Raw genomic sequence first — 110,716 nt, 5'->3', positions numbered from 1 at the left:
GAGGTCCCGGTCGGTTCGGTCGGCGACCTGCTGTGCTGCCGCATCGACGGCCTCCTTCGGCGACTTCCCGCCGTTCATCATGTCCCGGAAGTGCGTGTTGACGGCCTTCGTCACCGCCGGGGTGTCGATGGTGTAGCGGTACGGCGGAATTTCCGGGGCGATATCCGCGAACATGCGACCGGCTTCCTGCCCGTCGAGGAACTCGTTGGGTTGGTCGAAGGCGTCGGACTCGTAGGTCGACTTCAGCGCCGGGAAGATACCGTACTCTTCGTACATCGTGAGCTGGTGTTCCTTCTGGCCGAGCGTGTAGGCCATGTAGTCCCAGGCGCGGCGGGCCGTCTCGTCGGAGACCTGTGTGGGAATCGTGAGGTTCGACCCACCCCAGTTGGTCGCTCGTGGTCCGCCCGACTCGATGGCGGGGGGCTTGAAGACGCCCCACTTCCCGCTGGTGTCACCCAGTTCGGCCTTCAGCGTCCCTTCCATCCACGCACCTGCGGTGAGACTGGCGGTCGTCCCCTCGCCGAAGGCGGTGAACCAGCCCGAAGACCACGACGCGAGGTCGTTGGCGACGCCGGAGTCGCGGATGCGCTTGAGGATACGAGCGACCTGCAGACTCTTCTCGGAGTTGATGTTGACCGCGCCGTTCTCGGTGAACGGCTGGCCGCCCAACTGCCGGAACATCATCCGCCAGAGCCCGTCGTAGTCGTTCGACGGGAGGTTGAGGAGGTACTGGTCGTCGGGCAGTTTCTTCCCTTCCTCGATGTACTGGTCCCACGTCTCGACGCTGGACGGGTCGATGTCGTGTTCGCTCATCACGTCACGCCGGTAGAACGTGCCCACCGGTCCGACGTCCCAGGGGAGCGCGTAGGTGTTCCCGTCTTTCTCGAGGGGTCCCCACTTCCCGGAGACGAACTCGTCTTTGATGCCCGACTCGGAGAGCCAGTCGGAGATGTCGCGCAGTCCGCCGGTGTCGACCCACGAGGCGGCGTCGACGCTCTCCATCATCGCCGCCGAGGGTGCGCCCGACCCCGAGAGGAGTGTCGACTTGAACTTGTCTTTCAGGTCCGCACGACCGATCTGCGTGATGGTGACCTCACCGCCGTGCTCCTCGACGTAGGGGTCGTTGATGAGGTCGAGGGACTTCGCCGCGACGTCCCAGCCCCAGACTTCGACGGCGTCGGCCATCGCGGGCCCCTCCGTGGTGCTCGACCCGCTCGTCCCGTTGCCACCGCCCCCACCGCCGCCGTTCTGTTGCGTCGAATCGTCGTTCGGGTCACCGGTTCCCGCACAGCCCGCGAGTCCGGCCATCGCCGCGACGCCTGCACCCTTCAGTAGTCGTCGTCGATCGACCTCGGTTGTGATATCGTCTGACATGCTATATCACAATCGTTTGTGGAGCGGGTATTTAGATGTTTGCGTTGCTTGGAGAGAACTGTCGTTTGAAGGCTTCTGGGGCGGATACAAGGTGGTGAACGGGCGTATTTATAATCGAGGTGTTTAGCGATAGTGAACGGTTTTTCACACAGAAAACCGCCGAATTCGGTGCTCTCGGGCCTGCTGATTCGTCCCTGCGCTGTTCGACGAACCTGGGGGAGTCAGTTGTTATCGTTAGCGGTCGCTCCGGTATGTTTTGCCATACTGAACGTTTTGTACCGTCGGACCCAGATATCGACGATGCCCGACTATCCCGTCGGCGCCGTACGTACGAACCTTCGTATCGTCGCCGCGCTCTCCTCGCGGACCGACGCCGGCGTGACGGAACTGGCGACCGAGTTGGACCTCTCGAAGGGGTCTGTCCACAACCATCTCACCACGCTCGAACGACTCGGCGTCGTCGTCGCGGAGGACGGCCGGTATCGGCTCGGCCTCCGGTTGCTCGACGTCGGCATGCAGGTCCGTGACGGCATGGAACTGTACCAGACGGCACGGTCACCGCTCGCGGAGCTAGCGTCTTCGACGAACGAGTCGACCGCCCTCGTCGTCGCCGAACACGGCGACGCCGTCTACGCGGACGTCTGTGACGCAGCGCGAAACGACCGCCGGGTCAGGCTCGGGACACGACTCCCGCTCCACACGACCGCCGCGGGCAAGGCAGTGCTCGCCCAGTACTCGCTCGACGAGGTCGAAGCCTACGTCGAAACCGACGGCCTGCAGCGGCGGACGAACCGGACCATCACCGACGCCGCCTCGCTCCGCGACGAACTCCGTACGATAACGGACCGCCGTCTCGCGTACGACCGCGGGGAAGCCTTCACCGGGATGCGGGCGGTCGCCGCACCGGTTCGCCTCCCCGATCACCCTCCCGCAGCGATCTCCGTCCTCGGACCGGGCGAACGGTTCTCCGGGAAACGACTCGAAGAGGACCTCCCCGGTCTCGTCATCAGCGCCGCGAACCAGATCGAACTGACTCTGACCGACTGAGTGCTGAGACTACCGGCGGCCCCCGCGTTCAGCGACGACGAACGAAAGCCGAGCGACCGCTGGCGTTCAGTATCACTGAACACGGGTGCGAACCGGTCGTCGACGCCGTCGGAAGTCGGTGTCAGCTACTGGCGAAGACGCCGCCGAACCGGCCGCCGCCGTCCGAGTAGTCGATGGTCTCCCCGAGATGCGCCCCGAGCGCGTCGAGTCGCTCGGCCGGCGCGACGGTCTGCTCGTCGACGTCGAACTCGACCACGCCCGCCTCCGCGAGTTTCGGGAGCGCACAGTGGTACAACCGAATCGCTCGCTCCTCGACCGGGTTCCGGTCCGCTTCCGTATCCGGGGGGAGGGTCGGGTCGAGTCGGACGAGTTCGTCCGCGAGCGTTCTGACGTCCCAGACTCCGTCGACTTCGAGGAGGAACGCCACGACCTGCCGGCACGTCGTCGTCTCCAGTAGCGTCACCGCCTCCGCCAGCGGCACGTCCGAATCCGTGTATTTCACACTACAACCACTGACCTACACACGACTAAATCTCTCACCTAAACGGTTAGGCTCCCCGGGCTCCTCGCCGAGTGAAACACGAGCGGACGGGACCGAGAGGGCTCGATACCTCCGATTCGGTGTTCGGAGTCGGCCGTCCACGCTCACCGCCCGGTCGACGGTGTGGACGCCGGTGACTGGAACCCCGACGGAGCGTACGCGGCGTCGAGCGAGCGTGGCCCCGTCTCGCCTCACGGGGGTTCTCGGGGAACGCTGAGGACCGTCGGACGAGTCTTCGGTCTCCGGGACTCAGCGCAGCGAGAGGTTGATGGTCTTGGTCTGCTGGTAGTGCTCCAGGGTCTCGGCGCTCAGTTCGCGGCCGATACCGGACTGCTTGTAGCCGCCGAACGGGAGGCCCGGAACCAGGTCGTGGTAGCTGTTGATCCAGATGTAGCCCGCCTCGATGTCGCGCGCCGTCGTGTTCGCTTTCGTGATGTCGTCGGTGATGACGCCGCCCGCGAGACCGTACTCCACGTCGTTAGCGAGTGCCATCATCTCGTCGTAGTCGTCCCAGCGGAACACGTCGAGGACCGGGCCGAAAATCTCCTCCTGGACGGCCTCGCTGTCGTGGTCGAGGCCCTCGATGAGCGTCGGTTCGACGAAACAGCCGTCGGCGAGCGTCTCGTCGTCCGGTTGGCCGCCGCCGGCGAGGAACTCGCCGCCGTCCTCCTTGGCCGTCTCCAGGAACTCCAGCGTGCGGTCGACCTGTTCGCGTGAGACCTTCGGGCCGAGGTCCGTCTCCTCGTCGAGGGGGTCGCCGATGGTCATGTCGTCGATGGCGGCGACGAGTCCTTCGAGGACGTCGTCGGCGACGTCCTCGTGGACGAACAGGCGCGACCCGGCCTCACAGCACTCGCCGGTGTTGTAGAAGATGGCCGCTTTGACGAGCGCGACGGCCTTCTTCGGGTGGACGTCGGGGAAGACGACGACGGGGCTCTTCCCGCCGAGTTCGAGCGTGACGTCGGTGACGGTGTCGGCGGCGCTCTTCATCACCTGCTTGCCGACGGCCGTCGACCCGGTGAACGCCACCTTCCGGACGTCGGGGTGGCCCGTCACGGCGGCACCGGCTTCCTCGCCGTAGCCGGGGACGACGTTGACGACGCCGTCGGGAACGACGTCGTCGACGAGTTCGACGAGTCGCAGCGCCGACAGCGGCGTCTGCTCGGCGGGCTTGAGGACGGTGCAGTTGCCCGCCGCGAGCGCCGGGGCGAGTTTCCACGACGCCATCAGCAGCGGGAAGTTCCACGGGATGACCTGCCCCACGACGCCGTAGGGCTCTTTGATGACCTGCCCGTACCGGGAGCCAGCGTTCATCGTCTCGCCGGGGTTCTCCCGGACGATGCCCGCGAAGAAGCGGAACTGCTCGGCCGCGCCGCGGACGTCGATCTTCGCCTCCGAGACGGGCTTACCGTTGTCGAGACTCTCCAGTCGCGCGAGGTCCTCGACGTTCGCCTCGATGGCGTCGGCGATGCTCGTCAGGACGCGCTGGCGGCGGCCCGCCGAGACCCCCGACCACTCCTCGTCGAAGGCGGTCCACGCCGCCTCGACGGCGTCGTCGACGTCGGCTTCCGTCCCGCGAGCGACCGACGCCAGCACCTCGCCGGTCGTCGGGTCGATAGTGTCGAACGTCTCGCCCGCGTCGGCCGCGACGAACTCGCCACCGACGTACAGGTCCGTGTGCTCGGGGAGGACCTCGTCGGCCGTCTCCCGGTGGCGTTCTCGGACCGCGTCTCGCCGTGCCGTCGCCGTCTCGGAGTCGCTTGACATCTGTGTCGGACACAGGCCCGGCGTCCCCAAAGCAGTTGTCACCGCCGCCCGCCGACCGAAACTCCCAGCGGTTTCGCCACGCGACGTGGTGGTCATCGAGAAAGTGAAATGAGTTGACGAACGCCGTCTCACGGCGTCCGGTCGGTCGTCGGTGTTCGGCCGCGTCAGACTCGTGCTCTGACCGCTCTGATGGCCAGTCGCGGGACGGTGACGAGTGCGGTCGGGAGCGTGAGGCCGAGCTGTCGACGCAGCTTCGTCGACGCTCCTCTCCGACGCGGTTCTCGGCCGGAACCGGACCGCCGAGAGCGGCGAGCGGGCGTGTCGGCGTTCTCGTCACGATACGTGGTCGCAGCTAACGACGTCTCGAAACGTACTTCAGGACTGTCACGTGACTGTCGACCATGCACCGCCGCCTGGTCCTCGCAGGTCTCGCCGCCGGCGCGACGTCGCTCGCCGGGTGTCAGCGCGTCCTCCGGAGTCGGGAGTCACGGACGACCGAAGCGACGTTCGAGGTCCCGACGGACACGCCGCTCGCGGTCGCCCTCGACAACGGGAGCGTCGGTCTCGCCCCGTACGACGGCGACGTCCTCGACGTGACCGCCACCGTCAGCGGCCCGTCGCAGGAGGCCATCGAGGGCGTCGAGGTGGTCGCCGTGGAGAACGACGGCGAACTCCTGCTCACCCGGCAGGTGCGGGAGGCCGCCGCGAGCGCGTCGGTCAGCGTCGGTCTCGACGTCCGGTACCCCCGCGGTCTGCCGGTGACGCGCGTCGAGACCGACAACGGCTCGTTCGACGTCGCCGTGACCGCCATCACCGACGAGGCCCGGTTCCAGACCGCCAACGGGTCGTTGCAGGTGGCGCTCTCGCCTGCGCTCGACGCGACGGTCGAAGCGACGACCGACAACGGGTCGCTCACCGTCGAAGGGTTCGACTTCGAGGTCGACGAGACCGCCGGGACCGCCAGCGGCACCGTCGGCGACGGGTCGAACCGGCTCACCCTCCGGACGGACAACGGGTCGCTCCGAATCGTCGCGTACGAGAGGTGAAGTGGGCGCTCGCTGCGGACCGGTGGCCGACGTCCCGTTCGGTGGTCCGGTCGTGACGCCTTTCGGTCTCGTACGAGACGGCGTGCGCTCTTCGGTCCTCGCGGAATCCTGGCAGAAGCGGACGGCCCGTTCGTCATCATATTTCCCTACAGTTATAATGGCCCCACAAGTGTCGGTCAAAGCCATACCTGAATCGCTGTGTTTCTGCATTCTATGCAACAGGGTGACACGGGTTGTGGCAACACGACCAGACGGACGGTGCTAGGCGCGACGGGAACGGCACTCGCAGCGAGCGTCGCGGGATGTCTCGGGAACGGGGACGAGAGCAACGACAGCGGTGGCGGCGGCGACGGACAGACCACCGGTGACAGCAGCGGCGGTGGGTCGAGCGGGACGTTCAGCACCGAGGCGACGGTGACCCACTGGCCCATCCTCATGTACTCCCCGCCGTACCAGGCGGCGCTCGACCAGGGGTACTTCGAGGAGGAGGGCGTCGACATCGAGAACTTCGTCGGGTCGTCGGGCGGCGGGACGACGGTTCGGAACGTCGTCACCGGCGGCCTCGCGTTCGGGGAGGTGGCGACGCCGGCGGCGGTCAACGCCTACTACGCCGGCGCGCCGCTGACCATCATCGGCAGTGCGACGAACACGCCGGGGACGATCAACTGGGTCGCCCCGAAGGGGTCGGACGTCAGTTCCATCACCGACCTCGCCGGGAAGAAGGTCGGCTACACCAGCGCCGGGTCGGTGACGCAGAACACCTCGGCGCTCGCGGTCAAACGCGCCGACGGTATCAGTCCCGACGACGTCGAGTTCCAGGCGATGGGTGGTGTCAGTGAGGGTCTCACCGCTCTCGACAAGGGCTCTATCGCCGCCGCGGCGAACCTCGACCCCGTGTTCAGTTCCCAGCAGGCCGGCGAGGAGCAGTGGCAGGTCGCCTTCTGGGCGAAAGACTACATCGAGGAGTTCCAGCAGACGTGTCTCATCGCGGGCGGGGACGTCCTCGAACAGAACCCGGAGGCGGTTCGGGGGTTCATGCGCGCTCGCGCTCGCGGCGTCCAGTTCGTCCGGGAGAACCCCGAGGAGATGGCCGAGATATTCGCCTCCCACAACGAGGGCTACGACGCCGACGTGATGGCGGCGGCCATCGAGAACGTCGGCCCCGACGAGTACTACACGGAGAACGGGTTCTCCGTCGGCGGCCTCCGGACCATCGAGGAGGGGATGAAGAACATCGACCTCATCGACCGGGACGTCGAGTGGACGGAGATCATCGACCAGTCGTACCTGCCCGAAGAGAAGCACGTCGACCTCTCACAGCTGTAATGCTCGACATCACCGACATCTCGAAGACGTACGGACTGGGCGACGACCGCGTCAGCACCATCGTCGCGCTTGACGACATCGACCTCACCGTCGACCGCGGGGAGTTCGTCTCCATCATCGGTCCGACGGGGTGTGGGAAGTCGACCCTGTTCGAGGTCATCGGCGGGCTGGTCGACCCGACCGCCGGCGAGGTGACCATCGAGGGGTCGCCGGTCACCGGCCCCGACGAACGCATCGGGATGGTGTTCCAGGACCACAGCACGTTCCCGTGGCTCTCGGTCGTCGAGAACGTCGAGTTCGGCCTGCGTCGTAGCGGCGTCGAGAAAGGGGAGGCCCGCGACCGTGCGATGGAGATGATCGAACTCGTCGGCCTCTCGGGGTTCGAACACGCCGACCCGACCGAACTCTCGGGCGGGATGAACCAGCGTGTCGCCATCGCCCGGACGCTCGTGATGGAACCGGACATCGTCCTCATGGACGAACCGTTCGGCGCACTCGACGAACAGACGCGACTCATCCTCGGCGAGGAACTGCTGCGTATCTGGCGGGAGACGAACGCCACCATCCTGTTCGTCACCCACAACATCAACGAGGCGGTCCAGCTCTCGGACCGTATCGCCGTGATGAGCGCCCGACCGGGGACGTTCAAGACCATCGTCGACAACGACATCCCCCGGCCCCGTGACGACGACACGATGTCGACCGACGCGTTCAACGACCTCGTCCAGCGCCTCTGGACCGTGTTGAAAGACGAGAGCAAGAAGGGGCTCTCCCAGAAGGCCCAGCAGGCCGGGGCCGAGCAGTGATGTCCGAGGTCGACAGGGGGTTCGGCGTCGACCTCGGTCTCTCCCGGACGAACAAGGTCCGCCTCGTCCAGGCGCTGGTCGTCCTCGGCGTCGTCGGGTTCGTCGAGTTCGCCCCCCGACTCGGCCTCGTCTCGCCGACGACGCTCATCCCGCTGTCGGAGATGGTCGACGAACTCGCCGGTCTGCTCGGATCGGGCGACCTCACGCCCCACCTGATACAGACGTTCGTGGCCGTCTTCGGCGCGTTCGCGCTCGCACTCGTCGTCGGTATCGGGGCGGGCGTCGTCCTCTGGAAGGTGGAGTCGCTCAAGCAGGTGCTCGACCCGTACCTGCTCATCTACTACGCGGTGCCCTTCTTCGCGTTCTACCCGCTGCTCGTCTCGCTCATCGGGCTGGGTATCGCGCCCATCCTGCTCATCGCGTTCGGGTTCAGCGTCGTCATCATCGTGACGAACACGGCGTCGGGCCTGGGCGAGATTCCCGAGTCGTACGTGCTCGCGGGCCGCGACATGAACCTCTCGACCTGGCAGATGCTACGTCACGTCTACTTCCCGGCGTCGGTGCCCTACGTCTTCACGGGGCTGAAACTCGGGTTCGTCTACGCGCTCATCGGCACCATCGCCAGCGAGTTCATCCTCGCCGACAGCGGACTGGGCTGGCTCATCGCGTACAACTACAACAACTTCGACGTGCGTGGGATGTACGCCGCGATGCTGTTCGTCGTCGTGCTCGCACTCGTGATGAACGGTGTCCTGAGCTACGTCGAGAACCGGCTCTACCGGAGGGTCCGGACGTGAGCACCCGGAGTACGCGGTTCCGGTTCGACGGCGACGTCGTCCTGCTCGGGCGGGTGGCCGTCCCGCTGGTCGTCCTCGCGCTGTGGCAGGTGCTGGCGATGTCGGTCAGCGGCTTCGCCCTCGCGACGCCCGCCGCCACGTTCGAGGCGTTGGTCGGCGGATTCCGCTCGGGCTGGATGATAGACGGCCTCCAGCGGACGATGACGGAACTGGTCGTCGCCTACGCTCTGGCCATCGTCGTCGGCATCTGGGTCGGCGTCGTCCTCGGTCTGAACGACTTCTGGCACGACGTCTTCGAACCCATCGTGCTGGGAACCTACGCCATCCCGAAGGTGACGCTGTTCCCCATCTTCCTGTTCGTCTTCCAGTTCGGGATGGACTCGAAGATAGCGTTCGGCTGGTTCCACGGCGTCTTCCCGGTCGCCATCCTCACGATGTCGGCGATGGCCACCATCGAGGACACCCACCTCGACGTCGCGCGGTCGCTGCGCCTCTCGCGCTGGCAGACGTTCCGACACGTCGTCGTGCCGTCCATCCTGCCGGGGCTGGTCATCGGTCTGCGACTGGGGTTCAACCTGACGTTCCTCGGCATCGTCCTCGGGGAGATGTTCGCCTCGCGGGCGGGACTGGGCTACACGCTCGTCGAGTACATCGCGGGCGTCCAGACCGCCCCGATGCTCGCCATCATCGTCGTGCTCGTGCTCATCGCCACCGTGGTCAACGTCGGGTTCTTCGCGCTGGAGAACCACCTCGGGTCGCGTGGCTCGGACACGGCGCAGATGGCCTGAGACCTCCTCCGTTCTCTTCGTCCGACCGCTCTGACGCGAGCGGCGTCGCTCGACGCCGTGTCGTCTCGAAAGCGGAGAGTGGCAGCGCCGAACCGCCGCCGCTACCGGTCGGTGAACTCCGTGTCGGCGAACTGCGCGTCGGTGAACGCCAGCGCCTCGTCGGTCCCCATCGGTCCCTCGCGGGCCAGTGCGTCCAGCAACGTCTCGACGTGGTCGGGTGTCGGTTCGACGCCCACCCGTTCGAGCAGGACCCGTGCCGCCGACCGACCGGTCCCGCGGCCGAACAGGAGTCGACGCTCGCCGCCGAACTCCGCGGGGTCGAACGGCTCGAAGACGCTCGGCTCTCGCAGCATCGCCGCGGTGTGGATGCCCGACTCGTGTTCGGTCACCTCCTCGCCGAGGATACCCTTCCGCGGTTCGACCGACTCGCCGAGGTGGTCGAGGACGGCCTCACACGTCGGGACGAGTCGCCGTTCGTCGACGCCGAACGAGGAGCCGTACTCGGTCGCGCCCGCGACGACGACCTCTTCGAGCGCGGGGTTGCCCGCCCGCTCGCCGAGCGAGGCGACGCTGACGTCGGCTCTCGCCACGCCGGCCTGGTAGGCCGTCAGCGCGTTGGCCGTCGCCAGCCCGACGTCGTCGTGGAAGTGGACGCCGATACGGTCGAGACCGACCGCCCGTTCGACGTCGGCGAGCAGCGACGCCACCGACGGCGGCGCGCGCGCCCCGACCGTGTCGGCGAGCGTGATGTACGGCACGTCGGCGAACCGCTCGGCGAACGCGACGAGATGCTCGGGGTCGGTCCGGAACGCGTCGACGAGGCTGACGTGGGCTTCCGCGCCGCCGTCGACCGCTCGGTCGACCGCCTCACGGGCCATCGCCGTCGCCTCCTCGCGGGAGTTCCCGAGCGCGTACTCCAGTTGGCGCTCGGACAGCGGGATGATGACCTCGACGACGTCGGCCTCGGCGTCGAGGGCGGCGTCGACGTCGCCGGCGACCGACCGGGCGAGCGCGACGGTCGGAGCGTCGGTCTCGGCGCTCAGGCGACGGATCGCCTCGCGGTCCTTCTCGCCGGTCACCGGGAACCCCGCCTGGACGAAGCCGACGCCGAGGTCGTCGAGGGCCTTCCCTGCCGCGACCTTCGCCTCGACGGAGTAGTCTCGGCCGGGCATCTGGTCGCCCTCGCGGAGCGTCACGTCGTTGAGGAGCATCAGATGACCCCCGCCTCGCGGAGTTCGTCGTAGCGCTCGGGGTCGAGACCGAGGTCCTCGAGGAAGTAGCCCGCGTTGTGCTGGCCGTGGTCCGGGCCGGCGTGACGGACCTCGCCGGGCGTCCGCGAGAACTTCGGGACGGTGTTGGCGGTCCGTATCGACCCGAGCGCCGGGTCGTCGACCTCCACGACGTCCTCGCGGGCGCGGTACTGTTCGTCCTCGAAGACGTCGCTCATGTCGTAGACGGGGCCGACGATGGCGTCGTGGGCCTCCATCGTCTCGATGGCTGCCTCGGTGGTGCGCTCGCGGGTCCACGCCTCGATTTCGGCGTCGAGCGCCGCGGCGTTGCGCACCCGGTCGTCGTTCGTCTCGAAGCGGGGGTCCGCGACGAGGTCCGGTCGGTCCATCGCCTCCGCGACGTTCTCGAAGATGCGCTGGGAGGACGCCGAGAGCGTCATGTGGCCGTCTGCGGTCTCGTAGACGTTCCGGGGGGCGGCGCTCGGGTGGCGGTTGCCGGTCCGCTCGCGGGTCTCTCCGAGCGCGTCGTACGCCTCAACGTCGCCGAAGAACAGGCGGAACAGCGGTTCGTAGAGGCTCACGTCGACGACCTGACCGACGCCGCTCCCACCGTCTTCGCCCACCTCGCGTTCGTAGAGCGCGAACATCGTCGACTGGACGGCGAACAGCGCGGCCATCAGGTCCGCGAGACTGATGGGCGGGAGAAGCGGTTCGCGGTCGGGGAAGCCGTTGGCGTGCGCCCACCCGGAGAGACCCTCGGCGACGGTGCCGAAGCCGGGTTTCTCCGAGCGGGGGCCGGTCTGGCCGTACCCAGAGAGGCGGACGACGACCAGTTCCGGGTTGTGCTCGTGGAGCGTCTCCGGGTCCAGGTCCCAGCGTTCGAGCGTCCCCGGGCGGAAGTTCTCGAAGAAGACGTCCGCCTCCGAGACCATCTCCAGCAGCACCTCGCGGCCCGCCTCGGCGCTCAGGTCGAGGGTGACACAGCGTTTGTTCCGACCGATGGACTTCCACTTCAGGGAGGTGTCGCCGTCGAACGGCGGCCACTCCCGGAGCGGGTCCCCGACCTCCGGGTGTTCGACCATCACCACGTCCGCGCCGAAGTCGGCGAGTTGAGCGGTGGCGAACCCGCCGCTGATCATCCCCGAACAGTCGACGACGGTGAGTCCGCTCAGCGGCGGGCCACTATCGTGGTCTGACATACCACGATTGAGCGACCGTGGGTGAATGTAGTCTTTCCCGAGATGTGTAGGTGGTTTATACGACTGACTTAAGGCAAAGGTGCCGTGTTCCCGGCCATTCATATGCGTTCGGTCGAAGAGGGCGACGACGAGCACGCACCATGTTCACGACTACCATCGACATCGACCTGGACGCCGACTACGTCCTCAGCGACCTGGCGGCTATCGACGACGGGTCGTTCCCCATCTACTACTTCGAGACCATCGACGACGAGAACATCCGGTTCGTCATGGACGCGGGGGAGCACCGCGACGCCATCGCGGAGGCGCTGGCGGCGAGCGACGCGGTCCACGACCTGGAGTACGTCCCCGAGACGCAACTGGTCATCACGAAGCGGTCTTCCGGTGTCCTGCCCATCATCCGCGAACACCACGGCATGTTACAGCAGATGAACCAGTTCGACGGGACTCGGCGGACGTTCGACGTCATCATCTTCAGTCGGGACGACCTCAGGGCGATCATCAGCGACCTGCGTGACCTCGGCACCGTCCGTCTCTCGCGCATCCACCCCATCGGGAACCCGACGTCGGCCCTGTCGGCCCGCCAGTCCGAGGTGGTCACGCTCGCGTACGAGTCGGGCTACTTCGACTGGCCCCGAAGGTCCGACGCCGAGACGCTCGCCGCGGAACTCGGTATCAGTCACACGACGTTCCTCGAACACCTCCGGAAGGGCGAACGGAAACTCATCGGCGAGGCGTTGAGCAGCGCCCTGCCGACGACGGAGTTAGCCGACCAGTAGCCACCCACTGGACGGGGAGGTCGGTTCGGCGTCGCGGTGACGGTCCGCCGCCGGCGACGCCCGTGTCCGCCCGCCGCTCGCCGGCGTGGGCCGCCGACGCGGGTCGCTCCTGCACCGACGGAGCCGACCGGTTCGCTGCCTGCGGTAAAGGTCACAATACAGGCCCGAGGCGGCCGTGCAACAGTCATCGTTGCAACGCTCCTACGTTCTTGGCGCTCAATAACAATCACCTCGTAACAAATACTGTGAGCTGTCATGTCTCGATCCGACGCGGGAGTCTCTTCGACGCACACGGCGCGAGGAGACCACAAGACTATCCACCAGTTGACCGGCTTCCAGCGCGACCTGTTGTACTGTATCGCCGGCCTCGACCGACCGTCGGGACAGTCCATCAAGGAGAAACTCGAGGGTCGCTCCGACCGCCAGATCACGCACGGCCGTCTCTACCCCAACCTCGACACGCTCGTCGAGACGGGTGTCGTCACGAAAGGCGAAATCGACCGCCGGACGAACTACTACGCCATCTCCGAGGCGGGTGTCGAGGCGCTCGAAGCGTACCACGAGTGGGCCGGTTCACAGCTCCCCTGAGGACGTCCGCTCGGTTCGGCCGGGTCGTCGGCGGCCCCACCCGTCGAGCGGACGAACAGCCATCCCGGTCGCGCACCATTCGGAGCTATGCACGTCCCGACGCCGGCGGACTTCCACGAACTCGACCGCTGGGGCATCATCGAGGACCCCACGGCGGCTATCACCGACTACAGCGAGGCGCGTGAGCGGGCACGCTGGGCGAACGAACGGCACCAGCGAGCGCACGACGAACACGCCGAGAACACCTCCGAGGCGTTCCTCGACGACCCACAGTCGTACTTCCGGTCGCTGGAGCGGCCCATCGACCGGCCGAAGTGGGCGTACCTGAAACGCCGAAAGGCGTGGTTCCACCCCCCGGTCGGCTGGGACCGGTTCGCCGCGCCCGGCACCGCCCGCCTCCTCGACGTGGGGTGTGGTGACGGCGACCAGACCCTGCGCGTGGCCGAACACGTCGCCGGTCGGTGGGTAGCGGCTGACTACGACGGCTTCCCGCTGGAGGTCGTCGGGGTCGACCTGAGCGCGTCCAGAGTCGAGAACGCCCGTCGACTCGCCGACTCGCCCCACCCGAAGATAACCGTCCGGTTCGAGCAGGGCGACGTCCTCGACGGTCTCGGCTACGCCGACGACTTCTTCGACTACTCGCTGGCGATGGGTCTCTTCGAGGTGCTCGACGACGACCACGCCACGGCGGCACTCGACGAGATGACCCGCCTCAGCGCTCACGGGATGTACGTCCGTGACCTCCTCGACGAGTATCCCGGTCTCCAGCCACGGCCTCACCTGGCCGAGAGCCTGACCGACCGCGGCTTCGAGTCCGTCGCGTCCCACCGCGTGTTCGAGGAACCGTTCGTCGAGGAGGGGACCCGCGACCCGCTGGCGGTCTGGCCGATGAACGTCCACCAGGTGCTGTTCGCGGCGGCGTCGGCTCCTCCGGACCCGACGGACCGATACTGAGACCGAGCGCCGCCGCTCGGCGGTTCTGCGCCGAAAAGGGCGGTGACGAGGACGCCCTTCCAATGATAGCCGTGCCGACGTCGCGTCGACGACGGACCGTCCGTGTTCTCGATACATGACGGTGCGTGTCGTGGCAAGTGTTGACGGCCGACTCTCCCTGCCGACAGTTCCCTCGGTGGTACTGTCTCACGGACGTGACACAGCGAAGGGCTAACCGAATTGGTGTGGTGACTACTCACATGCACGTCAGAAGGGCGACCGACCGGGACGTAGCGCCGATACGGGAGGTGGCGAAACGCTCGTGGACGACCGACTATCCGGACATCGTGACCCGCGAAACCGCCGAGGAGGCGGTCGACGACTGGTACGCACCGGAGCGTCTCGCCGCGGAACTCAGGGACAGTCGGACGCTCGTCCTCGTCGCCGACGACGGCGGCCTCCGTGGGTTCGTCCACGCGACCTGGAACGTCACCGACCGCGAGGGCTACATCCTCCGACTGTACGTCGACCCGGACCACCGCCGGGAGGGCGTCGGCCGCACACTCCTCGACCGGACGACGACCGAACTCGTCGACGCCGGCGTCGACCGCATCAACGCGATGGTGCTCTCCGCGAACGAACCGGGGAGACAGTTCTACGAGGGGTTCGGCTTCGAACACGCCGACGAACGGCAGACCACCGTCGGCGGTCGGTCGTACCCCGAGTCCCGGTACGTCTTCGACCGGGACGGGGACTGAACCGGAGGCGGTGGGGAAACGCGGAACGTGGAGCCTTCAGCGCGAGAGCGGTGGTCGGCCGGGCGCGTGGCGCGCCTCGTTGAGAGCGTCACAGACCGACCCCTGACCGGTCATGTTGACGTTGGCGAGTCGTGAGCGGTGGTAGACGAGGTCGAACCGGTCTGCGGCGATGGGGTCGCCGTCGGGGTTCCGGAACAGCTCCGGGTGGTCGTCGCCGAGCAGGCCCGTCACGTCGGCGCGCTGGCGGTAGGCGGCGATGGGGTCGTGGTCGACGGCGACACAGAACGCGCCCTCCGCGAGCGTCACCGTCGCCGTCTCGTCGTCCAGCGTGAGGTCGGCGGCCGTGAGTGTCCGAATCTGGTCGTCGGTGAGGCCGGCCTCGCGGAGCGCGTCGATGGCGTCGTACTGGCGGGCGAGTCGTGACTTCGCGTCGAGCGTCGCCCGAATCTCGTCGACGCCACCGTCGGCGTCCGGGAACACCGTGCCGAACGTCGACCGGCGGTTGACGCCCGCCGTTATCTCGTCGTCGTGCATGTGTTCGCGCAGTCGGACCGTACAGCGCGTGACGCCCTCCAGTGTCTCTACCTCGTCGCGGGCGTCGGTCGCCATCATCCAAGCGAAGGCCGGCGAGCACCACGCCGTCGGGAGCGTGAAGGTGACGTGGACCCTGCTTCCGAGCAGTCGAATCTCGTCGACGTACTCCAGGTCGACGATGGACTCGTCGAGTTCGGGGTCGGTCACTCGCCGCAGGCGCTCGCGGACGGTAGCACGGGTCGTGGCCGCTCCCGTTCGAGCGTTCGTCGCCATCAGTCGGCGGCCGCCCCCGTCTCCTCGTAGTGTGCTTCGAGGCCGAACTCCTCGGTGACGTCGTCGCTGGCGAACGCCTCCTTCTTCGCCTCGATGTCGATGTCGTAGAGTTCGGCGGCGTTCTCACCCATCACCTTCTTCATCACGTCCGTGGTGAGTTCGACGCCGTACTCGTCGCGTTGCTCCTGGGTGAGTTCGGCGTTCATCACCGTCTCGACCAGCCAGTCGGGGTTCCACAGCGCGTAGTCCGACCCGAACAGGACGTGGTCCTCGTCCATCCAGAACAGCAGTTCGCCCATTATCTCGCCGAACTTCCGGGGACGGTTCTGGGCCATCGGTGCGGCCACCGCGAGGCCGCCGTAGACGTTCGGTTCCTGGGCCGCTATCCAGCAGAAGTCGTCGAGGCGGGGCAGGCCGAGGTGCTCGACGACGAAGTTGAGTTCCGGAAAGGAGGTGGCGGCGTCGTCCACGTCGTTGACGTCGAAGGCGTCGCGGTTCAGCGGCCGAATCGTCGGGCCCTTGTGCGGGTGGATGTTCTCGATACCGAGGTCGACACACAGTTCGAGGAAGTCGAAGGCGTCGTCGCTGTCGAGTCGCCACCCCTTCGAACCCTCGTGCCACTCGGCCGTGTAGAGTTTGACGCCCTGGAGGTCGTGTTCCTCGTTCTGCCGTTCGAGTTCGCGCATCCCCGAGAGACCTTCACGCGGGTCGAACCGGCCGTTGAGGACGAACCGTTCGGGGTACTGTTCGGTGATGCTCGCGTTGTCCTCGATGGTGTTGAAGCCGTCCTCGTAGAACTCCTTCAGGTACGTCGGCTGGAAGATACCCATGTCGACGGCCGCGTTGCCAAAGAGGTCGTTCAGCATCCGCTCTTCCTCGTACTTCCGGTACTCTTCTAGCGACCACTGGCGCTCTTCGGGCGTGAACCCGGTGTGGTAGTCGTAGAAACACTGGATGAACTGCTCACCGCCCTCGTGGGTGATGTTCTCCTCGCTGGCGTCCCAGTAGTGAAGGTGCGAGTCGATGACGAATATCTCCTCGCCGTCCTGTTCGTACATCGCAGTGTGGCATGCGGTATCATGACATTTGTATCTTGCTCGGTTTTCGAACGTAGTAAACCGTTCTCCGAGACTGAGTAACGACTATTGGGCAGTGCTGTCATACGCCGAACGATGCACGCCGCGCGACTCCACGAGTACACCGACGACATGAGCGAGGCACTGACCATCGAGGACGTCGACCGGCCGACACCGACCGCGTCGGACGGTGTCGTCGTCGACATCGCCGGCGCGGGGTGGTGTCAGACGGACAACCACGTCGTCGAGGGGATGTGGGAGGAGTACGTCCCGCAGGACCTCCCGATGACGCTCGGCCACGAGAACGCGGGCCACGTCGCCGAGGTTGGCGAGGAGGTGACCGTCGTCGAGGAGGGCGACCCGGTCATCTGTCACCCGGTGATGACCTGCGGGACGTGTCGCCCCTGTCGACTCGGCGAGGATATGTACTGTGAGAACGTCGCGTTCCCCGGTCTGACCCACGACGGCGGGTTCGCCGAGTCGCTCCTGACGAACGAACGGGCGGTCATCCCGCTCCCCGAAGGGACGGACCCGACGGACATCGCGCCACACGCCGACGCGGGCATCACCGCGTACCACGCCGTGAAGAAGGCCGTCGCCGAACTGAACCCGGGCGACACCGCCGTCGTCGTCGGCGTCGGCGGCCTCGGCCACATCGGCCTCCAGTGTCTCGACGCGATGAGCGCCGCCACCGTCGTCGCCCTCGACCCGAAGGAGGCGGCCCGTGACCTCGCCAGTGACCTCGGGGCACACCACACCGTCGACCCGTCCAGCGAGGACGTCGCGGCGGTCGTGAACGACCTCACCGACGACCGCGGAGCGAAGCAGGTCGTCGACTTCGTCGGGGCCGACGAGACGACCGCACTCGGCCCGGACGTCCTCGCCTCGGGCGGCGACCACCACGTGGTCGGCTACGGCGGGCACGTCCACGAACCCGCCCAGACGCTCGTCGACGGCGAGTTCGCCTACCGTGGGACGCTCGTCGGGCGCTACACCGAACTCCAGGAACTCGTCGCGCTGGTCGACCGGGGTGACGTCGAACTCCGGACGACCCGCTACGACCTGGAGGACATCAACACGGTCGCCGAGAAACTCGAACACGGCGACATCGAGGGGCGGGCGGTCCTCACGCCGTAGCGTCGGGCGGGTCTCCCGTCGCGGTAAGACCGCTCGCTCCCGTCGTCTTCGGCCGCCACCCGAACCACCAAGTTCCGACCTGTCGAACGAGGGGGCATGCCGTGGCACGTGATGCCCGAGTACGACAGTTACGAGCGTGCCCGAGAGACGTTCGAGTGGTCGCTTCCCGAGCGGTACAACCCGGCGGTCGACTGCCTGCGGAAACACGAGTCACCCGCCCCCGAGGAGCGAGTCGCGCTCCTCGACGCGGCGACGGGTGAGCGCTACAGTTTCGCCGACGTCGACGAACGAGCGTGTCGGCTGGCCAACGGCCTCGCCTCGCTGGACGTCGAACCGGGTGACCGGGTCGGCGTCGTCTCACCACAGCGCCCCGAGACGCCCATCGCGCACCTCGCGTGCTGGCTGCTGGGGGCGGTCACCGTCCCGCTGACGACGCTGTTCGGGCGGGACGCGCTCGCCTACCGCCTCGACGACGCCGAGGCCCGCGTCGTCGTCTTCGACCCGCAGGTCGAGGCGGCCCTCGCCGCCGCCAGCGAGGAGTGTCCCGACCTGGAGACCGCAGTCGCGCTCGACGAGCACCCGCTCTACGCCGGTGACCGCGACGGTTCCGACGACGCGGACACCGCTCTCCCGTTCGACTGCGACGTGGTCGGGTACCGAACGCTCGTCGCGGACCGTTCGGCGACGGTCGACCCCCACGACGCGACGCCGGACACCGACTCCGCCATCATGTACACCTCCGGGTCGACGGGGCCGCCGAAGGGCGTTCGCCACCGCCACGCGGTCTGGGCGGGGCGAGCGGCGGCCGCCCACACGTTCTTCGACGCCGGCCTCGGGGCCGAGGCGGTCTGCTGGACGCCCGCCGACTGGGCGTGGGGGTCGGCGCTCGGCGGCCTGTTGCTGGGGACGTGGCACTACGGCGGGACGGTGGTCGCCGCGCCGATGGCCGGGTTCGACCCCGAGGCGGCGTTCTCGGTCCTCGACGCGTTCGACGTGACCCACGCGCTGATTCCGCCGACCGCACTCCGGATGTTGATGAACGCGACGCCGCCCGCGGCCCTCCCGCTCGAAGCCATCGCGTCGGCGGGCGAACCGCTCACGCCCGAGATACTGGACTGGGCCGACGAGCGTCTCGACGACGTCGCGGTCAACGAGTACTACGGCCAGACCGAACTCAACCTCGTCGTCGCCAACTCGCGGTGGTTCGAGGTGCGTCCCGGGAGTATGGGGAAGGCGCTACCGGGCTACGACATCGCGGTCCTCGACCCCGAGACGCGCGAGGAACTGCCCGCCGGCGAGGTCGGTGAACTCGCCGTCCGGTCGGGTGACGAACGCGTCTTCTTCGCGGAGTACTGGAATCGCCCCGAGGCGACCGCCGAGAAGCGCCACGACGGGTGGTTCCTGACCGACGACCTCGTCTCGCGCGACGACGCGGGCTACGTCCGGTTCGAGTCCCGTGCCGACGACGTCATCATCACCTCGGGCTACCGTGTGGGGCCGCTCGAAGTCGAGCAGGTGGTGCTCGACCACCCGGCGGTCGAACAGGTCGGCGTCGTCGGCGTCCCCGACGACACGCGTGGCGAGGTCATCAAGGCGTTCGTGGAACTCGTCCCCGACGTCGAGGGGGACGCCGACCTCCGGGCGGAACTCCAGGAGCGTGCCCGCGAACGACTCGCGGCCTACGAGTATCCCCGCGAAATCGAGTTCGTCGAGTCGCTCCCGAAGACCTCCTCGGGAAAGATTCGGCGCGTCGAGTTGCGCGACCGCGCGGAGTAGCGATTCGGACCGCGGCCGACCCCGTCGCGTGCTGTCTCTCGGCGAGGCCCGTCGCCGTCAGTCGTCGCCCGCGGTGCGCTCGTCGTCGGTGTCGCTCGCCGTCGAACCGTCCGCCGTCGGGTCGTCGCTCGTCGGGTCGTCGCTCGTCGAGTCGGCCGTCGTCACGAGTGCCATCGCCCGTCGCTCCGGTTCGGTCGCCTCCGGCGGCGGCAGTTCGGCCGCGAGGTCGGCGAGGTAGCCGAACGCGTAGACGTCCACGCTGTGGTCCTCGTCTCGCTCGGCCGTGTGCCGGTCCGTCCAGTCGAGCGCCGGGTCGAGTCCATCCACCGTCCGTGCGAACGGACACGCCCGGCAGACGACCCCGTACCGGTCGTCGGTCGTGGACGTCTCGTCGTCGCGTGTCGTGTCGTCCGTCCGCTCGGGTCGGCCTCTGACTCGACTCGACTCCCCTCTGTGCATGGTCAGTTGAACTGGGTCGAGACTTGGTCGAGACCCGCTTCGACGTCGACGACGTCGACGGTCCCGTCTCCCGTAATCGACACCTGGTGGTCGTCGACGCGGAACCGAACCCCGTGCACCCCTCCCCGTCCGGCGTCGGTCCGCCCCCCGACGAGCGACTCCAGCGCGTCGGTGTCGACGTAGTCGTGTAGCGGCGGGAGCTCCAGCGGGTCCGCGTCGCGTGCGGCCGCGAGTTTCTCGACGATAGCGAGCAGGACCGAGTCGGTGGGCGTATCGGCCGTGGTGGTAGTCATCCTTTCAGTGGTTCGCGCCGTTACGGATAGGCCGATCCGATAACGTGATATCGGGAGCACGTCCGCCGACGCTAGTATTCTAGCACCGGTGGGTCAGTCGTCGTCGAAGACGAGGCCGAACAGTTTGCGCTCGCCCGTCCTGATGTGGCGGCTGACGGTCGGCTGAGAGATACCGAGGAGGCCGGCGAGTTCCTTCCCGCTCGTCTCGCGTGGCCACTCGAAGAAGCCGCTGAAGTACGCGGTTTCGAGCACCTCCTGCTGTCGCACGGTCAGATGCTCCTTGTAGCTAGCCTCGAACTCCGCGACGCTCTGGACCGGTCGGTTCCGCGTCCGTCTGGCGAGCAGTTCCGCTTCGTCGTAGCGCCGGACGAACGTCCGGATGAACGTCTGGACGTCGCCGCTCTGGGGTAGTTCCACGGTGACGCGCCCGCCGTCTTCGTCGACGACCATCCCCGTCGGGTGGGCACCGTAGCCGAGCAGTTCGCTGAAGAAGCCGTCGTCCGTGACGACCGCCTCGTAGCGGCTTCGCGTCTCTTCTTCGCTCAACAGCGTGAGTCGCTCGATGGTCGGTGTCCGCTCGGCGAAGTGGTAGACCGCCTCCGGCGTGGCTCCGTCGACGGCGAAGAACACGCGGAACGTCTCGTCGCTGCGTTCGACCAGTCCGTCCAACTCGAAGGTCCCGCCGGTCTCCCGAGCGAGTGCGACGGGTGGCACCGAGGGGTCGTCGACGCCGAGCGTGAGTTCGACGGCGCTGTCGCTCACGAGCGCCTTTCGGCGTTCGATGGCGTTGATGGCGTAGCCGACCATCCGGCCGAGTTCGTCCAGGACGGCGACCTCCGTCTCGTCGAAGACGTTCGGTTCGCTCGCGTAGAGGTTCAACACGCCGTAGACCGTCTCGCGGTAGACCAGCGGGACGGAGATGCTGGCGCGATACCCCCGCTGCATCGCCTCGGTTCGCCACGGCTCGAACGGCGGGTCGGTGTGGAGGTCGTTCTGGACGGCTGGTTCGCCGGTCCGGAGCGCCGTCCCCGCCGGCCCGAGACCGGTCGGTTCCTCGTCGGCGGTGACGGTGATGGCGTCGAGGTAGCCGTCCTCGCGGCCGGCGCTCGCCCGCGGTTCGATCCGGTCGGTCCCCGGTCTGTGCTCGCCGACCCACGCGAAGAGGTAGGGGTCCGCCTCGGCGAGTTCCGCACAGAGCGCCGCCTCGACCTCGGTCCGGGTGGACGCCTCGGTGAGTTCGCGCGTCAGTCCGCGGATGACACCGTTGAGTCGGTCGACCCGCTCTAAGGACTCGTTGCGCTCTTCGAGACGCGCTTTCTGTGTGCGGAGTGCCTGCTCGCGGTCGACCCGGTCGAGCGCCGCGATGGCGTTGGCGACGAGGATGCGTGCGACCAGCGCGTCCGTCTCGGTGAACGACCCGTGAGTCGTCGCGCCGGCGACGAACACGCCGTGGCTCCCGACGGGGAGGACGATGGCGCTCTCCAGTGGCGTCTCGCCGGTCGGTTCCTCGCGGAGGTCGTCGAACACCCGCCCGGCGCTCTCGGCGTACACCTGCCAGAGCAGTCCCCACTCGGAGTCGAACAGCGGTCCCTCCCCCACCACCTCGACGAGTTCCGGTGAGCGTGGTCCCGGCCGGAGCGCCCCGCTCGCCTCGTCGTAGAACTCGACGGTGGTCAGCGGCAGGTCGAGTATCTCGCGTGCGCCCTCGACCACGATGTCCGCGACGTCGCCGGGCGTCTCGGCGACGGTCAACGCCTGACCGACCTCGTTGAGGGCCACGAGACGCTCCTCACGGCGCTTGCGGTCGCTGATGTCGCGGACGACGCCCGCTCGGCCGACGGTGTCCTCGTCGCTGGCGAACAACGAGATGCGTGCCTCCACGGGGACGCGGTCGCCGGTCGCAGTGGTGAGCGTCGTCTCCATCGTCGCCTCGTCCGTTCTCCCGTCCAGAATATCCGCCTGGAGCGCACTGGCCGCCTCGGTGACGTCGTCGCCGACGATGTCGCTCGCCGGGCGGCCGAGGAGTTCCGTCCGGTCGTAGCCAATCAACTCGCAGTACGCGTCGTTGACGACGACGAACCGGTCCGCCTCGTCGAGGGCGTACAGACCGTCACCGACGGTGTTCATCGCCGTCTCCTGCTGTAGGAGGCGACGTTCGCGGCGCTTTCGGTCGGTCACGTCGTGCAGCGACAGGACCGTCGTGGTCGACGGCCTCTCGTCGACGTCGAGCGGTGTGCCGTGGACCGAGAGCCAGCGCGTCTCCCCGCCGACGAGCAGGCGAAGCACCCCGGAGACGGACTCCCCGACCTCCGCGAGTCGTCGGTACGGTGCTTCGTCGCCGGCGACCGGTCGTCCGTCGAACGACAGCAGTTCGACGTCGAGGTCGTCGTACCCGAAGGGTGGGTCCAGGTCTTCGGCACCCAGAATCTCCGCGGCGCGGTCGTTGCTGTAGCTGAACGTCCCGTCGGTGCCGAGGATGGCGATGCCGACCGGACTGGTCTCCAGGATGCGCTCGTTGAGGTTGCGCTCGGCTCGCAGGGCCGTCTCCGCCTCCAGTCGCTCCATCAGTCGGCCGAGGTCGGCGGCGATGGTCCGGGTCGCCTCCAGCATCCCCTCGTCGACCTCGCGGGGTTCCTCGAGGAAGAACACCAGCACGGCGACGACGCTCCCGTCGCTCACGATGGGGACGCCGAGCGCCGCACGCAGACCCGCGTCCGCCGCGGCCGCCGACCGCTCGAACGGGGCGTCGGTGCCGGTCACGTCCACCATCCACTCGGCCGTCGCCGTCTCCCAGACCCGGCCGACGAGGCCCTCGCCACGCTCGAACCGCCAGTCGGTGGTCGTCGCCCCGAACGCTTCGCTCGCCGCCGAGGTGGTGTAAGAGCCGTCGACACACCCCAGTCGCTCGTCCCGTGCCGTCCAGGCCTCGCCGTACTGCCAGTCCATCGCCGACCCGACGGCGTCGAGCGCGATTCGGAGGCCGTCCTCGAAGGAGTCCGCGCCGAGGATTCGCTGGGTCGCGTCGTGGTACAGGTCGCGTTCGGCCGCGAGTCGCTTCCGGTCGGTGACGTCGCGCATGACGCCGGTGAAGTAGCGCTCGCCGTCGTCGACGAACTCCGAGAACGCGACGCTCAGCGGCACCGTCTGCCCGTCGGCCCGCCGACCGGGGAGTTCGATGTCGTTCCAGTCGATGGTCCGCTCGCCCGTCTCCAGATACCGTGTCAGCCGTTCGCGGTGGCGGTCGACGAGGTCGGGCGGAATCAGCGTCGTCAGCGGTTCGCCGACCAGTTCGTCGGGGTCGTAGCCGAGCACGTCCGTCACCGCCGGGTTGGTGTAGCGGATCGTCCCACCCTCGTCGACCGTGACGATGGCGTCCGACGTCGTCGCGGCCAGCGCCGTCAACTGCTGGCGCTCCGTGGGCGACTCGGCCGAACGACGACCGGTCCCGAGGTGGGTCTCGACGTGGTGGGCGACGACGGCCCGCTTCTCCGGCCCGGTGTAGTGGACCACCTCGTCGACGCCCGCGGCGTACGCGTCCTCGATGAGCGCCGCGGTCGGGTCGTCCGCGAGGAGAATCGTCACCGCCTCGGGGTAGTGAGCGAGACACCGTCGAAGCGCCTCCAGTCCCTCGCCGTCGGCGAGGTCCTGCGAGGCGACGATACAGGTCGGCCCCGGCCGGTCGGGGAACTGCTCGCCCGTCTCGACGCCGGCGACCGCTTCGTAGTGGACCGTCCCTTCGAAAGCACGCAGTCGTTCTCGGAGGACCGAGAGACGCTCGTCGCTCGTCCCGATCGACAGGACCGTGATCGTATCTGCAGGGTGGACAAGCGGCACTGTCTCTATCTCGATTTCCTTCACACTTTGCTGTTGGGATAAAACGAGGTCGCTTGACATGGCAGGCACCCGTATCGACCATCGAATTATCCGAAACGATGATACTCTCGAACCCCTATCAATCTACGATGCTAGCCATCGTCCCGGTCGGGCGCTCAATCTGTAGCGACCACGGCCAGGGTGCGGTGCTGGCAACGTTCAGCTATGGCTCTCAGTGAACCCCTCGTGACGGTCGGCCTGACCTGGCTCTGTATCGCGGCGTACGCCGCGCTGATGTACTACTGGGCGGTCGTCCCCCAGTACGAACAGAACCTCGCGGCCCGCTCGAACCCGTAGTGCGCGTCGCTCGCTTGCGTCAGCAGGCCACACGACCACCTGCCACTCCCGTGTCCACGGGCGCATGCTCGGTGCGCTCCGGTCGATACTCCGTTCGGCGGTCAGTCTCGTGATCGCGATCGTCACGTTCCCGTTGCGTGTCCTCCGGCGACTGCTGTAGCCGACGGTCCGTCGGCCGTCGCCGGTCCGCGCTCGCCGCAGCAACGCTCATCCGACGCAAGCCCGTTCGACGGACATGAACGCCGCGCTGCTCACCGTCGGCGACGAACTGCTCGCCGGTGACATCGAGAACACGAACGCGACGTGGATCGCCCGCCAACTCGCCGACCGCGGGGTGACGCTCGCCCGCATCGCCGTCGTCCCCGACGACGTCGCGGTCATCGCCGAGTACGTCCGCTCTTTCTCCGAGGGGTTCGACGCCGTCGTCGTCACCGGCGGCCTCGGCGGGACGCCCGACGACCTGACGATGGACGGCGTGGCGGCCGCGTTCGACCGCCCGCTCGTGGTGAACGAGACCGCCCGCGAGGACATCGAACGGACGGTCGAAGCCGTCCGCGACGAGTACCCGGACCTCGACCTGGACGTCGAGCGCCACGCCTCCATCCCCGAGGGCTCCCGCCCCTTGCTCAACACGGACGGCCTCTCGCCGGGGTGTGTCGCCGAGAACGTCTACGTGATCCCGGGCATCCCCCGCGAGATGAAGGCGATGTTCGCGGGGTTCGCCGACGACTTCGCCGGGAACCGGGTCACCAGGACGTTCGAGACGTCGATGGTCGAAGGTGAGGTGACGCCGACGCTACAGGACGCCCGCGAGGAACTGCCCGACGTGGCCCTCGGGTCGTACCCGTCACGCGGCGAGGAACCCAACCGTATCAAGGTGACCGGCGAGGACGAGGCGGCGCTCGACGCGGCCGAAGCGTGGCTCCGCGAGCACGTGAGGATTCTGGGCGAGGTCGAGGACGGAAACCGGACCGCGTAGCCGCGAGCGGTCGGTCGCCGAGCGTCGGTCGTTCAGAGCGACTCGTCGGCGTCGCCGTCGCCGCCGTCCGGTTGGTGGCGGTCGGCGAGCGTGTCGCGGTCGGTGTCGGACTGTAGTCGACCGTCCGGGCCGTCGCTCTCCCGACGACGGACGTTCACGGGCCCCTGGGACCCGCTCGACCGGATGACGTCGAGCGCGGTCATCAGGTCCGTGCGGGTGACGAGGCCGACGAACGCGCCGTGGTCGGTCGTGAGGTCGGCACGTTCGGGGTCGCCCGCACCCTGGATGACGAGCAGGCGGCCGACGCCGCCGGACTGCATCTTGGCGAGTGCGGCCATCGCGTCCTCCTCGGGACCGATGGTGACGAGTTCGGTCGTCATCACCTCCTCGACGCGGTAGGCGTCGCGTTCGACCTCCCGGACCGAGCGGGCGTCCTCCAGCGTGACCATCCCGACGATGGCTCCGTCGCGGACGACGGGGTAGCCGGTGTGACGCTCGGTGAACATCCGGTCCAGGAGCGTCGCCACCGAGTCCTCCGCGTGAACGGTCTCGACACGCTCCGCACGGGTCATCACGTCCCGGACCCGGACGCCCTCGAACGCCGCCTTCATCATCGTCTGCTGAGCCTCCGAGGACGCGCCGATGTAGATGAACAGCGCGATGCCGGCGAGAAAGAGGTTGTTCAGCAGGAACACCCCCGAGAGGCCGAGGACGATGGCGAACAGTTTGCCCACCTCCGCCGCTATCTGGGTCGCTCGTGCGTACGTCCGGGTGCGGGCGAGCAGTGCCCGCAGGACGCGCCCACCGTCCATCGGGAACCCCGGCAGGAGGTTGAACACCGCGAGCGCGACGTTCGTCACCGCGAGGTAGCCGACGACGAACAGGAGCGCCGCCGTCGCGGCCGTCGCCTCGCTCGGCAGGGCGAACAGGCCGACGAGGAGTATCGCCCCGAGGCCGACGCTGACGACGGGGCCGGCGATGGCGATGGCGAGTTCCTCCCGCCAGTCCTCGGGCATCTCGCCGAGGTTGGCGACGCCGCCGAACAGCCACAGCGTGATGGACTCGATGGGGTAGCCATAGCGCATGGCGACGACGGAGTGGCCGAGTTCGTGGAGGAGGACGCTGGCGAACAGGCCGACGGCGGCGACGAACCCGAGGGCGAACGGGAACAGGCCCTGGGCGAACGGCCCGAGGTCGATGGTGACGCCGAGCGTCGTGCCGAGCGTCTCCCGCCACAGGTCGGTCTGTGCGCCGATGAGGTAGGCGAACAGCGGCAACACCAACAGGAACGTGAGGTCGAGTTTGATGGGGATGCCGAAGACGCTCCCGATACGGAAGCTTCGCATACCGGAGATGCGGTCCGAGCGGTATTAAGTCACAGCGTGGTCCGGGCCGCCCGCCCCCCGCGGACGGTCGTCGCCGGCCGTGACGAACGGCGGGCGACGACGGGCGTAGCGTTTTGTCTCCCCACGCCGACGCTCGCCCATGAACGACAGCGACGTCACCGACGACACCGCCCCCGACGCACCCAGACCGCTCGTCCGTCGCGCCGAACAGGTCGACTACGAGTCGGTCGGTGCGGCCGACGGGATGTCGAAAGGCGTCCTCGTCGGACCCGACGACGGCGCCCCGAACCTCGCCATCCGGCGGTTCACCCTCGACCCCGGCGCGGAGGTGCCGCCACACACCAACGAGGTCGAACACGAGCAGTACGTCATCGACGGCGAGTACACGGTGGGACTGGGCGAGGAGGAACACGTCGTCCGTGCGGGTGACTCGCTGTTCATCCCGGCGGGCGTCGTCCACTGGTACCGCAACGAGGGCGACGAGGAGGGGGCGTTCCTCTGTGCGGTCCCGAACGGCGACGACACCATCGAACTCCTCGAGGAGTGACCCGACAGCGGAGCGACGACTGAGAGTCCCGTTCTCGGGAAGACTGAGAGGAGCGTCCGCGTCGCACCGAGTCGTGCGAGCGGGAGCCCTCGAGATATCGGTGACACCATCCACCGCATCCCTCTCCCTCTCGCTCGGAGTAGACTGACCGCTCGGACGTCTCGCTCTCGTCATCCGGGCCAGTCAAGTAGCCCGACGGACTACTCCGGGGCAGACGTGTCCCAGCAGGTCGCACAGGTCGGTACGCTGTTCCTCCACGAGCGAAAGGACGACTACACGGTCGCGGTTCGCACGGACGGCCAGCGCGTGCTCCACGGTATCCTCGAACTGAAAGACACCTCGGCGGGGCCGCGTCCGGCCCGCCTTCGGGTGAAGAAGGACACCGACGAGGACCTGCGCTCGCCCGACCAGTTCGTCGAACTCGCCCGCCGCGCCGAGCGCATCCGTATCTCCGAGCAGACCGCACCGGAGAAACGCGACCGGTTACGCGAGATGCTCTCGGGCTACCAACTGGAGGCGAAGGTCGTCCGGACCTGTCGGTACTGTGCGAACGCGGGGCGCTACTCGCCGCTGACGAGCGAGACGGCCATCCTCGCCGACGACGAGTACATCTGCCCGTCGTGTGCCAAGCGCGAACTCGAACGGGAGATGAACTACCGGAACCTGCAGGCCGGTGCCCGTGACCGCCTCGAAGACCTGCTGCTCGAAGTGCAGGACTTAGAACGCATCGCCAACCTGCTGAAGGGGCGACTCGACCCCGACCTGACGAAGTTCGACGAGATATCCTCGACCGTCGAGGACGTCGACCCGGTTCCCACGAGTTCGCTCGACGTCCACCCGAACCTCAAGTCACTGATTACGGACCAGTTCGACACCTTGCTGCCCGTCCAGAGCCTCTCGGTCGAGAACGGCCTCCTGGAGGGCCAGGACCAACTCGTCGTCAGCGCGACGGCGACCGGGAAGACGCTCGTCGGCGAGATGACGGGCCTCGACCGCGTGCTGGAGGGCGAGGGGAAGATGCTCTTTCTCGTGCCGCTCGTCGCCCTCGCCAACCAGAAACACGAGCAGTTCGAGGAGAAGTACGGCCATCTCGCCAACGTCACCATCCGCGTGGGGGCCTCGCGTATCCGCGACGACGGCAACCGCTTCGACCCGACGGCGGACGTCATCGTCGGCACCTACGAGGGTATCGACCACGCCCTGCGGACGGGCAAGGACCTCGGCGATGTCGGCACCGTCGTCATCGACGAGGTCCACACGCTCGGCGAACAGGAGCGTGGCCACCGCCTCGACGGCCTCATCTCCCGCCTGAAGGAGTACACGCGGGTCAACGACGACGACACGCAGTGGGTCTACCTCTCGGCGACGGTCGGCAACCCCGAACAGCTCGCGCGGGGTCTCGACGCCCGCCTCGTCGAGTTCGAGGAACGGCCGGTCCCCATCGAACGTCACGTCACGTTCGCCGAATCGCGCGAGAAACTCGACATCGAGGACAAACTCGTCAAACGGGCGTTCGACGAGAAGTCCTCGAAGGGGTATCGCGGTCAGACCATCGTCTTCACCAACTCCAGACGCCGCTGTCACGAGATTTCACGGAAGCTCAGCTACGACAGCGCCCCGTACCACGCGGGACTGGACTACGGCCGTCGGAAGAAGGTCGAACGGATGTTCGCGGACCAGGACATCTCCGCCGTCGTCACGACGGCGGCGCTCGCGGCGGGGGTCGACTTCCCCGCCTCGCAGGTCATCTTCGACTCGCTGGCGATGGGCATCGAGTGGCTCACCGTCCAGGAGTTCCACCAGATGCTCGGCCGGGCGGGGCGGCCCGACTTCCACGACAAGGGGACGGTGTACGTCCTCGTCGAACCGGACGGCGTCTACCACAACTCGATGGAGATGAGCGAGGACGAGGTGGCGTTCAAACTCCTCAAAGGCGAGATGGAGTCCGTCGCCACGCCCTACGACGAGGCCGCCGCCGTCGAGGAGACGCTCGCCAACATCGTCGTCGCGGGCAACGGTGCGGCCCGACTCAACGAGCGGATGATCGGACAGGTGCCGACGAAACACGCGCTCGGCCGCCTGCTGGAGTACGATTTCATCGACGGCGCGACGGCGACGCCGCTGGGCCACGTCGTCTGTCGACACTTCCTCTCGCCGAACCGGGCGTTCGTCATGCTCGAAGGCATCCGCGCAGGCGACGACCCGTACGACGTCGTCGGCGACCTGGAACTGCTCGAAAACGAGAACCGCTGAGACGCCGGCTTCGGCCTGCGAGCGCCGGTCTCAGCCGAGTTTCGACGTCGCCTCGTCGAGCAGGTCCCGTGCGCGGGACGTGACCTCCTCGGTCGACCGCTCGACGCGGTAGACGCGGTCACGCGGGATGCGCGTGACCGTTCCCTCGTCGGCTTCGCCGCTGGGTTCGACGACGACCCAGTGCTCGTCGACGAACGCGACGTGTTCGTTGTCCACTTCGACTCGCTCGACGCCGTCGGGCGTCTCGTAGACGACCCGTGCGGTGCCGACGTCGACGTCCATCTACAGGCTCTGGAGGTGGACCTCGTCGTCCGTGATGGACCCGACGGCGGCCTCCTGGAGCGGGTAGGTGTCCTCGTCGCGGTCACCCCACCCGAGTTTCGACTTCACCGTCTCGGTGATGCCGGGGTCCGGGTCGACGTGCGCGGTGCCGTGTTCGACCGATACGATGCGGCCGACCTCCTCGCCGTTCGGCCCGACCACTGTCTTCCCCTCGTCACTCTCGTCGATGTCGGTTCTGGTCGACATTGCGTCGTCCACTGCACGACCGAACGGATAACCCGCTCGGCCTGCGTCCGACAGCAGTTCAAGTGCGGGTGGACACGACGGGTCGTGGGCGTCGATACCGATTAGCACCCTCGCCACACAGGTGGTCGTATGCGCCGGACCGTCGCCGTCTGTCTCGCCTGTCTGGTCGTCCTCGCTGGCTGTGGGACCGGCGGGTCGGGCGGGGCGACGGACCCGGAGACGGTGACGCCCGCGCCCGTCCCGTCCGACGCGGCGACCGAGGTTCCGAGCGAGCGAACGGTCGCGCCGGGGGTGACGACGGGTGGTGTCGTCGCGCCGACGCGACTCGTCGGTGCGCACGTCGCGGCGCTCCGCGGTCGGTCGTTCAAGACGACGCGACGGACCGTCGAGTACGCACCCGACGGGACCGTCCGCGCGTCCGTCCAGATTCGTGGGTTCGTCAGCGCCGACCGTCGACGGCTCTACCTCGACCGCCGGGCCGAGGGGACGGTCGTCGAGAGCACCGGTCTCGACGGCCGCACGGAGCAGTACATGGCGGGGACGCGGGTAGCCGAACGCGAGGTCCGGAACGGAACCGAGCGGTTCGACAGTCGACGGCGCGACCCCGGCGCTATCGTGGGGACGGTGCTGATCTCGGACCTGCTGGCGAGTTCGACGTACTCGCTCGCGTTCCACGGGATGAACTTCACCGTCGCCTCTCAGCCCGACCGCTGGTCGGCGGCGCAGTACCGACTCGTCTCGACGGGGACACCGAGTCGGGACACCGTCGTCGGTCTGGCCGGTGGCCGCGCCCGGAACCTCTCGTTCATGGCTACCGTCACCGACGACGGACTGGTAACGTGGTCACGACTGGCCTACACGGCCGAACGCGGTGGTGAGACGGTCCGAGTCGTCCGGACGGTGTCGTTCGAGGAGGTCGGAACCACCAGCGTCGAGCGACCGGCCTGGTTCGAGACCGCGACGAACGAGTCGACCGTGACACGAACCACGCCCGAGACCCAGACTGCACCCGCTCGCGGTGACCCGCCGCGTCCGTCGTTCGGTGCGGTCTCCCGAGACCTGTGGTTCTCTGTGCCGCCAGCGCACCGAGCAGTTAGGACGTGACGACCGCGCTCTACGCCAGCGGCGTTCGTTCGACGACGGTGCCGTCGTAGGTGGGGTACTGCTCGACGATCTCGCCCTCGCACCGTTTTCTTCGTCGGGTGCGCTCACACGGTTCGCGCACCACTCCTCGAAAACCCTGCACGAAAAAGGCCGGAAGCTCGCTATCGCTCGCTTCCGGAGGAACGGCCTTCAGGACAGCTACGCCAGCGGCGTTCGTTCGACGACGGTGCCGTCGTAGGTGGGGTACTGCTCGACGATCTCGCCCTTCTCGGCGTCGCCGTCCTGTACCATCTCTTCGAGCAGCCACCACGCCAGTTCGACGTGGCTCTCCTTGACGACGTAGAACTCCTCGGGGACACCGAGCGCCGCCAGTTCGGGCTCGGTGAGCCACGTCTTGCCGTAGACGAGCGTCCCGTCGTCGGTCACCTCGTCGAACTCTCGGCCGATGTTCTCGGCCATGCGCTTGAGCCGCGAGCGGTGCTGGGCGGCGTCCTTGAAGACGCTCGTACAGAAGTAGACCTTCGGGTGATCGCCCATCTCCTCGAGGACGCCGTGGCTCCCCTCGACGGCGCTCATGTGGCCCTCGCGGAGTTCGAACCCCTCCTGTTGCATCCGCTCGTAGTTCCCGTCGGACATCTCGAACTCGTTGACGTTGCAGAAGTCGGCCGCCCCCTCGTCGAGGAAGTCCAGGAACTCCGTCTCGCCGCGGATGCCCGGAATCTCGAAGGCGGGGGTCAGCCCCTCCTCGCGGGCGACGTAGAGAATCTCCTCCCACTCGGTGCCGTGGAGGTCGCCCCACTGCTCGTAGGGGGGGTGGAAGCGAATCTCGTCGAGACCCGCTTCGCTCAGGCGGCGCATGTTCTCGCGGCCGCCGGTGATGCCCGTGTAGAGGTGGGTGTGGTGGTCCTCGCCGAACTCGTCTTTCAGCAGGCGGAGGTACCGACAGGTCTTCTCCATCGCCTCCTGGGGTTCGCCGCCCGTGATGGAGGTACCCAGCGCCGACATGCGCTTGGCCTCGGTGATGACGTCCTCGTCGGACTCGACGGGCCGCTCGTTGGCGTAGGTCTGGGTGACGTTCTTGCGGTTCTCACCCAGCGGGCAGTAGAAACAGTCGCGTTGGTCACAGTAGCCGTAGACGAACAGTACCATCTTGCCGCCTTTCGCGCACTGTTCACAGCCCTTGGACAGCATTCTGCTCCACGATTCGGTGTCGAGCGGGAAAAGCCGTGCGTTCCGGGCGACGGTGTGGGTCGTGGTGTCGCGGTCCTCGCCGGCTCAGCTCAGGATGAGCGGGCCGACGGTGAGCGTCTGTTTCGCCAGCGTCGCCAGTCGGAGGATGTAGGCGGTGAACACGAGGAAGGGGACGACGGAGACGGCGAACGCGGCGCTGACCAGCCACAGCATGTTGTCGAAGCCGAGGAACGTACCGGGGAGCGTGTTCGGTTCGGTGAAGAGGACCATCCCGCCAGCGACGATGAGCGCGGGAATCGAGGCGTAGAGGATGGCCCGCGAGAGTTTGACGAGCGCCCACTGGATGTAGAGCACCTTGATGTACTCCCGGACGGGGCCGTACATCGTCACGGCCTCCAGCATCTCGCGGAACGCGGTCCGCTCGTCGTCGCTCAGACTCTCTTCGTGGTCTTCGCCCAGTCGCCGGATGTCGAACATCTTCTTCGCGTAGTTGAAGTCCAGTGCGGGTGAGACGACGGTGAACGTCCCGAAGTCGGCGTCTTCGAGGTCGTCGTAGGCCGTCTCGGCGTTGTCGACGAGGTCCTCGACGTAGAGGTCGACCCGTTCTCGGAGTTGCTCGTCGTCGTTGCCCGCGACCGTCTCCCGGAGCGTGACCGCCCGCTCCTCACAGGTCTCGATGAGCTTTCGCGTCAGTTCGACCGGCGAGGCGGGCGTCACCGTGCCGAACAGTTCGTCGGTGTTCTGATAGAAGTCCATCGTCGAGTCCATGCGCTCGCGCTGGGTGCCGAGCGACCCGATCTCCTGGGAGAGTACGAGCTGGTTGATGGAGACGACGAGCGTCGTGGAGGTGATGATGGCCCCGACGAGACCGGAGAACACCGTCTCGACCATGTCGCCGCTCGTCATCATCGCCCGGAGCGAGGTGGATTCGAGCACCCCCAACAGCATGAACGAGCAGAAGACGACGAACGCGAACCCGGCGACGAGCACCGACCGGTTCAGATCGATGAGGACCCAGAACACGTACCGGTTGACGTCCGTCCGTTTCCGGAGGTGGCTCGGGGCCGCCAGTTCGAGGTCCTCGTCACTCATCGTACACCGGCCGTTTCAGCACGAGGAGCTTCGTCCCGCCCTTGTCGTAGCTCAGCGTCGCGGTCAGCTCCCACCCCTCGGCCCCGAGTTCGTTGAGTTCGGCCGTCGGGTCGACGACCTCTCGTTTGGTCAGTCCCTTCGACGGTTCGATGCTCTTGTACTCCCACTTCGGGGGTCGGTCGGTCGCCATGACTCCCTGTTCCGAGGACGCTCACTTAGGGTCGCCCGTTGCTCACTCGTGGGTCGCCGGTCGTTGCCCCTGGCTCCGACCCGGTCGCGTCACTCGTCGTCGGCGCTCGGGCTTCGTGGACTCGACCCGAGTCCCTCGGCGGCGGTGACGCGGGGGGTGATTCGCCGGTCGTGGACGAGTTCGGTGAAGACGATGCGGACGAACTGGACCATCAGCACCATCAGGAGCGGGCCGAGGAACAGCCCGTACCACCCGAACAGCGTCGTCCCGAGGACGTACGCGAAGATGGTCAGTCCGACGTGGATGGTCCGGCCGGCGACGTACGGCTGGACGAACGTCTGGGGGATGATGTCCAGGACGAGAAACGAGACGACGAGGAAGCCGAGCGGATAGACGAACGAGGGGTCGCCCCGCGCCGCGACGGCCACGAGATAGGCCGCGATAGGGACGTAGACCAGTTTGCCGACGACCAGCGGGACGAGGCTGGCGACGCCGGTGAGCAACGCGAGCGCCGTCGGGAACGGAATCGTCAGCCCAGCCGGTGCGAGGGCGTTGAACCCGTTGTAGACGACCACCGAGAGGACGGCGATGGCCAGCGCCGTCAGCGTGTTCCCGAGGTAGACCGACTCGAGGTCGCGGTCGACCGCCGAGAGGTAGCCGTAGGCGGCCGACCGTTCGTCGCCCACCTCCGAGCGGAACCAGCCGGCGACGCGGTGGTCGTCTCGTACGAGGAAGTAGACGAACGCCAGTGCGAGGGAGAGCCGTATCAGGACGGCGGTCGCCGTCCCGAAGAGGGTGCTCCCGACCCGCAGGGCGTCCCGCTGGCGGAGCATCGAGACGAGTTCGCGGGGGTTGGCGACGAGCCGCGAGACGTCGAGGTACGGCTGGACGAGTGCGACGACTCGCTCGGTGGAGACCGCTCCGATCTCGATGGCGAGTCGGGCGGCGAGATAGCCCACCAGGAGCACCAGCGGGAGTGCGACCACCAGGAGCGTGGCGGTCGCGGCCAGTCCCGAGGAGTCGACCCGGCGCTCGATGCGGCGGTCGACCGGCCGGACCGCGTAGTAGACGAACAGTCCGAAGACGAACGCGCCGAGGAACTGTCGGACGGCGACGAACAGTACCGCCGCCAGTACGATGCCGAGGAGCCACCACGCGAGTCGTGACCGGTCGGTGTCGTCGATGATGTCGTTCATGATGGTGAGTGGTGTCGGTCGTACGGACGTCGGTCCTCGTTCGAGCGCAGCACGGTTAGACCGCCGGGATGCCGAACGCCTCGAACGGCACCGTCGTGACCAGCGCGAGGAGGTAGAGCGTGGCGACGGCGACGAGCCACGAGGCGACACCGGCCGGGACGGCCGTCACGATGCCGCCGTCGTACCGGACGTAGAGGACGAGTATCCAGACGAGCAGGGCGACGAGCGCACCGGCGAACGGGGTGACGCTCGCCTCCGAGACCTGAAGCCCGTAGCTGACGAGCGCCCAGACCGCCGCGCTGATGACCGTCGACACTACCGCGTGGACGAACGACGGATGCTGGTCGGAGACGACTCTGATACCGACGTAGTTGCCCACGCCGCCGACGAGGACGCTCACGACGAACACCAGGACGGTCCCGGTCAGTATCGTCGTCCCGTCGAGCGCTGCCTGGCCAATCGCCGTGGGAACCGCCATACGTCACGTGCAGTCGGCCGTCGGATAACGCTGGGGCTTGTCTCTGGGCTACTCGGTCGGGGTGCCGTAGCGGCCGGTGAACGTCGTCTCGCCGACGACCGTCCCGTCGAGCGCGTCCCGGACGGCCTCAGGGTCGGCCCCCGGTTCGACGCCCAGCGGTTCGGAGAGGCCGTACAACTGGAACCGGTAGAGGTGTTCCTCGCCCTCGGGCGGGCACGGGCCGGTGTAGCCGACGCTGCCGGCGTCGTTGGTCCCCTGTGAGACGGTGGGCGGTTCGCCCTCGCTCTCGACCTCGGTCAACGAGACGGTGGCCTGCTTGCGGACGTCCTGTGGGATGGATTCGAGTGTCGGCGGCACGTCCCACAGCGTCCAGTGGACGTACGGTTCGGGGCCGGCGTCCGGGTCGTCCATCACGAGCGCGAGCGTCTCGATGGCGTCGCCGGTCTCGATGACGATGAGTTCCGGCGAGACGTTCTCCCCGTCGCAGGTGTAACGCGGTCGTATCGCGTTGCTGTCGACCGCCGGGATGTCGAAGGTGAGCGTCGCCCCGAGCGTCGGCTGTTCCGCCGTGCTGCCCGAGTCGTTCCCCTCCGTCGTCCCGGTCGAACACCCCGACACTGCCGCGGTCACGCCGGTCGCGGCCGCGAGGAAGGCCCGTCGGTCCATACCCACGGTTCGACCGGCCCACCCTTGAAGGGAGACGGTTCCGGCGACCGACGCACGCCGACCGGCGGTGGTTTGTATCCACGGGACCTCCCGTCGACGTATGGACGGACCCACACGCGACGTGCGCCTCGACCGGCGGCGACTCCTCGCCGGTGTGGGCGCGACCGGCGTCACCGCGCTCGCGGGCTGTCTCGGCGTCCTGACGGGCGACGAACCGGCACGATTCGGTGCCAGCGCCGCGACGGTCCCCGACTCGACGCTCGCCGCGACGGGGTACGGCCACCACCGTACCAGCGAGTCCCCGGTGACTCGAACCTACGAGGTCGCCGGGCAGAGCCGCGACGTCGAGGCGACGAACGTCGTCGCGGAGTACGAACGCGCCGTCGAGATACCGCTCGTCGGCCGGTTCCGCGCGGCGGTGTTCGCCGCGCTCTCGACGCCGCAGGTCGCGGTGCTCGGCGAGACGTTCAACCCCGTCGGCGAGATGTCGACCGACGAACTGCTGGCGATGGTCCAGGAACGCTACGAGGCGCTTCGGGACCTCCGTCGGGAGAGCGAGCGCCGCGTCACGGTGCTCGGCGAGGAGACGCGAGCGACGCGCTACGCCGGAACCGCGCTGTTGCTGGGCGGGGACGTCCGCGTCGAGATATTCCTCACCATCACCGAAGCCGTCGCGGCGGGCGGGGACTTCGTCCTCGGCATCGGGGCGTACCCGCGGGTGCTCGACGACCGTGACGAGGTGACGGCGATGCTGGAGTCGATTCGTCACGAGGGGTGACCTCCCGCCCCCGGTAGTGCCGACCGCTCGCGCCCTCGGGACGAACTGCTCCCATGGACGTGGTGCTCCGAAGCGATGGTCTTCGCGTGCTCCTGGCCCGCCCGCTGACACTCGACGAACTCCGAAGAGACGAGTCGTCCGTCCGGTTTCTCGACGATACAGACCGTCGACTCGCCGAACGACCAGCCATCGAGCGTGAGACTGGTGTTCGAGTGCGGGTCGAGGTTCGTGTCGTGGGCCGGTCGCCCTCGAACCCTGCGACGCCAACCCCGAAACTCATTACCGCCCAACCGCCTACCTTCTCGCAATGCTGTTGGTCCTCTGTGTCGACCTCGACGACGACCTCGGGCGGAAGACGGGCTTTTCGACGCCCGTCGTCGGCCGCGACGCCGTCGAGGAGGCCGCGGTCGCCCTCGCCACCGCCGACCCCGAGGACTCCGACGTCAACGTGCTGTTCGAGGGCGTCCACCTCTACGACCAGTTCGACGAGGAGGAACGGGAGGTGGCCGTCGTCACGGGGACGAACGGCAGTGACGTCGCCGCCAACCGCAAGGTCGGCGAGGAGGTCGACACCGTTCTCGCGCGCCTGACGACGGGACAGGACGTGCAGGCCGTCGTCGTCACCGACGGCGCACAGGACGAGTCCGTCATCCCGGTCATCCGCTCGCGGGTGCCCATCGACGGCGTTCGCCGCGTCGTCGTCAGGCAGGCCCAGGACCTCGAATCGATGTACTACACCATCAAGCAGGTGCTCGACGACCCCGAGACGCGCGGGACCATCCTCGTCCCGCTGGGTATCCTCCTGTTGGTCTACCCGCTCATCATCGTCGCCGAACTCCTCGACCTGCCGGCCGTGACGTTCGGTGTCGTCTCGGGCCTCCTGGGGCTCTACCTGCTGGGCCGGGGCCTGGGCGTCGAACGGGCCGTCGACCGACTCGTCGACCGGGCACGGACCGGGTTGTACGCCGGTCGCGTGACGCTCGTCACCTACGTCGTCGCCGCCGCGTTGCTCGTCATCGGCGGTGCGGGCGGCGTCGAGGAGGTGGCGACGGTCCGTCAGACCGGCGGTGAGGTCGGCGTCCTCCGGAGCGGTGTCGCTCTCGTCAACGGTGCCATCGTCTGGTTCGCCGCCGCCGGCGTCGTCGCCAGTCTGGGACGCATCACCGACGAGTACCTCCACGAGCGGTTCAGGTGGCGCTACTGTAACGCGCCGTTCTACGTCCTCGCCATCGCCGCGGTGCTGGAGGGGGTCACGGCGTACTTCCTCCAGTACAGCGACGCGGCGTACCTCGCCGGGGCGCTCACCGTCGGGACGCTCCTGGGCGTCGTGAGTACGCTCGTGTTCGCCGTCGCCGAGGCACGCCTCTCGCGGCGGGCCGAACCGACCGCCTGAGCCACTACCGGAGACGAGCCTCCAACCACCCGTACGGGGGACCGCTTCGGCACCAACGCCTTTGCTCGTGGTCGGCGAACGACCGGTATGCCACTCGACACGACCGAGGAGGCCTGGCAGAGCGCGGCCGACGCGTCGACCTACCGAGACGCGGTTCGCCAGTATCTCGCGGACCACACGGGCGTCGCCTACCACGACCGGGAACTCGCCGACGCGGTGATGGGCACCTCGTGGGCGGAACGAGGCGACGGCGGCGTCACGACCACCGACGCGCTCACCGACCTCGTCCACACCCAGTTCCTCCACGACCAGCTCGACGAACTCGTCCGTGCGGGCCACGTCACCGCCCGGAACGTCCCGGCCGCGCGACTCGGCGACGAACCGATTCCGGCCGACTGGGACCACGTCACCTACTACGCCTGCGCCGAGTGAGGCTCACTCCGACGTGTCGTCGTCGCCGTCCGCGTCCGTTCCGTCCAGGGTTCCGTCCTCGGTGACCACGCCGTCGACACGGTCACGGCCGCGTCGGGCCGGGTCGCGTGCGGCGGGGTCACCGTAGCCACCGCCGCCGGGCGTCCGGACGACGACGGTCGACTCCGCCGGAACGTCCCGCGTCACCTTCGCCGGGAGGACCGCCCGGTCGCCGTCCGGTCGGACCACGACGTTCTCACCCGTCCCGCCGGGAGCGCCGCCGGCCCGGCCCTGTGGCGCGTGGCGGCGGCGCTCGGTCAGCAGCGAGACGGTCGCCGGTTCCAGCACGCGAACGGCGCGTTCGAGTCCCAGTCCGCCGCGGTACTCGCCGTCGCCGCCGCTGTCGGGGCGAAACCCGTATCGCTCGACCCGGAGCGGGTACGCGAGTTCCAGCGCCTCGACCGGCGTGTTGAGCGTGTTCGTCATCCCCACCTGGACGCCGTCCATCCCGTCACGGTCCGAGCGTGCTCCGAACCCGCCGCCAACGGTCTCGTAGTAGGCGAACGAGCCGTCCCGTGCGCCGACGGTGAGGTTGTTCATCGTCCCCTGTCCCTGTGCGGGGACGCGCTCGGGGACCGCCTCGGCGAGCGCCTCGAACACCACGTCGGTGACGCGCTGGCTGGTCTCGACGTTCCCGCCGACGACGGCGGCGGGCGGTTTCGGGTCGAGCAGGCTCCCCTCGGGTATCCGGACGGTGATCGGGTCGTAACAGCCCTGGTTCGGCGGTATCTCGGGGTCCGTGACCGCCCGGACCGCGAAGTAGACGGCGCTGTGAGCGACCGCACGCGGGGCGTTGCAGTTGCCGGTCACCTGGTCGGCTGTCCCCGTGAAGTCCACCGACAGGGAGTCGCCGTCGACGGTCACCGACGCGACGACGGGGACGTCCTCGTCGGTCCGGCCGTCGCCTTCGAGCACGTCTTCGGCCTCGTAGGTGCCGTCGGGGAGGTCCCCGAGTGCACTGGTCGTTCGCTCCCGAGAGTAGTCGACGACGGCGTCGAACGCCTCGTCGAGGGGGTGGTCGTCGTTCGCGGCGAGTTCGCGGAGTCGGTCGGCACCGCGCTCGTTGGCCGCGAGTTGTGCCCGCAGGTCCGCCCGTCGTTCGTCGGGGTTGCGGACGTTCGCCAGCAGCAGGTCGATCACGTCTTCGACCCGTTCGCCACCGCGCTGGAGACGGACGGGCGGGATGCGGACGCCTTCCTCGTAGATGGCGGCCGCGCCGGCTGGCATGCTCCCCGGTGTGGCTCCGCCCACGTCGGCGTGGTGGGCGCGAGAGACGGCGTAGCCGAGTCGGTCGCCGCTCTCGCTACCGCCGTCGCGGCCACCGTCATCGCTCGTCGCTCCGACCGGTGAGACCATCGTCACGTCCGGCAGATGCGTTCCCCCCGCGAACGGGTCGTTGAGGACCCAGACGTCGCCCGCTCGCGGGTCACGCTCCAGCACCGCGTCGACGGCGGCGGGCATCGCCCCGAGGTGGACCGGGATGTGTTCGGCCTGCGCGACGAGACGGCCGTCGGCGTCGAACAGCGCCGTCGAGCAGTCCCGGCGCTCCTTGATGTTCGGCGAGTACGCCCCGCGAATCAGTACCTGACCCATCTCCTCGGCGACACCTTCGAGGCGGTTGCGGAACACCTCCAGCGCGATGGGGTCCATCACCGATCCCCTCCGGAGATGTCGGATGCCTCCCCGCCCGTCCCGGCCGAGTCGCCCCCGTCCGAACCACGCGTGAGGACGAGCGCCCCGTCCTCGCGGACCTTCGCGTCCCACCCCGGCGGCACGACGACGGTGCTCTCGGCCTGCTCACAGACCGCGGGTCCGTCGAGCGTCTCGCCGACCGGCAGGCGCTCGCGGTCGTAGACCGACGTCCCGCGTGGCTCCTCGTCGAACCACACGTCGCGGGTGTCGACGCGTGCCGCCTCGACGCTCGCCCCGCCAGCGTACGACCGGGTGACCGACCGTCGGTCGGCGACGCCCTCGGCCCGCAGCGTGACGAGTTCGACCGGGTCGTCGAGTCGGTAGCCTGCCCGGCGCTCGTGAACGGCGTGGAACCGCTCGGCGACCGTCTCGGGGGCGAACGGCCGAGCGAGGTCGACGGCCAACTCGAAGCTCTGGCCGGCGTAGCGACAGTCCGCCGCGAACGACACCGCGAGTCCCTCGGGGGCCTCACTCGCCGCCCGCACCTCCTCGGCGAGGGTGTCGAGCGTCGTTTCGACCGTCTCGGCGTCGGCGTCGGCGAGCCGTCGGGGTGTCGTCCGGGCGGCGTCGTGGCGCTCGTCGGCGACGAGCAGGCCGAACGCCGAGAGGACGCCACCGGTCTGTGGAACGACGACGCGTTCGACGCCCAACTCGGCGGCCAGCGCGGCCGCGAACATCGGCCCCGCGCCGCCGAAGCCGACCAGCGAGAACTCCCGTGGGTCCTCGCCGCGCTCGACGGTCACCGCCCGGACCGCCCGCGTCATCGTCGCCGTCACGACGCGAACCACACCGCGGGCGGCGTCGAGCGGCCCGTCGAGGTCCGCCTCGGCCGCGAGGTCCGTCAGCACCGTCTCGGCGGCGTCGGCGTCGAGTGCCAACTCGCCGCCGAGCGCGGTGGCCGCCCCGAGGTAGCCGAGCGCCAGCGCCGCGTCGGTGACGGTGGGGTCGGTGCCGCCGTCGCCGTAGCACGCTGGGCCGGGGGTCGAACCGGCGGACTGTGGTCCGACGCGGAGCGCCCCACCGTCGTCGACCCACGCGACGGAGCCACCGCCCGCGCCGACGGTGGTCACGTCGACCATCGGGACGCGGATGGGTCGGTCGGCGACGGTCCCCTCGGTGGTGCGCTCGACGGTGCCGTCCCGAACGATACCGACGTCGCTGGAGGTGCCACCCATATCGAACGTGACGAGGTCCCCGGCGTCGGCCGCACCCGCCCCGACGACGCCCGCCGCCGGCCCGGAGAGCGCCGTCGTGACCGCTCGCTCGCGGACGGTCCGGGCGTCGGCGACGCCCCCGTTCGACTGCATCACCCGCGGGACCGGAAGCCCGTGTTCCGTGGCTCTCGATTCGAGCCGCGAGAGGTAGGCGTCGATGACCGGCGTCACGTAGGCGTTGGCCGCCGTCGTCGCGGTTCGCTCGTACTCGCGGAACTCCGCGAGTACCTCGTGGGAGACCGAGACCGGCACGTCGAGGCGTTCACGGAGGCCCTCGGCGACCCGACGCTCGTTCTCGGGGTGGGCGTAGGCGTGGAGCAGACAGACCGCGACGCTCTCGGCGTCGGCCGCCTCGATGCGGTCGGCGACGTGCCCGACGTCGTCGTCCCGTACCTCGTGTTCGATGCCCTCCGGCGTGGCGCGTTCCTCGACTCCGAACCGTCGACGTCGCGGAACCAACGGGTCGGGGAGCGTCGCGTCGAGGTCGTAGAGCGAGGGCCGGTCCTGCCGGCGGATTTCGAGGACGTCGCGGAAGCCGGCGGTCGTCACGAGTGCCGTCCGCGCCCCGTCGTCTTCGAGCAGTGCGTTCGTCGAGACGGTCGTCGCGTGGTCGAAGCTCTCGACCGTCTCGGGGGCGACACCCGCTCGCTCGCAGGCCTTCTCGACACCGGCGATGACGCCCTCGCTCTGGTCGGGCGTCGACGGGACCTTCGCCGTCGTCAGGCCGTCGTCGGTGGCGAGCACCACGTCGGTGAACGTGCCACCGACGTCCACGCCGAGTCGCGGGCCGGTCACGGGTGGCCCTCCGCCGAGTCACGTGCTGTCATCCCTCGTCGCTACCGGGCGGGTGTCGAAAGAGATGACGGGTGTGTGGTCGCTCGCCGCGACCGAGCGGTGTTACTGCTCCTCGTCGATGTACGTGAACCACTCGTCGTGGTCGTCCGTGCGACGTTCGACGAGGTCGAAGAACGCCTTCTGGAGTTCCTCGGTGACGGGACCGCGGGTCCCCGACCCGATGGAGACGTTGCCGACCTGCTTGATGGGCGTGACCTCCGCGGCCGACCCGGTGAAGAACAGTTCGTCGGCGGTGTGGAGTTCGCCCCGCGAGATGACCGCCTCGTCGTTGACGGTGTAGCCACGCTCGCGGGCCAGCGTGATGACGGTGTTCCGGGTGATGCCGTCGAGGATGGACTGGGCGAGGCCGGGCGTGAATATCTCGCCGTCGCGGACGAGGAAGATGTTCTCGCCGGGGCCTTCGGCGACGTGGCCCTCCTTGTTGAGGACGATGGCCTCGCGGTAGCCGTTCTGTCGTGCTTCCTCACCGGCGAGCAGACTGTTGACGTACAGGCCGGTCGTCTTCGCGTTCGTCGGAACCTGGCTGGAGGCGTGTTTCCGCCACGAGGAGACCATCACGTCGATGCCGTTCTCCAGGGCGTCCTCGCCGAGGTACGCGCCCCACGGCCAGCAGGCGATCATCGTCTTCGTCGGGCAGTCACCCGGCGAGACGCCCAGCGAGTTGTAGCCGTAGTAGACCAGCGGGCGGATGTAACACGACTCGAGGTCCTGGCGACGGATGAGTTCGAGCGTCGCCTCGGTGAGTTCCTCGCGGTCGTGGGCGATCTCCATGTCGTAGGGCTTCGCGGAGTCGTAGAGTCGGTCGAGGTGTTCGTCCCACCGGAAGATGGCGGGGCCGCGTTCGGTGTCGTAACAGCGCACGCCCTCGAAGACGCCGGTCCCGTAGTGGAGTCCGTGAGTCAGCACGTGGACCTGTGCGTCGTCCCAGTCGACGAAGTCGCCATCCATCCAGATGGTGTCGACGTCCATGTCGGCAAATCCCATACCGAACCCTCCGCACCGGCCCTCTTGAGTGTTGGCGATTCTTGCCTGTCGCCCGTCAGGAGGTGTCTCGGCGGTTCAGCGGTCGGCGTCGCCGTCCGGCAGCGAGCGCGTCTCCACTCGCCCTCCCGCGGCGACGGCGTCGGAGCCGTCACCGCGTCGGCGACGAGCGATCCGCCTGTGCAAGCACCCGTCCTTTCGACGCTGGTTCGGTAGCGCCACCGTGTCTGATTTCGGTAATCCCGCGGGGTTCGACATCGCAACGGTTCTGACCGGGTCGGGGCTGACCCTCCTCCTGTCGGCCGGTATCACGACGTACGGCGACCAGTTCCAGTACAGCCCCGCCGAACTGTACGGCCTCAGCGGCGTGGCGCTCGTCGTCCTCGGCGTCCTCTTCGGCTTGCTGCTGGTCCTGACGGGGAATCGGTGAGGTGAGGACTCCCGAGTCGGTAGTCGACGGGCGCGTCTCAGAGCGTCGCCAAGTCGCTACCTGCACGCTCGCGGAGTTCGCGCTCGAACCGTTCGGTCGCGCTCGGCTACCTTCCGCCGGAGGAAGAACTGCAACTGTGAGCGACGCTCGTATCGTCCCGTGACGGAGACGAAGGTGACCGGCTCGGACGGGGCCGGCGAACCGACGTCGACGACCACCTCACTGGTGGCCGTGAATCCGGTCACTCCGCCGACGATGCGACCGTCCTCGTGACCCGGCGTCGTTCCCGCCGCCTGGAGGTGGCTTCGACCAGCGCGACCGTCTCGTCGTCGGTGCGTCCGAGGCGGAACATCCGCTCGAACTGCCAGGTGGTGTGAAAAAACGTTCTGCAGGCGGTCAGCCCAACTGCCGGACGACGTCGCTCCCTTCGACGTACTCGAACCCGTTGCGTTCGGCGTAGGCGCGGGCGTCGTCGGGTGAGAGCGCCCGGCCGGTGCGGTCGTCGAGCATCTCGCAGACGACGACGGCCGGCGGCAGTCCCGCGGCTTCGGCCAGCACGAGACCGAGTTCGGTGTGGCCCTCGCGGTCGGCGACGAGGTTCGGGGCCGCACGCAGGAGATGGACGTGGCCGGGGGCGCGGAACGTCTCGGCGAACTCGGCGGCGTCCGGGTCGGCGGCCGCGCGGGCGAGTTCGGTGATGGTCAGCGACCGGTCCTCGTCGGTGATGCCCGTGTACGTCTCGCGGTGGTTGACGGTCAGCGAGAACGACGAGCGCTCGTCGTAACCGAGTTCGTGGTCCGCGCCGACGGGGTGGTCGATGACCTCCTGGACGAACGGGAGGTCGAGCGCCGCACAGACGGCGTCGGAGAGTGCGACGCAGACGAGACCACCCGCGTCGTTGCGCATCCGGGCGACCGCTTCGGGCGTGACGCTGCCGGCGGGGTAGACGAGGTCCGTCTCGCCCTCCCGGTCGGCGGCGTCGTGGACGAGGACGGGTTCGCCACGCTCGAAGGCGGCGACGGTCCGGGCGACGCCGTCGGTTCGCTGCATCACTGGCCCTCCACGTGGACGGTCACGCCGTCACCGTCTTCGAGGCTCAGTTCGTCGCGCAGTCGGTCGGGTGCGATGAGTTCGACCTTGTCCTGCCCGTGGTGGGTACGTTCGGGGGCGACGACGTGAACCACCTCGTAGCCGTCGTCGTCGTTCGCGGACCGGTGCTCCGCGCTCACGACCAGTCGGGCGGGCCAGCAGAACGCCGGCCCGTAGGTGCGTTCGTCGTCCTCCCAGCCGTCGATGCGGATGGGTTCGAGGCCGTCGAGGGCGGCCCGTGCACGGGTGCTCTCGGCGTCGAGTTCGACGTTGAGCGTGCCGGGGAACGGTTCGTAGCCCAGTCGCTCGACGAACTGGCGGTTGTAGCCTGGTAGCGAGATGTAGTGGCGGCCCTCGCCCATCCCGCCGGTGACGGTGCCGTGGAGGTCGACGCCGCGGTCGGTCTCGAACAGGCGGCGGTAGTCGGCGTACTCGCGTTCGAGGACGCGCCGGCCCTCGTCGGTGGTCGTCACGCGCTGGCCGTTCGAGCCCATCTCACGGTCGACGAGGCCGGCTTCGTCGAGTTCGCGGAGGCGGCGGGAGACGGTCTGGGTGGAGACGTCGAGGCGGTCGGCGAGACCGGAGCAGGTGACGTTCGCCCGGCCCTCGAGCGCCCCGTCGAGCGCGAGGAGTTTCAGCGTCTCGCGGGCGTCGGCCCCGACCGCGAGCGTCGATTCTGCCATACCGGTACTGAGCGCGTCCCGAGCATAAGCGTAACGAAGGTGGTATGCATCACGATTCTGTTAAACTGTGCGGTTCGGTCACAGGGTTCACGCTCGCCGTCGCCCTGTGTCGGTCGCTGACGGGGTAACGAAACCCGTTTACCGAGTGGCGGGCAACCGAGCGGTATGTTCCTACCGTTCCGCGACGAGGTGACGACGGCGCTGGCCGCCGCCCTCGACGCCCTCGGCCACGACACCGAGGACCTCGGCATCGAAGAGCCACCGGAGGGGATGGAGTCCGTCCTCGCCTCCAGCGTCGCGTTCCGCCTCGCCAGCGAGGCCGGCGCGCCGCCGCCACAGGTCGCCGGCGAGTTGGCCGACGCCGTCGACCTGACCGACGCGGAGTACGTCGGGCGGTGCGAGACCCAGGGGCCGTACCTCAACTTCTACCCCAGCGAGGACTACTTCTCGGGGACGCTCCACGCCGGCCAGACCGGTACGTTCGGTCGTCTCGCCCCGACCGACGACCGCGTCGTCGTCGAACACACCTCGGCGAACCCGACGGGACCGGTCCACGTCGGCCGCGCACGCAACCCCATCGTCGGTGACGCAGTGGCGAATCTCCTCGAATACGCCGGGAACACCGTCGAGCGCCACTACTACGTCAACGACGCCGGTCGTCAGATGGCCGTCTTCACCTGGGCTTACGAGACGTTCGACGAGGCCGACCTGCCCGAGCAGGAACGCGACCGCATCGAGTACGACCTCGTCCGGTACTACCGCAGGGGCAACGAGTTCCTGGCGGAGGCCGACGCCGCCGACGTCGCCGAGGCCGAGACCGAAATCGAGGCCATCCTGCAGGGCCTCGAAGACGGCGACGAGGAGACGTTCGACCGGGTCACCGAGGTCGTCGACCAGGTGCTCTCGGGGATGCGCGAGTGTCTCGGACGTCTCCCCGCGGAGTTCGACGAGTTCGTCCGCGAGACGCGATTCATGCGCGACGGGGCGACCGACGACGTCGTCGCCCGCCTCAAGGAGTTCGACGAGGCCGTCTACGAGGAGGAGGCGTGGCAACTCGACCTCTCGGAGCACGGCATCGAGAAGAACCTCGTCTTCCTGCGTTCGGACGGGACCTCGCTGTACACGACCCGCGACCTCGCACACCACGAGTGGAAGTTCGAGAACTACGACCGCGCCGTCACGGTGCTCGGCGAGGACCACAAGCTCCAGGCCGACCAGCTCAGGACGACGCTCGACCTGCTGGGCAACGACACCTCGAAACTGGAGTCGGTCATCTACTCGTACGTCAACCTCCCCGAGGGGAAGATGTCCACCCGCGCCGGCACCGGTATCGACCTCGACGACCTGCTCGACGAGGCCATCGACCGCGCCCGCGACGAGGTGACCGACCGCCTCGACGACCGCATCCGCGACGACGACCTGGACGAGAACGACGTCGAACGCATCGCCCACCAGGTCGGTATCGGCGCGGTGCGCTACGACATCGTCTCGAAACAGCCGACGAAAGCCATCACCTTCGAGTGGGACCAGGCGCTCGACTTCGAGGCCCAGTCCGCACCGTACGTCCAGTACGTCCACGCACGAGCGTGTGGCATCCTCGACGAGGCCGCTCAGGCAGGTATCGAACCGGACTCGGACGTCGACATCGCACTGCTCGATTCGCCCGAGGAACGCGACCTGCTCCGACACATCGCACGGTTCCCCGCCGTCGTCGAGGAGGCCGCCGACTCGCTCGAACCCCACCAGGTCGCCACCTACACCCGCGAGTTCGCCGAGGCGTTCAACGCCTTCTACCGCGAGTGCTCGGTGCTCAACGCCGAGGACGACGACGTCGCCGCCGGCCGTCTCGCGCTCGTCGCCGCCTCGAAACACGCCATCGCCAACGCACTCGACATCCTCGGGGTCGCCGCTCCCGAGTCGATGTGACGGACGCGTCTTCCGACCGCCACAGTCACCGTGTCGCCCTCCCGAACGGCTATGTTCGTGCTCGCCGACGTGTCGGCGTATGCGCCGGCCCTCGCTTCGAACACTCTCCGTCGGCACGCTGGTCCTCCTCGCCGTCGTCGGGTACCAGTTCACGCTGTTCTGGACGAACTACGGGCCGGTCCCCTTCCACGACCTCTTCGTGTTGGTGTTGCTCGCGGTTCCGGTGGCGTTGGCGGTCACCGCGGGCCGGGGTCGCTGGTCGTGGTCGACGGTCGTCGCGTTGCTGGCACTCGGACTCGCCACCTCGACGGTCGGGTTCGTCGGGTCGGGCGGACTCACGCGGGCTGTCGCCCGCTCCGGGCCGGACGTCTACCACGCGTTCCGGTACGACTGGACGAGCAACGTACTTCGATACGGCCAGACCTTCCCCGGTGGGGTACCGGTCTCGTCGGTCCGACCGAACCGCCTCTCGACACTCCTCGGAACGGTCGCGCTCTCGCTTGGAACGTACGGCTGGCTCCCGAAGCGACGACCAGCGGACGACGCGCCCGATGCGCCCGACCACGTGTCCGCCGAGTCGCCGAACTCGTGACTCCTCGAAACAGTCTCCCCGAAAAACCCGAGGTGGCCGTTCTCAGGCGCTGGACGACTCCCGCCGGCGCTTCTCGCCGACGTAGGTCGCCGCCCCGATGACGACCATCGTGACGACGTTGCCGAGGAGCATCGTGCCCAGTCCCGCCGAACCGCCCAGTACGACGTCGAGCGCCGTGACGAGGACGACCCCGACGACGGCCCCGAGGACGGCGACCTGTGCCGGTGGTTGCTGTGCTGCCCACTCGTTGGCCGACCGAATCGCGGACGCGACCATGTGATATGTCCCTCCGCGAGCGACACGTCTCGCGTCCGAAACATGGTCGTACGCCTCCCAGTCCGTTCGACCGCTACCGCTCGGCGGTAGAACGATACGTCCGGCGGGGGAGTGGCGGCTATGGTCCCGTCGTCTCTCCCCACGGACCGACTCGCGGCGCTCGTGCTCGCGGTCTGTGCTATCGTGGTGTACGTCCTGGTCGACCCGTTCACCTTCCTCGCCGACTCGGTGGCTACCTCCCTCACGTTCGTTCCCGTGACGTTCCTCCTCTACGCACTGGGGGTGTCGAAGCGCACGGCGTTCCTCGCCAGCGCGGGTGGCGCGCTGGGTCTCGCGCTCGGGACGTTCCTCCAGTCGGCCGGGGTCGTCGGATAGGACACCACCGTCGCGTTGCTCGATTGGGTGCCGTAACCCTCCTCTCGGTCGCCCGACGTCGCACCGCTCAGTCGAACAACCCGCGAAGCCGGCCCAATGCGCTCTTTCGCTCCTCCTCGGACGCCGTCGACTGCTCCTCGTCCTCCGTAGAATCGGCCGGCACCTCGACGCCCGCCTCGGCCGCCGCGCTCTCGATGATGGTCGCCGGCGACTCGTCTCCTCCTTCTTCGGCCGTAGGGTCCGCGTCCTCCCGCTTCTCGCCGACGTCGTCTGCAACGTCCTCCTCGTCAACCGTTTCGTCACCGTCTGACTCCTCGCCTGTGGGCTCGGGTTTCGAGGCGGCCTCGCCGTCGACGTTCTCGTCGGTGGCGGCTCCTTCCCCGTTGCTCTCGTCGTCCTCGGCCGGGACCACAGCGGAGGTGAGACCGTCGGGAACCCTCGGTGGGTCCGGCGCGACGTGCGCGTAGACGCCGTCGGGTTCTGGCAGGTCGTCGGTGCCGAGCAGTGCGGCGGCGAGGCGGTTGTACGCCCGTGCGACCGGACTGCCGGGAGCGGCGACGGTGTCGTCGGTGACGAGGCGCTCGTCGACGGGGACCACGGTCAGCAGGTCGTCGCCCAGTTCCGAGACGACCTGTTGCGTGTACGTATCGTCGCGGCCACGGGTGACGAGGACGCCCGCCACTTCGCCGTCGACGCGTTTGGCGAGTTGGCCCGTCTTGGCGGCGTCCTTGATGGCGACGATGTCCGGCGAGGTGACGAGGACGGTCCGGTCAGCCAGTCCGAGGGGGACCGTCACCTCGTGGGAGAGGCCGGCGCTCGTGTCGACGAGGACGACGTCGTACGCCTCGCGGAGCGTCGTGATGACGCCGCGCAGGTTCGCCGGGTCGGCGGCGGCGAAGGCGTCGAGCGACTGCGTGCCGGGGACGACGTCGAAGCCGTGGTCGGTCGAGACGGTGGCGTCGTCGACGCTCGCCTCCCCCGCCAGCACCTCGTGGACGCTCGGGTCGTGCTCGATACCCAGCGTCTCGCCGACGTTCGCCATCCCGAGGTCGGCGTCGACGGCGACCGTCTCGTAGCCCGCCGCCGCGAACGCGGCCCCGAGGTTCACGGTCGTGGTCGTCTTGCCGACGCCGCCCTTGCCACCGGCGATAGCGAACACCTGGCCCATTACCGGAGGCTGAGGACGACGGGCACAAAACGATTGCTGCGTCGCTCCGAGGGTCAAAGGGTACTTACCTCCGATTCCTCTACAGGGAGTAATGAGTAGCCCAGCGGACGACTCGGCGGACGAGCAGTCCGACCGACAGAAATACGAGTTCCAGAAGGTCATCGAGGAACTCAAGGAGTACTCGGGATCAGGAACACAGCTCGTCACTATCTACGTCCCGCCCGACCGGATGATCTCGGACGTCGTCGCCCACGTCACCCAGGAGCACAGCGAGGCGGCGAACATCAAGTCCAAGGACACCCGAACGTCCGTGCAGGACGCCCTCACCTCGCTCAAAGACCGCCTGCGCTACTACAAGTCGCCGCCGGACAACGGGATGGTGCTGTTCTCGGGGGCCATCGACAGCGGCGGCGGCCAGACCGACATGGTCACGCGCGTCCTCGAGAACCCACCCGAACCCGTTCAGTCGTTCCGCTACCACTGTGACTCGGCGTTCCTCACCGAGCCACTGGAGGAGATGTTCGGCGACAAGGGTCTCTACGGTCTCGTCGTCCTCGACCGCCGCGAGGCGACGGTGGGGTGGCTGAAGGGCAAGCGCATCGAGGCCGTCAAATCCGCCTCCTCGCTCGTCCCCGGCAAGCAGCGGAAAGGTGGCCAGTCCGCACAGCGATTCGCCCGCCTGCGTCTGGAGGCCATCGACAACTTCTACCAGAAGGTCGCCGGGATGGCCAACGACCTGATGGTCCCGAAACGTCACGAGATGGACGGCGTCCTCGTCGGCGGCCCCTCGCCGACGAAAGACGAGTTCATGGACGGTAGCTACCTCCACCACGAACTCCAGGACATCGTGCTGGGGAAGATAGACGTCTCGTACACCGACGACTCGGGGCTGAAGGAACTCGTCGACAACGCCGAGGACCTGCTGGCGGAGACCGAGGTCATGAAGGACAAGTCCCAGATGGACGAGTTCTTCAAGGAACTGCACGACGGCGAGCGAGCAACCTACGGGTTCGAGCCGACCCGAAAGAACCTCGTCATGGGCTCGGTCGACCGCCTGCTCATCTCCGAGGACCTCCGCCAGGACGTCGTCAGCTACACCTGCGAGAACGGCCACGAGGAGCGCGAGGTCATCGACAACCGCAAGAACACGCCCGACCACGACTGCTCGGAGTGCGCCGAGACCGTCCCCGCCGGAGAGAGCGAACGCGAGGACGTCATCGAGCACCTGATGGACATCGCCGACCAGCGTGGCTCGGAGACGAAGTTCATCTCCACGGACTTCGAGGAGGGCGAACAGCTGATGAACGCGTTCGGTGGGGTCGCCGGGATTCTGCGCTACGAGACCGGGATTTAGAACACCCATCTTTCACCCACCACCTTTTATCCACGACCGGGGGGCGAAGCCCCCCGGAGGGTAAAAGCTGGACCAAAAGCACTCAATCACCCCCTCAGTCACTCGCTCCGCTCGCTCTTTCGAGGGTTCAATCGGCCCGCTCACTCGCTGCGCTCGTTCGCGGTGCAGTACACGAGATAACCGCACTGCACAGCTTGCCGGTATTGTTAGACCCGTGCCGCGTGTGTATCATTCTGGTCGTCAGAAAAGATTTAATTGGCCGGATGCTCGGCTTGCGTAATGCCCTCTCGGCGGAGATTCGTTCAATTGTGTGGCACGACGTCCCTCGCAGCGTTGGCGGGTTGCGGTGGAAGACAAGGAGTGCAGACGACTGGTTCGATAGACATAGACAACGAACTGAGCGAGAAGGCCTCTGTGTCGGTCAAGACCCGACATCTCTCCGCAGACATTCCTGAAACGAGGCGTGACCGTCGGAATACTCCCGCCCAACCCGTGGAGGACGACACGTCCGACCCGACAGAACACGACATAGCGGTTGCCTCGGGGGAACGGAGAGTTCTGAAAGGAGTGATGGAGAAGCCCGGGAGCTACTACATCATCGTCAAGACGGAGACGATGCACAAAGCGAAGTACTTCGAATTTAAGCAGCGGCGTTACGCGTGGTTCGCCCTCACCGAAGATGAAATCGAAAGTGGAACGGCTCGCTTCGGCGAGTAGCGAGTCGAAGGCACCCGTATAAGCCACGGTCGACTTCTGAAGTGAGCCGATTACCTTCGTCACATACCGACAGCTGCCGCTGCTGAAAAGACACCTGATAGACCCACGCTCTCTGTCTAACAGATGAATCAGCTGAGATTGGCTGGAAGAAACTGGTCGATTCACAGCATCCGCGCGAGCAACGCGAGCGCAGTTTACCGCGAACGAGTGTAACGAGTGAGCGGGGTGACGAGCGAGCGGAACGCTCGAAGAGCGTGAAGCGAGCGAGGAATCCTTTTGGTCCAGCTTTTACCCTGTGGGGGCCGCAGGCCCCCACTCGTGGATAAAAGGTGGGTTTAGATGACGCGGTTCTGGAGGTAGTCCAGGTGTTTCGCGTTGTAGACGATCTTGACGGTGTCGGCCGTCGGTGAGCCGATGCACGTCAGGCGGACGTTCTTGTCGTCGACCTCCTCGTCGGAGAGGATCTGCTGCATGTCCATCTCGATGCCGCCCTCTTTGAGGATGGCGGCGCAGTTCGCACACGCGCCGGCGCGACACGAGAACGGCCAGTCGTAGCCCTGGGCCTCGGCGGCTTCCAGGATGTACTCGCCCTCGTTGACGTCGAGCGTGCCGTAGTCCTCCGCGTCGAGGCCGGCGTCGGCAGCTTCGTCGAAGAGGTCGTCGTCGTCCATCGACCAGCCGTGGTCGTCCAGGACTTCGTAGTTGAGGTATTCGACTGTAGGCATCACTCCCGCGTACTCCCGCCGCCCTGTTAGATGTTGCTGTTGCGGCTTTAGGCGGGCCTAAGAACCTGCTCGCGTCGAAATCGGCGAATTCGGGGGCGACAGGTCAGAAGACGGGCACGAACCGGAAGACCAGATACGCCGCGACGGCGGAGATACTGGGTGTCAGTACCCAGAGGACGACGACGCGGGCGGTGGCGGCGGGGTCGAACAGGTCGCTCGCCTTGAGGCTGCCGGGGTCTTCCTCGCCGATGCTGGGGACGTCGCTGACGCTCTTGACGCGGCCGCCGCCGTGGCCGTCGGCCGCCACGGAGTCGACGGCGACGGGCGGTTCGCCGCTCCGGGCGGCCTTCGCGGCGTCCGAGAGCGTCGTGGTCCGGGTCGCCCGTCCCCACCCGAGGCCGACGATGCACATCGTCGCGCTCACGGCGAGGCTGGCGGGGATGCCGATGAACGAGAGGAACGTGATGAGACTCGCCGAGATGGTCTCGACGATGAGCGCCGCCGTCAGCGGCAGGTCGGTGAGGTCGTTGCCAACGGTGTCGAGCGTCCGTCGGGCGATGGTAAACGCCCCGAGGCCGATAGCACCGCTGGCGACGACGACGGCGACGTAGAGGCTGCTGAGTTCGAAGACACCGAACAGGTCGAGCGGAGGAATCGCGTTCGCGCCGACCAGCGGGGCGACGGCGTTGGCGACGTTCGACGCCCCCGCCGCGTACGCCATGTAACAGCCGATGGCGATGACGAGGACGGTTCCGATGACCTCTCGCCGTCGCGCGTTCGGGTGACGACGGGGAATCGGAACCAGGCCCGACCGGTCCACGAACAGCGCGGGGTCGTCCGAGGAGTCGAGGTCTAGCCACGCGTCGAGATACGGGTAGAGGTAGCGCCCGATGACGCCACAGACCCAGAACGCGAGGATGGGCGCGACGAGCCACCAGGTGACGATACGACCCATCGTCCCCCAGTCGATGGTGTTCGTGGCGACGCCCAACCCCGCGATAGCGCCGACGGCGGTCATCGACGTCGAGGCGGGGACGCCGAACAGGTTCGAGACGAGGAGCGCCATCCCGACGAAAAAGAGGACGGCGACGCTCGCCGCGAGCGTGAACTGGTCCTGTGGGACGATGTCCCCGCCCATCGTCTGGATGACGCGCGTCCCGCCCGTCGCCCCGCCGACGAGGACGAACACCGTCATCAGCGCGCCCGCGGCGAGTTTGCCGAGCGTCCCGCTCCCCACGGCGGGGCCGAAGGCGACGCCCGTCGACGACCCACCGATGTTGAAGCCGACGAACACCGCCACTGCTAAGCCGACGAGTAGGAGTACCTCGACCACACCCGAACCTTACTCACGCCCCGGTTTAAATTGTGGTGGCGGAATCACCGCCCCGTCTGGTGACGCCCTTCCGCCGCACGTCCCGCGCAGAGCCCCCAGAACACGACGATACCCTCGACGGTGACGAACGGGACGACTGCCAGCAGGACCACCCGGATACGACCACCACGCCCGCCGTGAGTTCCAGGGTAGGAGTGCCTGCTGGAGCACCGACAGCACGTCACTCGGTCGTCCATCGACGACGGCCGCGATGGCGTCGGGTGTGTCGCCGTGAGCACTCCGTGGTCGCCCCCGAGTGTCCGGGCGGCCGCCGGGTCGACGCGGCACGTCGTCGACCGGTCCGTCTCGGTGTCTTTACGCTCCGTACGCCCGACCCTCCGGTATGTTCCCGACGTTCGAGGTCGTCCCGGCGGTCGACGTGCAGGACGGACAGGTGGTCCAACTGGTCGGCGGTGAGCGCGGTACGGGCAAGCGGTACGGTGACCCGGTCGAGGCCGCCCAGCGGTGGGTCGAGGCGGGCGCACGCACGCTCCACCTCGTCGACCTCGACGGCGCGTTCGAGGGAGAACGTGCCAACGCCGACGCCATCGCGGCCGTCGTCGATGCGGTCGACGTCCCGGTTCAGATGGGCGGCGGTATTCGCACCGCGGCGGACGCACGGGTGCTCCTCGACGCGGGGGTCGACCGGGTCATCCTCGGTACGGCGGCCGTCGAGACCCCCGACATCGTCGCCGACCTGAGCGCCGACTACCCCGAGGGCGTCCTCGTCAGCCTCGACGCGAAGGGTGGCGAGGTGGTCGTCTCGGGGTGGACCGAGGGGACCGGTCTCGACCCCGCCGAGGCCGCCGAGCGGTACGCCGACCTCGGGGCGGTGGGCATCCTGTTCACGGACGTGGACGTCGAAGGGCAGTTGGAGGGGGTCCGCACGGACCCGGTCCGGCGACTCGTGGAGGCCACCTCCATCCCTGTCGTCGCCAGCGGCGGCGTCGCCACGCTCGACGACGTGCGCGCGCTCCGCGAGACGGGTGCGGCGGCCGTCGTCGTCGGGACGGCGCTGTACGAGGGCCGGTTCACGCTCGCCGACGCGATGGACGCCTGAGGGGGGTGACGACCAGACCTGGCCACCGTCGAACAGCGCCGCCCGCGGACGGACACGGCTGTCCTGACGGGAGTTATCACGTCGGACCCGAACCGTCGGCCATGCGTTCGTACAAGGCGAAGGCGGTCACGCCGATTCGTCTCCCCGACCGTGAAGGGCGCATCGAGGCGCTCGACGCGGCCGGTCACAACGTCTTCAACCTCGACTCGGACGCGGTCTACGTCGACCTGCTCACCGACTCCGGGACGGGCACGATGAGCGACGAGCAGTGGGCCGCGCTGATGCGCGGTGACGAGGCCTACGCCGGGTCGTCCAGTTTCGCGCGCCTCCAGTCCGCCGTCTCCGACGTGATGGGCTTCGAGCACGTCATCCCGACCCACCAGGGCCGCGGCGCGGAGAACGTGGTCTACGGGTCGCTCCTCGAAGAGGGAGACGTCGTGCTCAACAACACCCACTTCGACACCACCCGTGCGCACGTCGCCAATCAGGGTGCGGAAGCCGTCGACTGCCCCGTCGAGGGCGCGTGGGACCGCGAGGCGACCGGGGAGTTCCTCGGGAACTTCGACGTGGCGCAGGGCCGCGAAATCGCCGACGAGGTGGGTGCCGAGCGCATCCCCGTCGTCGTCACGACCATCACGAACAACTCCGCGGCCGGTCAGCCGGTGAGTTTAGCGAACATCCGCGAGACGGCCGAGTTGGCCGACGAACTCGACGCGTGGTTCGTCGTCGACGCCTGCCGGTTCGCCGAGAACGCCCACTTCGTGAAGGAGCGCGAACCGGGACAGGGCGACCGTGCCCTCGCCGATATCGCCCGTGAACAGCTGTCGTACGCCGACGCCATCACCATGAGCGGGAAGAAGGACGCGCTGGTCAACATCGGCGGGTTCGCCGCCATCCGCGACGACGACCTGTTCGAGCGTGCGAAACAGCGCGCCATCCTCTACGAGGGCTTTCCGACCTACGGCGGCCTCGCAGGACGCGACATCGAGGCGATGGCGGTCGGTCTGCGTGAGGCCGTCGACCCGCCGTACGTCGCCGAGCGTGTCGAACAGGTGGCGACGCTGGGCGAACTCCTGCAGGAAGCCGGGATTCCCATCGTCACGCCGACGGGCGGGCACGCCGTCTACGTCGACGCGGGCGAACTGCTCGACCACATCCCGACCGAGCGGTTCCCCGGCCAGCGCCTCGTCTGTGAACTGTATCGTGAGGGCGCGGTCCGCGGCGTCGAACTCGGGTCGTTCGCGTTCCCCGGCGCGGACCGGCCCGACTACGTCCGTCTCGCCGTCCCCCGCCGGACCTACTGGCGCGAGCACCTCGAACACGTCGCGGAGACGGCCGCCGCCGTCCGCGAGCAGCGCGAGGAGTACGTCGGCCTCGAGATCGTCGAGGAGCCTCCGATGAAGGAACTCCGACACTTCTCGGCACGCCTCGAACCCGTCGAGGAGTGAACGCGCGGTCCTCACTCGCTCCGCTCGTCACCGAGGCCAGCGGTGTCGGTTTCCAGCGGAACCTCCGGTTCCGGCGGGTGAAACGAGTCGGGAGCGGGGAGCGACAGCGACCACGGTCCCGCAGGGTTCCGACCCGCGAGACGCGACCGACCCTCAGGGCAGTCCGTCGACGATGTCGCGGTACTCGTCTTCGGTGAACGCCTTGAGCGTCTCCGTCGACACGGCTCCGCCGCGCCCGAGGCTGAGTGCCATCGTCGCCATCGCGGCGTCGTCGGGCATCTCCATCTCGACGACCATGTCGTACTCCCCCATCGTCATGAGAAACCGGTTCACCTCCCCGCCGAGCGACTCGGCGAGGTCCTTCGCGCTGTCCAGTCGACCGGGGCTCTCGTCGAGTGCTTCCATCCCGTCTTCCGTCCAGTTCACCAGTACCACGTACGTCGGCATAGCAGGCCACCTACTCCGCAGAAGTATAACTAGTTTGTCACGACTCGTCCGTCGACGGACTCGTCGGCGGGTGGGACTGTCGGTTCGGGGTGGTCACCGTCGAGCGCGGTAGCCGAGGTACGCGACTCCGGCGCTCGCTGCCGACAGCGTCGGACTCGTACTGGCGAGTTCCGTCGTCGACCGCGTGGCCGTTCGGAGCAGTCGCTCGCTGACTCGGGACACGGTTGCACGGAGGACGCCCGACGGAAAAACGACACGCCAGCGGCGAGTCGTGAGGGAAACGGATTAGCCCTCGCCGCCGTTCATTCGGGTATGACCACGCGGAGCGCGATGGTGACGCGCACCACGGCCGAGACGGACATCGACCTCGAACTCGTCGTCGACGGGTCGGGCGAGGCCGACGTCGAGACGGGTATCGGCTTCTTCGACCACATGCTGACGGCGTTCGCCAGTCACGGCCTGTTCGACCTGCGCGTCGAGTGTGACGGCGACCTGCACGTCGACGACCACCACACCGTCGAGGACGTGGCGCTCGCGCTGGGCGAGGCGTTCGACGAGGCGCTGGGCGACCGCTCGGGTATCGTCCGGTTCGCCGACCGACGCGTCCCCCTCGACGAGGCCGTCGCCGGCGTCGTGGTGGACGTCTCGGGTCGCCCCCTGTTTCGCTTCGACGGCGAGTTCTCACAGGACTCGGTCGGCGAGTTCACCAGCCACATGGCGGGCCACTTCGCTCGCTCGCTGTCGACGACGGCGGGCCTGACGCTCCACGCCGAGGTGGCAGGCGAGAACGCCCACCACGAGGTGGAGGCGCTGTTCAAGTGTCTCGCCCGGACGCTCGACGACGCCACCCGGACGGACGAGCGTCGACAGGGGACGCCGTCCACGAAGGGCGAACTGTAGCGAACCGAACGCTCACACCACGACGACGCCGAACCGTACCCGGTCGACGCCGATTCCCGCGGACAACTGGTGGGGGTCACCCATCCCGTGAGACGTCGCGTACGTCCCCGACGGCCCACCGTCGACGGTCACCGAGACGACGGCACGCTCGTCCAGTGCGGCCGGGTCGTCGTACTCGACGTTCCCGTCGGGGGCCAGGTCGACCGTCTCCTCGAAGTCGGGGGCGTCGGCCGGCGGTTCGACGGTGGAGTCCGCGGTGTCGGTCGGTGGGGCCGGCCGGTCCGGCGTCGTCCAGATGCGGACCGTCGCGGTCCGACGCGCGGAGGTGTCGTTGTGGACCACCAGGTCGGCGGCGAGGAACAGAGCGTCCCCGGTGTCGCCACCGCTGCCGTCCAGACAGCCTCCGAGTCCGAGCGAGAGCGGGAGGGACGCGAGCACCTGCCGGCGCGTGACGGACATTACGAGGCGTTGCCCGAGCGTCGAGATATGCTTTCGGTCCGACTGGTCGCCCTCGGCGGGACAGAAACCACTAAAAGCGCCTCCGCCAAGGTGGCGTCACGATAGATGTTCGACGAAATAATGGAGAAGTTCGAGAACAGTCCCAGCCAGCAGGCGGTCATCAGACTGCTGCTCGAACGGGGGTTCTCGGTCAACGACGAAGGACGGGTCGTCTCCGGTGGTATCGAGATACCGAACACGGGTATCGCCCGCGAAATCGGTGTCGACCGCCGCGTCGTCGACGCGACGACCGACGCCATCCTCGCGGACCCCGAACTGCGTCGTATCTTCCAGAACATCTCCGCGATTCCAAGTCTCCGTGACCTCGCGCCGGTGCTCGACCTCACGGTACTGACCGTCTACGTCGACGACGCCGAGGCGTCGGGCATCGTGGCGACGGTCACCGGGACCCTCGCCGACGCGGGCATCTCTATCCGTCAGACCGTCAGCGAGGACCCGGAGTTCACCGACGAACCGCGCCTCTCCATCATCACCGACACCGACCTCCCCGGCGACCTCATCACCGAGATTCGTGCCCTCCCGTTCGTTCGGAAGATCGAGTTGGAGTGAACCGTCGGTTCGGGCCGTCCCCGTTCCGTTCGGGGTCACGCGTCGCCGTAGACGACTGCTCCCGCCAGCACGACGGCCCGCGGGAGGACTCCTCGCCGACAGTGCCCGTCGTGCTACCGCGACGCGAAACCCGTTTGTCGCTCCTCGCCGACCCCCGAGTGTGAGCGACTCGTACCGTACCCTGGCCGGTCACGGCGAGGCCGCCTTCGAGGTCCGTGGCTCCGAGTTCCTCGGCCACACCCGCCCCGTCGACTCCGTCGCGGCCGCCGAGTCGTTCGTCGACCAGGTCCGGTCGGAGTACGACGACGCGACCCACAACGTCCCCGCCTACCGGGTTCGGGAGAGTGACGGCGCGGCGCAGAGCGCCGCGCAACGGTCGAGCGGCCAGCGGCCGCGAGACGGGACTCCCAGCGACGGGATGCTCCGGGAGTACTCCAGCGACGACGGCGAACCCTCCGGCAGTGCGGGCAAACCGATGCTCAACGTCCTCCAGGGTCGGGACCTGGAGAACGTCGTCGTCGTGGTGACCCGGTACTACGGCGGGACGAACCTCGGCATCGGCGGTCTGGTCCGGGCCTACTCGCAGTCGGTGAACGACGCCGTCGCGGCCGCCGGCGTCGTCGAGGAGGTGCCCCACGAGCAGGTAGGGGTCGTCACCGAGTACGACGACTCCGGGACGGTACGTGGTATCCTGGAGAGCACGGGCGTCGAGTTCGAGGCGGAGTACGGCGAGCAGGTCCGGTTCGACGTTCGCGTTCCCGTCGCGGAGAGCGCGGCGCTCCGTGACCGGTTGCGAAGTGCGACGAGTGGTCGTGTCGAACTCTCCGAGTAGAAGTGCCGAGCGGTCCTACGTTCCCACTGCCGCGGACCACCCGTCGTGACGTGTCGAGTGCCATCGTCCCGCCACGGAAGCGGAACATGCTGGCTTGCGTCTTCGGGCAGATGAAGGTTGTGCTGTCGTGATTCCGACCCCTCCGGAGTCGTTCGTAGTCGACCATCGGCAAACGACGGTGGGTTTCGTGACCGGTCGCGGGGCCGGAGAACCGCGTGACGTCGAGTCGGTCTACAGTCGAAGGAAGGGGGTTCGCTGCGGACGGGTCGTCGTGACCGGCGGGGGCGACGTGCCCGAGTCCGGCGGCCGAGTCAGTCCTCGCCGCGCCCGCCGGTGCCGAACGCACGGTCGCCCGCGTCGCCGAGGCCGGGGACGATGTAGCCGTTCTCGTCGAGGTAGTCGTCGATAGCGACGGTCAACAGGTCCGCCTCGGGGAACTGCTCGCCGACGCGGATGAGGCCGTCGGGTGCGGAGACCGCAGAGAGGACGAACAGGTCGGCGGGTTTCGGCTGGTCGTTCAGGACGTGGTCGAGGACGACACACATCGTCGACCCGGTGGCGAGCATCGGGTCGGCGACGATGACGGTGTCCTCCTCTCGAATCGTGGGCAGTTTCACGTAGTCGATGGTGATGGGGAACTCGCCGTCGTCGTCCATCCCGGCTTCCTCGTCGCGGCCCGCCGAGATGACGCCCTGGCGGGCGCGGGGGAACGCTTTGAGCAGGCCCTCGACGAACGGCGTCGCCGCCCGCAGGACGTTGATGATGACGACGTCGTCCATCCCGGTGACGCGCTCGCCGGTCATCTCGGTCAGCGGCGTCTCGACCGGCACGTACTCGGTCTCCATCGCCCCGTCGATGATCTCGTAGCCCGCGATGCGGCCGAGTTTGACGAGCCCCTTTCGGAACGACACCTGCGACGTCGACACGTCGCGGATGCGCGAGAGGGTGTCTCGGGCCAGCGCGTGCGTCAGCAGCGAGGCGTTGCCGCGTTCCTCGATGGTCATTTGCCGAACGCTGGATGCGGGTGGTCATAACCCTGTGGAAACGTTCTCGGGGTGTTACCGGAGTACCGCGAGATACGTCACCACGACGAGGACGGCGGTGGCGACGACGAGGTTGGTGGTGGTGAACGCGACCAGCCCCCCCAGTTCCCCGAGATAGAGCGCGACGCTGGCGAACACCGCCGAGAGCAGGACGTCGAGGACGAGCAACACGCGGATGTCACCGTCGGCCATACGGCCCGGTTCGTCGCGCGAAACATAGCTCTGCGGGTGACTGTCCGGCGAGGGCGTCAACGGGCTACTTGCCGGGCCACACCGATGTCGTCGAACGTGCGCGTCCGCAACCGCGAAGGGGAGGCCGTCGACCCCGTCCCCTTCTTCGTCGTCGCGGGGATGGCGGCGCTCGGGTGTTACTCGTTCGTCCCGCCGTACTGCCTCGGACTGGGGCTGTCGGTAGCGGTCGGACTGGCGCTCGCGACGGTCGTCTTCGTCCTCGTCTGCGTGCTGTCGTACTACCGCCTCGTCTGGACGGTCCGACCGGAGGTCCGCCGCGAGGTGCCCGCCTCCGACCGCCTCCGGACGCTGTTCTACGTCGCGCTGGTGGTCGTCGGCGTGTGCCTGCTCGCCTCGCTGCCGTTTTACGTCCGCTGAGCGTGCACCACGACCATGCGCACAGTCGAGGCGTCGCGGTTCGTGGCCGCACCGCCGTCCGTCGTCGCCCGCGTCCTGACACCCGAGGCCGTCATCGAAGCCGAGGGGAGCTTCGACGTCCAAGAGGTCGCCGAGGGAGACGCCGACGCCGAGGGGGACGGGGAGACGCTCGTCCGGGCCGCCCGTGCGGGCCTCTCGATGGTGTTCGCCTTCGAGGACCGCGAGGACGGCCTCCGCTACGAGCAGTTGGACGGGCCACTGGAGACGCTGACGACGACCATCGACTACCGGCCGGAGAACGAGGGGACGCGCCTGACCGCCGAGTCGACGCTCGAAGCCGGTATCGGGCCGATGGAGCGACTCGCCGGCTGGAAACGTCGCGGCGAACTGAAACGCGCGCTCCGGAACCTCGACAAGCAGTGTTGAGCGGGTCGACTACACCACGAACGTCTCGTCGGCCTCGGTGGGGAACTCGTGGGGCTCGACGCTCGTCTCTCGGTCGACCAGACACGACTCGATGTGCTCTCGGATGGCCGCCTCGTCCATCCCCTTCCCGATGAAGACGAGTTCGACCCGTCGGTCGCCCACCTCGTCGTCCCAGTCGAGGTCCGGGTGCATCCGGCGTTGCATCTCCTGACGCGACGGCTCCAGTCCCGCTATCCACTGCCCGTGGACCTCCACCCGTCGGGAGGGGCCGGCCTGTTCGACGTGGTAGGAGCGGTCGGCCTCGCCCGCCAGCCAGACGATGCCTTTCGAGCGAATCACGCCGTCGGGGAACTCGCGCAGGAAGGCGGCGAACGCCTCGGGGTCGAGCGGTCGGCGTGCCCGGACGACGAACGACTCGACGCCGTACTCGGTCGCGGGGTCGTGGTGGTGGTCGCCGTCACCCTCGGCGTGTTCGACGGCGTGTGTCCAGGCGTCCGTCTCGCTGACGGTGTCGAGGTCGAACCGGCCCGAGTCGAGCAGTTCGGCGGGGTCGACCTGCCCGTGTTCGGCCCGGACGAGGTGCGCTCGGGGGTTGAGCGAGGCGACGAGGTCCGCGACGGCGTCGACCTCGTCCGCGCCCGCGAGGTCACACTTGTTCAACAGGACGACGTCGGCCGTCTCGACCTGTGCGACGAGCAACTCGCCGAGCGGGCGGGTCTCCGATTCGCGGTCGACCCGGCCCGGTCGGTCGCGGGCGACGGCGTCGGCCTCGACCGTCTCGCTCCCTTCGACCGTCTCGCGGAACGTCGAGGTGTCGACGACGGTGACGAGCGTGTCCAACTCGTAGGGGGCGCTCGCCGCGCCCGTGGTGAACAGCGAGGCGACGGGTGCGGGTTCCGAGATGCCCGAGGACTCGACGACGAGGTGGTCGAACTCGCGTTCGCGGGCCAGTCTGCTGACCTCCACCTCCAGGTCGTCGCGCAGGTCACAGCAGATACAGCCGTTCGACAGTTCGGTGACGTTGCCGTCGCGGTTGGCGACGAGTTCGGCGTCGATGTTGACCTCGCCCATGTCGTTGACGAGCACCGCGAGGCGGCGGTCGGCGTTCGTCAGAAGGTGGTCGAGCGTCGTCGTCTTCCCCGCCCCGAGCGCTCCGCTGAGTACCGTCACCGGCGTTCCCCCGCTCTGGCTCATGGGCCGTGTGTCGAACGCGGGCGACTTAGGTCCGTCGCGGGTCGGCGTCGTGACGAGCAGAAAGCACTTGTTCCGGTTCGTGAACGTATCGGTATGAGTCCCTCCCGCCGCTCGCTCCTCCGGTCGCTCGCGTCTGTCGGTGCGCTCGGTTCGCTGGCCGGGTGTACCGGCGTCCTGTCGGGCGACACCGTGACACCCGCCGTCAGCATCGACGACCACCACGCGCTGACGACGCTCCACTACGTCCACAACGTCGACGACGCGGCCGTCGCCGCGAGCCCCGACCACCAGTTCCTCTTTCTGACCGTCTCCGGCCCCACGAGCGCCGTCCAGTCGCCGAGTGCGTTCACCGTCACCCTCGACGGCGAGCGATACCGTGGCCTGACCCGCATCGGTCGTGCCTCGACGACCCGGCAGACGCCGGGGTTCCCCGACTGGTTCGTCGCCGAGGGGACGACCAGTCGAACCCTCGCGTTCCGGGTTCCGCGAACGGTCGGGTCCGCCGACGCGACGCTCCGACACGAGAGTGGCGGGTCGGTGCCGGTGTCGCCTGCCGCCGTCGAGACGCTCCGGTCGCCCGCCCGGTTCACAGTCGAGTCGCTCTCGGTGCCCGAGCGAGTCACCGCTCGCGAACGGGTTCCGGTTCGTGCCACCGTCTCGAACCGTGGTGGCCGAGCGGAGCGACTCCACGCGACGCTCGACACGGGGATGTTCTCCCCGTCGCTGGCGGCGACTGCGTCGGCCGTCGCTCCCGGCGAGTCGGCCACCGTCGAGGACGAGATGGGGTTCTACGCCGGTGAGGAGGAGACGACCGACGTGTGTACGTTCGACGTCGGGACGGAGCGTGCGACCCGCGAGGTCCGGGTCGACCCCAGCGACACGACGGCGACGCCGACCACCTGACAGTCGTCCAACCGCCTCACGCAACCCCGACACGCTTTTGAGCGGTGGTTGTCACCTCTCACCATGGACCTCTGGGAGCGTATCGCGGCCTTCCGCGAACGCGTCGCGGACATCGCTCGCGGCCTCTACCACGGCCTCGTCTCGCACCCGGCGTACGAACTCGTCGAGAAGGAGGCCGAAGACCAGGAGGACGCCTTCCTGCTGGCGTGTTTCCCCGACGCGTTCGGCATCCCCTCACCCGTCTCCTACTACACCGCCGAACTCCTGCCGTACCTCGGCGACGAGTTCGACCAGTGGGAGCGACGGATGTGGGACCGTGACTCGATGCTCGAACGCAAGGGCCAGCAGTACCACTTTTGAGTCGAATGCAACGGTTCGTCTTCTTCGGCGGGAAGGGCGGCGTCGGCAAGACGACCATCTCCTCGGCGTACGCCCACAAGTGCGCGACGGCGGGACTGGACACGCTGCTGGTCTCGACGGACCCGGCGCACTCGACGGCGGACGTCTTCGACCAGCGGTTCGACGACGACCCACAGCGGGTCGACGGCTACGACTCGCTGTGGGTGATGGAGATCGACCCCGAACGGGAGGTCTCCGAGCACCTGATGGAGGTCAAGCGAGCGCTGGGCGACCAGGTGTCGCCGAGTATCGTCAACGAGATCGACCGGCAGGTCGAACTCGCCCACCAGACGCCCGGTGCCCACGAGGCGGCGCTGTTCGACCGGTTCATCGAGGTGATGCGCGACTCCGAGGAGTACGACCGCGTCGTCTTCGACACCTCACCCACGGGCGGGACGCTGCGTCTGCTCTCGCTCCCGCAGTACCTCGAAGGCTGGATCGACCGCCTGCTCAGCAAGCGCGAGAAGAGCGTGGACCTCTACGAGAAAGCCGCCATCGGGGACATGGAACCCCGACGCTCGGCGGTCGGCGACCCCATCATCGCCCGTCTCCGCGAACGGAAGGAGAACTTCGAGTTCGCGGGTGAAACGCTCCGCGAGCGGTCGCAGTTCTTCCTCGTGCTCAACCCGGACGAACTCTCCCTGCGCGAGACCGAACGGGCCATCGAGAGCTACGACGAACGCGACCTGCCGGTCGGCGGACTGGTGATGAACCGCCTGACGCCCGAACCGGACCCCGAGGAGGACGGCCGCGGTGCGCGGTTTCTCCGCCAGCGCGTCGAGACGGAGCGAGAGCACCTCCAGCGGGTCGAACGCGAGTTCACACCGCCGCTGGTGGCTGCCATCGAGACACGAATCGCCGAAGTTCGTGGCGAGTTGTTGGCCGAAGTCGCCGAAGAACTCGACGTCTCGATTTAAATAAAGCTCCGTAGTTCCGTATGGTCGAAACCCGGCGGTAACCGTGTCACTACACCGAGTAAACGGCGTTCCCGTTGTTACCAATGGTAACGTTTATTGGTGGGTTGTTCATGGGTAACAACGAACCATGGTACAAATTGCCGTGTTGGTGGTGCTCTCACTGGTCACGTTCACCGTAGGGTACCTCGGATACTCCCGGTATCTGGCTCAGTTCGTCGAGCTAGACGACGACCGGGAGACACCAGCGCACAAGTACGAAGACGGGCAGGAGTACGTCCCGTCACAACGGTCGGTGCTGTTGGGGCATCACTATTCGAGCATCGCCGGGGGGGCACCCATCGTGGGGCCCATCACCGCGGGCGCGGCCTTCGGGTGGCTGCCGGCCATCCTCTGGATCGCCATCGGGAACCCGCTGTTCGGCGCGGTCCACGACTTCATGTCGCTGTCGGCCAGCGTCCGCCACGAGGGCAAGTCCATCGGCTACATCATCGGTGAGTACGTCGGCGAGCGGGGGAAGGACATGCTGCTGTGGTTCGCCTTCCTCACCATCATCCTCGTCATCGCCGTCTTCGCGCTGGTCGTCGGCGTCGTCTTCAACGCCTACCCGTCGGCCGCGACGGCGAGCCTCATCTACATCGCGCTGGCGCTGGTGTTCGGGGTCTACCTCTACCAGTTGAACCTCCCGTTCGCCATCGGGGCCGTCGTCTTCGTCGGCCTCGTCTTCGCCGGCGTCTACGTCGGGACGCTGTTCCCCATCGCGCTGGTCGACACCGGCAGTCTCCCCGAGGGGACCATCACCCTCCTCGGGTCCGCCGACGCGTGGAGTTGGCTCCCGCTCGCGGGCGCGTTCGGCGCGAACACCGCCGCGTGGGTGCCCGTCGTCGTCGTCTACGGCTTCGTCGCCAGCGTCCTGCCGGTGTGGGTGCTGCTCCAGCCGCGTGACTTCCTCACGTCGAGTCTGCTCTACACCGGCGTCGGCGCGATGCTGCTGGGCGCACTCGTCGCGCTCGTCGTCGGCTTCACGCCCATCGACGTCACCGTCGCCGGGGAGACGGCGACCGTCTCGGAACTCTCGACGCAGTACCCGGCGTTCCTCGGGTTCACGAGTCCGCTCGGACCCATCTTCCCGTTCCTGTTCGTCACCATCGCGTGCGGGACCATCAGCGGGTTCCACTCGCTGGTGTCCTCGGGGACGACGGCCAAGCAGCTGAACAAGGAGAGCGACGCCCGTTCCATCGGCTACGGCGCGATGCTCGGTGAGGGCCTGCTCGCCACCACCGCGGTCGGCGCGTTCGCCATCATCGGGTTCACCGACTTCTCCGCGGGCGTCGTCGGCGCGCTCAACAACTTCCCGGCCGGCGGTGCGGCGATGATTTCCGGACTCGGCATCCCCCTCGGTTCGACGACGCTCGCCGCGTTCGTCGGTCTCGTCTTCGTCAGCTTCCTGCTGACGAGCACCGACACGGCCGTCCGCCTCGGTCGCTACATGATGGACGAGATCGTCGGCGTCCCCGAGACGTCGACCCAGCGCTTCGCCACGAACCGCTACGCCTCCTCGGGCCTGCTGCTCTGTCTGCCCGCGTACCTGCTGGTCGGTAGCGGGACGTGGTCGAGCCTCTGGCCGCTGTTCGGCGGCGCGAACCAGACGCTCGCCGCACTCGCCCTGCTCGCCGCCACACTCTGGCTGGCCAACTGGGACGACTCCAAACAGCTCCTCTCGACGGGCCTGCCGATGGCGCTGATGCTCGTCGTCACGCTGACGGCGCTGCTCTGGATCGGCATCCTGCGTGCCCCGGCCGCCGCCCTCGACGCGCTCGCGGCGGGGGAGACGGCCGTCCTCATCTCCTCGGTCATGCAGAGTCTCATCGCGCTGACGCTGGCCGGCCTCGCCATCGCCATCGCGTGGATGGGCTATCAGAACATCAGCCGGGTCAGAGACAGCTACACCGGCACGGCACCGAGCGACGACTAACCACCTTCTATCCACGAGTGGGGCGGCAGGGCCGCCCCACAGGGTAACTGCTGGAGCAAAAGGATTCTTCGTTCTCTTCGGTGCTCTCGCACCTCCGTCCACTCGTCACCCCGCTCGCTCACGGTACAACCGATAACCTACTGCCCAGCTACCGCAACTGCCTGCCACCCCACCGCCTCAGAACAGGCCCTTCAGCCGGCCGAGGAGGCCGCTCGACTCCTGCCCGGTGTTCCACAGGCGGAACGCGTCGGCGATGGGGGATCCGGAGTCGACGACCCGCTGGTCGTCGGGAACGACGACGACGAGGTCGACCTCGTAGTGGCCGTGGTAGCCGTACTTCAGCATCGTCCGGTCGTCGTGGCTCCGGACGCGGGCGGCCACGTCGTCCGTGAGCTCCTCGGCGAGGACGACGAAGACGAACTCCGTCGCGTAGTGCTCCTCGTCGTGGTCGATGTCGGCGGCGAGTTCGTGACCCACCTCGACCAGCGAGTCGAGGTCCGCGACGGTCGGACGCGGGAGACGGTCGACGTAGAGGTGCTCGTAACTGAACTGGTGACCGAAGGAGATGGCTGGGTGGAAGAACTGCTTGTGACTGTCCATCTCCAGGCGGCCGTACAGGGCAAATCGCCGTCCCGCGACGCGTTCGTCACGCTGCAGGTCGTAGTTGAACTGGAGGCTGTCGGCGACCCGGTCGAGGAACTCGTCGTCCCACTCCGGGCGCGTCTCGCCGGTCTCGGTTGTGTCGTCCTCGACTCGGTCGTCGGTGGCTGACTCGTCCGGTCGGTCCGCGCCCGTCTCGCGGTCCCCACCGCTGGCCTCGGCGGTCATCTGCTCGTGTTCATGGTATCGACTCGCAAAGCGTTTGCGCACTCGTCTCGCGGGACACGGCGACTCACGAGAACGCTTAACAGGCTCCCGGTCGAACGCGGAGTCATGAGCGAGGACCAGGGAGACGCCGAGAAGTGCGGCCGGTGTGCGATGACCTCGGTCACGGGGACGTTCGAGCGGAGCGAGGACCCGTTCGCCGAGGGGAGCATCGAACTCGACGACCGGTCGCTCCGGCGGGTGTCGCCGTCGGCGTGGCTCTCGGGCGTTCGTGACCGTCTCGACGCGGCGGCGACCCGGTTCGTCCACGGACGCTGACCGGTCGAACGAACCGACGGACGATTACCGTAGCCGGAGAGGTTTTTGCCACGCGCCCACCTACCAGCAGTAGCGCATGGAAGAGACCGTCTCCGGATTCAGCGTCAGCGGGTCGTGGGGCGACGTCGTCGAACACGGCGAGCGCATCACACGCGCCCTCCACGACAGCCGGGATGAAGCGGGCGGCATCGACGCCGAGGCATTCGAGGAGTGGGACGAGTGGCGACCGAAGAGCCACGAGCGGATGGACACCCTCAACGAGAAGACGGCAGAACAGGCCGCCGTCGGGGAGGGCCCCGGCGAACAGGCCGGCAAGAGTCCCGACGAGGACCTGAAGACCGCCGGGGAGAAGCTCTCCGAGTCCTACGAGAAACTGGAGGAGGACACCGGCGAGGCCGTCGACAAGTGGGGGGAGTCCATCGACTACGTCGCCCGTGCGGCGGACTCCGCGGGCCGGCGTGCCCTCCGGAAGGTCGAGGGAGCGGTCTACCGGAACGTCATGACCCAGATGTCGCCGTACTACTTCGACAACGACCTCGTGAGCGCGAACCTCCAGCGCGCCGAGCGTAACAACCCCGAGTACCGACTCGAAGTCAACGTCAACGACGACGACCTGAAGATTCGCGTCTCGAACCGCCTCGCGGACTACGAACGGAGCGTCGAGCGCTGGCACATCGACACCGAGAAGGACACCGAGATTCTGGAGGCGGTCGAAGGCGGCGACGGCGTCGACGTCCCCGAGGACAACGACGACGCCCGCCCGACCGCGAACTGACCGTTCGACGCCCCCGCGATTCTCCCGACGCCCCCCGACGACTCCCGGTCGGAGAGCGTACCGACCGTCCCGAGAGAGCGTGAATCGAGCGACAGAAGGCTACAGCTTCTTGTGTGGCTCCGTCCAAGAGCCAAGAGAGAATGGTCGCGCTCGCGCTGGTCGCCACGTTGGTCGTCGCCGCACTCGCCAGTCTGTTCATGGCGTGGGCCATCGGTGCGGGGTCGTCGGGGTCGACCCCGTTCGCCCCCGCAGTGGGTGCCAACGCCATCTCGGTGATGCGAGCGGGCTTCTACGTCGGCCTGCTGGGGCTGCTCGGTGCGCTGTTACAGGGTGCGAACGTCACCGAGGCGGTCGGCCGCGAACTCATCGGCGGCGTGACGCTCTCGCCGCTGGCGGCCGTCGTCGCCCTCCTGCTCGCCGCCGCACTCGTCGCCATCGGGGTGTTCGCGGGCTACCCCATCGCCACCGCGTTCACCGTCACCGGTGCCGTCGTGGGCGTCGGCCTGGCGATGGGCGGCGACCCCGCGTGGGCGAAGTACCGAGAGATCTCGACGCTCTGGGTGCTCGTCCCGTTCGTCGGCGGCGGGACGGCGTACGCGACCGCTCGCCTGCTCCGGAGCGACCGCGTCCCCGAACGGGCCGTCCTGCTCGCCCTCGCGGCGCTCGTCGGCGTCATCCTCGCCAACGTCGACTTCGCGTTGCTCGGGCCGGCCGGTCAGCCGTCGAGCGTCGTCGACGCCCTCTACATCCGCTCGGACGGTCCCAGTCGGACGCCGTTCCTGGTCGGCGTCTCGGCCGTCTTCGGTCTCGTCGCCGCCGGGTTGCTCGCGTGGGACCTCCGGGAGGGACCGGTCGCCGCCCAGCGCCACTTCCTGCTCGTCCTCGGCGGCCTCGTCGCGTTCTCGGCCGGTGGGAGTCAGGTCGGCCTCGCGCTCGGTCCGTTGCTCCCGTTGCTCGACGACCTCGCCACTCAGATACCGCTGTGGGTGGTGCTGTTCGGCGGCGGCGTCGGCCTGCTCGCCGGGTCGTGGACGGGCGCACCACGGATGATAAAGACGCTCGCACAGGACTACTCCTCGCTCGGGCCACGGCGCTCCATCGCGGCACTCATCCCGTCGTTCGCCATCGCGCAGTCCGCCGTCTTCCTCGGCGTCCCCGTCTCGTTCAACGAGATCATCGTCTCCGCCATCATCGGCAGCGGCTACGCGGCCGGCGGGTCGGGCGTCAGCGCCGAGAAGATGCTCAAGACGGTCGGCGCGTGGGTGCTCTCGCTGGCGCTCGCACTCGGACTGGGCTACGGTATCTACACCGCCGTCTCGCTGGCCCTCGGCATCGTGTGAGCGACGCAGCGTGGGCCGGCGGCGGTCGGCCCCGAGAGTGCCGTGAGAGTGCTATGAGAGAACCGTGAGACGTGAGAGCCGCGAACTGTCGAGGGGTTCAGTCGTCGTTCTGCGCCCCGGCTTCCGTCTCGCCCTCGACGACGCCCTCGGTCGTGAGACGGGCCTTCATGATGCGGGTGTTGTCGACCTGTTCGACGCGGATGACGACGCCGTCGTAGGTGATCTCCTCGCCTTCCTCGACCAGTCGGCCCGCGCGGTTGAAGATGAACCCGGCGATGGTCTCGAACTCCTCGCCCTCGGGGAGGTCGATGTCGAGCGCCTCGTTGACCTCGTCGATGTTGACCTCGCCGCGGACGATGACGGTCTCCTCGTCGACGAAGTCGATGGGTTCGTCCTCTCCACCCTCCAGAATCTCGCCGACGATCTCCTCGGTGAGGTCCTCCATCGTGACGAGGCCCTCCGTGGTCCCGAACTCGTCGATGACGATGACGAGGTGGACGCGGTTGTCCCGCATCTCCCGGAGGAGTTCGTCGACGTTCTTCGACTCGGGGACGTGGAGCGTCGGTTCGACGAGGTCGTCGAGTTCGAGTTCCTCGTGCTCGCCGTAGTTCAGGTCACGAACCAGGTCGCGGATGTGGACCGTTCCGATGACGTTGTCGAGGCTCCCCTCGTAGATGGGCAGACGGGCGTGCCCCGACTCGATGCACTGGCTGATGGCGTCGTCGATGGTCGAGTCCTTGTCGATGGCGGTCATGTCGAGACGCGGCGTCATCACCTCCTTGGCGATGGTGTCGTTGAACCGGAGGGTACGCTGGAGCATCTCGCGTTCCTCCTCGTCGAGGACGCCCTCGCGTTCGCCCGTCTCGATGATGTCCTGTATCTCCTGTCGGGTGACGTAGGACGTCTCGATGGCACTCTGGCCACCGGTGACGCGGTTGACCGTCCGCGTGAGGAAGTCGAAGGTGATGACGAGTGGGAGCAGGACGTACTCGGCGAGTTTCAGCGGCCGCGAGACGCGCATCGCCCAGCTCTCGGTGTTCTCGATGGCGTAGGACTTCGGTGCGCTCTCGCCGAACAGCAGGACGAGCGCGGTGATACCGAACGTCGAGATGGCGACGCCCCTCGCCCCGTCGAACCCGTAGAACGCCAGCAGTCCCGTCGTGATGGAGGACATGGCGATGTTGACGAGGTTGTTCCCCACGAGGATGGTGACGAGCAGGCGATGAGGGTCCTCCTTGAGGCTCTTGAGGGTCAGTCCGGCCGACGATCCGGACTCTGCCAGTTTCTCGACGCGATGAGAGGCCAGCGAGAACATGGCTATCTCCGAGGAGGAGAAGAACCCCGACAGCGCGATGAGGACGGTGATGATGCCGACCCCGAGCGCCGCGAACATCGTCGGGGTGAGTTCGAAACCGAGGATGTCGACGTTGCTGGCCTGAGCGGCCACCGTGATGAGGTCGGGTGGGATACCTAGCGAACCGGGCGAGGTGGAAGAGAGCACTGTCGAAAGACTATGGCCCATTAACGCGGAGATTTCCGTGGGAGGGAGATTAAACGTTGTCATGGAACCCCACGGTCGGTGGCTCACGGCCCGTCGCCACCCGTACACGAGGGCGACACGCTTAGGGGTGTCTCGGCCGTCCGTCGAGGTATGAGTGACCCGGCGATCACGCTCTACCGGTTGCAGGCGTGCCCGTTCTGTGAACGCGTCGTCCGCGTGCTCCAGGACAACGACATCCCGTACCGCTCGCGGTTCGTCGAACCGATGCACGCCGACCGCAACGTCGTCAAACGCATCTCCGGGAAACGGACCGTCCCGGCCATCGTCGACGAGAACACCGGCGTCACGATGTCCGAGAGCGCCAACATCGTCGACTACCTCGAAGCGACCTACGTCGAGGGCGACGGGGTGAGCGCGTAGATGGTCGACTTCGACGTCGTCGACCTCCCCGACGTCGACCACCCCGAGGTGGGCGACACCGTCCCCGACTTCACCCGCCCGCTCGTCGACGAGGAGTTCTGGGAGAACGTCGCGCTCTCGGACCTCTACGCGGACGGCCCCGTCCTGCTCGTCTTCCACCCGATGGACGGTGCGTTCCCGGCGACGTACATCTGGAACGAGATTCGTGACCGCGAGTGGCAAGAGCGTCTGGAGGTGGTCGGCGTCTCCGTCTCCTCGCCGTACGAGCACAAGACGCTCATCGAGGAGCGCGGTATCGACTCGCGGCTCTACTCGGACCCCGGTGCGGGCGTCGCCGAGCAGTTCGGCATCGACTGGGAACTCGACGGGATGGAAGGCGTCCGCGAGCCTTGGCCCGCCGTCTTCCTCGTCGACACCGAGGGGACGATTCGGTACGCGTGGGTCGCCAGCGAGTGGCCCGACTTCCCCGAGTACGACGAGGTCGAAACCGCCATCGCGGACCACGTCTGAACCGACGCATGGCCGACGACTCGTCCGACTCGCTGCCCGTCTCGGCGTCCGCACTCGACAGCGCGGCCGCCGCGATTCGCCGCGGCGAGTGTGTCGTCTACCCCACCGAGACGGTGTACGGTCTCGGCGCGGACGCCGTCGACTCGGCTGCCGTCGAGCGCGTCTTCGCGGTGAAGGGCCGCTCGCGCGACAAGCCCGTCTCGCTGGCGGTCGACGCCGTCGACGCGCTCGACGACTACGTCCGACTCTCCGAGCGCGAACGGGCGTTCGCCGAGGCGTTCCTGCCCGGTCCCGTCACGCTCGTCGCCGAGCGCCGCGAGGGCGTCCCGGACGTGCTGACGGCCGGCCGTGACCGCGTCGGGGTGCGGGTCCCGGACCACCCCGTCGCGCTGGCGCTCCTCGACCGCGTGGAGACGGCCGTCACCGCGACTAGCGCCAACCGCTCGGGGACCGGGAGCGCCCGGACGGTCGACGAACTCGCGGCGAGCATCCACGAGGCGTGTCTCGTCCTCGACGCCGGTGAGACACCCGGCGGCGGGTCCACCGTCGTCGACGTCGCCGCGGAGACGGTCCACCGCCGTGGCGAGGACGCCGACGCCGTCGAGCGCTGGCTGGCCGAACACTGACTCCGGCGCGTCCGACTCACCCCAGCCCGAGCATCGAACGCAGCGACCGCGTCTTCACGCCACACTTCCCCCGGTACTCGCAGGACTCGCACTTCGAGCGGTTCCGGGTCCGGGCGGGTGGCCCGTCGATGCTCGCGGCCGTCCGTAGCGCTCGCCGGAACGCACCCGTCCGTCTCGCGGTCAGTTCGAGTTCCCGAATCACGCCGTGGGTCGCGTACTCGACGTACGCTCGCTCGACGGTCTCCTGCCGGTCCCACTCCAGTGCACGGGCCAGCGCGACCGCTCGGACGGTGTGTGGCTCCCAGACGCCCGTCTCGGGTGGGTCGCCGGCGACGACGAGCGACGGTGCGAGCGGTTCCTCCAGCACCTTGTGGGCGATTCCTCGCACACGTCGTCCTTCGACGAACACGTCCCGGTCGCTCGGGTCCGAGAGCGCCTCGAACGCCGTCGGACCGACCCGTGCACGAGATTGCCCGAGGTTCGAGCGATACCCGGTCGGTGACACCTCGATGGGTTCGTCACTCAGGTCCGCCTCGGGGGCCAGCAGTTCGTCGTACCTGAAGGGGAGTTCGTGGCGCTCGTCGCGTTCGCCGTAGGGGTCGTCGTCGCGTCGCTGGTAGTAGAGCTTCCGCGGGCAGTAGGCGGCCACCGCGAGGTCCGAGACGGCGTGCATGGCGATGGCTGGTCGCGCGTTCGTACTTGAACTCGGGGTGGTGCGGTGCAGTCGCGGTCGCGTAGCGGTGGCGGCCCTCGGTCGTGCCGCGAGCGAGTCGCGGAGCGACGAGCGAGCGGGGTGACGAGCGGACGGAGCACCGCGGAGTCCGCGAGGAATCCTTTTGTTCGAGCTTTTACACTGCCGGGTCGCGGAGCGACCCGGCGCGTGCATAAAAGGTCGACTAGAAGGAGACGTCCGTCTCCATCCCCTCGGTCGCCTCCTCCAGGCCGTCGTCGTTGACCGTCTCGGTGTGGTCCTGCAGGTCGGCGTCGGTCAGCAGTTCGGCGAACTCGTCGGCGAAGCGGTCGTTGACGCTGCGTTTCTCGTTCTGGGTGTCGACGACGGCGTTGTAGGTGTGGAGCGTCCCGACGTCGGTGTCGAGTTCGGCGGCGAGGTCCTCGTCGGTCCGGTCGTGCTCGTCGTTGCGCAGTTCGCGGAGTCGGGAGAGCTCGAAGGGGCCCTCTGTCTCCTCCTCACGCAGCAGGTGCAGGTCGTGGCGGGCGGTGACGACGGTCTCCTCGTCGACGTCGATTCGTTCGGCGATGGTGCCGTCGTCCTCGTCGTCGTGGTAGCCCCGTGCGACCTCGCGGAGGGTCCCCGTCGAGAGGTCGGTGTCGAAGTCGAACTGCTCGCGCATCCGGGCGACGACGTCGTCGATGCGCTCGTCGATGCGCTCGTCGTCCTCTGTGAGCGAGCCACGCGCGTCCTCCTGGCGCTCGGTGACCGTCTCCCCGTCGGTCACGTCGATGAAGATGTCGCGTAGCTCCGCGGTCTTCTCGTCCATCAGTGGTGAAAACGAAACGAGTCTTACGTATTTCAATCTACCCCCTGAATAGTTCGTACTCTCACCCGTATTCGACCGACGTTCGTCCGGTCGGCAGGCGACGGTGTCCGACGCGTCGTCAACCGAAGGGTACTCACTGGTTGACGACGCACGCCGACCATGAGCACACAGGAGCAGTCGGTCGACCTCGTGGACGCGGCGACGGCGCTCGCCCTCGCGCGGGTGGCGCTGTTCGCCGCGCTGGCCGGTGCGTTCGCGTTCGTCTCGTTCGAGTACCCGCTGTCGCCCGCACCGGTGACGCTCCAGGTCCTCGCGGTGTTCCTCGCGGGCCTCTTCCTCGGGCCGGTCTGGGGGTCGGTGTCGATGGCCGTCTACCTCGTCGCCGGTGCGGTCGGACTGCCGGTGTTCGCGGGAGCGACGGCCGGTGTCGGCGTCCTGTTCGGCCCGACGGGCGGCTACCTGCTGTCGTATCCGCTCGCGGCGGGCGTCATCGGCCACCTCGCACACGGCGGGCCGTCGCTCCGCTCGCTGGATGACGTCGGCCTCCCGCGACTCGTCGGGTCGCTGGTCGCCGGCGTCGTCGTCATCTACACCGTCGGCACGCTCGGGTTGGTCTACTTCGGCGGCCTCGGCCTCGAAGCGGCTATCGTCGGCGGGACGCTCGTCTTCCTCCCTGCCGAGGCGCTGAAACTGGTCGCGGCGGTGGGCATCGCCCGGAGCGACGACGTCGCCCTCGACTGAACGGGTGCCACGACGATGATAGAGACACGGGGGCTGGTCCACCGCTACGGCGAGTCCCGAGCGGTCGACGACGTGTCGCTGACGCTCGACGACGGCGCGTTCGTCGTCGTCGCCGGTCCGAACGGGTCGGGTAAGACGACGCTGGTCCGACACTTCAACGGCCTGCTGACGCCCGACGAGGGGGCGGTCCTCGTCGACGGCGACGACGTGACCGACCACCCCGTCACCGCTCGCTCGTCGGTAGCGATGGTGTTCCAGGACCCCCGCGAGTGCTTCGTCGCGGCGACGGTCGGTGCGGACGTGACGTTCGGTCCCGCGAACCTCGGTCTCTCTCACGAGACCATCGCCGAGCGTCGGCAGACGGCGCTCCGAGCGGTCCGGATGGATGGCCGGGAAGACGAACGTATCGACGAACTCTCCGGGGGTGAACAGGCGCGCGTCGCCATCGCCGGTGCGCTGGCGATGGAGCCGACACATCTCGTGCTGGACGAACCGTTCGCGGGCCTCGACTGGCCGGCACGCGAGGCGGTCCTCGACCACCTCCGTCGACTCGAGGAGGGCGGGACCGGCGTCGTGGTCGTCACCCACGACCTGCGGGACGTGGCGACGGCCGCCGACCGCGTCGTCGTCCTCTCGGAGGGACGGGTCGCACTCGACGGCCCGCCCGACGCCGTCGCCGACCGTCTCGCCGAGTTCGGCGTCCGCCCACCGGAGCGGTGATGTACGCCCCTGGCACCTCCTTGGCACACCGCCTCGACCCGCGGGCGAAACTCGCCGTCCAGGTCGGGTTCGCGCTCGCGGCGTTCGCTCACACGTCGCCTCGGGGCCTGCTGGTCGGGACGGGCGTCGTCGCGTGCTGTCTGTGGGCCGCCCGAACCGCGCCGTGGGAGGCGCTCACCGAACTCCGACTCCTGGTTCCGTTCCTGCTCGCCGGCCCGCTGGTCGAGGTGGTCGTCCTCGGTCCGCCGTGGCTGGCTCCCGAACAGGCCGTCGCGCCGGCGCTCGCCAGCTACCGGACGCTGCTCGTGGTGCTCGTCGCCGCGGCGTACGTCCGGACGACGCCGACCCGCGAGTCACAGGCGGCGCTCCAGTGGCTCGTGCCGGGGAAACCGGGTCGTGCGCTGGGACTCTGCGTCGGCCTGGTGGCGCGGTACCTGACGGTGTTGCGGGCGGACCTCCGCCGGACGCGGACGGCGATGCGAGCGCGACTCGGCGACCGGTTGCCGGTCCACGAGCGGATACGACTCGTCGCCGTCGCGGGACTGGGGCGGGTGTTCGACCGGTCGGACCGACTCGCCTTGGCGATGCGCGCACGCTGTCTGTCGTGGAACCCGACGCTCCCCCGGCTTCGGTTCGGTCCGGCCGACGCGGTGGCGCTCGGCCTCGCACTGGCACTAATCGGGTGGGCACTCACCCCCGCCCTCGCGCCGGTTCTCGCGTCCCTCGTGTAGTCGGTCGGTCGACAGAAAACGCCGAACAGCGGACGTTCCGTTGATAACACTTAACCCCGAGTCGCCTCGCTGGTAAACCATGACAAACTTCGGACTCGCGGGAGGGGAGGTGGTGCTCCAGCAGGAGGTGACGCGACCGACGTTCTGGCAGATCGGGCCGGTCGGTGAGGCGATGTTCTACTTCCTGGCTGCCGTGACCGTCGTCTGGTTCCTCTGGGGCGTCTACGACCGCTTCGCACGCTACAGCGCCGGCAAACCGGACCACGCCGCGCGACTCGACGATCTGCCGGGGCGCATCGCCCGCGCCGCGAAGGTGGTGTTCACCAACGAGAAGCAGTTCAACCGCGACTTCGTCGGCGGCGTGATGCACGCGTTCATCCTCTGGGGGTTCCTGACGCTGCTCATCGGCACCACCATCCTCGCCATCGACATGGACATCTGGACGAAACTGCTCGGTCAGGAGTCGTTCTTCACGGGCGCGTTCTACCTCTCGTACTCGCTGGTGATGGACGCGATGGGGCTGCTGTTCGTCGTCGGCGTCGGCGTGGCGCTCTATCGGCGCTACGGACTGCGGATGGAGCGACTCTGGGACCGCCACAACAGCTGGGAGGACGCCTTCCTCGTCTGGTCGCTGTTCCTGCTCGGCGTCGGCGGCTACGTCGTCGAGGGACTGCGCATCCTCGGGACGGAGTTCCCGACCCACGAGACGGTGTCGTTCGTCGGCTACTTCGTCGCACTCGTCTTCCAGGGCGTCGGGATGAACCCGGAGATGGCGACGTTCGTCTACCCGGCCGCGTGGTGGTCCCACGCACTGCTCGCGTTCGGCTTCATCGTCGCCGTGCCGATGGCGAAACCGTTCCACATGATCTCGAGTTTCGCCAACGTCGTCACGAACGACGACAAGGCGGGCAAGCGCCTCCCGGGCATCCCGCTGGACCTCGACCACACGAACGCCGAGGACGTCGACGACTTCTCGTGGAAGGAGATGCTGGACCAGGACGCCTGTACGAAGTGCGGGCGCTGTTCGTCGGTCTGTCCCGCCAAGGCGTCGGGCCGACCGCTCGACCCACGGAACGTCATCCTCGACCTGAAGAGCTACCGTGAGAGCCTCGACGCCGGCGAGACGGACTCGAAACCCATCGTCGCCGACGGCGGCAGCGGCGTCATCGACACCGAGACCATGGAGTCCTGTATGGCCTGCATGGCCTGCATGGACGCCTGCCCGGTCGACATCGAGCACCTCTCGTCGTTCACGCGCATGAACCGCCAGATGACGGACGAGGGGGCACTCAAACCCTCCATCCAGGACATGTTCCAGAACGTGATGCAGAAGGGCAACACGTTCGGCGACCCCAACCGCAAGCGCGCCGACTGGACCGAGGACCTCTCGTTCGACGTCACCGACGCCCGCGAGGAACCCGTCGACTACCTCTGGTACGTCGGCGACTACCCGAGTTTCGACGACCGGAACAAGGCCGTCGCTCGCTCGCTCGCCACCATCTTCGAGGCCGCCGATGTCGACGTCGGCATCCTCTACGACGACGAGGTGTACGACGGCAACGACGTCCGGCGCGTCGGCGAGGAGTTCCTCTTCCTCGAACAGGCCGGCACGCTCGTCGAGTCGTTCGAGGCCTGTGAGTTCGACACGCTGGTCTGCACGGACCCCCACTCGTACAACACGTTCAAAAACGAGTACCCGGAGATCGACTTCGAGGAACTCGCGGACGACCCGATGATGGAGTTCGACGTCGAGGGGTTCTGGAACCAGCGCGGCGAGATCGACGTCCTCCACTACACGCAGGTCGTCCAGGAACTCGTGCAGGCCGGGAACCTCCCGCTGTCGGGGACCGAACTCGACTACACCGTCACCTACCACGACCCGTGTCACCTGGGTCGGTTCAACGACGAGTACGAGGCCCCGCGTGACCTCGTCCGTGCCACTGGCTGTGACCTCCACGAGATGCCGCGCAACCGCGCCAACTCCTACTGCTGTGGCGGCGGTGGCGGCGGCCTCTGGATGGACCTCGAAGAGGAGGAGAAGCCGAGCGAGGAACGCCTCCGCGAGGCGCTGGAGGACACCGAGGCCGGCCCGGCCGTCGAGAAGTTCGTCGTCGCCTGCCCGATGTGCCTGACGATGTACGAGGACGGCCGCAAGACCGGCGGCTTCGAGGAGGACATCGAGATCGTCGGCCTCTCGGAACTCATCGCCGAGGCCATCGAGGCACGCGACGTGACGGTCGGTTCGTCGGAGTCCGCCTCCGAATCGGCGACGACTGCTGACGACTGACCGTCGTTCACCGTCCGTTCTCCCTCCTCGTCGGCCACGACGGTCGTCTCGAACACGCCTCTCCTCGTCGTATCGCTGTCTCGATGCCGACGTCGTGAGTCGGGTCGTGTGGGTGTTCGGTGGTGTTCGGCCCACCGCATCGACAACGGCTTTCACCGCCCGTTCCGACTGTCGGGTATGGACCTCACTCACCGTCCCCGCCGGCTCAGAACCGACGGGATTCGACCGCTCGTCCGCGAGACGTCGCTGTCGCCCTCGGACCTCATCGCCCCCGTGTTCGTCGACGCGACGACCGACGAACGGGTGCCAATCGGGTCGATGCCCGGTCATCCGCGCGTGCCGGTCTCGGGTATCGTCGAGCGTGTCGAGGAGGTGCTGGCGACGGGCGTACAGGCGGTGATGCTGTTCGGCATCCCCGAGGAGAAAGACGCGGTCGGGTCGCGGGCGTACGCCGAGGACGGCGTCGTCCAGCGAGCGATGCGGGCGGTCAGCGAGGAGACCGACGCCTACGTCGTCGGCGACGTCTGTCTCTGTGAGTACACCAGCCACGGGCACTGCGGGGTTCTCGAGAGCGAAGCGAAGGAGCGCTGGGAGCGGCTCCGCCGAGACGATGTCGTCGAGGACCACGCCGCCGATGACCCCACCCTGACGGTGAAGAACGACGAGACGCTCGACCTGCTCGCGCGAACCGCCGTCTCGCAGGCCGACGCGGGCGCGGACATGGTCGCACCGTCCAGCATGACCGACGGGATGGTCGGCGCGATCCGCGAGGCGCTCGATTCGGCGGGGCACACGGACGTGCCCATCATGAGCTACGCCGCGAAGTTCGAGTCGTCGTTCTACGGGCCGTTCCGTGACGCCGCCGACGGTGCGCCCGCGTTCGGTGACCGCCGGCACTACCAGATGGACCCCGCGAACGCCCGCGAGGCGCGGCGCGAGGTCCAGTTGGACGTCGAACAGGGCGCGGACGTGCTGATGGTGAAACCCGCACTCCCGTACCTCGACGTCGTCCGGGACGTCCGCGAGGCGTCCGACTACCCCGTCGCCGCGTACAACGTCTCGGGTGAGTACGCGATGCTCCACGCCGCCGCCGAGAAGGGGTGGCTGGACCTCGACGCCGCGGCCCACGAGTCGCTGCTCTCCATCAAACGCGCCGGTGCGGACCTGATCCTGACGTACTTCGCCGAAAGCGTCGCGTCGTCGCTTTCGGCGACCAGCCAGCCGTAGTCCGACGCTCTTGCAGAGAGCGTGGCGTCGTCGCTCGACCGAGCGACCGGGCGTCGTCGGATGCGTGCGCCGAACCGTCGGCATCGATGGACACGAGTCCCCACCGCCAGCGCACGGTCCCCGTCCGCGCGTACCGGGTGTCAGTGCCACTCACGGCAACGTTTGCGTGGACGAACGGTCGGTTCCGGAGCGGTCGAACGTCCGATAAGCGGACGAAGTACGACCTTATATCCGTAATACTGTACCTCATTTCGCACGAACGTCGTCTTGACCGGCGAAAATATTGAAATGCACGAGCGAACTCTTTTGTAGGTGTGTTTCGTGACATGGTTCCGTGAGTTACACGCACAACGTCACGGTATTCGGAGTATGGATGGACGAACGTCGCAGTAGGGGGGTACGCGGATGACGCTCGTGCAGGCGGGTTCCGACCTCGCGGCCGTCGCCGAGAGCATCAACACCGTCTGGGTGCTGACGGTCACGTTCCTCATCTTCTTCATGCACGCCGGCTTCGCCATGCTGGAGGCGGGGCAGGTGCGCTCGAAGAACGTCGCCAACCAGTTGACGAAGAACATGCTGACCTGGAGCGTCGGCGTGACGGCCTTCTTCCTCGTCGGACAGGGCATCGGGAACGTCGTCGGCGGGAACGCCGCACCCTTCGGCTACGTCGACGACCCGAACGCCTGGGTCGGCTGGCTGTTCGGCGCGGTGTTCGCCATGACGGCCGCCACCATCGTCTCCGGGGCGGTGGCGGGCCGTGCGAAGCTCCGCGCGTACGTCGTCTACACCGTCGCGCTCGCCGCGCTCGTCTACCCCGTCGTCCTCGGGTTCACGTGGGCCGGGTCGGGCCTGCTCTCGGCGGACGGCGCACTCGGGTTCGGCGTCGGCTTCAGCGACTTTGCGGGCGGCATGATCGTCCACGGGATGGGTGGCATCGCCGGCCTGACCGCGGCCTGGATTCTCGGCCCACGGCTCAACCGCTTCGACGGCGACGGCTCGGTCAACGTCATCCCCGGCCACTCCATCACGTTCGCCGTGTTGGGGACGCTCTTGCTCTGTTTCGGCTGGTACGGCTTCAACGTCGGGACACAGGCGACCATCCTCGACCCCGAGACGGGCGAGTTCATGGGTGGGGCACTCGGCCGCGTCGCGCTGACGACGACGCTCGGGATGGCCGCCGGAGCCATCGGCGCGAGCGCCGTCTCGCTGGCGAAGACTGGCAAGGTCGACACGCTGTACGTCGCCAACGGGATGCTCGCAGGTCTCGTCGGCATCACGTCGAACACCGACGCCATCGTCTGGTGGGCCGCGCCCGTTATCGGCTTCCTCGCGGGCGCACAGCTCCCCGTGGTGTTCGAGTTCGTCGAGAAACGCCTCCACATCGACGACGTCTGTGCGGTGTTCCCCGTTCACGGCAGTGCCGGGGTGCTCGGTGCGCTCCTCCTGCCGTTCTTCACGGTGGGTGAGGGTGGTGGCTGGGTCGTCAGCACCGACCTCGTCGTCCCGCAGTTCGTCGGCGTCGCGGTCATCGCCGGCTGGACCGTCCTCGCCACGGCCGTCGTCTTCGGCGGTCTGAAGGCGCTCGGCCAGGCCCGCGTCACCCGCGAACACGAACTGGAGGGCCTCGACATCTCCGAACACGGCGTCGAGACCTACCCTGAGTTCAACCTCGGTGACGACCCCGTCGTCACGACCGACGGCGGCGTCCGCACCGACGGCGGCTCGGTCGGCGACGACGGCCGCCCGAACGACGGTGGTATCAAGATGGTCGTCGCGTACGTCCGACCGGACAGGCTCGGCGCGGTCAAGCAGTCGCTCGTCGAGGCCGGCGCACCGTCTATCTCGGTGACGAACGTCTCCGGTCGCGGCTCACAGCCCGCGAAGAAGGGCCAGTGGCGCGGCGAGGAGTACGTCGTGGACCTCCACCAGAAGGTGAAGGTGGAGTGCGTCGTCGCCGAGACGCCGGCACAGGACGTCGTCGAGGCCATCGCGTCGGCCGCGAAGACCGGCGAGAAGGGCGACGGGAAGGTGTTCGTCCTGCCCGTCGAGTACGCCCGGCAGATTCGCACCGGTACGGAGGGCATCGAGGCGGTCTGAACCGCTCGTATCGGTCGAGGCGTTCGCCTCCCGTCCCTCGCTCGCTCTGGGTCGGCCGACGTTCGTCCCACGAGCCGAACAGTTATATGAAAGAGACTATCTCATTGTAGTGTATGAAGGGCCGTCGGATGTGGGTGCGGTTGGCCGCGCTCCGGAGTCGAGTCCCTCGGGTGACCGACGACCCACCGCGTCCGACGGACAGCGTCGACTGGCGAGCGGTCACGCTCGGCGTTCTCGTGGCGCTGTGCCTCGGCGTCCTCGCGTTCTCGAACGTCCTCGGTGCGGGCGTCGCCTCCGTGGCCCTGTTCGCGCCGGGCGTAGTCGTCGGCCTGTTCGAGCGTGGGGGACGCGCGGTCCTCGACGACAGCGTCCTCGCCGGGTTGGCGAGTCTCGTCGTCCTCACGGTTGCGAGCGTCCCGTTCGGGTCGACGGCCCTCCCGTGGGTGTTCCTCGACCCTGGAACCGTGGCCGGCTTCGCAGCGGCCGTCCTCGTCGGCGCGCTCGCCGGGGTCCCACTGCTCGCGCTCGGCTCGGCCGTCGTCGGCGGGACCGCTGCCTACGCCCGTCGGCAGTTCCTCGCGGGCGTCCGGGCCGCTCGGTCCGCGTGACCTCGTCTCGACCACCGATGCAGTAACCTCCTTACTGCACCCGCGAGAAGCGCCGCCATGACTCGCAACCGCGAGAACTCTCGGGCGCTGTACGACCGGGCGCTGTCGGTCATGCCCGCCGGTGTCAACTCCTCGGTCCGGGCGACCCAACCGTACCCCACGTTCGTCCGGAAGGGCGACGGTGCACACGTCATCGACCAGGACGGCAACCGCTACGTCGACTACGTGATGGGCTACGGACCGCTCTTGCTCGGTCACGACATGCCCGAGTCCGTCGCCGCCGCGGTCCAGCGTGCCGCCAGCGAGGGGCCGATGTACGGCGCACCCACCGAAGTCGAGGTGGACCTCGCGGAGTTCGTCGTCCGGCACGTCCCGAGCGTGGAGATGATTCGTTTCGTCAACTCCGGCACGGAGGCCACGGTGTCGGCCGTCCGCCTCGCCCGTGGCTACACGGGTCGGAACAAGATCGTCGTCATGCAAGGGGGCTACCACGGCGCGCAGGAGTCCACGCTCGTCGAGGGCGACGTCGAGCACCCTCGTCCCTCCACGAGCGGGATTCCCCAGTCGTTCGCCGAGCACACCCTGCCCGTGCCGTTCAACGACGAGGACGCGCTCCGCGACGTGTTCGAGGCACACGGCGAGGACATCGCCTGCGTCCTCACCGAACCCATCCTCGGCAACTCGGGTATCGTGATGCCCGAGGAGGGCTCCCACGAGACGATTCGGGACCTCTGTGACGACCACGGTGCGCTCTACGTCCTCGACGAGGTCATCACGGGTTTCCGCGTCGGCGGGTTGGGCTGTGCGCAGTCGAAGTTCGGCGTCACGCCCGACGTGACGACGTTCGGCAAGATCGTCGGCGGCGGGTTCCCCGTCGGCGCTATCGGCGGCAAGAGCGAGATAATCGAGCAGTTCTCGCCGTCGGGCGACGTCTTCCAGTCGGGGACGTTCTCGGGACACCCGGTGACGATGGCGGCCGGTCTCGCCACGCTGGAGTTCTGCGCCGAGCAGGACGTCTACGAGCACGTGAACGCACTCGGCGAGCAGTTGCGGGAGGGCCTGACCGACATCGTCGCCGACCGCGCCCCCGAGTACACCGTCGTCGGGACGGACTCGATGTTCAAGGTGGTGTTCGGCCGGAGCGCGACCGGCCCACAGAGCGACTGCTGTTCCGCCGGGTGTACGCAGGACCCGACCTGCGAGCGCTACGGCGACTGTCCGAAGACGGGCGCGGACGTGGCGAACGCCGAGACCAGCGCTGGGACCGCCTGTTCCGACCGTTCATGGAAGAACAGGGGATTTTGCTCCCCGCGAACCAGATGGAGAGCCAGTTCGTCAGCTACGCCCACACCGAAGCGGACGTCGAGGAGACGCTGGACGCGTACGAGGCGTTCTTCTCGTAGGTCGGCAGTCGTCGGTTCCACGCTCCCGAGCGACCACACTCCCCTGAACGTTTATGCCGCGTGACACTGTGGTGTCGCGTATGTCGTCACCCTCCACGACTCGCACGGCCACCGCGAGTCACACGACCGACCGATACGTCGACTCCGAGTGGTGGAAAGCCATCGCGCTGGCGGGGGCGTTCTTCGTCTTCGCGTACGTCGTCGGGTTGTTACTGTTCCTCACCGTGTTCGTGCCCGCAGTCATCGGCCTCGGTGATCCGGCCGGGCTGTTGGGTGTCGGATTCGGGCTCGCCTTCCTCGTGTTCGTGCTGTTGGCGCTCGTCGGTCTCGTCTTGAGTCTGCTCCTTCCGGTCGCGCTCTACTTCGACGCGCAGGCGGTGACCGAGGCGAACGTCGGCTGGCGGCCGGACCCGACGCTGTTCGCCGGCGTGGCCGCTCTCGGCCTGTTCGTCCAGATCGTCCAGCCGGCGGTCGCGTTCTACTACCTCTACAAGCGTCGACAGGCGGTCGGGACGCCATAGAACGTCTTTTCAGCGTTCGCCGTCCAGTCCGTGTATGAGCGATACGCTACGGCTGGCGACGCGCGGGTCGGCGCTGGCGCTCCGACAGGCCGAGTCGGTGCGCGAGGTGCTGGCGACCCGGCGTCGGCCGGTCGACCTCGTCGAGGTGGAGACCCGCGGCGACCGCATCACCGACGAACTCATCCATCGCCTCGGGAAGACCGGCGCGTTCGTCCGCGCACTCGACGAACAGGTCCTCTCGGGCGACGTCGACGCCGCCGTCCACTCGATGAAGGACATGCCCACCGAGATGCCCGACGACCTCGTCGTCGCGGGCGTCCCCGAGCGTGCCAGCGCCACCGACGTCCTCGTCACCGTCGACGGCCGCCCGCTGGAGGACCTCCCCAGCGGCGCGACGGTCGGCACCTCCAGCCTCCGCCGGAAGGCCCAGTTGCTCGCCGAGCGCCCGGACCTCGACGTCCAGCCGCTCCGGGGGAACGTCGACACCCGTGCCGAGAAACTGCTCGCGCCGGGTCTCCAGCGCGAACACGAGCGCCGTCTCGATGCGGAGGAGACGGACGGGGCGGACGACGACGCCACCACCGAGTCGTTCGACGAGGACCTCGACACGTGGTTCAACGGCCTGAGCGAACTCCAGCGCCGCGCGCTCGAACGCGACGTGGAGACGGAGTACGACGCCATCGTCCTCGCGGAAGCCGGTCTCGACCGCTCGGGACTCGCCCACTCGCTGCAGTATCAGCGCCTCTCGCCGTCGCGGTTCGTCCCCGCGCCGGGACAGGGTTCCATCGCCGTCACGTCCCGCGACGACGAGGTGGCAGAGCGGATTCACTCCGCGGTCGACCACCCGCCGACGCGCGTTCGCGCGACGGTCGAACGGACCATCCTCGCCGAACTCGGCGGTGGCTGTGTCGCGCCGGTCGGCATCTACGCGAAACTGCAGGGCTCGAAGGTGAACGTCGCCGTCCGCGTCCTCTCGCAGGACGGCACCGAGGAGATACGCGAGAACCGTGACCTCCCCGTCGAGCGCCACCCGCAGGCCGCCCGCGAGTTCGCCCAGGCCCTGGCCGACCGCGGTGCGGCGGACCTCATCGAGCGTGCCCGCCGCGAGAGCCAACCCGACCGCGGCGCACGCGAGGACGCCGAGGAGTCGGCCACCGACACCGACGCCGACACCGACGCCGAGGGACCCTCCGAGACCGCCGTGGAGTCGACGGACGAGGAGACGCCCGCTGTGGCGTCGGAGACGACCGCCGACGAACGCGAGGTGGACTCCGACGACGTCGAAGACGAGTCGGCCCCCGAGGCGGACGGGTCCGACGACTCGACGAGCGACCACACCCCCAGCACCCCGTGGCCGACCGTTGGGAGCGACGACGGGGAGGAGTGAGATGGCCGAGTCCGACGCGGACGGCGTCGTCTACCTCGTCGGGAGCGGTCCCGGCGACCCGGACCTGCTGACGGTCAAGGCCCACCGTCTGCTGACGGAGGCGGACGTGGTCCTCCACGACAAACTGCCCGGTCCCGAGATTCTCGGGCTGATCCCCGACGAGAAGCGCGAGGACGTCGGCAAGCGTGCCGGCGGCGACCGGACGAGCCAGGAGTACACCAACGACCGGTTGGTCGAACTCGCCCACGAGGGGAACGTCGTCGTCCGTCTGAAGGGTGGCGACCCGTTCGTCTTCGGTCGGGGCGGCGAGGAGGCCGAACACCTCGCGGCCAACGACGTGCCCTTCGAAGTCGTCCCCGGCGTCACGAGCGCGGTCGCGGGTCCCGCCGTCGCGGGCATCCCGGTGACCCACCGCGACCACGCCTCCAGCGTCACGTTCGTGACGGGTCACGAGGACCCCACCAAGGAGGAGTCGGCGGTCGACTGGCACGCGCTGGCGGCGACGGGCGGGACGCTCGTCGTCCTGATGGGCGTCGGGAAACTCCCCGACTACACTGCCGAACTCCGCGAGGCGGGGATGTCCGGGGAGACGCCCGTCGCGCTGGTCGAGCGCGCGACGTGGCCCGACCAGCGTGTGGCGACGGGGACGCTCGCGGACATCGTCGAGGTCCGTGACCGCGAGGACATCTCCCCGCCGGCCATCACCGTCGTCGGCGACGTGGCGGCGACCCGCGAGACGCTCGCGGCGTTCCTGCGAAACGGGACCGACGAGGCGTTCGACGCCACGGAGGTCGGAGAGGAGTGAGCGACGACACCGGCACAGCAGGCACCGGCAGCGAGGGGCGCCCCCGAGTCGCCGTCTTCCGCCCCGACGACGAGCGACTGGCGCGTGCCGTCGACCTGCTCGACTCGCTGGGCGTCACTCCAGTCGGTGACCCGATGCTCGCCGTCGACCCGACGGGCGAGACTCCCCGCGAAGACGCCGATTTCGCCGTCCTGACGAGCAAGACGGGCGTCGAACTCGTCGCCGACGCCGGGTGGACTCCCGAGGGGACGACGCTGTGTGCCATCGGCGAGGCGACGGCCGGCGTCCTCCGCGAGCACGGTTACACGGTCGACGTGGTGCCCGAGGAGTTCTCCTCGTCGGGACTGGTCGCGGCGCTGGCCGACCGCGTCGGCGGGACTCGTGTCGAGGTGGCCCGAAGCGACCACGGCTCCGCGGTCCTGACCGACGGTCTCAACGACGCGGGCGCGTTCGTCCACGAGACCACGCTGTACCGCCTGACTCGACCCCCCGAGTCGGGGGTCTCGGCGGATTTCGCGGCGTCGGGTGACCTCGACGCGGCGTTGTTCACCTCCTCGTTGACCGTCCAGCACTTCCTCGACGCGGCCGCAGAACGGGGTGTCCACGACGAGGCACTCGTCGGACTCGGTGACGCCGTCGTCGCCACCATCGGTGCGCCGACCCGTGAGACGGCCGAAGCCGCCGGCATCGACGTGGACCTCGTCCCCGAGACGGCCGACTTCGAGGCGCTCGCGCGGGCCGCCGTCGCCACGCTCTCGGGAGCGTCGCCGAACGCGTGAGTCCGGTCGGGGGCCGGGTCCTGCCCGTCCGCGCGACTCACTCCGACGGGGCGGCGCTCAGAGCGTCCGACCGAGGACCGTCGCCGGCACGTACCGCAGGTCGGTGAGTCGCCACCACATCTCCGCTCGCGGGTCGTTCCCGTCGATGCGGGGGATTCGGTGGGGGTCGGTCGACGGGGCGACGAGACCACGGTCGATGGTGACCGACAGGTCGTGTGCGCTCGCCGCGATGTCGACCGCTTCGCCGTCGAAGTCGCCGTACGGGTAACAGAACCGGTCGACGGTGACGCCGAACCGGGATTCGAGGTCGGACTTCGCACCCAGTATCTCCTCGCGTTTCGTCGCCGTGTCCAGCGTCGAGAGCCTCGGGTGTGTCCGCGTGTGGTTGCCGATGGTGACGAGGTCCTCCTCGACGAGTTCGGCCAACTCCGCCTCGGTCATCAGGAGACGGTCGTCCGACGGTTCCAGTTCGTGGCGCTCGTAGGCGAGTGCCCTGCTCTCGTCGTCGACGAACGCACTGGAGACGAACACCGTCGCCGGGACGTCGAACTCGCGCAGCAACGGGAGGACGGTCGTCGAGAAGTCGACGAACCCGTCGTCGAAGGTCAGGGCGACCCGCTTCGGTCGGGTCTCGGTCGGGTCCAGCACCGCCGGGAGGTCAACGACGTCGTAGCGTTCGACGAGCGCTTCGAGGTCGGCCACGAACCGTTCGACCGGGAGGCTCCCGACGTAGCCCGGTATCCCCCCGACGGAGTGGTACATCAACACCGCGTTCTGCCGACTCGACCAGAGTCGTGAGAACCGCATCCGGGCGTCCGCGCTCCCGAGTACCCTGTCGACACCGTCGATGGCGTCGACGGCCGCTCGATTCGCCCACTGCCGGAGCGGATGCCAGTTCTCCTCGGTTCGGTCCATCGCTGTCGCTCTCGGCATCGTCGTCTCGGATAATAGCTGTTACTCAGAATACAGGAAGTGTCCGAACGGGGTGTCTCCCCGTCGCCGGAACGTCCCGTCGGTGAGGGCCAGCAGTTTATACCGCAGAACGAACTACTCGCTCGCAGATGACGCCACCCGTCCCCGAACTCGCCGACCACGCCGCGGACTGTGCCGACCGGTTGCTCGCCGCCGACGAGGTGTTGCTGGCCTCTCACATCGACGCCGACGGACTGACGAGCGCGGCAGTGGCTTCGACGGCGCTCGAACGGGCGGGTATCGAGTTCGAGGCGGTGTTCAAGAAGCAACTGGACGCACACGAGATAGCGACCATCGCCGCGGCCGACTACGACACCGTCCTGTTCACCGACTTCGGGAGCGGCCAACTCGACGACATCGCGCGTCACGAACGCGAGGGCGACTTCACGCCGGTCGTCGCCGACCACCACAGGCCCGCCGACGAAGAGACCGAGTTCCACCTCAACCCCCTCCTGTTCGGCCTCGACGGCGCGAGCGAACTCTCCGGGGCCGGCGCGGCGTACGTCCTCGGGCGGGAACTCGGGCGGGCGACGACGGGCGACGACGCGGCGAACACCGACCTCGCGGGCCTCGCCGTCGTCGGCGCGGTGGGCGACATGCAGGCGTCGAGTGGTGAACTCCACGGGGCGAACGCCGGTATCGTCGCCGAGGGCGTCGAGGCGGGCGTTCTCGGCGAGGCGACCGACCTCGCACTCTACGGTCGTCAGACGCGACCGCTCCCGAAACTGTTGGAGTACTCCAGTGACGTCTACATCCCCGGCATCTCCAACAGCCAGTCCGGTGCGGTCGGCTTCCTCTCGGCCCTCGACGTGGACCTCAAATCGGGTGGAGAGTGGCGGACGTGGGTCGACCTCTCGGGCGACGAACGCCAGACGGTCGCCAGCGCGCTGGTCCAGCGAGCCATCCAGCGGGGCGTCCCCGCGCACAAGATAGACGGGTTGGTCGCCACGACGTACACGCTCCTCGACGAACCGGAGGGGACGGAACTCCGCGACGCCAGCGAGTTCTCGACGCTCCTCAACGCCACCGCACGCTACGAGCGGGCGGACGTCGGCCTCGCGGTCTGTCTCGGGGACCGCGACGGCGCGCTCGACCGGGCGCGCGACCTGCTGACGAACCACCGCCGGAACCTCTCCGAAGGCTTGCGCTGGGTGCAGAACGAGGGTGTCACCCGCGAGGAGCACGTCCAGTGGTTCGACGCGGGCACCCACATCCGCGAGACCATCGTCGGCATCGTCGCCGGGATGGCGGTCGGCAGCGACGGCGTGGACCGCGACGTCCCCATCCTCGCGTTCGCCTCGAAGAGCGACGAGGAGACGAAGGTGAGTGCGCGGGGTACCCACGCGCTCGTTCGCTCGGGACTGGACCTCTCTGCGGTGATGGGCGAGGCGTCGGCGGCCGTCGGCGGGAAGGGTGGCGGCCACGACGTCGCCGCCGGTGCGACGATTCCCGCAGGTCAGGAGCGAGCGTTCGTCGAGCGAGCGGACGCCATCGTCGGCGAACAGCTCGGATAGCCGGATCTCGGCCGAGTCGACCGTGCTCTCGCAGACGAGCGGTCGCCGTCGCGTCCGGCCGATACACCGTCAGCCACGATACGAAAACGACCGCGATGGCGAACACTCAGAGCGTGCGGAACCGTCGAAGAGAGGGGTGTTCAGTCGCTCACTCGACGACTTCGACCGTCGCGTCCCCGTCGTACTCGCTCTGGGCGTCCGCCAGCAGTTGGGGCTTCCCGAACGGCAGCGCACCGAACAGCGCGTAGTGGACGACCGACGCGACGACGAACAGTCCGAGCAGTACCGTCAGTAGGCGGGTCACCTTCGACATGTGCGTAGAGACGAGTCGGACCCGCAAGAAGGCGACGGCCTCGGTAACCGGCAGGTGAAGCCGACACGGGTCCGCCCACTTCGACGACTGTGGGTTCGGCCGACCGACTCCGGTGACCGCGTTCACCTCGAAGCCGACGTTCCGGGTCGGTCCGTCGCTCAGTCGTGCGGTGCGGACCGACTGGAGTCGCCGGCCAACCGCTCGGCGAGCGTGCGTGCGGCCGTGACGTGTTCGTCCGCCTGCTCGTCGCCCGTCCCGTCGACGTTCGAGAGCAGTTCGACGACGTGGCCGGCACGTTCGCGCTCGACGGCTGGGTCGAGGTCGGACTCGGCCATGTCGAGCGCGAGCGCCTCCGCCTCGCCCAGCCACGCGTTCGTTCGACTGTCGATAGGTCGTTCGCCGGTGGCGACGAGGTGGTCGGCCAGCCGTCGGGTGGGGTCGTCGGTCACGGTCGTTCGGTCGTCGTGGAGGTGTCTCAGTGTTTCGTCGTGCGCTCACCGCCCGAATCCCCGAACAGCAACCCCTTTACTCGCGGCTTCGACCGATGTGGTATGGACCGGTCGCTCCTCGTCGCGCTGCTCGCCGGCGTCCTCCAGGGTATCTTCGAGTGGCTCCCCATCTCCAGTGAGGGGAACCTCACCGTCGTCCTCACGGCGCTCGGCCGGCCGGCGGAGGCGGCCGTCGCCTTCAGCCTCTTTCTCCACCTCGGGACGGCGGGTTCGGCCAGCGTCTACTACCGCGAGGAGGTCGCCGAACTGCTCGGTCGCCTCCCCGACTGGCGACCGAAACGCGCGTTCGTGGGCGAACAGGCCCCGGTGACGTTCCTCGCTGTCGGCACGCTCGTCTCCGGACTCGTCGGTATCGCGGCCTACGCGACGCTCGACGAGGTGGTGAACGAACTGACCGGCGGGACCGTCGTCGTCCTCGTCGGTGTCCTCCTCGTGGTGACCGGCCTCTTCCAGAAGTTCACGGCGGGACGCGCGAGCACCGAGCGTGACCCGGACCTCCTCGACGCCGTCCTCGTCGGGGCCGCTCAGGGCGTCGCCATCCTCCCCGGCGTCTCCCGGTCGGGGATGACCACCGGGACGTTGCTCCTGCGTGGCTACGACGGCTCCTCGGCGTTCCGCTTCTCGTTTCTCCTCTCCATCCCCGCGGCGCTCGGCGGCGCGGCCATCGCGTACGTCGATACGGGCCTCGGCGAGGTGACGCCGACGGCCGCCGCTATCGCACTGCTCACCGCCTTCCTCGTCGGCTACGCGACCATCGACGCGCTCCTCCGGGTCGTCGAACGCGTCCCGTTCTGGCTGGTCTGTCTCGGACTGGGTGCGGTGGCGATGCTCGGTGGCGCGCTCGTCCTCTGAGCGTTCGGCACCCGCTCGTCGCCACGATGCGCTCGCCCTCAGGTCCCCGTCGGAACCGTCGACCCGTCCCCGACCGCGGACTCGTTCACCGTCACCGCCGTCCCGCCGCCGCTCCCGTTCACCGTGTACGTTCCGGGGTAGGCGACCCGGACGGTGTACTGCCCGTCCGCGTTCGTCGTTGCCTGTCGCGTGTAGACGAACGTCGTGTCCTCCACCTCGACCCGCGTCTCGACGGTCACCGTCGACGAGTGGTCGGCCGTCCCGCGCAGGACGGCACCGGGGACCAACTGGAACGCCTTGTAGCTCCCACCGTCGTTCGTGGCGACGAGTCGGTAGTGGCCGAGACCGGGCGTGTCACCGTCGCGGCTCCCGTTGTCGAGGTGGAGGCGCGTTCCGAGTGCGTCACTCGACACGACGCCGGACACCACCCCGTCGCTCGTCACGACGAACCCCCGTCGGTCGAGTCGGTCGTACCACTCCGACCCGTTCGTGCCGGCGACGAACGGGGCGTAGTTGTTCTGGGCGTAACTGTAGGAGAACGCCTCGCCGTTGACGAAGTAGTTGTACATCCGGTTCTCGCCCCACTCGGTCAGGACGTAGTTCTCGGGGTATTCGAGGCCCTGTGACTCGCTGTAGGCGTCGATAGCGACCGCCGTCTCGTAGTCGTCGCTGTCGGTCGTGAGTAAACTGGTCTTGAGCGGGACCTGGACGATGCTCAGGCCGGCGAGCAACACGAAGATGAGGACGAGCGCCTGTGCGGTCGAGCGGTCGGGGAGGGCGAGCGTTGAGGCAGTACCGTCCCCGAACGGTGCCGGCGGGGCGACGACGTCCACCCACGCGGCGACGTGGACGAACGCGAGACCCGCGAAGACGGCGACGAGCGGTGACAGCTCCCCGACGAACCGGACCTGGACGACGGCGAGCACCAGGAAGTACGCGCCGTAGACGCCCAGCGGCAGCCACCGGGCGTCCTCGCGGGCGCGTGAGAGACTCCAGACGAGGTACGGTAGGGCGACGAGGAGGAGCAGACCGAACAGCAACAGCCACCCGAGCGACTGGCTGAACAGGCTCTGGACCTCGGCGATGGCGCGGTAACCGAACAGTCGGTCCGTGGCCGCGGTGGTGAACTCCGTCCAGAACTCCGGGAAGAGCACTCGAAACGCGAGGACCGCCACGACGCTCCCGACGAGTTCACCGACCGCGAGCGCCCACGCCGGCAGGCCGACGCGACGGGCGGCCGCTCCGGCGACCAGAACTCCCAGGCCACCGACAGCGAGCAGTGCGGGCGCGACGACCACCGGCGTCGTGTGCCAGCCCAGTGTCCCGTGAACGAGCCACGTGAGGCCGGCCGCGAGACCGACACCGAGGACGACCGGGCCGCTCGTGGGGAGCGGCGACTCCTCGCGGGCGACCGCTCTGAGGCCGTCGGCCACCAGGAAGAGGCCGAGCGGGACGACGAGCAGCGGGCCGGCCTCCCACGCGAGCACCTGACCGGCCACACCGAGGGCGACGGTCACGATGCCGACCGCCGCGAGGTCCGGTCGCGGCAGGACGTCGCCGTCAGCACGGTGGGCGGCGACGGTCACGAGCACGACGCCCAGGAGCGTCAGCGTCAGCCAGACGTAGTCGAACGCGTGGTGATCGGCGAACCCCAGACTCGTCCGCATCGCGTGGCCCGGCAACACGGCGAGCATCAGGACGGCGGCGAGTGCAACCCGTCGGTCGTCGGTGACGAGGGCTGCGATACTGTAGACGAGTACGGCGGTGACGACGGCCGCGACGACCGGGTACCACGCGAGGACGCCGCCGACAGCACCGACACCGCCGAGGAGGCTGGCGACCAGCCAGAGTATCGCTATCGTCAGCGGTTCGCCGTTCTCGGAGCTCAGCGGGAGGTTCGAGACGCTCAGTTCGGGGTCGGTGAGCAGCTGCTCGACCAGATACCGGTAGTAGTACGGGTCGTTCCCGGAGAGGACGACGTGATCCGGACGGAAGACGGCACTCCACGAGGTGAGCCGGAAGGCGACGACGAACGCGAGGGCCACCAGCAGACAGGCAGCGGCGAGTCGGTCGCTCCGGTCGAACGAGCCGAGCGTCGAGAGCGACGGCATCGAGCGACCGGTCGTCGATGCGGAGCCGGTCTCGGTGCCCGGCTCACCGTCGCGTGCCGCGTCGAGTCCGTCTCGAACGGCGTTCCGGTCGGCGACCCGGTAGTTTCCGCCCTCGGTCTTCTCTACGACACCGCCGGCGACGAGTTCGCCGAACTGCCCCGAGTCTATCGGCAGGTCGCCGAACGTGAACGGTTCGTCGGCGGACAGGACGGCCTCGGTCGCCGACTGCAACTCGGGCCGGTCGTCGAGGAGGGCGCGAACGTCGCCGGCTGTAACCATACCGTCTCACGTTCGAGTCGAGTAAAGAAGGCGTCGCATCGGGGTGGGGTAGGGTCGACGACACGGTGAGTGTCGCTCGCACGACGCTCGGCGGACCCGTACTCGTTTCTCGCGGAACCCGACGAGACGAACAGGGCACTGGTCGGCACCCCGGACCGTTCGGTCGGACGGTGCAGATACAGCAGCCTTTTATCTTCGACTTTTTAAAAGGTCAGAAATGCGAATACTCGTCACCGGCGGTGCGGGGTTCATCGGCGGCCACCTCGCAGAGCGGTTCGTCATCGATGGACACGACGTCGTCGTGCTGGATAACTTCGACCCGTTCTACGACACTCGAATCAAAGCGCACACTGTCGAGAGGTGCCGCGAACGCGCTGCCGGAGGCGACGGCTCCTACCGACTCGTCGAGGGGGACGTTCGAGATGCCGACGTCGTGGCCGAACTGGTCGAGGAGGTCGACTACGTCTATCATCAGGCCGCGCAGGCAGGCGTGCGTCCGAGCGTCGAGGACCCCCGGAAGTACGACGACGTCAACGTCGACGGAACGCTGAACGTCCTCGACGCGGCCCGTGATACGGGCATCGAACGGGTCGTCCTCGCCTCCTCGTCGTCGGTCTACGGCAAGCCACGGTACCTCCCGTACGACGAGGACCATCCGACGACGCCCGTGAGCCCATACGGAGCGTCGAAACTGGCGGCCGAACGGTACGCGTGCTCCTACAGCGAGGTCTACGACCTGCCGGCGGTCGCACTGCGCTACTTCACGGTGTACGGCCCACGAATGCGCCCGAACATGGCGATCTCGAACTTCGTCTCGCGGTGTCTCGACGCAGAATCGCCGGTCGTGTACGGCGACGGCACGCAGACGCGTGACTTCACGTACGTCGAAGACGTAGTCGAAGCGAACGTCACGTTGCTGGCAGAAGACGCCGCCGACGGCGAAGCCGTCAACGTCGGGTCGACCGACAACATCGAAATCAGAACGCTGGCCGAGGAGATTCGGGACCAGTTGGCCCCCGACCTGACGCTGGAGTACGAGGAACGCCACGACGCCGACGCCGACCACACGCACGCGGACATCTCGAAGGCGAATGATCTCATCGGCTACGAACCGACGACGACCATCCGGGAGGGTGTCTGGAAGTTCACCGAGTGGTACCGCAACGACCGTGACTGGTACGAACCGCTCGTCCTGAACTCCTGAACCGGCGTCCCGTGAACTGTCGTTTCTTGGCCGCTCTCCAACCCGAATCTGGCTCTTTTTATGCAGGACGACGCGACTCGGTGTATGGACCGGAGTCTGCAGGTCTCGTCTCTCGGCTCTATCTTCCGTGGAGCAGGGTTCTTCGCCGCGGGAAAAGTGCTCTACAACGTTCTTCGGTTCCTCTTCAACTTCGTTCTCACTCGCGGACTCGGCGTCGAACTGTACGGCATCTACGCGTTCGCGAACACCGTCGTCGGTGCCGCTATCACCGTCACCACCCTCGGATCCGACAAGGCCGTTCTTCGCTACCTTCCGGCCCTCGAAACGGATGTGGAACGCCGTGGCATCCTCGTCTTCGCGCTCGCCCTCTCGCTTTTCGGGAGTTTCACGGCCGCGACGTTGCTCTGGGTCTTCGCACCACTCCTCACACAGTACACGCTCGAAGACCCCGCGCTAGTCCCGACGATTCGAATTCTCGCGGGTCTACTCGTCGCCCGTGCGCTGCTCAAGGTGTTGAGTAGTGCCTTCCGCGCGCTCGACCTTCCGGAGTACGACGTCCTCGTCCAGCAGATCGCCCGGCCCCTCGTCGGACTGCTCGCCGTCGCTGTGGCGTTCCAGTTCGGCTACCAACTTGTCGGTGCTGTCACTGCCATCGCCATCTCCTCGCTCCTCGTACTGGTCATCGGGCTCGCCTTCCTCGGCAAGAAGACCGACATCCATGTCTTTGGTCGTGTCCCCCGGGGCGATATCGTCGAGTACACGCGGTTCTCGCTCCCGTTGACGGTCAAAGACGCTGGGTCGTTCTTGTACACCCGTGCCGACGTACTAATGGTCGGTTACTTTCTCACGTCGAGTGCCGTCGGTATCTACAACGTCTCCGTCCTCTTGGCGACGGTCGTCGTCCTTCCGCTGTCCGCGTTGAACCGTATCTTCCCGAGCGTCGCGTCCCGACTCCACGAAGCGGGCCAACGAACCGAACTGGAGTCGATTTATGCCACGGTCACTCGGTGGGGGCTGACCGCGTCGCTTCCCATCGCTGTGTTCGGTATCGTCCTCGGTAGCGAGGTGCTCGCGGTGTTCGGTTCGGGGTTCTCGACGGGTGAACTCGTCCTCGCGTTCTTCTTGCTCGGCCAGCTGTTGAACGCCGCTGTCGGACCGAGCGGCTACCTTCTGTTGATGACCGACCACCAGTATCTCGTCTCGCTCAATCAGACGACGTTCGGTGTACTCAACCTCATTCTGAACTACTTCTTCATCGTCGAGTTCGGTATGGTCGGTGCGGCTGCGGCCACGGCCGCGATTCTCGGCACGCTCAACGTCGTTCGACTCGTCGAGGTCTGGCACTACGAACGGATGGTGCCGTACTCCCGTCGCTTCGTGAAACCGCTCGTCGCGATCGCGGTGGCCGGTGGCGTCGTCATCGGCTGTCGACAGTTCCTCGACGGACTCGCACTCGTCGTCGGCGGTGGCGCACTCGGTGGGGTGGTCTACCTCGGACTCCTCGTAACGATGGGCGTCGAACCGGATGACGTCGATTTCGCCCGAGAGTATCTCGGGTGAACGACGACGGTCTCGACCGCCGTCGAAACGTCTCAACGGGTTTTTACGTCGGTGCTCGTTCGTTTCACTCAAATGTCCGTCGTCAGTCGGCTCTCTCGGATTTCCAACCGTAACTCCCTCTCTCCGTCTTCCCCGCGAGCACTGCTGGTCTGTTCCCTTGTCGTCTCTCTTCTCGTCGGTGTGCTCTCGCCGGTCCTCTCTGTGATTCTCTCCGTCCCAGTTCTGGCGACACTCGGTCTCACCGGCGTTTGCTATCTCGGCTTCGTCGTCTGGATGGACAGCGTTCCGGAAGGGATATTCGCGGGACTGTTCGTGCTGTCGACGTTCTCCGCCGAAGTTCCAATCGTAGAAGGGTCGAGAAGCAACGACCTCGAACTACTGCTCGTCGACCCGGTACTTGTCGCCGCGTTGGGACTACTCGCAGTCCTGTACTCGTTCGGGCAGGTACAGCGACTGACCCGGCTCACGTTCTTGCCACTACTCCTCGCAGGGTTCATCGGGTGGACAGCAGTATCGGCGCTCGTCGGAAACGGTCCCTCTCAGAGTGCGGCGGTCTTCTTCACGGTCGGTCGAGTACGGATGCTCGCGGTGCTGCTCGCGGTGTTCGCAATCACGACCATCTACGGCTTCAAAGATGTCGTCCTCGCGTTCGTACCGCCGTTGGCTGTCCACGCTGCCGTCGCGCTCGCGGAGGGACTGCGCGGTGCGGCGTTCGGGTTCACGGTCCTCGGGGACAAGACCGGTGATCTCATCGCGAGTAAGACGATGTTCGGAATCAGTTACGCCACCGGTCTCTTTCCGGGGGGATTCATCGGAACCTCCCGCTCGTTGTTGGCGGTACTGTTCCTGCTCGCCCCTGTCACGGCAGTCGTTCTCTCCGATAAGTACACGGGGACCGCCCGCTGGTGGCTTCTGATACTCCTCCCGACGACACTCGTTCTCCTCCTCGCTGACACTGCTTCTGGCCTTGGTGCGTTCCTGCTGTTGCTCGTTCTCGTTGGCGGCTACGGACTGTTCGCACGCGCTACACCCCTCGGCCCCAGCGGGTCCCTCGTGGCCACCGGCGTCTCGGTTTTGGGCGGCCTCCTGCTGCTCAACTTCAGACGGTTCTCGGAAGACCAAGCAGAGACCAGTTCCGCGGACACGCCGCCGGACGAGTCCTCCGTCGGGCAGACACCGCCCGGAGAGGCGACGGACGGCCGAGAAACACCGTCACCGACCGAACCGACCGGTGGTCAGGGAACGACGCCGTCACCGACCGAATCGACCGGAGGTCAGGAGACGACGACGCCACCGATCGGTTCGGGGGTCTCCGAACTGCTTCTATCGTTCGTCGTAGAGAACCTCGGAATCAGGGTGTGGTTGGCTTTCACCGCACTGGAGGTCGCCCTGCAGTACCCACTGTTCGGACTCGGTGGTGGTAATTTCCAGTTGCTCACCAGAGAACTCGGTTTGGAGTTCGGACTGACTGCGCACAACACCTACCTCTCGGTCTTGGTCGAATTCGGCCTTCCTGGGTTCGTTCTCTTCATGTCTGCTGTGGGGTACACGTACTACGCTACACTCCGTCTCGCTCTGGAGCAACGGACCGACCGAGAGATGTGGATGATGGTACTCGCCGGACTGCTCACGTTTCACGCATTCAACTTCTGGGTGAGTCTCTATCACGGGTCGACGGTCTACGCCATCTTTTGGGCGTTCGCCGCCGCCATCGCGGGCGAGTACGCGGCGACGTGTGAACCGAGTCCTCGATTCAGACGTATCCGAGAGCGGATAGGCGCTCTTCGATAGTCCCGTCGTCTTGCCGTTCAACTGCCTCAGGCGGGTCGCTCCGAACCGCTCGACGCTCGTCCTCACAAACGAGCCACGGAACGGTCACCAGTCCCGGCGCGTGAAGGTCCCGTGGATGGCCGTAGCCACGGATGGGGATGGGCCACAGGCGTTCGCCGACGAGATTACCGTGGTCTGCCGTGACGACGGTGCGACCGGTAATCGACTCGCACAACTCTCTCACGTGCGGCAACGTCAGTTCGAGGTTCTCCTCGTACGCCTCGACGACAGCCGCGGGGTCGTGGTCGTCGGTCAGTTCGAGGTTCCGCCAGATGTTCATCTCTCCCGTTTCGTTCACACCGAGCTCCCGACTGAGCCCTTTGTGCGAGATATTCTCGCTGGCGGGACCGATGAAGGGGAAGTGTGGCTGCATGAAGTGGACGACGAGTCGCTTGTCGGGGTACTCTCGGTCGACTCGCTTCGCCCGTTCGACGACGTCGGCGGGGTGGACAGTGTGGAGGTCGTCGTCCCAGTCCAGTTCGAGCATATCGACGACATCGTGGAACACGTCGTCGGCCAGTTTGTACCAGTGCGGATTTGCCGTGATGTAGACCGTGTCGTGGAACGTCCGGCCGACGAAGTTATCCTGCATGTACTCCCAACTCTCGCTCGCCGAGGAGTAGCGCTTCGAGAGCGTCCCGTCGACGACGGTCTGACCCGCGAAGAGGTCGTACCGACACCCATCGAGGATGACGAGCACGTCCCAGTCCTCCTCGGCGAGTACGACTTCCTCACGGGACTGCCGACTGTAGAAGAACTCGTTAATCCGGTAAGACAGAGAGTGGGCGAATCGTCTCGGCTCTCGAAGCAGCAGATTCGGGTCCGAGAGCGCTCGCCGAAGGTTCGCGAGCGAGTACCGGTCGGGAAGCATTCGTCCGTCTGATTAGCAGCGTGCTGTTTGGTCGCTTCGATTCCAGACGAGTCGCGTGGCTTATACCTGCGCCGTCGCACTCTCCGGCAACGCGATGGCTCCCCCGCAGACACGATCAGACGAGGACCCGGTCGTTTCGGTCGTGATTCCGTACAGTCCGGAACACACCCCGAAGTCGATGCTCCGAGAGGCGGAGGAGTCTGCCCGCAACCAGACCATCCCCGTCGACATTGTGACAGTCGCCGACAAGAATCAACGTGGTCCCGCGTGGGCTCGTAATGAGGGACTAAATAGGGCCGAGACACGGTATGTCGCCTTCCTTGACGCCGACGACCTGTGGACGACAGATAAGTTGGAGCGACAGCTCGACCGGATGGCTGCGACGGGTGCAGGGCTCTGTGTCGAGGGGACGTCACGGACGACCGAAGACTTCGTACGCGATGTCTTCTCCGGTCGACTCGACTCGCTCACTTCTTCCATACTCGTCGATACCGACCAGGTGACTGTGACGTTCGAAGAGTCGCTCTCACGCCGTGAGGACCACCTGCTCTTGCTTGAGGCAGCGACACAGGGTGGTGTCTGTTTCTGCCCGAATCTCGTCGACGTCCGAAAGCATGAGGGCGGACTGTCGGCCAAGACATCGAGAAAACTGCACTTCGACTCGAACGTCCAGTTTGCCGAACTAGCCACCGAACGGGTCCCACAGACAGAACAACATCTGGATGTGTTCTACGGGTCGTTACACTATGGACAGGGGCGGCGACGGCACTTCGATGGCCAGTACCGGGCCGCGGTCGACTCGTTTCGGACGTCACTCGCGTTCGACGTGAGACTGAAGACGGTCGCCGCACTCCTGCTCTCGACGACCCGACTCCTCACCGACCGACGCTAATCCAGACTACCTGTAGCCCAGTTCGCGGAGTCGGTCCTCAACCTCTTCGCCGACCTCCTCGCGCCGGTTCGAAGCTCCGGAGAGCACCACATCGAGGTGGGCCAGCACTTCGTCTCTGAACTCCTCTACCACGGCGGGGTGGTCGCTACTCACGTCGTTTTGCTCTCGAAAGTCGGTCTGCCTGTTGAATAGGAAATCATCCCCCTGTTGACGGTCGTGGATAAACGACCATTCTACCGTTCGACAACTGACTTTGAGCTGGTCTTCGACGACCTCGCCGCCACCGCCGGATGTGTGCGAGAGTTCACTGAAGCACCGCTCGCGAGGCTGTTCGTCGACCGAGAGCAAGTCAGCCCCTCTGTACGAGTCGGCAGGACTGATTCCGGACGCATGAGCGACAGTCGTTGCGACATCGAGCGTTGAGACCAGACGCTCGTCGGTCCTGTCCGCTTCGACGACGTCACCTGAAAAGAGGAGTGGGACGTGGACCAGTTCTTCGTACAGTACTGGTCGGTGTGCGAGTCCACCGTGGTCACGGAACTCCTCGCCGTGATCTGCGAGAACTACGATGAGCGTGTCGTCCAACAGCCCGTCTTCCGAGAGCGAATCGACGAGATTCGTCAACTGTGTCGATAGATACTCGATTTCTGCCTCGTACAGCGAACGAAGCACGTCTACTTCCTCGTCGGTGATGCTTTCGGGGTCTTCGTTCATCCGCATCCAGAGGTCGTTCTGGACCGCCTCATCGACATCCGTGTAGTCTGCAGGGGGTTTGTACGGATGATGTGGTTCCATGTAGTGTATCCAGCAGAACCACGGACTGTCGGCGGATCGAATCCATTGCTCCGCGCGGATATTCACCTCATTGGCACGTTCGTAGGGCAGGTCGTTGTAGTCTGTGCTCTTGAAGTAGGCCTTCTTGATGAACTCGTGGAGTGGTTTCGGTAGCGCTCGTCGAAGGACGCTGTTGAGCCGCCGCTTCCCACCGACGGAGTCGTAAAATTCGTCGAACCCATCTCCGTACCCGAAATCCTCGCCGATGAGTGGGTTCGAGTGGAACCCTCCTGTGGCGAACCCGTTCGAGGAGAACAGTCCCGCGAGCGTCGTTCGATCACTGCCCACCGAACCGTAGCCGTCGAACTCCAGTGGGTAGGTACTCGTCAGGATACCTGGAAACGAAGTCGACGTTCCGGACCCGGTCGCGATGCAGTCTGTGAACTCAATAGTGTCGAACGGCTCCAAGAACGAATCCCACTGCATCGTTTGGGAGATGTCTGCTCGGAGGCAGTCCACAGTGAGAACAAGCACGTTGTTCGGGTTTCGTATTGGGGTCATGATTGTGGTTTACGCTTTCCTCTCGTTGTTGAACACGTGACGGCAGACGAACTGCTCGAACATCTCGGTGTATCGCATCATGCTGAACTCTCGCTCGACAGTTCGGCGGCCTGCCGCGCCCATCTCGTCGCGTAATGCCGCATCCTCCGCTAGTTTCATGAGTCGCGCCCTGAGCGCCTCCGTGTCGCCAACCGGGACCACGAAGCCGTTCGTACCATCGGTGACGAGTTCGTCGGTTCCACCAGCATCAGTCGCGACGACCGGCAGACCGGCCGCGAACGCTTCGAGGATGCTACGGGGAAAGCCTTCGTTCTCCGAAGGGAGGACGAACACGTCTGCCTCCCGGAGCACACTCGGAACGTCGTCGACCCAGCCCAGAAACTCGACGCTGTCGTCGATACCAGCCTCTGAGACGTGTCGTTTGACGTCGCGTCGGTACGCGGCTTCTCCCTCGGCATGGTCTCCAGCGAAGACGAGGCGTGCGTGTTCGTTCGCTCGCAACACCGGTTCGAGCGCTTCGACGAGTTCGCGCTGACCCTTCCGAGACTGGATAGACGCCACTTCGACGAACGTGACGCTCTCGTTCGTCTCAGTCTTATGCTGTTCGTCCTCCTCGATAGGCGTGAACCGTTCGAGGTCGACACCCGTGTAGAGTGTCGTGAACTTCGACCCGTACGTGCTGAGTTCCTCGTCAGTGAATCGCTCCCGGACCCCATCTGAGATGGTCAGGATGTGGTCTGCCAGTCGGACGCCGACGTGGTCGATTCTGTCGATAGGTGTGTCGATACGGACGTACCAGATAATTGGTATCCCAAGCACCTTCGCGGGCGGTGCGAACAGGAGCAGCGAACGCACGTCGTTGCAGTAGAGTGCGTCGAACGAGTTCGACCGAAAGTACCGAACGACATCCAAATAATAGCTGAGCAACCAAATGCCTGTCACTCCTTTCTCACCGACGCCGCCAGCAAGCAGTTGACCACCGAACTTATCCAGTCGCTCGGGATATCTGAGTACGTCTACCGTCACCCCCGCAGCGTCGAAGACTTCCGCACACTCCCCCCACTCAGGAAGCAGGAGTGTCGAATCGAAGGCAGTTGTCTCGACTAAAAGCGGATACATCGACTGTTGAGAGCCGGTGAACGCGTCGTAGTAGCCGGCTGCGAACACGATGTCGTCCATCTCAGCCGTGAGTGCCTGCGGCCGTCGTCTCGTCAAATGCACTGCTACTGGACATAGTCCGGGTTGGCAAGTCGGTGGGAAAACAGTTCTGTCTTATTTGCTCTCACGACGACGAGGTAGCATGGGGTGTCCCTGGTGAGGGAACCTACCGAAAGCAGAGGTTCTCCAACGCGACCGTCGTCTGCTCGACGGTTTCTGTCCAGTCGAATCCCTCCTTGGCAACTGCTCGTGGACCGTGCGCTTCACCGAGTGTCGCGTTGAGCGCGGTGCTGAATCCTTCGATATCTCCGATTGGGACAGCTTCGCCAGCATGTTCGACGACTGGGGTGACCTGCTTCAGGTCACTGGCCACCACCGGTACGCCCGAGGCCATCGCCTCGATAACAGTGCGCGGCATCCCCTCTGCTCGACTCGGCAGTATCAGGACATCTCCCGCCCGATACACGCTCGCCATCTCGTCGTAGGCTAGGTGTCCCAGAAAATGAGTCGCATCATTGACACCGATTTCTGCAGCGAGTGCCGCTAACTCCTCTTGCAGCGGCCCCTCCCCGCAGAGATACAGTTCCGAATCGGGTCGAGTCTCACGGAGTTGCTCCACTGCACGCACCGCGTCCTGTGGTCGTTTCCCCTCGACCAGCCGACCCACGAACAGTACGACCGGACCGTCGTGGTCGATGCGGTCACTCGTCGGCCCTTCGGGTGTGAATCGGGCCGTATCGACGCCGTTGGCGACGACTTCGATTGGTGAGTCTACACCGAACTTTCGGACCCGCTCTTCGTCTTCGTCAGTGTAGCAGAACACGATATCTGCCTGATTGAACGTCCACCGACCCACGGTACGTAGATAGAGGTCGAACAGCCACTCGGGAGCGTTCTGGCTGTACAGCCCGTGGTTCGTAATGGCCAGTGGAACGTCGCCGACTCGCCGTGAGAGCGCCGCGAGATTCGTCGAGAAGTACAGGTGTGAGTGGGCGTGGACGACGTCGAACCGTTCCGCGCGACGAAGGAAGCGAGCGACACCCGCGGAAACCTCGTTACCCAGCATCTCGACCGAGGATGGACGTCGGACCACCGTGTATCCGTCTCGCTCTTCTCGCGTCGGCAATCGTTCGTCGTCGGACACCGTGAGAACGGTCACGTCGTGGCCCATCGCGGCCTGGTCACGAGACATCGCGTGAACGTGGTACGGACCACCACCGGGGACTTCTGGATAGAGCTTCTGCGCGACTCTCAGGACCCTCATACACGGTGATTTCCGGAGACTCATGAAGAAGATACTGGTCGCACTCGACGAGAGGTGCGTGCGATGAGCGACCGATGTCGAGGAGAGGGTGGCCGCGACGGTCCGAGTACCGAAACGTCGGAGGGAGTACGACCGCCCCGACCGACGGAGCGAGTCGAACGGTTTACTCACTGCCGGGTGAACAGCATCCCCCAGACGTCCTCACACACCCCCCACACCTGCCTTGTGATGATCTTCACGTCCAGCCAGAACGACTGTTCGGCGACGTACCGCATGTCGTGGTAGTGTTTCGCCGTCGGGTCGGTGCTCTTGGCGTCGTGAATCTGTGCCAACCCGGTTAGCCCCGGCTTGATGAACCAGCGCTTGCGCCACGTCTCGGATTCAGCTTCGAGGATGTCCTCTTCGGCGGTCCACACCGCACGGGGGCCGACGACGCTCATGTCACCCTTCAGAATCGACCACAACTGTGGCACCTCGTCGAGGTGCGTCCTGCGGAGCCAGCGTCCCACGTCGGTGATTCGGTCGTTCTCGGCGTCCTCGACCGGCGTCTCCGACTCCCCTGCTGGAGTCATCGTCCGGAACTTGTACACGTCGAAGGTGTCGCCGAACACCGCCGTCCGCGCTTGGCGGTAGAGCACCGGCCCGCCGTCGTCGAGTTTCACCGCGAGCGCGATGAGACAGATGACCGGAGCGAGCACCACCAGCCCGACCAGCGAGAACGCCACGTCGAACGTGCGCTTGAGCAGGTAGTCCTCGACGTCCCACGGTTCGACCTCCACGTTGACGAGCGGCCCGGCCGGGTCCTCGCTGGTCAGTACCGAGTCGGCGTGCTCCCGATGCACCTTCGCGTCCACGCCGTTCCGATGGCAGGCGTCGAGTGCGCCGAAGAACTCCGCGCGGTCGGCCTGCTCGAACGCCAGCACGGCCGTATCGACGTCGTAGGAGACGAGCACGTCCTCGATGCGCGACAGCCCACCGAGTCGCTCCAGACCGTCGGCGCTGACGCCCCCGTCGGCGAGCGCCTGGACTGACTCGCCTTCGGACCGGAAGCGACTCGACGGGCAGAGGTAGCCGAGCAGGGGGACGTCCGACTCCTCGATGTCGCGTTCGATGCCGCGCGGGTCGTCGCCGATGACGACGGCGCGGTTCGTCCCGCGAGCGGGGCGGCGGCGAATCCAGACGAACCAGAGGGGGAGTGCGACGCCGAGGAACGGAACGACGACGAGGAGGGTGAACCGCGGGAGGCGGTAGGTGTAGTCGAAGTAGCCGATACTGGCGAGGACGAGGCCGGCGAGGACGACGCGTTCGACGCTCTGGACGAGCACGTCCAGAATCCGGCGTGGCCGGGGGCGATAGAGCGGGAGGAACGCGAGGAGGAAGACACAGACCGTCACGAGCAGTTCGATGAGGAACTCGGCGGTGCCCGGTGGGTCCGGCGAGAGACGGCGGAGGACGGGGATGGAGGTGGCGAACGACTGGACGGCGGGGTTGTTGACCAGCACCACCGCCAGCGCCGTGAGGGCGAAGACGCCGCCGACGCCCATCAGTCGGTGCCGGACGGAGTCGGTCATCGTCCGTGCTGATACTCGGATGAAATTAAGGGTTCGGAATCACCATCCGGCGAGGGGGTGGCTCGTGTTCACAATCGTTACTGTCCGCCCGTTCGACCACTCGGCCGTCGCCCCTCGACCGTCGCTGGGTGACGCGCCAGCGACCGCCCGGCTTTTACCGTGGGACCGTGAGAGTCGGGTATGGCCGGTTTCGACCCCGAGACCTTCGAGGAGGAGAAGTACGTCGAGCACTTCACCGAACTCCAGCAGGCGTACAAGCAGGCGTTCGACGTCATGAACAGCGAGTACGACTCCGGGCTGATCCACGGCATCGACCAGATGGTGCTCAACGAGAGCGAACCGGTCTACGAGGACGGCGGGTTCCGCATCGATCTCCCGGAGAACGCCTACGAGCGCCTCCAGGGTGTCGAGGTCGAGCGCGACCGGTTCGACGCCGTCGTGGAACGCTACGTCGAGGAGTTGAAACGCCAGCTTCGAGGGGTGTTCGACCTCCCCGCCGAGCCACGAACCGAGTGAGTACACACAACATCTAAGCGTCCTCGTCCGCTACCGTCGTCTATGAGCACCGAAGCGCGTTCGGAGGACGAACTCCGCGAAGACGTGACCAACTTCCTCCGTCGCAACTTCCCGCAGATTCAGATGCACGGTGGGAGCGCCGCCATCACCAACCTCGACGTGGAGGACGGTTCGGTGTCGCTGCGTCTCGGCGGTGCCTGCTCGGGTTGTGGCATCTCGCCGATGACCATCCAGGCCATCAAGTCCCGCATGACGAAGGAGATTCCCGAGATCACGCAGGTCCACGCCGACACCGGCATGGCCGCTGGGCACGGCGGCGGCGACGGCATGTCCCCGTCGTTCCCCGGCGAGTCCCGCGGTGGCGACATCGACTCCGACGACGACGAAGGCCCGGCCGCACCCTTCTAAACCACCTTCTGTACCCGACCGGGGGTTCGTTCCCTCTGGTCACTCACCTCCGGAGGGCAAAAGCTGGACCATCACCGAAAGCCGGAGGCTTTCGGTTAGCAGCCAGTGATCGGAGATGTCTGGCGACAAAAGGATTCCTCACTCACTCACTTCGCCACGGCAAGCCGTGGCTCCGTTCGCTCGTCACCCCGCTCGTTCGCTGCCACTCACTCGCGGTACAACACACGAACCTACCGCACAGCACCGCTCCACACCCTTCGTTACTCCCGCAACCCCTGTTCGCGTTCCCACGCACGGAGTAACGCAGTCAACGTCGAATTCACCGGGGCGTCCGGCCCCGCCACGACGCCGTTGATGCTGTCGACTTCGGTGCGGCGACTCTTCTCGACGTCCTGCAGCATCGACGAACGGTTGTCGGCGGTGGCGCTGGCGACCGACTCGACGGCCCGAACCGCGGTGTCGTCGCTCAGGTCGAACCCTTCGCTGCGGGCGGCGGCCGCGACTTCCCGCGTGGCGGTTCGCATCACGGTCCCGGCCTCGTCGTCGAGGAGCGCCCCGTTGTGGATGCGAGCGAGTGCGGTCGGCGCGTTGATGCCCGCGTTGACCGCGAGTTTCTCCCAGAGTCGCCGCGGCATGTCCTCGGCGACACTGGTGACGAGGTCCGCGTCGGCGAACGCCCGGCCGACGCGGTCGGCGGTCTCGGAGGGGCCGCCCTCGCGTGCGCCGAGGACGACCTCCCCGACGCCGGTGCAGGCCACCTCGCCGGGAGCGACGAGTCGAGCACCGTAGGTACAGGTGCCGGCGAGCACCGCCGCGTCGAGGGCGTCGGCGAGCGTTCGCTCGTTCCCGAGGCCGTTCTGGAGCGAACACACAGCGTCGAGGGCCGTCTCGGCGAGTGCGGCGGCGGCCGCTCCGGTGTCGTAGGCCTTGACGGTGACGAGCGCGAGGTCCGCGCTCGCGGGGACGGCGGTTCGAGCGTCCGGGAAGACGGTCGTCTCGACGGTACCCGTCACGCGGAGGCCGCGTTCGCGGACGCGCTCGACGTGTGGCGCTCGGCCGACCAGCGTCACGTCGTGAGCGCGTGCGAGCAACCCCCCCAGCAGGCTCCCGAGACTGCCCGCCCCGACGACGACCACGTCCATACGTCGTCTCCGTCGAGCGTCCACCTGAGTGTTCCGTCCGGTCGACCGCCACGGACGACGACCGACAGTGCTACGTGGTGACTCTCACCGTGGTAACGTTCACATCAGTCGTGTGAACAACTATCGCTTTCTGACCGTCGAAAATGCCGAAAAGTCCTGTCAGCGGCCGTTTCGAGGTTGCTGGGAAGGTCACCATTATAGTCTATGAAACTGTAGCTTCTGAGCGTATGCCTGAATGCCAGAACTGCGGTTCCTTCGTCACGGTGGCGTACGCACGGGTCTTTACACCGGATAACGTGGAGAGTCCCCGAGTCTGTCCGAACTGCGAGGACAAGATTCGTGATGGTGCGAGCGTCCGCGAGGCACGCTCGACGCGTCGTATCTAACCGACTTACAGTAGCGACCGCGCTTCCGCGAGTACTGTTTCTGCCCTGTCTGCGTCCCTCGCTTCGGCCGTGACTCGGACCAGCGGTTGGGTCCCGCTGGCCCGGACGAGGAACCACGCGTCGCCTCGGTCGACGCGCACCCCGTCGATGGTCGAGATGTCGCGCTCGTCGTACTGCTCGGTCGCCTGTTCGACGACGGCGGCCATCACGGCCTCCTTGTCCGCCACCTCGACGTTCGCCCGGCGAATCGGGTAGTCCGGCACCTCGGCGATACGGTCCGAGAGCGGTCGGTCGGCGGCCAGTTCGACGAGACGACAGGCCGCGAGCGGACCGTCCGGACAGAGCGTCTGGTCGGGCCAGATCCACGCTCCCGACGGTTCGCCCCCGAAGGTGACGTCCCCGCCGAGCGCCTCGGCGACGTAGACGTCGCCGACGGGGGTGTGTTCGACCGCGACGTCACGCTCGGCGAGGAAGTCCGTCACCGCGAGGCTGGTGTCGACGGGGACCGCGACTCGTTCGCCCGCCTCGGTCGACTCGGCGGCGAGGATGGCGAGCAGGGCGTCTTTCGGGACGAACTCGCCGTGTTCGTCGACGGCCATCATCCGGTCGGCGTCGCCGTCGTGGGCGATGCCGAGGCTCGCGTCGCCCGCACCGACGAGTTCACACAGCGAGGTGAGCGTCTCGGCGTTCGGTTCGCTGGGACGGCCGGGGAACCGGCCGTCCGGTTGGCCGTTGAGCGTCTCGACGTGACAGCCGAGACGCTGGAGGGCTTCGACGCTCACCGTGCCCGCGCCGTTCCCGAGGTCGACGACGACCTCCGGAATTCCCTCGACGCTGACGCTGTCGACGAGCGCGGCGACGTGACGCTCGTCGGCGTCCGAGCGAGTCCGCTCGCCGAGGCCGTCCCACGCTTCGAGGTCGAACTCGCGCGTCCGGATACGGTCCTCGATACGTTCGCGTCCCGCCTCGTCGTAGGCCTGTCCGCTGGGTTGCCAGAGTTTGATACCGTTGTCCTCGGCCGGGTTGTGACTCGCCGTCACGGAGACGCCGGCGTCGCAGTCCTCCCACGCGACGGCCCGTGCGACGGTGGGGGTCGACGCTTCGCCCAGGTCGACGACGTCGGTGCCCAGTTCACGCAGGCCGGCGGTCAGTGCGTCGACGAGCAGTCGCCCGCTGGCACGCGGGTCGCGCCCGACGACGACGCGGTCCGTCTCGACACCCACCGCCCGCCCGACCGTGAGCGCGAGGTCGGCGGTCACCACCTCCCCCACGGGGCCGCGGATGCCACTTGTTCCGAACATGTCCGAGGGGACACGAGGGCGCTACATAGCTAC

At 67.4% G+C, this 110,716-nt stretch carries 111 protein-coding genes and 2 pseudogenes (1 of these 113 cut by a window edge); 64 read left to right on the top strand and 49 right to left on the bottom strand.

All coding sequences use genetic code 11. From position 1 onward, the window contains the following. Positions 1–1,374: the 5' portion of an ABC transporter substrate-binding protein gene (locus GQS65_RS08520; RefSeq protein ID WP_158204206.1), read on the bottom strand. Its footprint begins 6 nt before the window's first position; the window shows 1,374 of its 1,380 coding nt (coding positions 1–1,374); its start codon is at positions 1,372–1,374; its stop codon lies beyond the left edge, outside the window. A 300-nt stretch (positions 1,375–1,674) separates the two neighbouring features. On the opposite strand from GQS65_RS08520, the gene GQS65_RS08515 reads away from it, so the two are divergent. Then, positions 1,675–2,421, top strand: a complete 747-nt coding sequence (locus GQS65_RS08515; protein ID WP_158204205.1) for an IclR family transcriptional regulator — start codon at positions 1,675–1,677, stop codon at positions 2,419–2,421. 121 nt (positions 2,422–2,542) lie between these two features. On the opposite strand, the gene GQS65_RS08510 is transcribed toward GQS65_RS08515, so the two are convergent. Both GQS65_RS08510 and GQS65_RS08505 read right to left on the bottom strand, forming a co-directional pair. Next, positions 2,543–2,923, bottom strand: coding sequence for a DUF7344 domain-containing protein (locus GQS65_RS08510; RefSeq protein WP_158204204.1), 381 nt, complete (start codon positions 2,921–2,923; stop codon positions 2,543–2,545). A 288-nt stretch (positions 2,924–3,211) separates the two neighbouring features. Further along, complete coding sequence (locus GQS65_RS08505) at positions 3,212–4,729, bottom strand: aldehyde dehydrogenase family protein (RefSeq protein WP_158204203.1); 1,518 nt, start codon at positions 4,727–4,729, stop codon at positions 3,212–3,214. Positions 4,730–5,130: 401 nt separating this feature from the next. Here GQS65_RS08505 and GQS65_RS08500 point away from each other — a divergent pair, with 401 nt between their 5' ends. From GQS65_RS08500 to GQS65_RS08480, 5 genes are all read left to right on the top strand, one after another. Next, a complete protein-coding gene (locus GQS65_RS08500; RefSeq protein WP_158204202.1) occupies positions 5,131–5,775 on the top strand; it encodes a DUF4097 family beta strand repeat-containing protein in 645 nt (214 codons plus the stop codon). A gap of 213 nt (positions 5,776–5,988) precedes the next feature. Then, positions 5,989–7,101, top strand: a complete 1,113-nt coding sequence (locus tag GQS65_RS08495; RefSeq protein ID WP_158204201.1) for an ABC transporter substrate-binding protein — start codon at positions 5,989–5,991, stop codon at positions 7,099–7,101. Continuing rightward, complete coding sequence (locus GQS65_RS08490; RefSeq protein ID WP_158204200.1) at positions 7,101–7,907, top strand: ABC transporter ATP-binding protein; 807 nt, start codon at positions 7,101–7,103, stop codon at positions 7,905–7,907. Before GQS65_RS08495 ends, GQS65_RS08490 begins: the two co-directional genes overlap by 1 nt. Continuing rightward, entirely contained in the window at positions 7,907–8,704 is a 798-nt protein-coding gene (locus tag GQS65_RS08485; RefSeq protein WP_158204199.1) for an ABC transporter permease, read from the top strand. The genes GQS65_RS08490 and GQS65_RS08485 overlap by 1 nt, the downstream gene beginning before the upstream one ends. Continuing rightward, positions 8,701–9,492 carry an ABC transporter permease gene (locus tag GQS65_RS08480; protein WP_158204198.1) on the top strand — a complete coding sequence of 264 codons (792 nt, stop codon included), beginning with the start codon at positions 8,701–8,703 and terminating at the stop codon, positions 9,490–9,492. The genes GQS65_RS08485 and GQS65_RS08480 overlap by 4 nt, the downstream gene beginning before the upstream one ends. A gap of 101 nt (positions 9,493–9,593) precedes the next feature. On the opposite strand, the gene GQS65_RS08475 is transcribed toward GQS65_RS08480, so the two are convergent. Next, positions 9,594–10,703, bottom strand: coding sequence for a LeuA family protein (locus GQS65_RS08475; protein WP_158204197.1), 1,110 nt, complete (start codon positions 10,701–10,703; stop codon positions 9,594–9,596). Next, positions 10,703–11,920 (bottom strand): CaiB/BaiF CoA transferase family protein, encoded by a 1,218-nt coding sequence (locus tag GQS65_RS08470; protein WP_158204196.1) that lies wholly within the window; start codon positions 11,918–11,920, stop codon positions 10,703–10,705. The genes GQS65_RS08475 and GQS65_RS08470 overlap by 1 nt, the downstream gene beginning before the upstream one ends. A gap of 140 nt (positions 11,921–12,060) precedes the next feature. On the opposite strand from GQS65_RS08470, the gene GQS65_RS08465 reads away from it, so the two are divergent. From GQS65_RS08465 to GQS65_RS08450, 4 genes are all read left to right on the top strand, one after another. Next, complete coding sequence (locus GQS65_RS08465; RefSeq protein ID WP_158204195.1) at positions 12,061–12,699, top strand: helix-turn-helix domain-containing protein; 639 nt, start codon at positions 12,061–12,063, stop codon at positions 12,697–12,699. 315 nt (positions 12,700–13,014) lie between these two features. Continuing rightward, positions 13,015–13,287: a helix-turn-helix transcriptional regulator gene (locus GQS65_RS08460; RefSeq protein WP_368280066.1), complete on the top strand. Its 273-nt coding sequence runs from the start codon at positions 13,015–13,017 to the stop codon at positions 13,285–13,287. Positions 13,288–13,374: 87 nt separating this feature from the next. Next, entirely contained in the window at positions 13,375–14,241 is an 867-nt protein-coding gene (locus GQS65_RS08455; RefSeq protein WP_158204193.1) for a class I SAM-dependent methyltransferase, read from the top strand. A gap of 239 nt (positions 14,242–14,480) precedes the next feature. Continuing rightward, positions 14,481–14,978 (top strand): GNAT family N-acetyltransferase, encoded by a 498-nt coding sequence (locus tag GQS65_RS08450; RefSeq protein WP_158204192.1) that lies wholly within the window; start codon positions 14,481–14,483, stop codon positions 14,976–14,978. Between the two features lie 36 nt (positions 14,979–15,014). On the opposite strand, the gene GQS65_RS08445 is transcribed toward GQS65_RS08450, so the two are convergent. Next, positions 15,015–15,785: a metal-sulfur cluster assembly factor gene (locus tag GQS65_RS08445; protein ID WP_158204191.1), complete on the bottom strand. Its 771-nt coding sequence runs from the start codon at positions 15,783–15,785 to the stop codon at positions 15,015–15,017. Further along, positions 15,785–16,843, bottom strand: a complete 1,059-nt coding sequence (locus tag GQS65_RS08440) for an amidohydrolase family protein (RefSeq protein ID WP_158204190.1) — start codon at positions 16,841–16,843, stop codon at positions 15,785–15,787. The genes GQS65_RS08445 and GQS65_RS08440 overlap by 1 nt, the downstream gene beginning before the upstream one ends. Before the next feature lie 114 nt (positions 16,844–16,957). Here GQS65_RS08440 and GQS65_RS08435 point away from each other — a divergent pair, with 114 nt between their 5' ends. After that, the gene (locus GQS65_RS08435; RefSeq protein WP_158204189.1) at positions 16,958–17,998 is read left to right on the top strand and encodes an NAD(P)-dependent alcohol dehydrogenase; all 1,041 of its coding nucleotides are present in this window, start codon (positions 16,958–16,960) and stop codon (positions 17,996–17,998) included. Between the two features lie 96 nt (positions 17,999–18,094). Continuing rightward, positions 18,095–19,774: an acyl-CoA synthetase gene (locus tag GQS65_RS08430; protein WP_158204188.1), complete on the top strand. Its 1,680-nt coding sequence runs from the start codon at positions 18,095–18,097 to the stop codon at positions 19,772–19,774. A gap of 57 nt (positions 19,775–19,831) precedes the next feature. Here the strand turns inward: GQS65_RS08430 and GQS65_RS08425 are convergent, their stop codons facing one another. The 3 genes from GQS65_RS08425 to GQS65_RS08415 all read right to left on the bottom strand — a co-directional run bounded on the left by GQS65_RS08425 (position 19,832) and on the right by GQS65_RS08415 (position 24,420). Further along, positions 19,832–20,233: a hypothetical protein gene (locus tag GQS65_RS08425; RefSeq protein ID WP_158204187.1), complete on the bottom strand. Its 402-nt coding sequence runs from the start codon at positions 20,231–20,233 to the stop codon at positions 19,832–19,834. 2 nt (positions 20,234–20,235) lie between these two features. Next, positions 20,236–20,526: a HalOD1 output domain-containing protein gene (locus GQS65_RS08420; protein WP_158204186.1), complete on the bottom strand. Its 291-nt coding sequence runs from the start codon at positions 20,524–20,526 to the stop codon at positions 20,236–20,238. 93 nt (positions 20,527–20,619) lie between these two features. Further along, positions 20,620–24,420 carry a PAS domain S-box protein gene (locus GQS65_RS08415; RefSeq protein ID WP_158204185.1) on the bottom strand — a complete coding sequence of 1,267 codons (3,801 nt, stop codon included), beginning with the start codon at positions 24,418–24,420 and terminating at the stop codon, positions 20,620–20,622. A 144-nt stretch (positions 24,421–24,564) separates the two neighbouring features. Between GQS65_RS08415 and GQS65_RS21885 the strand changes: the two genes are divergently transcribed. Both GQS65_RS21885 and GQS65_RS08410 read left to right on the top strand, forming a co-directional pair. Continuing rightward, on the top strand, positions 24,565–24,696 hold the full coding sequence (locus GQS65_RS21885) for a hypothetical protein (RefSeq protein ID WP_267902897.1): 132 nt from the start codon (positions 24,565–24,567) through the stop codon (positions 24,694–24,696). A 235-nt stretch (positions 24,697–24,931) separates the two neighbouring features. Beyond that, entirely contained in the window at positions 24,932–25,675 is a 744-nt protein-coding gene (locus GQS65_RS08410) for a competence/damage-inducible protein A (RefSeq protein ID WP_158204184.1), read from the top strand. Between the two features lie 32 nt (positions 25,676–25,707). On the opposite strand, the gene GQS65_RS08405 is transcribed toward GQS65_RS08410, so the two are convergent. Beyond that, positions 25,708–27,021 (bottom strand): site-2 protease family protein, encoded by a 1,314-nt coding sequence (locus GQS65_RS08405; protein WP_158204183.1) that lies wholly within the window; start codon positions 27,019–27,021, stop codon positions 25,708–25,710. Between the two features lie 139 nt (positions 27,022–27,160). On the opposite strand from GQS65_RS08405, the gene GQS65_RS08400 reads away from it, so the two are divergent. Next, complete coding sequence (locus GQS65_RS08400; protein ID WP_158204182.1) at positions 27,161–27,568, top strand: cupin domain-containing protein; 408 nt, start codon at positions 27,161–27,163, stop codon at positions 27,566–27,568. A 216-nt stretch (positions 27,569–27,784) separates the two neighbouring features. Further along, on the top strand, positions 27,785–29,821 hold the full coding sequence (locus GQS65_RS08395; protein ID WP_368279972.1) for a DEAD/DEAH box helicase: 2,037 nt from the start codon (positions 27,785–27,787) through the stop codon (positions 29,819–29,821). 30 nt (positions 29,822–29,851) lie between these two features. Here GQS65_RS08395 and GQS65_RS08390 read toward each other — a convergent pair whose 3' ends face one another. Beyond that, complete coding sequence (locus GQS65_RS08390) at positions 29,852–30,103, bottom strand: hypothetical protein (RefSeq protein ID WP_158204181.1); 252 nt, start codon at positions 30,101–30,103, stop codon at positions 29,852–29,854. Then, a complete protein-coding gene (locus tag GQS65_RS08385) occupies positions 30,104–30,349 on the bottom strand; it encodes a PRC-barrel domain containing protein (protein WP_158204180.1) in 246 nt (81 codons plus the stop codon). A 129-nt stretch (positions 30,350–30,478) separates the two neighbouring features. Between GQS65_RS08385 and GQS65_RS08380 the strand changes: the two genes are divergently transcribed. Further along, complete coding sequence (locus GQS65_RS08380) at positions 30,479–31,453, top strand: hypothetical protein (RefSeq protein ID WP_158204179.1); 975 nt, start codon at positions 30,479–30,481, stop codon at positions 31,451–31,453. A gap of 198 nt (positions 31,454–31,651) precedes the next feature. Here GQS65_RS08380 and GQS65_RS08375 read toward each other — a convergent pair whose 3' ends face one another. The 6 genes from GQS65_RS08375 to GQS65_RS08350 form a co-directional block, all read right to left on the bottom strand. Continuing rightward, on the bottom strand, positions 31,652–32,644 hold the full coding sequence (locus GQS65_RS08375; RefSeq protein ID WP_158204178.1) for a radical SAM protein: 993 nt from the start codon (positions 32,642–32,644) through the stop codon (positions 31,652–31,654). Between the two features lie 84 nt (positions 32,645–32,728). Continuing rightward, the gene (locus tag GQS65_RS08370) at positions 32,729–33,736 is read right to left on the bottom strand and encodes a hypothetical protein (protein WP_158204177.1); all 1,008 of its coding nucleotides are present in this window, start codon (positions 33,734–33,736) and stop codon (positions 32,729–32,731) included. After that, entirely contained in the window at positions 33,729–33,926 is a 198-nt protein-coding gene (locus GQS65_RS08365) for a DUF4177 domain-containing protein (protein ID WP_158204176.1), read from the bottom strand. The genes GQS65_RS08370 and GQS65_RS08365 overlap by 8 nt, the downstream gene beginning before the upstream one ends. A gap of 89 nt (positions 33,927–34,015) precedes the next feature. Next, positions 34,016–35,122 (bottom strand): AI-2E family transporter, encoded by a 1,107-nt coding sequence (locus GQS65_RS08360; RefSeq protein WP_158204175.1) that lies wholly within the window; start codon positions 35,120–35,122, stop codon positions 34,016–34,018. Positions 35,123–35,177: 55 nt separating this feature from the next. Continuing rightward, complete coding sequence (locus GQS65_RS08355) at positions 35,178–35,600, bottom strand: hypothetical protein (protein WP_158204174.1); 423 nt, start codon at positions 35,598–35,600, stop codon at positions 35,178–35,180. 48 nt (positions 35,601–35,648) lie between these two features. Next, positions 35,649–36,266 carry a YbhB/YbcL family Raf kinase inhibitor-like protein gene (locus GQS65_RS08350; protein ID WP_158204173.1) on the bottom strand — a complete coding sequence of 206 codons (618 nt, stop codon included), beginning with the start codon at positions 36,264–36,266 and terminating at the stop codon, positions 35,649–35,651. A gap of 100 nt (positions 36,267–36,366) precedes the next feature. Here GQS65_RS08350 and GQS65_RS08345 point away from each other — a divergent pair, with 100 nt between their 5' ends. From GQS65_RS08345 to GQS65_RS08335, 3 genes are all read left to right on the top strand, one after another. Then, complete coding sequence (locus GQS65_RS08345) at positions 36,367–37,044, top strand: DUF6517 family protein (protein WP_158204172.1); 678 nt, start codon at positions 36,367–36,369, stop codon at positions 37,042–37,044. Positions 37,045–37,351: 307 nt separating this feature from the next. Further along, complete coding sequence (locus tag GQS65_RS08340; RefSeq protein ID WP_158204171.1) at positions 37,352–38,437, top strand: DUF373 family protein; 1,086 nt, start codon at positions 37,352–37,354, stop codon at positions 38,435–38,437. 87 nt (positions 38,438–38,524) lie between these two features. After that, entirely contained in the window at positions 38,525–38,869 is a 345-nt protein-coding gene (locus GQS65_RS08335; RefSeq protein WP_158204170.1) for a hypothetical protein, read from the top strand. 3 nt (positions 38,870–38,872) lie between these two features. Here GQS65_RS08335 and GQS65_RS08330 read toward each other — a convergent pair whose 3' ends face one another. From GQS65_RS08330 to GQS65_RS08320, 3 genes are all read right to left on the bottom strand, one after another. Further along, the gene (locus GQS65_RS08330; protein WP_158204169.1) at positions 38,873–40,558 is read right to left on the bottom strand and encodes a hydantoinase B/oxoprolinase family protein; all 1,686 of its coding nucleotides are present in this window, start codon (positions 40,556–40,558) and stop codon (positions 38,873–38,875) included. Then, entirely contained in the window at positions 40,558–42,609 is a 2,052-nt protein-coding gene (locus GQS65_RS08325; RefSeq protein ID WP_368279970.1) for a hydantoinase/oxoprolinase family protein, read from the bottom strand. Before GQS65_RS08325 ends, GQS65_RS08330 begins: the two co-directional genes overlap by 1 nt. Before the next feature lie 102 nt (positions 42,610–42,711). Continuing rightward, the gene (locus GQS65_RS08320; protein ID WP_158204168.1) at positions 42,712–43,653 is read right to left on the bottom strand and encodes a branched-chain amino acid transaminase; all 942 of its coding nucleotides are present in this window, start codon (positions 43,651–43,653) and stop codon (positions 42,712–42,714) included. A gap of 220 nt (positions 43,654–43,873) precedes the next feature. Here GQS65_RS08320 and GQS65_RS08315 point away from each other — a divergent pair, with 220 nt between their 5' ends. Continuing rightward, positions 43,874–44,080, top strand: coding sequence for a hypothetical protein (locus tag GQS65_RS08315; protein WP_199268451.1), 207 nt, complete (start codon positions 43,874–43,876; stop codon positions 44,078–44,080). A gap of 396 nt (positions 44,081–44,476) precedes the next feature. Here the strand turns inward: GQS65_RS08315 and ribB are convergent, their stop codons facing one another. Both ribB and GQS65_RS08305 read right to left on the bottom strand, forming a co-directional pair. Next, complete coding sequence (ribB, locus tag GQS65_RS08310; RefSeq protein WP_158204167.1) at positions 44,477–45,130, bottom strand: 3,4-dihydroxy-2-butanone-4-phosphate synthase; 654 nt, start codon at positions 45,128–45,130, stop codon at positions 44,477–44,479. Next, complete coding sequence (locus GQS65_RS08305; RefSeq protein ID WP_158204166.1) at positions 45,130–45,852, bottom strand: DUF120 domain-containing protein; 723 nt, start codon at positions 45,850–45,852, stop codon at positions 45,130–45,132. The genes ribB and GQS65_RS08305 overlap by 1 nt, the downstream gene beginning before the upstream one ends. 165 nt (positions 45,853–46,017) lie before the next feature. Here GQS65_RS08305 and argS point away from each other — a divergent pair, with 165 nt between their 5' ends. Both argS and GQS65_RS08295 read left to right on the top strand, forming a co-directional pair. Beyond that, entirely contained in the window at positions 46,018–47,778 is a 1,761-nt protein-coding gene (argS, locus tag GQS65_RS08300) for an arginine--tRNA ligase (RefSeq protein WP_158204165.1), read from the top strand. A 79-nt stretch (positions 47,779–47,857) separates the two neighbouring features. Then, a complete protein-coding gene (locus tag GQS65_RS08295; RefSeq protein WP_158204164.1) occupies positions 47,858–48,370 on the top strand; it encodes a hypothetical protein in 513 nt (170 codons plus the stop codon). Between the two features lie 42 nt (positions 48,371–48,412). On the opposite strand, the gene GQS65_RS08290 is transcribed toward GQS65_RS08295, so the two are convergent. Further along, positions 48,413–48,646, bottom strand: a complete 234-nt coding sequence (locus tag GQS65_RS08290) for a hypothetical protein (RefSeq protein ID WP_158204163.1) — start codon at positions 48,644–48,646, stop codon at positions 48,413–48,415. Positions 48,647–48,766: 120 nt separating this feature from the next. Between GQS65_RS08290 and GQS65_RS08285 the strand changes: the two genes are divergently transcribed. Continuing rightward, entirely contained in the window at positions 48,767–49,021 is a 255-nt protein-coding gene (locus tag GQS65_RS08285) for a hypothetical protein (protein WP_158204162.1), read from the top strand. Positions 49,022–49,088: 67 nt separating this feature from the next. Here GQS65_RS08285 and GQS65_RS08280 read toward each other — a convergent pair whose 3' ends face one another. After that, the gene (locus tag GQS65_RS08280) at positions 49,089–50,189 is read right to left on the bottom strand and encodes a MinD/ParA family ATP-binding protein (protein ID WP_158204161.1); all 1,101 of its coding nucleotides are present in this window, start codon (positions 50,187–50,189) and stop codon (positions 49,089–49,091) included. Between the two features lie 91 nt (positions 50,190–50,280). On the opposite strand from GQS65_RS08280, the gene prf1 reads away from it, so the two are divergent. Together prf1 and GQS65_RS08270 are read left to right on the top strand one after the other, a co-directional pair. Next, positions 50,281–51,543: a peptide chain release factor aRF-1 gene (gene prf1 / locus GQS65_RS08275; protein WP_158204160.1), complete on the top strand. Its 1,263-nt coding sequence runs from the start codon at positions 50,281–50,283 to the stop codon at positions 51,541–51,543. A 360-nt stretch (positions 51,544–51,903) separates the two neighbouring features. After that, the gene (locus GQS65_RS08270; RefSeq protein WP_158204159.1) at positions 51,904–52,260 is read left to right on the top strand and encodes a hypothetical protein; all 357 of its coding nucleotides are present in this window, start codon (positions 51,904–51,906) and stop codon (positions 52,258–52,260) included. Between the two features lie 335 nt (positions 52,261–52,595). Here the strand turns inward: GQS65_RS08270 and fer are convergent, their stop codons facing one another. Beyond that, positions 52,596–52,985: a ferredoxin Fer gene (gene fer / locus GQS65_RS08265; protein ID WP_158204158.1), complete on the bottom strand. Its 390-nt coding sequence runs from the start codon at positions 52,983–52,985 to the stop codon at positions 52,596–52,598. Positions 52,986–53,088: 103 nt separating this feature from the next. Then, positions 53,089–54,318, bottom strand: a complete 1,230-nt coding sequence (locus GQS65_RS08260; RefSeq protein ID WP_368279967.1) for an inorganic phosphate transporter — start codon at positions 54,316–54,318, stop codon at positions 53,089–53,091. 382 nt (positions 54,319–54,700) lie between these two features. Between GQS65_RS08260 and hisA the strand changes: the two genes are divergently transcribed. Then, positions 54,701–55,417: a 1-(5-phosphoribosyl)-5-[(5-phosphoribosylamino)methylideneamino]imidazole-4-carboxamide isomerase gene (gene hisA, locus GQS65_RS08255; protein ID WP_158204157.1), complete on the top strand. Its 717-nt coding sequence runs from the start codon at positions 54,701–54,703 to the stop codon at positions 55,415–55,417. A gap of 101 nt (positions 55,418–55,518) precedes the next feature. Next, a complete protein-coding gene (locus GQS65_RS08250) occupies positions 55,519–56,865 on the top strand; it encodes a tryptophanase (RefSeq protein ID WP_158204156.1) in 1,347 nt (448 codons plus the stop codon). Between the two features lie 153 nt (positions 56,866–57,018). On the opposite strand, the gene GQS65_RS08245 is transcribed toward GQS65_RS08250, so the two are convergent. Together GQS65_RS08245 and GQS65_RS21880 are read right to left on the bottom strand one after the other, a co-directional pair. Next, the gene (locus GQS65_RS08245; protein ID WP_158204155.1) at positions 57,019–57,312 is read right to left on the bottom strand and encodes a GYD domain-containing protein; all 294 of its coding nucleotides are present in this window, start codon (positions 57,310–57,312) and stop codon (positions 57,019–57,021) included. 93 nt (positions 57,313–57,405) lie between these two features. Further along, positions 57,406–57,534 (bottom strand): hypothetical protein, encoded by a 129-nt coding sequence (locus GQS65_RS21880; protein WP_267902896.1) that lies wholly within the window; start codon positions 57,532–57,534, stop codon positions 57,406–57,408. Positions 57,535–57,624: 90 nt separating this feature from the next. Here GQS65_RS21880 and hisB point away from each other — a divergent pair, with 90 nt between their 5' ends. After that, a complete protein-coding gene (gene hisB / locus GQS65_RS08240; RefSeq protein WP_158204154.1) occupies positions 57,625–58,212 on the top strand; it encodes an imidazoleglycerol-phosphate dehydratase HisB in 588 nt (195 codons plus the stop codon). Positions 58,213–58,224: 12 nt separating this feature from the next. Here the strand turns inward: hisB and GQS65_RS08235 are convergent, their stop codons facing one another. Next, a complete protein-coding gene (locus tag GQS65_RS08235; RefSeq protein ID WP_158204153.1) occupies positions 58,225–58,671 on the bottom strand; it encodes a hypothetical protein in 447 nt (148 codons plus the stop codon). Between the two features lie 105 nt (positions 58,672–58,776). On the opposite strand from GQS65_RS08235, the gene GQS65_RS08230 reads away from it, so the two are divergent. Together GQS65_RS08230 and GQS65_RS08225 are read left to right on the top strand one after the other, a co-directional pair. Continuing rightward, positions 58,777–59,280, top strand: coding sequence for an amino acid-binding protein (locus GQS65_RS08230; protein ID WP_158204152.1), 504 nt, complete (start codon positions 58,777–58,779; stop codon positions 59,278–59,280). A gap of 160 nt (positions 59,281–59,440) precedes the next feature. Further along, positions 59,441–60,112 carry a YigZ family protein gene (locus GQS65_RS08225; protein WP_368279965.1) on the top strand — a complete coding sequence of 224 codons (672 nt, stop codon included), beginning with the start codon at positions 59,441–59,443 and terminating at the stop codon, positions 60,110–60,112. A 311-nt stretch (positions 60,113–60,423) separates the two neighbouring features. Here GQS65_RS08225 and upp read toward each other — a convergent pair whose 3' ends face one another. Both upp and GQS65_RS21370 read right to left on the bottom strand, forming a co-directional pair. Further along, positions 60,424–61,116 (bottom strand): uracil phosphoribosyltransferase, encoded by a 693-nt coding sequence (gene upp, locus GQS65_RS08220; RefSeq protein ID WP_158204151.1) that lies wholly within the window; start codon positions 61,114–61,116, stop codon positions 60,424–60,426. Positions 61,117–61,170: 54 nt separating this feature from the next. Beyond that, positions 61,171–61,347 (bottom strand): hypothetical protein, encoded by a 177-nt coding sequence (locus GQS65_RS21370; RefSeq protein ID WP_199268425.1) that lies wholly within the window; start codon positions 61,345–61,347, stop codon positions 61,171–61,173. 84 nt (positions 61,348–61,431) lie between these two features. On the opposite strand from GQS65_RS21370, the gene GQS65_RS08215 reads away from it, so the two are divergent. Continuing rightward, on the top strand, positions 61,432–61,764 hold the full coding sequence (locus GQS65_RS08215) for a hypothetical protein (protein ID WP_158204150.1): 333 nt from the start codon (positions 61,432–61,434) through the stop codon (positions 61,762–61,764). A gap of 15 nt (positions 61,765–61,779) precedes the next feature. Beyond that, a complete protein-coding gene (locus GQS65_RS08210) occupies positions 61,780–62,190 on the top strand; it encodes an SRPBCC family protein (protein ID WP_158204149.1) in 411 nt (136 codons plus the stop codon). A gap of 9 nt (positions 62,191–62,199) precedes the next feature. Here GQS65_RS08210 and GQS65_RS08205 read toward each other — a convergent pair whose 3' ends face one another. Further along, positions 62,200–63,384, bottom strand: a complete 1,185-nt coding sequence (locus GQS65_RS08205; protein ID WP_158204148.1) for a CobW family GTP-binding protein — start codon at positions 63,382–63,384, stop codon at positions 62,200–62,202. Positions 63,385–63,477: 93 nt separating this feature from the next. On the opposite strand from GQS65_RS08205, the gene GQS65_RS08200 reads away from it, so the two are divergent. From GQS65_RS08200 to GQS65_RS08185, 4 genes are all read left to right on the top strand, one after another. Further along, on the top strand, positions 63,478–64,287 hold the full coding sequence (locus GQS65_RS08200) for a hypothetical protein (protein WP_158204147.1): 810 nt from the start codon (positions 63,478–63,480) through the stop codon (positions 64,285–64,287). A gap of 63 nt (positions 64,288–64,350) precedes the next feature. Further along, the gene (locus GQS65_RS08195) at positions 64,351–64,647 is read left to right on the top strand and encodes a hypothetical protein (RefSeq protein ID WP_158204146.1); all 297 of its coding nucleotides are present in this window, start codon (positions 64,351–64,353) and stop codon (positions 64,645–64,647) included. A gap of 5 nt (positions 64,648–64,652) precedes the next feature. Beyond that, entirely contained in the window at positions 64,653–65,603 is a 951-nt protein-coding gene (locus tag GQS65_RS08190; RefSeq protein WP_158204145.1) for an ArsA family ATPase, read from the top strand. Between the two features lie 127 nt (positions 65,604–65,730). After that, a complete protein-coding gene (locus GQS65_RS08185; protein WP_158204144.1) occupies positions 65,731–67,575 on the top strand; it encodes a carbon starvation CstA family protein in 1,845 nt (614 codons plus the stop codon). A 177-nt stretch (positions 67,576–67,752) separates the two neighbouring features. Here GQS65_RS08185 and GQS65_RS08180 read toward each other — a convergent pair whose 3' ends face one another. Beyond that, on the bottom strand, positions 67,753–68,403 hold the full coding sequence (locus GQS65_RS08180; RefSeq protein WP_199268424.1) for a hypothetical protein: 651 nt from the start codon (positions 68,401–68,403) through the stop codon (positions 67,753–67,755). Positions 68,404–68,508: 105 nt separating this feature from the next. Here GQS65_RS08180 and GQS65_RS08175 point away from each other — a divergent pair, with 105 nt between their 5' ends. From GQS65_RS08175 to GQS65_RS08165, 3 genes are all read left to right on the top strand, one after another. Further along, positions 68,509–68,718 (top strand): hypothetical protein, encoded by a 210-nt coding sequence (locus tag GQS65_RS08175; RefSeq protein ID WP_158204143.1) that lies wholly within the window; start codon positions 68,509–68,511, stop codon positions 68,716–68,718. A gap of 76 nt (positions 68,719–68,794) precedes the next feature. Continuing rightward, entirely contained in the window at positions 68,795–69,493 is a 699-nt protein-coding gene (locus GQS65_RS08170) for a DUF5828 family protein (protein WP_158204142.1), read from the top strand. A gap of 140 nt (positions 69,494–69,633) precedes the next feature. Beyond that, positions 69,634–70,833 carry an inorganic phosphate transporter gene (locus tag GQS65_RS08165; protein ID WP_158204141.1) on the top strand — a complete coding sequence of 400 codons (1,200 nt, stop codon included), beginning with the start codon at positions 69,634–69,636 and terminating at the stop codon, positions 70,831–70,833. Between the two features lie 97 nt (positions 70,834–70,930). On the opposite strand, the gene GQS65_RS08160 is transcribed toward GQS65_RS08165, so the two are convergent. After that, the gene (locus GQS65_RS08160; RefSeq protein WP_233265088.1) at positions 70,931–72,226 is read right to left on the bottom strand and encodes a hemolysin family protein; all 1,296 of its coding nucleotides are present in this window, start codon (positions 72,224–72,226) and stop codon (positions 70,931–70,933) included. 258 nt (positions 72,227–72,484) lie between these two features. On the opposite strand from GQS65_RS08160, the gene GQS65_RS08155 reads away from it, so the two are divergent. Genes GQS65_RS08155 through GQS65_RS08145 form a run of 3 tightly spaced genes read left to right on the top strand, consistent with a single transcriptional unit; the run spans position 72,485 to position 73,890 of the window. Continuing rightward, positions 72,485–72,754 (top strand): glutathione S-transferase N-terminal domain-containing protein, encoded by a 270-nt coding sequence (locus tag GQS65_RS08155; RefSeq protein ID WP_158204139.1) that lies wholly within the window; start codon positions 72,485–72,487, stop codon positions 72,752–72,754. Next, positions 72,755–73,264, top strand: coding sequence for a redoxin domain-containing protein (locus GQS65_RS08150; protein WP_158204138.1), 510 nt, complete (start codon positions 72,755–72,757; stop codon positions 73,262–73,264). Between the two features lie 8 nt (positions 73,265–73,272). Then, on the top strand, positions 73,273–73,890 hold the full coding sequence (locus tag GQS65_RS08145) for an L-threonylcarbamoyladenylate synthase (protein WP_158204137.1): 618 nt from the start codon (positions 73,273–73,275) through the stop codon (positions 73,888–73,890). Positions 73,891–73,906: 16 nt separating this feature from the next. Here the strand turns inward: GQS65_RS08145 and GQS65_RS08140 are convergent, their stop codons facing one another. Both GQS65_RS08140 and GQS65_RS08135 read right to left on the bottom strand, forming a co-directional pair. Then, on the bottom strand, positions 73,907–74,563 hold the full coding sequence (locus tag GQS65_RS08140) for a CRISPR-associated protein Cas4 (protein ID WP_158204136.1): 657 nt from the start codon (positions 74,561–74,563) through the stop codon (positions 73,907–73,909). Positions 74,564–74,786: 223 nt separating this feature from the next. Next, positions 74,787–75,389: a hypothetical protein gene (locus GQS65_RS08135; protein ID WP_158204135.1), complete on the bottom strand. Its 603-nt coding sequence runs from the start codon at positions 75,387–75,389 to the stop codon at positions 74,787–74,789. A 159-nt stretch (positions 75,390–75,548) separates the two neighbouring features. Between GQS65_RS08135 and GQS65_RS08130 the strand changes: the two genes are divergently transcribed. The 12 genes and pseudogenes from GQS65_RS08130 to GQS65_RS08075 all read left to right on the top strand — a co-directional run bounded on the left by GQS65_RS08130 (position 75,549) and on the right by GQS65_RS08075 (position 88,695). Beyond that, a complete protein-coding gene (locus tag GQS65_RS08130; protein WP_158204134.1) occupies positions 75,549–76,130 on the top strand; it encodes a biotin transporter BioY in 582 nt (193 codons plus the stop codon). A 15-nt stretch (positions 76,131–76,145) separates the two neighbouring features. After that, positions 76,146–76,850: an energy-coupling factor ABC transporter ATP-binding protein gene (locus GQS65_RS08125; RefSeq protein WP_158204133.1), complete on the top strand. Its 705-nt coding sequence runs from the start codon at positions 76,146–76,148 to the stop codon at positions 76,848–76,850. Beyond that, on the top strand, positions 76,850–77,581 hold the full coding sequence (locus GQS65_RS08120; RefSeq protein WP_158204132.1) for an energy-coupling factor transporter transmembrane component T family protein: 732 nt from the start codon (positions 76,850–76,852) through the stop codon (positions 77,579–77,581). The genes GQS65_RS08125 and GQS65_RS08120 overlap by 1 nt, the downstream gene beginning before the upstream one ends. 79 nt (positions 77,582–77,660) lie before the next feature. After that, complete coding sequence (locus GQS65_RS08115; RefSeq protein WP_158204131.1) at positions 77,661–79,868, top strand: (Fe-S)-binding protein; 2,208 nt, start codon at positions 77,661–77,663, stop codon at positions 79,866–79,868. Positions 79,869–80,045: 177 nt separating this feature from the next. Continuing rightward, entirely contained in the window at positions 80,046–81,095 is a 1,050-nt protein-coding gene (gene hemB / locus GQS65_RS08110; protein WP_158204130.1) for a porphobilinogen synthase, read from the top strand. A 405-nt stretch (positions 81,096–81,500) separates the two neighbouring features. Beyond that, positions 81,501–83,192, top strand: a complete 1,692-nt coding sequence (locus tag GQS65_RS08105; protein WP_158204129.1) for an ammonium transporter — start codon at positions 81,501–81,503, stop codon at positions 83,190–83,192. Positions 83,193–83,305: 113 nt separating this feature from the next. After that, the gene (locus tag GQS65_RS08100) at positions 83,306–83,800 is read left to right on the top strand and encodes a hypothetical protein (RefSeq protein ID WP_158204128.1); all 495 of its coding nucleotides are present in this window, start codon (positions 83,306–83,308) and stop codon (positions 83,798–83,800) included. Between the two features lie 57 nt (positions 83,801–83,857). Beyond that, positions 83,858–85,203: pseudogene (gene hemL / locus GQS65_RS08095) on the top strand (glutamate-1-semialdehyde 2,1-aminomutase). Positions 85,204–85,283: 80 nt separating this feature from the next. Next, on the top strand, positions 85,284–85,724 hold the full coding sequence (locus GQS65_RS08090) for a hypothetical protein (RefSeq protein WP_158204127.1): 441 nt from the start codon (positions 85,284–85,286) through the stop codon (positions 85,722–85,724). A 34-nt stretch (positions 85,725–85,758) separates the two neighbouring features. After that, positions 85,759–86,862, top strand: a pseudogene (hemC, locus tag GQS65_RS08085) (hydroxymethylbilane synthase); the annotation flags it as partial. Between the two features lie 250 nt (positions 86,863–87,112). Next, positions 87,113–87,916, top strand: coding sequence for a uroporphyrinogen-III C-methyltransferase (gene cobA / locus GQS65_RS08080; RefSeq protein WP_158204126.1), 804 nt, complete (start codon positions 87,113–87,115; stop codon positions 87,914–87,916). Next, positions 87,913–88,695 (top strand): uroporphyrinogen-III synthase, encoded by a 783-nt coding sequence (locus GQS65_RS08075; RefSeq protein ID WP_368279963.1) that lies wholly within the window; start codon positions 87,913–87,915, stop codon positions 88,693–88,695. The genes cobA and GQS65_RS08075 overlap by 4 nt, the downstream gene beginning before the upstream one ends. Before the next feature lie 57 nt (positions 88,696–88,752). Here GQS65_RS08075 and GQS65_RS08070 read toward each other — a convergent pair whose 3' ends face one another. Beyond that, a complete protein-coding gene (locus tag GQS65_RS08070) occupies positions 88,753–89,628 on the bottom strand; it encodes a polysaccharide deacetylase family protein (protein ID WP_158204125.1) in 876 nt (291 codons plus the stop codon). A 128-nt stretch (positions 89,629–89,756) separates the two neighbouring features. On the opposite strand from GQS65_RS08070, the gene GQS65_RS08065 reads away from it, so the two are divergent. Continuing rightward, positions 89,757–91,181, top strand: a complete 1,425-nt coding sequence (locus GQS65_RS08065) for a DHH family phosphoesterase (protein WP_158204124.1) — start codon at positions 89,757–89,759, stop codon at positions 91,179–91,181. Positions 91,182–91,329: 148 nt separating this feature from the next. On the opposite strand, the gene GQS65_RS21365 is transcribed toward GQS65_RS08065, so the two are convergent. Both GQS65_RS21365 and GQS65_RS08060 read right to left on the bottom strand, forming a co-directional pair. Continuing rightward, a complete protein-coding gene (locus GQS65_RS21365) occupies positions 91,330–91,494 on the bottom strand; it encodes a hypothetical protein (RefSeq protein WP_199268422.1) in 165 nt (54 codons plus the stop codon). A gap of 158 nt (positions 91,495–91,652) precedes the next feature. Beyond that, positions 91,653–91,943: a hypothetical protein gene (locus GQS65_RS08060; RefSeq protein ID WP_368279962.1), complete on the bottom strand. Its 291-nt coding sequence runs from the start codon at positions 91,941–91,943 to the stop codon at positions 91,653–91,655. A 102-nt stretch (positions 91,944–92,045) separates the two neighbouring features. Between GQS65_RS08060 and GQS65_RS08055 the strand changes: the two genes are divergently transcribed. Further along, positions 92,046–92,855, top strand: coding sequence for an undecaprenyl-diphosphate phosphatase (locus GQS65_RS08055; protein WP_158204123.1), 810 nt, complete (start codon positions 92,046–92,048; stop codon positions 92,853–92,855). Between the two features lie 38 nt (positions 92,856–92,893). On the opposite strand, the gene GQS65_RS08050 is transcribed toward GQS65_RS08055, so the two are convergent. Beyond that, the gene (locus GQS65_RS08050) at positions 92,894–95,245 is read right to left on the bottom strand and encodes a hypothetical protein (RefSeq protein ID WP_158204122.1); all 2,352 of its coding nucleotides are present in this window, start codon (positions 95,243–95,245) and stop codon (positions 92,894–92,896) included. A 217-nt stretch (positions 95,246–95,462) separates the two neighbouring features. Between GQS65_RS08050 and GQS65_RS08045 the strand changes: the two genes are divergently transcribed. From GQS65_RS08045 to GQS65_RS22115, 3 genes are all read left to right on the top strand, one after another. After that, positions 95,463–96,449 (top strand): SDR family oxidoreductase, encoded by a 987-nt coding sequence (locus tag GQS65_RS08045; RefSeq protein ID WP_158204121.1) that lies wholly within the window; start codon positions 95,463–95,465, stop codon positions 96,447–96,449. Positions 96,450–96,533: 84 nt separating this feature from the next. Beyond that, complete coding sequence (locus tag GQS65_RS08040) at positions 96,534–98,009, top strand: flippase (RefSeq protein WP_158204120.1); 1,476 nt, start codon at positions 96,534–96,536, stop codon at positions 98,007–98,009. Between the two features lie 201 nt (positions 98,010–98,210). Then, entirely contained in the window at positions 98,211–99,800 is a 1,590-nt protein-coding gene (locus GQS65_RS22115) for an O-antigen ligase family protein (RefSeq protein WP_158204119.1), read from the top strand. Here GQS65_RS22115 and GQS65_RS08030 read toward each other — a convergent pair. Further along, the gene (locus tag GQS65_RS08030; protein WP_158204118.1) at positions 99,763–100,710 is read right to left on the bottom strand and encodes a hypothetical protein; all 948 of its coding nucleotides are present in this window, start codon (positions 100,708–100,710) and stop codon (positions 99,763–99,765) included. The genes GQS65_RS22115 and GQS65_RS08030 overlap by 38 nt on opposite strands. Before the next feature lie 94 nt (positions 100,711–100,804). Here GQS65_RS08030 and GQS65_RS08025 point away from each other — a divergent pair, with 94 nt between their 5' ends. Next, positions 100,805–101,602 (top strand): glycosyltransferase family 2 protein, encoded by a 798-nt coding sequence (locus GQS65_RS08025; protein WP_158204117.1) that lies wholly within the window; start codon positions 100,805–100,807, stop codon positions 101,600–101,602. A 6-nt stretch (positions 101,603–101,608) separates the two neighbouring features. On the opposite strand, the gene GQS65_RS08020 is transcribed toward GQS65_RS08025, so the two are convergent. From GQS65_RS08020 to GQS65_RS08005, 4 genes are all read right to left on the bottom strand, one after another. Continuing rightward, the gene (locus tag GQS65_RS08020; RefSeq protein ID WP_158204116.1) at positions 101,609–102,937 is read right to left on the bottom strand and encodes a sulfatase; all 1,329 of its coding nucleotides are present in this window, start codon (positions 102,935–102,937) and stop codon (positions 101,609–101,611) included. Between the two features lie 9 nt (positions 102,938–102,946). Continuing rightward, on the bottom strand, positions 102,947–104,116 hold the full coding sequence (locus tag GQS65_RS08015; protein ID WP_158204115.1) for a glycosyltransferase: 1,170 nt from the start codon (positions 104,114–104,116) through the stop codon (positions 102,947–102,949). 145 nt (positions 104,117–104,261) lie between these two features. Further along, a complete protein-coding gene (locus GQS65_RS08010; RefSeq protein ID WP_158204114.1) occupies positions 104,262–105,359 on the bottom strand; it encodes a glycosyltransferase family 4 protein in 1,098 nt (365 codons plus the stop codon). Between the two features lie 167 nt (positions 105,360–105,526). Continuing rightward, the gene (locus GQS65_RS08005) at positions 105,527–106,930 is read right to left on the bottom strand and encodes a sugar transferase (protein ID WP_158204113.1); all 1,404 of its coding nucleotides are present in this window, start codon (positions 106,928–106,930) and stop codon (positions 105,527–105,529) included. A 180-nt stretch (positions 106,931–107,110) separates the two neighbouring features. Between GQS65_RS08005 and GQS65_RS08000 the strand changes: the two genes are divergently transcribed. Beyond that, positions 107,111–107,446 (top strand): DUF5783 family protein, encoded by a 336-nt coding sequence (locus tag GQS65_RS08000; protein WP_158204112.1) that lies wholly within the window; start codon positions 107,111–107,113, stop codon positions 107,444–107,446. Positions 107,447–107,488: 42 nt separating this feature from the next. Further along, entirely contained in the window at positions 107,489–107,854 is a 366-nt protein-coding gene (locus GQS65_RS07995; RefSeq protein ID WP_158204111.1) for a NifU family protein, read from the top strand. 260 nt (positions 107,855–108,114) lie between these two features. On the opposite strand, the gene GQS65_RS07990 is transcribed toward GQS65_RS07995, so the two are convergent. After that, on the bottom strand, positions 108,115–108,996 hold the full coding sequence (locus GQS65_RS07990; RefSeq protein WP_158204110.1) for a ketopantoate reductase family protein: 882 nt from the start codon (positions 108,994–108,996) through the stop codon (positions 108,115–108,117). 227 nt (positions 108,997–109,223) lie between these two features. Here GQS65_RS07990 and GQS65_RS22285 point away from each other — a divergent pair, with 227 nt between their 5' ends. Further along, on the top strand, positions 109,224–109,382 hold the full coding sequence (locus GQS65_RS22285; RefSeq protein ID WP_449271790.1) for a DUF7563 family protein: 159 nt from the start codon (positions 109,224–109,226) through the stop codon (positions 109,380–109,382). A gap of 5 nt (positions 109,383–109,387) precedes the next feature. Here the strand turns inward: GQS65_RS22285 and glmM are convergent, their stop codons facing one another. Then, the gene (glmM, locus tag GQS65_RS07985; protein ID WP_158204109.1) at positions 109,388–110,683 is read right to left on the bottom strand and encodes a phosphoglucosamine mutase; all 1,296 of its coding nucleotides are present in this window, start codon (positions 110,681–110,683) and stop codon (positions 109,388–109,390) included. Positions 110,684–110,716: the final 33 nt, after the last annotated feature.

It is taken from the genome of Halomarina oriensis (assembly GCF_009791395.1).
GTDB lineage: Archaea > Halobacteriota > Halobacteria > Halobacteriales > Haloarculaceae > Halomarina > Halomarina oriensis.
The sequence above is the reverse complement of the archived record's forward strand: the minus strand, read 5'-3'. Positions and strand labels throughout refer to the sequence as shown.

What these genes read in the sequence shown, in the direction of transcription:
- GQS65_RS08515 (WP_158204205.1), top strand. Translation starts at nt 1,675, where the DNA reads ATGCCCGACTATCCCGTCGGCGCCGTACGTACGAACCTTCGTATCGTC.
- GQS65_RS08505 (WP_158204203.1), bottom strand. Translation starts at nt 4,729, where the DNA reads ATGTCAAGCGACTCCGAGACGGCGACGGCACGGCGAGACGCGGTCCGA.
- GQS65_RS08500 (WP_158204202.1), top strand. Translation starts at nt 5,131, where the DNA reads ATGCACCGCCGCCTGGTCCTCGCAGGTCTCGCCGCCGGCGCGACGTCG.
- GQS65_RS08495 (WP_158204201.1), top strand. Translation starts at nt 5,989, where the DNA reads ATGCAACAGGGTGACACGGGTTGTGGCAACACGACCAGACGGACGGTG.
- GQS65_RS08490 (WP_158204200.1), top strand. Translation starts at nt 7,101, where the DNA reads ATGCTCGACATCACCGACATCTCGAAGACGTACGGACTGGGCGACGAC.
- GQS65_RS08485 (WP_158204199.1), top strand. Translation starts at nt 7,907, where the DNA reads ATGTCCGAGGTCGACAGGGGGTTCGGCGTCGACCTCGGTCTCTCCCGG.
- GQS65_RS08475 (WP_158204197.1), bottom strand. Translation starts at nt 10,703, where the DNA reads ATGCTCCTCAACGACGTGACGCTCCGCGAGGGCGACCAGATGCCCGGC.
- GQS65_RS08470 (WP_158204196.1), bottom strand. Translation starts at nt 11,920, where the DNA reads ATGTCAGACCACGATAGTGGCCCGCCGCTGAGCGGACTCACCGTCGTC.
- GQS65_RS08465 (WP_158204195.1), top strand. Translation starts at nt 12,061, where the DNA reads ATGTTCACGACTACCATCGACATCGACCTGGACGCCGACTACGTCCTC.
- GQS65_RS08455 (WP_158204193.1), top strand. Translation starts at nt 13,375, where the DNA reads ATGCACGTCCCGACGCCGGCGGACTTCCACGAACTCGACCGCTGGGGC.
- GQS65_RS08450 (WP_158204192.1), top strand. Translation starts at nt 14,481, where the DNA reads ATGCACGTCAGAAGGGCGACCGACCGGGACGTAGCGCCGATACGGGAG.
- GQS65_RS08445 (WP_158204191.1), bottom strand. Translation starts at nt 15,785, where the DNA reads ATGGCGACGAACGCTCGAACGGGAGCGGCCACGACCCGTGCTACCGTC.
- GQS65_RS08440 (WP_158204190.1), bottom strand. Translation starts at nt 16,843, where the DNA reads ATGTACGAACAGGACGGCGAGGAGATATTCGTCATCGACTCGCACCTT.
- GQS65_RS08435 (WP_158204189.1), top strand. Translation starts at nt 16,958, where the DNA reads ATGCACGCCGCGCGACTCCACGAGTACACCGACGACATGAGCGAGGCA.
- GQS65_RS08430 (WP_158204188.1), top strand. Translation starts at nt 18,095, where the DNA reads ATGCCGTGGCACGTGATGCCCGAGTACGACAGTTACGAGCGTGCCCGA.
- GQS65_RS08425 (WP_158204187.1), bottom strand. Translation starts at nt 20,233, where the DNA reads ATGCACAGAGGGGAGTCGAGTCGAGTCAGAGGCCGACCCGAGCGGACG.
- GQS65_RS08420 (WP_158204186.1), bottom strand. Translation starts at nt 20,526, where the DNA reads ATGACTACCACCACGGCCGATACGCCCACCGACTCGGTCCTGCTCGCT.
- GQS65_RS08415 (WP_158204185.1), bottom strand. Translation starts at nt 24,420, where the DNA reads ATGTCAAGCGACCTCGTTTTATCCCAACAGCAAAGTGTGAAGGAAATC.
- GQS65_RS21885 (WP_267902897.1), top strand. Translation starts at nt 24,565, where the DNA reads ATGGCTCTCAGTGAACCCCTCGTGACGGTCGGCCTGACCTGGCTCTGT.
- GQS65_RS08410 (WP_158204184.1), top strand. Translation starts at nt 24,932, where the DNA reads ATGAACGCCGCGCTGCTCACCGTCGGCGACGAACTGCTCGCCGGTGAC.
- GQS65_RS08405 (WP_158204183.1), bottom strand. Translation starts at nt 27,021, where the DNA reads ATGCGAAGCTTCCGTATCGGGAGCGTCTTCGGCATCCCCATCAAACTC.
- GQS65_RS08400 (WP_158204182.1), top strand. Translation starts at nt 27,161, where the DNA reads ATGAACGACAGCGACGTCACCGACGACACCGCCCCCGACGCACCCAGA.
- GQS65_RS08390 (WP_158204181.1), bottom strand. Translation starts at nt 30,103, where the DNA reads ATGGACGTCGACGTCGGCACCGCACGGGTCGTCTACGAGACGCCCGAC.
- GQS65_RS08385 (WP_158204180.1), bottom strand. Translation starts at nt 30,349, where the DNA reads ATGTCGACCAGAACCGACATCGACGAGAGTGACGAGGGGAAGACAGTG.
- GQS65_RS08380 (WP_158204179.1), top strand. Translation starts at nt 30,479, where the DNA reads ATGCGCCGGACCGTCGCCGTCTGTCTCGCCTGTCTGGTCGTCCTCGCT.
- GQS65_RS08375 (WP_158204178.1), bottom strand. Translation starts at nt 32,644, where the DNA reads ATGCTGTCCAAGGGCTGTGAACAGTGCGCGAAAGGCGGCAAGATGGTA.
- GQS65_RS08370 (WP_158204177.1), bottom strand. Translation starts at nt 33,736, where the DNA reads ATGAGTGACGAGGACCTCGAACTGGCGGCCCCGAGCCACCTCCGGAAA.
- GQS65_RS08365 (WP_158204176.1), bottom strand. Translation starts at nt 33,926, where the DNA reads ATGGCGACCGACCGACCCCCGAAGTGGGAGTACAAGAGCATCGAACCG.
- GQS65_RS08360 (WP_158204175.1), bottom strand. Translation starts at nt 35,122, where the DNA reads ATGAACGACATCATCGACGACACCGACCGGTCACGACTCGCGTGGTGG.
- GQS65_RS08355 (WP_158204174.1), bottom strand. Translation starts at nt 35,600, where the DNA reads ATGGCGGTTCCCACGGCGATTGGCCAGGCAGCGCTCGACGGGACGACG.
- GQS65_RS08350 (WP_158204173.1), bottom strand. Translation starts at nt 36,266, where the DNA reads ATGGACCGACGGGCCTTCCTCGCGGCCGCGACCGGCGTGACCGCGGCA.
- GQS65_RS08345 (WP_158204172.1), top strand. Translation starts at nt 36,367, where the DNA reads ATGGACGGACCCACACGCGACGTGCGCCTCGACCGGCGGCGACTCCTC.
- GQS65_RS08340 (WP_158204171.1), top strand. Translation starts at nt 37,352, where the DNA reads ATGCTGTTGGTCCTCTGTGTCGACCTCGACGACGACCTCGGGCGGAAG.
- GQS65_RS08335 (WP_158204170.1), top strand. Translation starts at nt 38,525, where the DNA reads ATGCCACTCGACACGACCGAGGAGGCCTGGCAGAGCGCGGCCGACGCG.
- GQS65_RS08330 (WP_158204169.1), bottom strand. Translation starts at nt 40,558, where the DNA reads ATGGACCCCATCGCGCTGGAGGTGTTCCGCAACCGCCTCGAAGGTGTC.
- GQS65_RS08320 (WP_158204168.1), bottom strand. Translation starts at nt 43,653, where the DNA reads ATGGGATTTGCCGACATGGACGTCGACACCATCTGGATGGATGGCGAC.
- ribB (WP_158204167.1), bottom strand. Translation starts at nt 45,130, where the DNA reads ATGCAGCGAACCGACGGCGTCGCCCGGACCGTCGCCGCCTTCGAGCGT.
- GQS65_RS08305 (WP_158204166.1), bottom strand. Translation starts at nt 45,852, where the DNA reads ATGGCAGAATCGACGCTCGCGGTCGGGGCCGACGCCCGCGAGACGCTG.
- argS (WP_158204165.1), top strand. Translation starts at nt 46,018, where the DNA reads ATGTTCCTACCGTTCCGCGACGAGGTGACGACGGCGCTGGCCGCCGCC.
- GQS65_RS08295 (WP_158204164.1), top strand. Translation starts at nt 47,858, where the DNA reads ATGCGCCGGCCCTCGCTTCGAACACTCTCCGTCGGCACGCTGGTCCTC.
- GQS65_RS08290 (WP_158204163.1), bottom strand. Translation starts at nt 48,646, where the DNA reads ATGGTCGCGTCCGCGATTCGGTCGGCCAACGAGTGGGCAGCACAGCAA.
- GQS65_RS08285 (WP_158204162.1), top strand. Translation starts at nt 48,767, where the DNA reads ATGGTCCCGTCGTCTCTCCCCACGGACCGACTCGCGGCGCTCGTGCTC.
- GQS65_RS08280 (WP_158204161.1), bottom strand. Translation starts at nt 50,189, where the DNA reads ATGGGCCAGGTGTTCGCTATCGCCGGTGGCAAGGGCGGCGTCGGCAAG.
- prf1 (WP_158204160.1), top strand. Translation starts at nt 50,281, where the DNA reads ATGAGTAGCCCAGCGGACGACTCGGCGGACGAGCAGTCCGACCGACAG.
- fer (WP_158204158.1), bottom strand. Translation starts at nt 52,985, where the DNA reads ATGCCTACAGTCGAATACCTCAACTACGAAGTCCTGGACGACCACGGC.
- hisA (WP_158204157.1), top strand. Translation starts at nt 54,701, where the DNA reads ATGTTCCCGACGTTCGAGGTCGTCCCGGCGGTCGACGTGCAGGACGGA.
- GQS65_RS08250 (WP_158204156.1), top strand. Translation starts at nt 55,519, where the DNA reads ATGCGTTCGTACAAGGCGAAGGCGGTCACGCCGATTCGTCTCCCCGAC.
- GQS65_RS08245 (WP_158204155.1), bottom strand. Translation starts at nt 57,312, where the DNA reads ATGCCGACGTACGTGGTACTGGTGAACTGGACGGAAGACGGGATGGAA.
- hisB (WP_158204154.1), top strand. Translation starts at nt 57,625, where the DNA reads ATGACCACGCGGAGCGCGATGGTGACGCGCACCACGGCCGAGACGGAC.
- GQS65_RS08235 (WP_158204153.1), bottom strand. Translation starts at nt 58,671, where the DNA reads ATGTCCGTCACGCGCCGGCAGGTGCTCGCGTCCCTCCCGCTCTCGCTC.
- GQS65_RS08230 (WP_158204152.1), top strand. Translation starts at nt 58,777, where the DNA reads ATGTTCGACGAAATAATGGAGAAGTTCGAGAACAGTCCCAGCCAGCAG.
- upp (WP_158204151.1), bottom strand. Translation starts at nt 61,116, where the DNA reads ATGACCATCGAGGAACGCGGCAACGCCTCGCTGCTGACGCACGCGCTG.
- GQS65_RS21370 (WP_199268425.1), bottom strand. Translation starts at nt 61,347, where the DNA reads ATGGCCGACGGTGACATCCGCGTGTTGCTCGTCCTCGACGTCCTGCTC.
- GQS65_RS08215 (WP_158204150.1), top strand. Translation starts at nt 61,432, where the DNA reads ATGTCGTCGAACGTGCGCGTCCGCAACCGCGAAGGGGAGGCCGTCGAC.
- GQS65_RS08210 (WP_158204149.1), top strand. Translation starts at nt 61,780, where the DNA reads ATGCGCACAGTCGAGGCGTCGCGGTTCGTGGCCGCACCGCCGTCCGTC.
- GQS65_RS08205 (WP_158204148.1), bottom strand. Translation starts at nt 63,384, where the DNA reads ATGAGCCAGAGCGGGGGAACGCCGGTGACGGTACTCAGCGGAGCGCTC.
- GQS65_RS08200 (WP_158204147.1), top strand. Translation starts at nt 63,478, where the DNA reads ATGAGTCCCTCCCGCCGCTCGCTCCTCCGGTCGCTCGCGTCTGTCGGT.
- GQS65_RS08195 (WP_158204146.1), top strand. Translation starts at nt 64,351, where the DNA reads ATGGACCTCTGGGAGCGTATCGCGGCCTTCCGCGAACGCGTCGCGGAC.
- GQS65_RS08190 (WP_158204145.1), top strand. Translation starts at nt 64,653, where the DNA reads ATGCAACGGTTCGTCTTCTTCGGCGGGAAGGGCGGCGTCGGCAAGACG.
- GQS65_RS08185 (WP_158204144.1), top strand. Translation starts at nt 65,731, where the DNA reads ATGGTACAAATTGCCGTGTTGGTGGTGCTCTCACTGGTCACGTTCACC.
- GQS65_RS08180 (WP_199268424.1), bottom strand. Translation starts at nt 68,403, where the DNA reads ATGACCGCCGAGGCCAGCGGTGGGGACCGCGAGACGGGCGCGGACCGA.
- GQS65_RS08175 (WP_158204143.1), top strand. Translation starts at nt 68,509, where the DNA reads ATGAGCGAGGACCAGGGAGACGCCGAGAAGTGCGGCCGGTGTGCGATG.
- GQS65_RS08170 (WP_158204142.1), top strand. Translation starts at nt 68,795, where the DNA reads ATGGAAGAGACCGTCTCCGGATTCAGCGTCAGCGGGTCGTGGGGCGAC.
- GQS65_RS08165 (WP_158204141.1), top strand. Translation starts at nt 69,634, where the DNA reads ATGGTCGCGCTCGCGCTGGTCGCCACGTTGGTCGTCGCCGCACTCGCC.
- GQS65_RS08160 (WP_233265088.1), bottom strand. Translation starts at nt 72,226, where the DNA reads ATGTTCGCGGCGCTCGGGGTCGGCATCATCACCGTCCTCATCGCGCTG.
- GQS65_RS08155 (WP_158204139.1), top strand. Translation starts at nt 72,485, where the DNA reads ATGAGTGACCCGGCGATCACGCTCTACCGGTTGCAGGCGTGCCCGTTC.
- GQS65_RS08150 (WP_158204138.1), top strand. Translation starts at nt 72,755, where the DNA reads ATGGTCGACTTCGACGTCGTCGACCTCCCCGACGTCGACCACCCCGAG.
- GQS65_RS08145 (WP_158204137.1), top strand. Translation starts at nt 73,273, where the DNA reads ATGGCCGACGACTCGTCCGACTCGCTGCCCGTCTCGGCGTCCGCACTC.
- GQS65_RS08140 (WP_158204136.1), bottom strand. Translation starts at nt 74,563, where the DNA reads ATGCACGCCGTCTCGGACCTCGCGGTGGCCGCCTACTGCCCGCGGAAG.
- GQS65_RS08135 (WP_158204135.1), bottom strand. Translation starts at nt 75,389, where the DNA reads ATGGACGAGAAGACCGCGGAGCTACGCGACATCTTCATCGACGTGACC.
- GQS65_RS08130 (WP_158204134.1), top strand. Translation starts at nt 75,549, where the DNA reads ATGAGCACACAGGAGCAGTCGGTCGACCTCGTGGACGCGGCGACGGCG.
- GQS65_RS08125 (WP_158204133.1), top strand. Translation starts at nt 76,146, where the DNA reads ATGATAGAGACACGGGGGCTGGTCCACCGCTACGGCGAGTCCCGAGCG.
- GQS65_RS08120 (WP_158204132.1), top strand. Translation starts at nt 76,850, where the DNA reads ATGTACGCCCCTGGCACCTCCTTGGCACACCGCCTCGACCCGCGGGCG.
- GQS65_RS08115 (WP_158204131.1), top strand. Translation starts at nt 77,661, where the DNA reads ATGACAAACTTCGGACTCGCGGGAGGGGAGGTGGTGCTCCAGCAGGAG.
- hemB (WP_158204130.1), top strand. Translation starts at nt 80,046, where the DNA reads ATGGACCTCACTCACCGTCCCCGCCGGCTCAGAACCGACGGGATTCGA.
- GQS65_RS08105 (WP_158204129.1), top strand. Translation starts at nt 81,501, where the DNA reads ATGACGCTCGTGCAGGCGGGTTCCGACCTCGCGGCCGTCGCCGAGAGC.
- GQS65_RS08100 (WP_158204128.1), top strand. Translation starts at nt 83,306, where the DNA reads ATGAAGGGCCGTCGGATGTGGGTGCGGTTGGCCGCGCTCCGGAGTCGA.
- GQS65_RS08090 (WP_158204127.1), top strand. Translation starts at nt 85,284, where the DNA reads ATGTCGTCACCCTCCACGACTCGCACGGCCACCGCGAGTCACACGACC.
- cobA (WP_158204126.1), top strand. Translation starts at nt 87,113, where the DNA reads ATGGCCGAGTCCGACGCGGACGGCGTCGTCTACCTCGTCGGGAGCGGT.
- GQS65_RS08070 (WP_158204125.1), bottom strand. Translation starts at nt 89,628, where the DNA reads ATGCCGAGAGCGACAGCGATGGACCGAACCGAGGAGAACTGGCATCCG.
- GQS65_RS08065 (WP_158204124.1), top strand. Translation starts at nt 89,757, where the DNA reads ATGACGCCACCCGTCCCCGAACTCGCCGACCACGCCGCGGACTGTGCC.
- GQS65_RS21365 (WP_199268422.1), bottom strand. Translation starts at nt 91,494, where the DNA reads ATGTCGAAGGTGACCCGCCTACTGACGGTACTGCTCGGACTGTTCGTC.
- GQS65_RS08055 (WP_158204123.1), top strand. Translation starts at nt 92,046, where the DNA reads ATGGACCGGTCGCTCCTCGTCGCGCTGCTCGCCGGCGTCCTCCAGGGT.
- GQS65_RS08050 (WP_158204122.1), bottom strand. Translation starts at nt 95,245, where the DNA reads ATGGTTACAGCCGGCGACGTTCGCGCCCTCCTCGACGACCGGCCCGAG.
- GQS65_RS08045 (WP_158204121.1), top strand. Translation starts at nt 95,463, where the DNA reads ATGCGAATACTCGTCACCGGCGGTGCGGGGTTCATCGGCGGCCACCTC.
- GQS65_RS08040 (WP_158204120.1), top strand. Translation starts at nt 96,534, where the DNA reads ATGGACCGGAGTCTGCAGGTCTCGTCTCTCGGCTCTATCTTCCGTGGA.
- GQS65_RS08030 (WP_158204118.1), bottom strand. Translation starts at nt 100,710, where the DNA reads ATGCTTCCCGACCGGTACTCGCTCGCGAACCTTCGGCGAGCGCTCTCG.
- GQS65_RS08025 (WP_158204117.1), top strand. Translation starts at nt 100,805, where the DNA reads ATGGCTCCCCCGCAGACACGATCAGACGAGGACCCGGTCGTTTCGGTC.
- GQS65_RS08020 (WP_158204116.1), bottom strand. Translation starts at nt 102,937, where the DNA reads ATGACCCCAATACGAAACCCGAACAACGTGCTTGTTCTCACTGTGGAC.
- GQS65_RS08015 (WP_158204115.1), bottom strand. Translation starts at nt 104,116, where the DNA reads ATGGACGACATCGTGTTCGCAGCCGGCTACTACGACGCGTTCACCGGC.
- GQS65_RS08010 (WP_158204114.1), bottom strand. Translation starts at nt 105,359, where the DNA reads ATGAGGGTCCTGAGAGTCGCGCAGAAGCTCTATCCAGAAGTCCCCGGT.
- GQS65_RS08005 (WP_158204113.1), bottom strand. Translation starts at nt 106,930, where the DNA reads ATGACCGACTCCGTCCGGCACCGACTGATGGGCGTCGGCGGCGTCTTC.
- GQS65_RS08000 (WP_158204112.1), top strand. Translation starts at nt 107,111, where the DNA reads ATGGCCGGTTTCGACCCCGAGACCTTCGAGGAGGAGAAGTACGTCGAG.
- GQS65_RS07995 (WP_158204111.1), top strand. Translation starts at nt 107,489, where the DNA reads ATGAGCACCGAAGCGCGTTCGGAGGACGAACTCCGCGAAGACGTGACC.
- GQS65_RS07990 (WP_158204110.1), bottom strand. Translation starts at nt 108,996, where the DNA reads ATGGACGTGGTCGTCGTCGGGGCGGGCAGTCTCGGGAGCCTGCTGGGG.
- GQS65_RS22285 (WP_449271790.1), top strand. Translation starts at nt 109,224, where the DNA reads ATGCCTGAATGCCAGAACTGCGGTTCCTTCGTCACGGTGGCGTACGCA.
- glmM (WP_158204109.1), bottom strand. Translation starts at nt 110,683, where the DNA reads ATGTTCGGAACAAGTGGCATCCGCGGCCCCGTGGGGGAGGTGGTGACC.